This window comes from Streptomyces sp. NPDC006309 (genome assembly GCF_040613095.1).
Taxonomy (GTDB): domain Bacteria; phylum Actinomycetota; class Actinomycetes; order Streptomycetales; family Streptomycetaceae; genus Streptomyces.
Window position 1 is genome coordinate 57,672 of the sequence record NZ_JBEXRO010000013.1, and the last position, 115,343, is coordinate 173,014.

General features: G+C 73.2%; 96 protein-coding genes and 2 pseudogenes (2 of these 98 cut by a window edge). 45 read left to right on the plus strand and 53 right to left on the minus strand.

Going from position 1 to position 115,343, the window contains the following annotated elements; all coding sequences use genetic code 11:
• The 10 genes from ABZ117_RS18650 to ABZ117_RS18695 form a co-directional block, all read right to left on the minus strand.
• On the minus strand, window positions 1-858 hold the 5' end (the start) of the coding sequence (locus ABZ117_RS18650) for a putative baseplate assembly protein (protein ID WP_356822041.1). It extends 1,104 nt beyond the left edge of the window; only the first 858 of its 1,962 coding nucleotides appear in the window; the start codon lies at window positions 856-858; its stop codon lies off the left edge, out of view.
• Entirely contained in the window at window positions 858-1,292 is a 435-nt protein-coding gene (locus ABZ117_RS18655) for a GPW/gp25 family protein (RefSeq protein ID WP_356822043.1), read from the minus strand. The genes ABZ117_RS18650 and ABZ117_RS18655 overlap by 1 nt, the downstream gene beginning before the upstream one ends.
• Window positions 1,293-1,323: 31 nt before the next feature.
• Window positions 1,324-3,231, minus strand: a complete 1,908-nt coding sequence (locus tag ABZ117_RS18660) for a VgrG-related protein (RefSeq protein WP_356822045.1) — start codon at window positions 3,229-3,231, stop codon at window positions 1,324-1,326.
• On the minus strand, window positions 3,231-3,956 hold the full coding sequence (locus tag ABZ117_RS18665; protein WP_356822046.1) for a tail protein X: 726 nt from the start codon (window positions 3,954-3,956) through the stop codon (window positions 3,231-3,233). Before ABZ117_RS18665 ends, ABZ117_RS18660 begins: the two co-directional genes overlap by 1 nt.
• A gap of 14 nt (window positions 3,957-3,970) precedes the next feature.
• A complete protein-coding gene (locus ABZ117_RS18670; protein ID WP_356822048.1) occupies window positions 3,971-4,393 on the minus strand; it encodes a phage tail protein in 423 nt (140 codons plus the stop codon).
• Window positions 4,394-4,443: 50 nt separating this feature from the next.
• Complete coding sequence (locus ABZ117_RS18675; protein WP_356822050.1) at window positions 4,444-5,529, minus strand: hypothetical protein; 1,086 nt, start codon at window positions 5,527-5,529, stop codon at window positions 4,444-4,446.
• Between the two features lie 2,790 nt (window positions 5,530-8,319).
• On the minus strand, window positions 8,320-8,478 hold the full coding sequence (locus ABZ117_RS18680) for a DUF6760 family protein (protein WP_165955685.1): 159 nt from the start codon (window positions 8,476-8,478) through the stop codon (window positions 8,320-8,322).
• Window positions 8,475-8,984, minus strand: a complete 510-nt coding sequence (locus ABZ117_RS18685) for a hypothetical protein (protein WP_356822052.1) — start codon at window positions 8,982-8,984, stop codon at window positions 8,475-8,477. Before ABZ117_RS18685 ends, ABZ117_RS18680 begins: the two co-directional genes overlap by 4 nt.
• Window positions 8,984-9,427, minus strand: a complete 444-nt coding sequence (locus tag ABZ117_RS18690) for a phage tail protein (protein WP_133047373.1) — start codon at window positions 9,425-9,427, stop codon at window positions 8,984-8,986. Before ABZ117_RS18690 ends, ABZ117_RS18685 begins: the two co-directional genes overlap by 1 nt.
• A gap of 68 nt (window positions 9,428-9,495) precedes the next feature.
• Window positions 9,496-11,106 (minus strand): phage tail sheath subtilisin-like domain-containing protein, encoded by a 1,611-nt coding sequence (locus ABZ117_RS18695; RefSeq protein WP_356822054.1) that lies wholly within the window; start codon window positions 11,104-11,106, stop codon window positions 9,496-9,498.
• A gap of 305 nt (window positions 11,107-11,411) precedes the next feature.
• Here ABZ117_RS18695 and ABZ117_RS18700 point away from each other — a divergent pair, with 305 nt between their 5' ends.
• Complete coding sequence (locus tag ABZ117_RS18700; protein ID WP_356822056.1) at window positions 11,412-13,043, plus strand: DUF4157 domain-containing protein; 1,632 nt, start codon at window positions 11,412-11,414, stop codon at window positions 13,041-13,043.
• Window positions 13,044-13,147: 104 nt separating this feature from the next.
• Window positions 13,148-14,581 (plus strand): hydrolase, encoded by a 1,434-nt coding sequence (locus tag ABZ117_RS18705; protein ID WP_356822058.1) that lies wholly within the window; start codon window positions 13,148-13,150, stop codon window positions 14,579-14,581.
• A gap of 176 nt (window positions 14,582-14,757) precedes the next feature.
• Here ABZ117_RS18705 and ABZ117_RS18710 read toward each other — a convergent pair whose 3' ends face one another.
• The 3 genes from ABZ117_RS18710 to ABZ117_RS18720 all read right to left on the minus strand — a co-directional run bounded on the left by ABZ117_RS18710 (window position 14,758) and on the right by ABZ117_RS18720 (window position 18,281).
• On the minus strand, window positions 14,758-16,782 hold the full coding sequence (locus tag ABZ117_RS18710) for an ATP-binding protein (RefSeq protein WP_356822060.1): 2,025 nt from the start codon (window positions 16,780-16,782) through the stop codon (window positions 14,758-14,760).
• A complete protein-coding gene (locus tag ABZ117_RS18715; RefSeq protein ID WP_356822062.1) occupies window positions 16,779-17,462 on the minus strand; it encodes a DUF4255 domain-containing protein in 684 nt (227 codons plus the stop codon). Before ABZ117_RS18715 ends, ABZ117_RS18710 begins: the two co-directional genes overlap by 4 nt.
• Window positions 17,463-17,615: 153 nt before the next feature.
• Window positions 17,616-18,281, minus strand: a complete 666-nt coding sequence (locus tag ABZ117_RS18720) for a response regulator transcription factor (RefSeq protein ID WP_356822064.1) — start codon at window positions 18,279-18,281, stop codon at window positions 17,616-17,618.
• A gap of 173 nt (window positions 18,282-18,454) precedes the next feature.
• Between ABZ117_RS18720 and ABZ117_RS18725 the strand changes: the two genes are divergently transcribed.
• Complete coding sequence (locus ABZ117_RS18725) at window positions 18,455-21,247, plus strand: AAA family ATPase (protein ID WP_356822066.1); 2,793 nt, start codon at window positions 18,455-18,457, stop codon at window positions 21,245-21,247.
• Window positions 21,248-21,257: 10 nt separating this feature from the next.
• On the opposite strand, the gene ABZ117_RS18730 is transcribed toward ABZ117_RS18725, so the two are convergent.
• Entirely contained in the window at window positions 21,258-21,458 is a 201-nt protein-coding gene (locus tag ABZ117_RS18730; protein WP_356822068.1) for a hypothetical protein, read from the minus strand.
• A gap of 326 nt (window positions 21,459-21,784) precedes the next feature.
• Between ABZ117_RS18730 and ABZ117_RS18735 the strand changes: the two genes are divergently transcribed.
• The 4 genes from ABZ117_RS18735 to ABZ117_RS18750 all read left to right on the plus strand — a co-directional run bounded on the left by ABZ117_RS18735 (window position 21,785) and on the right by ABZ117_RS18750 (window position 24,712).
• Window positions 21,785-22,156, plus strand: coding sequence for a hypothetical protein (locus ABZ117_RS18735; protein WP_356822070.1), 372 nt, complete (start codon window positions 21,785-21,787; stop codon window positions 22,154-22,156).
• A gap of 10 nt (window positions 22,157-22,166) precedes the next feature.
• The gene (locus ABZ117_RS18740; protein ID WP_356822071.1) at window positions 22,167-23,750 is read left to right on the plus strand and encodes a peptidoglycan-binding protein; all 1,584 of its coding nucleotides are present in this window, start codon (window positions 22,167-22,169) and stop codon (window positions 23,748-23,750) included.
• 121 nt (window positions 23,751-23,871) lie between these two features.
• The gene (locus ABZ117_RS18745; RefSeq protein ID WP_356822073.1) at window positions 23,872-24,252 is read left to right on the plus strand and encodes a protease inhibitor I42 family protein; all 381 of its coding nucleotides are present in this window, start codon (window positions 23,872-23,874) and stop codon (window positions 24,250-24,252) included.
• A 46-nt stretch (window positions 24,253-24,298) separates the two neighbouring features.
• Entirely contained in the window at window positions 24,299-24,712 is a 414-nt protein-coding gene (locus ABZ117_RS18750; RefSeq protein ID WP_356822075.1) for a hypothetical protein, read from the plus strand.
• 460 nt (window positions 24,713-25,172) lie between these two features.
• Here ABZ117_RS18750 and ABZ117_RS18755 read toward each other — a convergent pair whose 3' ends face one another.
• The 9 genes from ABZ117_RS18755 to ABZ117_RS18795 form a co-directional block, all read right to left on the minus strand.
• Window positions 25,173-26,237: an AAA family ATPase gene (locus ABZ117_RS18755; RefSeq protein WP_356822077.1), complete on the minus strand. Its 1,065-nt coding sequence runs from the start codon at window positions 26,235-26,237 to the stop codon at window positions 25,173-25,175.
• The gene (locus ABZ117_RS18760) at window positions 26,234-27,439 is read right to left on the minus strand and encodes an ATP-binding protein (RefSeq protein ID WP_356822277.1); all 1,206 of its coding nucleotides are present in this window, start codon (window positions 27,437-27,439) and stop codon (window positions 26,234-26,236) included. The genes ABZ117_RS18755 and ABZ117_RS18760 overlap by 4 nt, the downstream gene beginning before the upstream one ends.
• A 601-nt stretch (window positions 27,440-28,040) precedes the next feature.
• Window positions 28,041-28,268: a hypothetical protein gene (locus ABZ117_RS18765; RefSeq protein WP_356822078.1), complete on the minus strand. Its 228-nt coding sequence runs from the start codon at window positions 28,266-28,268 to the stop codon at window positions 28,041-28,043.
• Complete coding sequence (locus ABZ117_RS18770) at window positions 28,265-28,900, minus strand: hypothetical protein (protein ID WP_356822080.1); 636 nt, start codon at window positions 28,898-28,900, stop codon at window positions 28,265-28,267. Before ABZ117_RS18770 ends, ABZ117_RS18765 begins: the two co-directional genes overlap by 4 nt.
• Window positions 28,901-28,950: 50 nt before the next feature.
• Complete coding sequence (locus ABZ117_RS18775) at window positions 28,951-29,814, minus strand: hypothetical protein (RefSeq protein WP_356822082.1); 864 nt, start codon at window positions 29,812-29,814, stop codon at window positions 28,951-28,953.
• Window positions 29,815-29,829: 15 nt separating this feature from the next.
• Window positions 29,830-30,963 carry a hypothetical protein gene (locus tag ABZ117_RS18780; RefSeq protein WP_356822084.1) on the minus strand — a complete coding sequence of 378 codons (1,134 nt, stop codon included), beginning with the start codon at window positions 30,961-30,963 and terminating at the stop codon, window positions 29,830-29,832.
• A gap of 256 nt (window positions 30,964-31,219) precedes the next feature.
• On the minus strand, window positions 31,220-32,101 hold the full coding sequence (locus ABZ117_RS18785) for a hypothetical protein (RefSeq protein ID WP_356822086.1): 882 nt from the start codon (window positions 32,099-32,101) through the stop codon (window positions 31,220-31,222).
• A gap of 27 nt (window positions 32,102-32,128) precedes the next feature.
• A complete protein-coding gene (locus tag ABZ117_RS18790) occupies window positions 32,129-32,773 on the minus strand; it encodes a Crp/Fnr family transcriptional regulator (protein WP_356822088.1) in 645 nt (214 codons plus the stop codon).
• A gap of 57 nt (window positions 32,774-32,830) precedes the next feature.
• On the minus strand, window positions 32,831-33,349 hold the full coding sequence (locus ABZ117_RS18795; RefSeq protein WP_356822090.1) for a hypothetical protein: 519 nt from the start codon (window positions 33,347-33,349) through the stop codon (window positions 32,831-32,833).
• A 452-nt stretch (window positions 33,350-33,801) separates the two neighbouring features.
• Between ABZ117_RS18795 and panD the strand changes: the two genes are divergently transcribed.
• The gene (gene panD, locus ABZ117_RS18800) at window positions 33,802-34,221 is read left to right on the plus strand and encodes an aspartate 1-decarboxylase (RefSeq protein WP_356822092.1); all 420 of its coding nucleotides are present in this window, start codon (window positions 33,802-33,804) and stop codon (window positions 34,219-34,221) included.
• Window positions 34,222-34,254: 33 nt separating this feature from the next.
• Window positions 34,255-34,599, plus strand: coding sequence for a GNAT family N-acetyltransferase (locus ABZ117_RS18805; protein ID WP_356822094.1), 345 nt, complete (start codon window positions 34,255-34,257; stop codon window positions 34,597-34,599).
• 1,048 nt (window positions 34,600-35,647) lie between these two features.
• On the opposite strand, the gene gndA is transcribed toward ABZ117_RS18805, so the two are convergent.
• On the minus strand, window positions 35,648-37,084 hold the full coding sequence (gene gndA / locus ABZ117_RS18810; RefSeq protein WP_356822096.1) for an NADP-dependent phosphogluconate dehydrogenase: 1,437 nt from the start codon (window positions 37,082-37,084) through the stop codon (window positions 35,648-35,650).
• A 306-nt stretch (window positions 37,085-37,390) separates the two neighbouring features.
• Here gndA and ABZ117_RS18815 point away from each other — a divergent pair, with 306 nt between their 5' ends.
• A complete protein-coding gene (locus ABZ117_RS18815) occupies window positions 37,391-38,554 on the plus strand; it encodes a transglycosylase family protein (protein WP_356822098.1) in 1,164 nt (387 codons plus the stop codon).
• A gap of 61 nt (window positions 38,555-38,615) precedes the next feature.
• Here ABZ117_RS18815 and ABZ117_RS18820 read toward each other — a convergent pair whose 3' ends face one another.
• On the minus strand, window positions 38,616-39,923 hold the full coding sequence (locus ABZ117_RS18820) for a DMT family transporter (RefSeq protein WP_356822100.1): 1,308 nt from the start codon (window positions 39,921-39,923) through the stop codon (window positions 38,616-38,618).
• A 227-nt stretch (window positions 39,924-40,150) separates the two neighbouring features.
• Between ABZ117_RS18820 and ABZ117_RS18825 the strand changes: the two genes are divergently transcribed.
• From ABZ117_RS18825 to ABZ117_RS18850, 6 genes are all read left to right on the plus strand, one after another.
• Entirely contained in the window at window positions 40,151-40,918 is a 768-nt protein-coding gene (locus tag ABZ117_RS18825; RefSeq protein WP_356822102.1) for a (2Fe-2S)-binding protein, read from the plus strand.
• Window positions 40,919-40,959: 41 nt separating this feature from the next.
• Window positions 40,960-42,111, plus strand: a complete 1,152-nt coding sequence (glgA, locus tag ABZ117_RS18830; RefSeq protein ID WP_356822104.1) for a glycogen synthase — start codon at window positions 40,960-40,962, stop codon at window positions 42,109-42,111.
• A 52-nt stretch (window positions 42,112-42,163) separates the two neighbouring features.
• A complete protein-coding gene (gene glgC / locus ABZ117_RS18835) occupies window positions 42,164-43,384 on the plus strand; it encodes a glucose-1-phosphate adenylyltransferase (RefSeq protein WP_356822106.1) in 1,221 nt (406 codons plus the stop codon).
• A gap of 126 nt (window positions 43,385-43,510) precedes the next feature.
• Complete coding sequence (locus ABZ117_RS18840) at window positions 43,511-45,832, plus strand: GH92 family glycosyl hydrolase (RefSeq protein ID WP_356822108.1); 2,322 nt, start codon at window positions 43,511-43,513, stop codon at window positions 45,830-45,832.
• A 144-nt stretch (window positions 45,833-45,976) separates the two neighbouring features.
• On the plus strand, window positions 45,977-47,308 hold the full coding sequence (locus tag ABZ117_RS18845) for a wax ester/triacylglycerol synthase family O-acyltransferase (protein WP_356822110.1): 1,332 nt from the start codon (window positions 45,977-45,979) through the stop codon (window positions 47,306-47,308).
• A 159-nt stretch (window positions 47,309-47,467) separates the two neighbouring features.
• A complete protein-coding gene (locus ABZ117_RS18850; RefSeq protein WP_356822279.1) occupies window positions 47,468-48,949 on the plus strand; it encodes an SDR family NAD(P)-dependent oxidoreductase in 1,482 nt (493 codons plus the stop codon).
• A 184-nt stretch (window positions 48,950-49,133) separates the two neighbouring features.
• Here the strand turns inward: ABZ117_RS18850 and ABZ117_RS18855 are convergent, their stop codons facing one another.
• The gene (locus ABZ117_RS18855) at window positions 49,134-49,529 is read right to left on the minus strand and encodes a hypothetical protein (RefSeq protein ID WP_356822112.1); all 396 of its coding nucleotides are present in this window, start codon (window positions 49,527-49,529) and stop codon (window positions 49,134-49,136) included.
• 492 nt (window positions 49,530-50,021) lie between these two features.
• On the opposite strand from ABZ117_RS18855, the gene ABZ117_RS18860 reads away from it, so the two are divergent.
• Both ABZ117_RS18860 and ABZ117_RS18865 read left to right on the plus strand, forming a co-directional pair.
• Window positions 50,022-50,195, plus strand: coding sequence for a hypothetical protein (locus ABZ117_RS18860; protein WP_356822114.1), 174 nt, complete (start codon window positions 50,022-50,024; stop codon window positions 50,193-50,195).
• Window positions 50,196-50,252: 57 nt separating this feature from the next.
• A complete protein-coding gene (locus tag ABZ117_RS18865) occupies window positions 50,253-50,738 on the plus strand; it encodes a GNAT family N-acetyltransferase (protein ID WP_356822116.1) in 486 nt (161 codons plus the stop codon).
• Window positions 50,739-50,742: 4 nt separating this feature from the next.
• On the opposite strand, the gene ABZ117_RS18870 is transcribed toward ABZ117_RS18865, so the two are convergent.
• Complete coding sequence (locus ABZ117_RS18870; RefSeq protein ID WP_356822118.1) at window positions 50,743-52,095, minus strand: amidase; 1,353 nt, start codon at window positions 52,093-52,095, stop codon at window positions 50,743-50,745.
• 231 nt (window positions 52,096-52,326) lie between these two features.
• Between ABZ117_RS18870 and ABZ117_RS18875 the strand changes: the two genes are divergently transcribed.
• Window positions 52,327-55,350 carry a glycoside hydrolase family 38 C-terminal domain-containing protein gene (locus tag ABZ117_RS18875; protein WP_356822120.1) on the plus strand — a complete coding sequence of 1,008 codons (3,024 nt, stop codon included), beginning with the start codon at window positions 52,327-52,329 and terminating at the stop codon, window positions 55,348-55,350.
• A gap of 60 nt (window positions 55,351-55,410) precedes the next feature.
• On the opposite strand, the gene ABZ117_RS18880 is transcribed toward ABZ117_RS18875, so the two are convergent.
• Window positions 55,411-56,112 (minus strand): FadR/GntR family transcriptional regulator, encoded by a 702-nt coding sequence (locus tag ABZ117_RS18880; RefSeq protein ID WP_356822122.1) that lies wholly within the window; start codon window positions 56,110-56,112, stop codon window positions 55,411-55,413.
• A gap of 220 nt (window positions 56,113-56,332) precedes the next feature.
• Here ABZ117_RS18880 and ABZ117_RS18885 point away from each other — a divergent pair, with 220 nt between their 5' ends.
• The 4 genes from ABZ117_RS18885 to ABZ117_RS18900 all read left to right on the plus strand — a co-directional run bounded on the left by ABZ117_RS18885 (window position 56,333) and on the right by ABZ117_RS18900 (window position 60,306).
• The gene (locus ABZ117_RS18885) at window positions 56,333-57,673 is read left to right on the plus strand and encodes an L-fuconate dehydratase (RefSeq protein WP_356822124.1); all 1,341 of its coding nucleotides are present in this window, start codon (window positions 56,333-56,335) and stop codon (window positions 57,671-57,673) included.
• Complete coding sequence (locus tag ABZ117_RS18890; protein WP_356822126.1) at window positions 57,670-58,428, plus strand: SDR family oxidoreductase; 759 nt, start codon at window positions 57,670-57,672, stop codon at window positions 58,426-58,428. Before ABZ117_RS18885 ends, ABZ117_RS18890 begins: the two co-directional genes overlap by 4 nt.
• On the plus strand, window positions 58,425-59,393 hold the full coding sequence (locus tag ABZ117_RS18895) for an aldo/keto reductase (protein ID WP_356822128.1): 969 nt from the start codon (window positions 58,425-58,427) through the stop codon (window positions 59,391-59,393). Before ABZ117_RS18890 ends, ABZ117_RS18895 begins: the two co-directional genes overlap by 4 nt.
• Window positions 59,394-59,466: 73 nt before the next feature.
• Window positions 59,467-60,306, plus strand: a complete 840-nt coding sequence (locus ABZ117_RS18900; protein WP_356822130.1) for an amidohydrolase family protein — start codon at window positions 59,467-59,469, stop codon at window positions 60,304-60,306.
• On the opposite strand, the gene ABZ117_RS18905 is transcribed toward ABZ117_RS18900, so the two are convergent.
• Window positions 60,294-61,715 (minus strand): lipase maturation factor family protein, encoded by a 1,422-nt coding sequence (locus ABZ117_RS18905; RefSeq protein WP_356822132.1) that lies wholly within the window; start codon window positions 61,713-61,715, stop codon window positions 60,294-60,296. The two genes, ABZ117_RS18900 and ABZ117_RS18905, sit on opposite strands and share 13 nt — an antisense overlap.
• A gap of 163 nt (window positions 61,716-61,878) precedes the next feature.
• On the opposite strand from ABZ117_RS18905, the gene ABZ117_RS18910 reads away from it, so the two are divergent.
• From ABZ117_RS18910 to ABZ117_RS18920, 3 genes are all read left to right on the plus strand, one after another.
• Complete coding sequence (locus tag ABZ117_RS18910) at window positions 61,879-62,943, plus strand: DUF6777 domain-containing protein (protein ID WP_356822134.1); 1,065 nt, start codon at window positions 61,879-61,881, stop codon at window positions 62,941-62,943.
• A gap of 151 nt (window positions 62,944-63,094) precedes the next feature.
• Window positions 63,095-65,161, plus strand: a complete 2,067-nt coding sequence (locus tag ABZ117_RS18915) for a SpoIIE family protein phosphatase (protein ID WP_356822136.1) — start codon at window positions 63,095-63,097, stop codon at window positions 65,159-65,161.
• Window positions 65,162-65,216: 55 nt separating this feature from the next.
• A complete protein-coding gene (locus ABZ117_RS18920) occupies window positions 65,217-66,080 on the plus strand; it encodes a DNA-formamidopyrimidine glycosylase family protein (protein ID WP_356822138.1) in 864 nt (287 codons plus the stop codon).
• A gap of 980 nt (window positions 66,081-67,060) precedes the next feature.
• Here ABZ117_RS18920 and ABZ117_RS18925 read toward each other — a convergent pair.
• The 3 genes from ABZ117_RS18925 to ABZ117_RS18935 all read right to left on the minus strand — a co-directional run bounded on the left by ABZ117_RS18925 (window position 67,061) and on the right by ABZ117_RS18935 (window position 69,086).
• Window positions 67,061-67,714 (minus strand): zf-HC2 domain-containing protein, encoded by a 654-nt coding sequence (locus ABZ117_RS18925; RefSeq protein WP_356822140.1) that lies wholly within the window; start codon window positions 67,712-67,714, stop codon window positions 67,061-67,063.
• Between the two features lie 151 nt (window positions 67,715-67,865).
• Window positions 67,866-68,381 (minus strand): hypothetical protein, encoded by a 516-nt coding sequence (locus ABZ117_RS18930; RefSeq protein WP_356822142.1) that lies wholly within the window; start codon window positions 68,379-68,381, stop codon window positions 67,866-67,868.
• Between the two features lie 156 nt (window positions 68,382-68,537).
• The gene (locus tag ABZ117_RS18935) at window positions 68,538-69,086 is read right to left on the minus strand and encodes a sigma-70 family RNA polymerase sigma factor (protein WP_356822143.1); all 549 of its coding nucleotides are present in this window, start codon (window positions 69,084-69,086) and stop codon (window positions 68,538-68,540) included.
• A 213-nt stretch (window positions 69,087-69,299) separates the two neighbouring features.
• Here ABZ117_RS18935 and ABZ117_RS18940 point away from each other — a divergent pair, with 213 nt between their 5' ends.
• Complete coding sequence (locus ABZ117_RS18940) at window positions 69,300-70,454, plus strand: CapA family protein (RefSeq protein ID WP_356822145.1); 1,155 nt, start codon at window positions 69,300-69,302, stop codon at window positions 70,452-70,454.
• Here the strand turns inward: ABZ117_RS18940 and ABZ117_RS18945 are convergent, their stop codons facing one another.
• Together ABZ117_RS18945 and ABZ117_RS18950 are read right to left on the minus strand one after the other, a co-directional pair.
• Window positions 70,455-71,879: an amino acid permease gene (locus tag ABZ117_RS18945; protein WP_356822147.1), complete on the minus strand. Its 1,425-nt coding sequence runs from the start codon at window positions 71,877-71,879 to the stop codon at window positions 70,455-70,457.
• Window positions 71,880-72,123: 244 nt separating this feature from the next.
• Window positions 72,124-72,594 (minus strand): universal stress protein, encoded by a 471-nt coding sequence (locus tag ABZ117_RS18950; protein ID WP_356822148.1) that lies wholly within the window; start codon window positions 72,592-72,594, stop codon window positions 72,124-72,126.
• A gap of 125 nt (window positions 72,595-72,719) precedes the next feature.
• Here ABZ117_RS18950 and lysX point away from each other — a divergent pair, with 125 nt between their 5' ends.
• Both lysX and ABZ117_RS18960 read left to right on the plus strand, forming a co-directional pair.
• Entirely contained in the window at window positions 72,720-75,998 is a 3,279-nt protein-coding gene (gene lysX / locus ABZ117_RS18955; protein WP_356822150.1) for a bifunctional lysylphosphatidylglycerol synthetase/lysine--tRNA ligase LysX, read from the plus strand.
• 92 nt (window positions 75,999-76,090) lie between these two features.
• Window positions 76,091-76,936: a polysaccharide deacetylase family protein gene (locus tag ABZ117_RS18960; protein WP_356822152.1), complete on the plus strand. Its 846-nt coding sequence runs from the start codon at window positions 76,091-76,093 to the stop codon at window positions 76,934-76,936.
• A gap of 53 nt (window positions 76,937-76,989) precedes the next feature.
• On the opposite strand, the gene ABZ117_RS18965 is transcribed toward ABZ117_RS18960, so the two are convergent.
• Window positions 76,990-77,661, minus strand: coding sequence for a class F sortase (locus ABZ117_RS18965; RefSeq protein WP_356822154.1), 672 nt, complete (start codon window positions 77,659-77,661; stop codon window positions 76,990-76,992).
• A gap of 850 nt (window positions 77,662-78,511) precedes the next feature.
• Between ABZ117_RS18965 and ABZ117_RS18970 the strand changes: the two are divergent.
• A pseudogene (locus ABZ117_RS18970) lies at window positions 78,512-78,942 on the plus strand (hypothetical protein).
• 108 nt (window positions 78,943-79,050) lie between these two features.
• On the opposite strand, the gene ABZ117_RS18975 reads toward ABZ117_RS18970, so the two are convergent.
• Window positions 79,051-79,815 (minus strand): hypothetical protein, encoded by a 765-nt coding sequence (locus ABZ117_RS18975; protein WP_356822156.1) that lies wholly within the window; start codon window positions 79,813-79,815, stop codon window positions 79,051-79,053.
• Window positions 79,816-79,849: 34 nt separating this feature from the next.
• The gene (locus ABZ117_RS18980; RefSeq protein ID WP_356822288.1) at window positions 79,850-79,978 is read right to left on the minus strand and encodes a hypothetical protein; all 129 of its coding nucleotides are present in this window, start codon (window positions 79,976-79,978) and stop codon (window positions 79,850-79,852) included.
• A gap of 761 nt (window positions 79,979-80,739) precedes the next feature.
• Here ABZ117_RS18980 and ABZ117_RS18985 point away from each other — a divergent pair.
• The 3 genes from ABZ117_RS18985 (at window position 80,740) to ABZ117_RS18995 (ending at window position 84,969) form a co-directional block, all read left to right on the plus strand.
• On the plus strand, window positions 80,740-81,705 hold the full coding sequence (locus tag ABZ117_RS18985; RefSeq protein ID WP_356822158.1) for an SCO0930 family lipoprotein: 966 nt from the start codon (window positions 80,740-80,742) through the stop codon (window positions 81,703-81,705).
• Window positions 81,706-82,018: 313 nt separating this feature from the next.
• Window positions 82,019-82,831 (plus strand): SAM-dependent methyltransferase, encoded by an 813-nt coding sequence (locus ABZ117_RS18990; RefSeq protein ID WP_356822160.1) that lies wholly within the window; start codon window positions 82,019-82,021, stop codon window positions 82,829-82,831.
• Window positions 82,828-84,969, plus strand: a complete 2,142-nt coding sequence (locus ABZ117_RS18995) for an EAL domain-containing protein (protein WP_356822161.1) — start codon at window positions 82,828-82,830, stop codon at window positions 84,967-84,969. The genes ABZ117_RS18990 and ABZ117_RS18995 overlap by 4 nt, the downstream gene beginning before the upstream one ends.
• A 1,217-nt stretch (window positions 84,970-86,186) precedes the next feature.
• Here ABZ117_RS18995 and ABZ117_RS19000 read toward each other — a convergent pair.
• Window positions 86,187-87,071 (minus strand): LysR substrate-binding domain-containing protein, encoded by an 885-nt coding sequence (locus tag ABZ117_RS19000; protein ID WP_356822163.1) that lies wholly within the window; start codon window positions 87,069-87,071, stop codon window positions 86,187-86,189.
• 120 nt (window positions 87,072-87,191) lie between these two features.
• Here ABZ117_RS19000 and ABZ117_RS19005 point away from each other — a divergent pair, with 120 nt between their 5' ends.
• The 5 genes and pseudogenes from ABZ117_RS19005 to ABZ117_RS19025 all read left to right on the plus strand — a co-directional run bounded on the left by ABZ117_RS19005 (window position 87,192) and on the right by ABZ117_RS19025 (window position 92,593).
• A complete protein-coding gene (locus tag ABZ117_RS19005) occupies window positions 87,192-87,863 on the plus strand; it encodes a succinate dehydrogenase (RefSeq protein WP_356822165.1) in 672 nt (223 codons plus the stop codon).
• Between the two features lies 1 nt (window position 87,864).
• Window positions 87,865-89,823, plus strand: a complete 1,959-nt coding sequence (locus ABZ117_RS19010; RefSeq protein WP_356822166.1) for a fumarate reductase/succinate dehydrogenase flavoprotein subunit — start codon at window positions 87,865-87,867, stop codon at window positions 89,821-89,823.
• The gene (locus ABZ117_RS19015) at window positions 89,820-90,566 is read left to right on the plus strand and encodes a succinate dehydrogenase/fumarate reductase iron-sulfur subunit (protein ID WP_356822168.1); all 747 of its coding nucleotides are present in this window, start codon (window positions 89,820-89,822) and stop codon (window positions 90,564-90,566) included. The genes ABZ117_RS19010 and ABZ117_RS19015 overlap by 4 nt, the downstream gene beginning before the upstream one ends.
• 349 nt (window positions 90,567-90,915) lie before the next feature.
• Window positions 90,916-91,686, plus strand: a complete 771-nt coding sequence (locus ABZ117_RS19020) for a GNAT family N-acyltransferase (protein ID WP_356822170.1) — start codon at window positions 90,916-90,918, stop codon at window positions 91,684-91,686.
• Window positions 91,686-92,593, plus strand: a pseudogene (locus tag ABZ117_RS19025) (lysophospholipid acyltransferase family protein). The gene ABZ117_RS19020 and the pseudogene ABZ117_RS19025 overlap by 1 nt, the downstream one beginning before the upstream one ends.
• Here the strand turns inward: ABZ117_RS19025 and ABZ117_RS19030 are convergent.
• The 3 genes from ABZ117_RS19030 to ABZ117_RS19040 form a co-directional block, all read right to left on the minus strand.
• Entirely contained in the window at window positions 92,583-94,913 is a 2,331-nt protein-coding gene (locus ABZ117_RS19030; RefSeq protein WP_356822172.1) for an excinuclease ABC subunit UvrA, read from the minus strand. The pseudogene ABZ117_RS19025 and the gene ABZ117_RS19030 sit on opposite strands and share 11 nt — an antisense overlap.
• A 29-nt stretch (window positions 94,914-94,942) precedes the next feature.
• Window positions 94,943-95,137 carry an antitoxin gene (locus tag ABZ117_RS19035; protein WP_356822174.1) on the minus strand — a complete coding sequence of 65 codons (195 nt, stop codon included), beginning with the start codon at window positions 95,135-95,137 and terminating at the stop codon, window positions 94,943-94,945.
• A gap of 75 nt (window positions 95,138-95,212) precedes the next feature.
• A complete protein-coding gene (locus ABZ117_RS19040) occupies window positions 95,213-96,220 on the minus strand; it encodes an LLM class flavin-dependent oxidoreductase (protein WP_356822176.1) in 1,008 nt (335 codons plus the stop codon).
• A 229-nt stretch (window positions 96,221-96,449) separates the two neighbouring features.
• Here ABZ117_RS19040 and ABZ117_RS19045 point away from each other — a divergent pair, with 229 nt between their 5' ends.
• The gene (locus tag ABZ117_RS19045) at window positions 96,450-96,941 is read left to right on the plus strand and encodes a hypothetical protein (RefSeq protein ID WP_356822178.1); all 492 of its coding nucleotides are present in this window, start codon (window positions 96,450-96,452) and stop codon (window positions 96,939-96,941) included.
• Between the two features lie 72 nt (window positions 96,942-97,013).
• Here ABZ117_RS19045 and ABZ117_RS19050 read toward each other — a convergent pair whose 3' ends face one another.
• The gene (locus ABZ117_RS19050; RefSeq protein ID WP_121785665.1) at window positions 97,014-97,235 is read right to left on the minus strand and encodes a dodecin; all 222 of its coding nucleotides are present in this window, start codon (window positions 97,233-97,235) and stop codon (window positions 97,014-97,016) included.
• A 211-nt stretch (window positions 97,236-97,446) separates the two neighbouring features.
• Between ABZ117_RS19050 and ABZ117_RS19055 the strand changes: the two genes are divergently transcribed.
• The gene (locus ABZ117_RS19055) at window positions 97,447-98,703 is read left to right on the plus strand and encodes an extracellular solute-binding protein (RefSeq protein WP_356822180.1); all 1,257 of its coding nucleotides are present in this window, start codon (window positions 97,447-97,449) and stop codon (window positions 98,701-98,703) included.
• Between the two features lies 1 nt (window position 98,704).
• Here ABZ117_RS19055 and egtD read toward each other — a convergent pair whose 3' ends face one another.
• The 6 genes from egtD to ABZ117_RS19085 all read right to left on the minus strand — a co-directional run bounded on the left by egtD (window position 98,705) and on the right by ABZ117_RS19085 (window position 104,587).
• Window positions 98,705-99,664 (minus strand): L-histidine N(alpha)-methyltransferase, encoded by a 960-nt coding sequence (egtD, locus tag ABZ117_RS19060; RefSeq protein ID WP_356822182.1) that lies wholly within the window; start codon window positions 99,662-99,664, stop codon window positions 98,705-98,707.
• Window positions 99,661-100,440, minus strand: coding sequence for an ergothioneine biosynthesis protein EgtC (gene egtC / locus ABZ117_RS19065; RefSeq protein ID WP_356822184.1), 780 nt, complete (start codon window positions 100,438-100,440; stop codon window positions 99,661-99,663). The genes egtD and egtC overlap by 4 nt, the downstream gene beginning before the upstream one ends.
• Window positions 100,440-101,777 (minus strand): ergothioneine biosynthesis protein EgtB, encoded by a 1,338-nt coding sequence (gene egtB / locus ABZ117_RS19070; RefSeq protein WP_356822186.1) that lies wholly within the window; start codon window positions 101,775-101,777, stop codon window positions 100,440-100,442. The genes egtC and egtB overlap by 1 nt, the downstream gene beginning before the upstream one ends.
• Window positions 101,774-103,114, minus strand: coding sequence for an ergothioneine biosynthesis glutamate--cysteine ligase EgtA (gene egtA, locus ABZ117_RS19075; RefSeq protein WP_356822188.1), 1,341 nt, complete (start codon window positions 103,112-103,114; stop codon window positions 101,774-101,776). Before egtA ends, egtB begins: the two co-directional genes overlap by 4 nt.
• 535 nt (window positions 103,115-103,649) lie before the next feature.
• The gene (locus ABZ117_RS19080) at window positions 103,650-104,096 is read right to left on the minus strand and encodes a type II toxin-antitoxin system PemK/MazF family toxin (RefSeq protein ID WP_356822190.1); all 447 of its coding nucleotides are present in this window, start codon (window positions 104,094-104,096) and stop codon (window positions 103,650-103,652) included.
• Between the two features lie 56 nt (window positions 104,097-104,152).
• Window positions 104,153-104,587 (minus strand): hypothetical protein, encoded by a 435-nt coding sequence (locus ABZ117_RS19085; protein ID WP_356822192.1) that lies wholly within the window; start codon window positions 104,585-104,587, stop codon window positions 104,153-104,155.
• Window positions 104,588-104,704: 117 nt separating this feature from the next.
• On the opposite strand from ABZ117_RS19085, the gene ABZ117_RS19090 reads away from it, so the two are divergent.
• Both ABZ117_RS19090 and ABZ117_RS19095 read left to right on the plus strand, forming a co-directional pair.
• The gene (locus tag ABZ117_RS19090) at window positions 104,705-105,376 is read left to right on the plus strand and encodes a helix-turn-helix domain-containing protein (RefSeq protein ID WP_356822194.1); all 672 of its coding nucleotides are present in this window, start codon (window positions 104,705-104,707) and stop codon (window positions 105,374-105,376) included.
• A gap of 94 nt (window positions 105,377-105,470) precedes the next feature.
• Window positions 105,471-105,899, plus strand: coding sequence for a hypothetical protein (locus tag ABZ117_RS19095; protein WP_356822196.1), 429 nt, complete (start codon window positions 105,471-105,473; stop codon window positions 105,897-105,899).
• Between the two features lie 89 nt (window positions 105,900-105,988).
• Here the strand turns inward: ABZ117_RS19095 and ABZ117_RS19100 are convergent, their stop codons facing one another.
• From ABZ117_RS19100 to ABZ117_RS19110, 3 genes are all read right to left on the minus strand, one after another.
• Window positions 105,989-107,485, minus strand: coding sequence for an SPFH domain-containing protein (locus ABZ117_RS19100; RefSeq protein ID WP_356822198.1), 1,497 nt, complete (start codon window positions 107,483-107,485; stop codon window positions 105,989-105,991).
• 133 nt (window positions 107,486-107,618) lie between these two features.
• Window positions 107,619-107,837, minus strand: a complete 219-nt coding sequence (locus ABZ117_RS19105) for a hypothetical protein (RefSeq protein ID WP_356822200.1) — start codon at window positions 107,835-107,837, stop codon at window positions 107,619-107,621.
• Between the two features lie 27 nt (window positions 107,838-107,864).
• On the minus strand, window positions 107,865-109,289 hold the full coding sequence (locus tag ABZ117_RS19110; protein ID WP_356822202.1) for an amidase: 1,425 nt from the start codon (window positions 109,287-109,289) through the stop codon (window positions 107,865-107,867).
• 281 nt (window positions 109,290-109,570) lie between these two features.
• On the opposite strand from ABZ117_RS19110, the gene ABZ117_RS19115 reads away from it, so the two are divergent.
• A complete protein-coding gene (locus ABZ117_RS19115; RefSeq protein WP_356822204.1) occupies window positions 109,571-111,601 on the plus strand; it encodes a TerD family protein in 2,031 nt (676 codons plus the stop codon).
• Between the two features lie 73 nt (window positions 111,602-111,674).
• Here ABZ117_RS19115 and ABZ117_RS19120 read toward each other — a convergent pair whose 3' ends face one another.
• Together ABZ117_RS19120 and ABZ117_RS19125 are read right to left on the minus strand one after the other, a co-directional pair.
• Complete coding sequence (locus ABZ117_RS19120) at window positions 111,675-112,640, minus strand: alpha/beta hydrolase (RefSeq protein ID WP_356822206.1); 966 nt, start codon at window positions 112,638-112,640, stop codon at window positions 111,675-111,677.
• A gap of 241 nt (window positions 112,641-112,881) precedes the next feature.
• Window positions 112,882-113,445, minus strand: a complete 564-nt coding sequence (locus ABZ117_RS19125; protein WP_356822208.1) for an NAD(P)H-dependent oxidoreductase — start codon at window positions 113,443-113,445, stop codon at window positions 112,882-112,884.
• Window positions 113,446-113,545: 100 nt separating this feature from the next.
• On the opposite strand from ABZ117_RS19125, the gene ABZ117_RS19130 reads away from it, so the two are divergent.
• The gene (locus ABZ117_RS19130) at window positions 113,546-114,226 is read left to right on the plus strand and encodes a helix-turn-helix domain-containing protein (protein ID WP_356822209.1); all 681 of its coding nucleotides are present in this window, start codon (window positions 113,546-113,548) and stop codon (window positions 114,224-114,226) included.
• Window positions 114,227-114,364: 138 nt separating this feature from the next.
• Window positions 114,365-115,343, plus strand: partial view of a LacI family DNA-binding transcriptional regulator gene (locus ABZ117_RS19135; RefSeq protein ID WP_356822211.1) — the 5' portion only. Its footprint extends 35 nt past the window's final position; the window shows 979 of its 1,014 coding nt (coding positions 1-979); its start codon is at window positions 114,365-114,367; its stop codon lies off the right edge, out of view.

Here is a 115,343-nt window from a genome sequence, read left to right on the forward strand (position 1 = left end):
GGTGCCGCCGATGGTGAACGCCTCGGCGGCCCGGACGGTGGGGGAGGTGGTGTAGAACGGCTGGCCGGCGAGGGGTTCGGTGACCCGGCAGCGGACCCAGCCCGCCTCCCGGCCCGCGTTGCGGGACAGGACGTGCCCACCGGGGACGTGCAGGACCACCTCACCCGGGCGGTTGAGGCCGCCCGTGCCGTCCCGGTCGACCTCGCAGGGCTGCCAGCCGTCCGCGGTCCACGCCTCCCAGACCAGCGGCGGCTGCCGCGGGTCCACGCCGACGCCGTCCACCCGGCTGTCCAGGTCCAGGGCGAGCGCGCAGTGCGGTACGGCCGCGGACAGGCCGAGCAGCATGCAGTCGCCGGGGTCGGGGGACTCCGAGAAGCACAGCAGATCCTTGTCCTCCTCGGCCAGGTCGTGCGTCCGCTCCACCGGAGCCTCGCCCCGGTGCTGCACCAGCAGATGACGCAACTCGCAGGGCACCACGGCAAGTCGACGCTCGGTGGCGAAGACGACCGCCTCCTCGCTCTCGGTGCGCACGGTGGCGACCTCGGTGCCGGCCGGGACGGACACCGGCTCCTCCTGGGGCGCCGACAGCCAGAACGTCACGTCCGTGCGGGCGGCCGACGGCGGGAACAGCGTGATCCCGACGAGATCCAGGAACGCCAGGTGGTTCTTCTCCGGTACCCGGTTGAGCCGGTAGACGATCTGGTCGGCCATATGGGCGACCGTCTCGACGAGGGTGACGCCGGGGTCGGAGACGTTGTGGTCCGTCCACTCCGGGGCGCGCTGCTGGATGTAGCGCTTGGCGTCGTCGACGAACTGCTGGAAGCGGCGGTCGTCGAGGTTGGGGGAGGGCAGAGCCATCAGCGGTCGCTTTCCGGAGCCGGGGAGGTGCCGTCCGGCTCGTCGTGGGACGGAATGACATAGAACGGGAAGACCAGGCTGCGCGGGTTGTTCGTGCCGCGGATCGAGTAGCGGACGTCGATGTAGAGGACGCTCTGGTCACCGCCGGCGGTGACCTCGACGTCCTCGACCTCGATGCGCGGTTCCCAGCGGTCGAGGCTCACGTACACCTCGTGCTGGATGCGGCCCGCGGTCTGCTCGTTGACCGGCGCGAACACCAGGTCGTGGATCGCGCAGCCGAAGTCGGGCCGCATCGGCCGCTCGCCCGGCGCGGTGGACAGCACCAGCCGGATCGCCTCCTCGATCTCCCGCTCCCCGCTGACCAGGGCGATCCCGCCGGTCGGCCCGATGCGCAGCGGGAAGGACCAGCCTGACCCGACGAACTGCTCGGCCATCAGAGCCACACCCCGCCTTCCACGGAAACGGTCACGGGATCACCATCGGCACGGGGATGGTGGTGACGCCGAACACGGGGGACCCGACCAGAGTGGTCGGCGCCTTGATCGTGGTGTTGACGGCCGAGGTGATCTGCACGGTGCCCACGCCGGTGAGGTTCGCGACGCCCAGGGCGTCCAGGTTCAGGGCGCCCGCCGCGTTCACCCCGATCTCGCCCGCGGCCCGCACGTTGACCATGCCGCCGCCCTCGATGCTCAGCGGGCCGCCGCTTTTGATGGTCAGCCGGCGCCGGGCGCTCAGCGTGAGGTCGGTACCGGCCTCCACCGACACCGACCGGCTGCCCTTGATCGTGACCGAGCCCCTGCTGTCCACGACGATCTCGGTGTTCGTCCGGTCCAGGTTGATGGTCAGCTGCTTGTCACCGGACACCAGCCGGACGCCCTGCTTGCGGCCGCCCGTCTTCTGGCTGAGCAGGTCCATACGGTTGCCGTCCCGGTCGGAGACGGTGTGCCGGCTCGCCTTCTTCCGCACGGTGTCGTGCAGCGGCACGTCACTCACGACGGTCGGTCTGTCCCTCCCGTTGTAGAGCCCGCCGATGACGAACGGATGGTCCAGAGCGCCCCGGTCGAACGCCACCAGGACCTCGTCGTTGACGTCCATCGGGAACACCCCGCCGCCGCCGAGGCCGCCCATCTGCACGGTCCGCGTCCAGTCGCTGACGTAGGTGTCGTCCAGCCACGGGAACTGCAACCTGACCCGGCCCTGCTTGAGCGGGTCGTTCACGTCGGTCACCAGCGCGTTGGCCACGCCCGGCAGCCGGGGCGCGGTGTCGGCGCCCCCCGACGCCAGCCCGTACAGCGAACGCCACTGCCGTCCGCTGACCGTGACCCACGCCTCGTAGTGCTTGCCGTCGCCGAAGACGTGCCGTACGGAGGTGACCGTGTACTTGCCCTCGAACGGCGCGCCGACGTCCGCCAGCGCGACCGGAACACCCGGCCGCAGCTTGGGATTACCGCGCGCGATGACCTCCAGCTCGGCGAAGGACGAGGTCACGTCGTCGGCGAGGGCGTCGGCGGCGAACTTCACCTCGTTCTGCTTGTCGTACGGCGTGCCCGTGTCGACCAGCGTGGCCGCCTTGAACTTCCCCGCCGCCGCGCCCGGGGTGGTGCCGATGGTGATGCCCGGGTTGGAGGCGGCGGCCGAGGTGGCGGTGAGCTTCTTCTTCGTCGTCACGTCCCACCCGCGCGACTCCACCTTGCCGACCTGGTCGGCGGCGGTCACCGCGGCCCGCAGCCGCAGGATGTCGTGCCCGGCCTGGAGGACGAACGGGCTCCTGTCGCCGTCGGTGTTCGGCGAGGGCGCTACTGAAGCGGACCTGGGCCTGACGAACTGGAACTTCCCGTCCGCGTCCACCGACATCACCATCTCGTTCTCGTCGGCGAGGCGTGCGAGGAAGTCCCAGTCGGTGACGTTGGACTGGCTGATGAACTCGTACACCGTCTTCGTCGACTCGACCCGCCCGATCGGCACCCCGCCCTCGGCGGCCAGCTTGCGGGCGATGTCGGAGGCGCTCTGGTTGCGGTAGGCGGCCACCCGGCGCCGGCGCAGCAGGCGGTGCCCGAAGTCGTAGCCGCGGATGACGGTGAAGGTGCCGGTGCCGTCGTAGTCGGCCTCCAGCGCGGTCACCTCGCCCGTCAGCAGCGGATCGGACGCCCCCTGCCCGTCGGCCACCGGCGCCAGGACCACCGGGGTGCCGAAGGTGACGCCCAGCTTGCCGAGGATCAGCCGGTACGGGTCCCGGAAGGTCAGCCGGAACGCGGCCGGCACGCCGACGCCCTGGTCGACATGGCTGTCGACGAGGGCCCGGGCGTACTCGGACGGCAGCTTCCCGCCACCGATCTTCACATCGATGACATTGGAGAAGGCGGCCCGCACCATCAGACACGCACCTCCTCGGCGGCGGGGAGCACCAGCTCGACGCCCGTCGGCAGGTGCCCGGGGTCGTCGATGCCGTTGGCCTCGGCGATCGCCCGCCAGGCGGCGGCGTCGCCGTACTCCCGCCAGGCCAGCGACTGGAGCGAGTCGCCCGCCACGACCCGGTGCACGCGCCGCGCGGTGAGCGCGCCCGAGGTCGGGTTCTGCCCCTTGGTCCTGCTGGGAATCTCGTGCAGGTGCAGCCGGCAGGTGGCGCGGATGGGTACGCCGGTGGTGCCGAAGAGGGAGTAGGCGGCCTCCACGGAACTGACGTACGCCGTGAAGCGTGCCGTCGAGAACGATCCCCACTGGAAGACGACCCACGGCGGCGAAGGCTGCTTGGCGGCGATGCTCTTGGTGGTCACCTCGCAGCAGTCGAGCAGCGACTCGACCTTCTTCAGCACGGTGTTGCTGGTCGGTTCGTCGGAGGAGTCGAGGAAGATCTCCACACTCATCTCACGGGGCCTGGCCCCCATGAACTCCGGCAGAGGTCCGTTCCGTTCGATCTGCGCGGGGGTGGACTTCCACTCCGCGTGCCGGGTCAGCGTCAGCTGCGCCGGGTTGAAGTCGAAGTCGAACGTCTTGATGATCCCGCCGGGGGTCGTGCCGCCGCCGACGGGGGGTTCGTGGATCGCGAGCGTGGCGCGTACGAGGCTCTTGCCGGCACCGCTCCTGCTGCCCTTGGCCATGGTCGTCGTCCCCCTCAGTCCGTGAAGCCGTGGTGCGCGATCTCCAGCACCTCGTTCGCCACGGCCGGGTTGCCGGGGTCGAGGGTGGGCCCGGTCCAGCTCACCGGCAGGACGTCGATCAGCCCCCAGCGGGCCACCTCCGACCCGTCCGCCCGCAGCGCCGCGATCTGCGCGGTGGGCCGCTTGATGCCCGTCTGCACGGACGAGATCCACTTCGCGACCTTCGCCGTGTCCGGGGTGATCGGCCGGGTCAGCCGGATGGTGGAGAAGGTGACGCGCGTCGGCAGCACCCAGACGAAGCCGTTGTTGCCGCCCTCCTGGCGGTGCTCGACCTCCACCTGGGACGACAGTCCCTCGCATCCGTTGAAGTAGCCGAGGCTCTCGCCGTCGATGCTGAGGGTGAACCAGATGGTGGAGCCCGGGTCCTGGCGGGACATCTCGGGTGGGCCTTTCTGTCGTTCCTGGTCGGTGCCGGACATGGGTGCGCTCAGCGGCGGGGGTCGCGGAGCCTGCCGATCCGTTCACGGTCCAGGCGGAGTTCGGTGCGGATGAGACGGGTGATGCGGCCGATGATCCGGTGCACGAGTTCGTCCAGCTGGAAGTCGGTCAGTTCCCGGGGGTCGAACGCGCCCGGGGGGACGGCCTCGTAGTCCGGCGGCGGTGGACCGCCGGGACCAGGGGTGTACGGGGGCGGGGCGCCGGCCGCGGGAGTGTGAGGCGGTGGCGGTGGCGGGGCGTCGGCCCGGCGGGCGACGGCCGCCGGCTGGGCCAGGCTGGTGGCGACGGTGGCCGCGGCGGCGGCCGCGAGCGCACCCGCGGCCGGCTTGCCGGCCGGCTTCCTGGCCCTCGGGCCGAGCTGCTGGACGACAGGGAGAGCACCGGCCGACCCGGAAGGCGTGGCGGAGCCCGGCGGCGGGCTGAGCGGGACGACCGGCAGGGGCGGACGGCCACCGTGTGCGCCCGGGACCAGGGGGAGTACGGGGGAAGCGGGTGCCGCCGGGCGCCGGGCGGTGGGTGAGGCGGGCCGAGTGTGGGTGGCTGTGGGTGAGGCGGGGGTGGGGCGGGTGTGGCTCGCCGTGTGGTGGGTGGTGGTGGGCCCGGGGACGGGCTCGGCGGGGGGTGCTGGGTGGTGGGTGGGCCGAGCGTGGGCTGCCGCGCGCTGGACGGTGGGCGGGCCGGAGGTGGGCCGGGTGTCGGTCGCCGCGCGCTGGACGCCGGCTGGGCCGGTGATCGACGGTGGCTGAGGTGCGGCAGTTGAGTGCGCCGTACGGAAACCGGCCGGGGGCGCCGAGGAAAGGGGCGTGGCGTACTGCGGAGCCGGAGCCGGAGCCGGAGCCGGAGCCGGAGCCGGAGCCGGAGCCGGAGCCGGCGCCGACGCCGGATCCGGAGCGGAACGGTCGGCGAGAGGCACGGCGTCGGCGGGCGCGGTGGCCATGGGCGCGCCGAGCGGGGAGCGGCGCGGGCTGGGGGCCGTACCCCTGCCGGACGGGGCGCGCTGCACGCCGGCCTGGGGCGTTCCGCCGGTGCTGGCGGACGGCTTGGGGACCGGGATCGCCGACGAACCCGGGTACACCGAGGGGCCGGTCGGAGTGCCGGGCAGGGTGGGCGCGCTGGGAGGGGGCGGTTGGGCGGGTGTGCTGGGCTGGGCCGCCGGTGTGTTCGCTGGGGGCTGTGGGCTTGGGTGGGGTGTTGGGTTGGCGGGGCGGGGGGTGCTGCTCGGCCGGGCCGGTGGGTTCGACGGGGTCGCCGTGTTGCGCTGGACCGGGACGCTCGGGCGGGTGGGCGCGCTGGGTTCGACTCGTGTGCCGGTGTGGACGGCTGGGGCCGGCGGGACCGGGGTGCTCGGGTGGGGCGGTGGGGTGGGTGTGCTGGGCTGGGCCGCCGGTGTGCTCGTTGGGGGCTGTGGGCTTGGGTGGGGTGCTGGGTTGGCGGGGCGGGGAGTGCTGCTCGGCGGGGTCGGTGGGTTCGACGGGGTCGCCGTGTTGCGCTGGACCGGGACGCTCGGGCGGGCCGCGGGGGTCGGTTCGACGGGCGTGCTCGGCTGCATGCGAGGGCTCGGGCCGACGGGCGGGGCCGCAGGGGCGGAGGACTGCGAGGAGATCGGTGCGCCGAGGCCCGGACGGCGGGGCCGGCGGGAGACGCTGCGCTGGACCGGCGCTGCCGCGCTGGCCGAGCCGGCGGCAGGCGGGGGCGCCGGGTGGACGGGGACGGCCGCTTCCGAGGCGGTCGGGCGGCTGGTGCCGGGTTCGGGCGTCGCCGGTGGCAGCCCGAGGTCGGCGGTACGTGCAGCGGTCGGGCCGGCCGTGGTCGTGCTGTCCGGCGCCGTGATCGGCTGCGCCGGGGCGGCGACGCCAGCGGCATCGGGGCGTGCCGTGTCCGTCCCACGTGTGGCGGGCGGGGTTGCGGAGTCGGCCGCGGGACCGACGGTCGGGCGTGCGGGACCTACGTCCGACACGGTGGCCGGGCGCGTTGGGCCGGCGTCCGACACCGTTGCCGGGCGTGCCGGGCCGGCTTCTGACACGGTGACCGGGCGCGCGGGGACGTCGGCGCGCGCGGCCGTCGGGCGCGTGGAGTCGGCGGCACGTCGCACCGGCTGGTCGGCCCGTTGGGCGGAGGGCTCGACCGGGCGCGGGCGACCACCGAGGGAAGCGGCATCGGTCGTCGTCCGCTGTGCGTGTGTAGGCACCTCGCCGGGGCGCGCGGTCGTCCGCTGTACGGGGAGCGTGCTCGCGGTCGGCTCCCGGGAGTCGGCACCGTGCGTGTCCACGGCCGGTGCCGGGCCGGTCGGCGCGGGCGTCGCCGCCGTGCGCTGCACTACGGCCACCGGCGGCGGCTGCGGAGCGGCCGGGGCGGCAGGGAGTACGGGACGGGCGCCGGCCGAAGGCGGTGGGGCCGCCGACCCCGGCGACGACGCCGACGGGGCAGGGGCGGCAGCCGTGGGACGCCCGGGGCCGCTCGACACGCGGGCGGGGCCGGACGACGCGGGGCGTGGGCGGCCGGAGCCGGTGGCGGCCTGTCGTTGGACGGCGGGCGGCGCCCCGCCGGGACCGGGGGCCGCTAGGGCACCCGGCGTGCCGCCTCGGCTGGGGGCGGCGCCCGGCACGGTGTCGGCGGTCGCGCCCTCTTGAGCGGGACCGGCCCCGGGCCGGGGGTGATCGGCGGACGGAGCGGCGCTTCCGGTCAGTGAGCGTTGAACGGGGAGGCCACCAGCGGTCGTACCACTCGCCGCCCCGACGCCGGACACGGCTTCCGCCCGGCCGGCTCCACTGTCCTGGCCGCCGCCCGGCGCCGAGGCGGGCGCCCCGCCGGACTCCTCCGCCGTCCTCCCCGCGGACGTCGCGACACCCGCGGACGTCGCGACACCCGCGGACGTCGCGACACCCGAGGGCGCGGGGAGCCGCCGCGCCACAGGCAGCGCCCGCCGCTGAACCGCCGCCGCCTCGGTCCGCACGCGCGTGAGGGACCTCGGCCGGGACGAGGAGCCGGCCGGTACGGGCGTCACCCGCAGACCGGGGGAGGGGAGCGGCGTCTGCACCGTCGGAACGGCCGGCGGCTGCGGCGACACCACCGGGACGTCCGACCCGGCAGGCACCGTGGCAGTCGTCGTGACAGCCCGCGTCGGCCCGGTGGTCACCGAATCGCCCCTGCCCACCCGCTGGACCGAGGGCGTGCCCGTACGAGCGGCTGCGCCGGAGCGAGCCGTCACGCCACCGGAGGAAGCAGCTCCCGCGCCGGGGGATGCAGCTCCTCCGGCAGGGGACGCAGCTCCCCCGGCAGGGGAAGCGGATCTCACGCCGGGGGAAGCGGATCCCCCGCCAGTACCCACAGACCTCGCGGAGTTCGCCGAGTTCACTGGACTCACAGTCCGCACGGCCCGCACCGCACCCGGCCCGCTCCGCTCACCCGGCACGCGCGGCGGAATCAGCCGCAGCGGTACCGCGGCAGCCCGCTGCACCGCGGGCTCCCCGGGAGGAGCCGCCAACGGCAGGGCACCCGCGGGGCGTTCGAGCCCCGGCACCGGTCGTGCCGAGGCCGGACCGGAGGACGTGCCACCGAGCAGCGCGCTCGACCGCCCGTCCAGCACCGCGTGGGACGCCGTGCCCATGAACGTCGGGTTCTGCCACGTCGGCAGCCGGCCGCTGAACCGGGCGTCGGCGACCCCGGCCGGGCCCGGGGCCATGGCCCGCTGGATCGGCGGCAGCCCCGGCCAGGAGGCGGCCACCACGGGCCGCCCGCCCGTCCGGGCGGCGTCGCCGCTCGCGGGTTCCTGGGTCACCGGGTCGTCGGGGGACGCACCGGTGTCGGCGGACACCGCGTCGACGGTGGAGTCCCCCTTGCGGAACCGGTCCAGGAAACCCATCGCTCAGCCCTCCGCGCCGGCCCGCGTCACCAGGGACGCGATCTGGTCCGTGTAACGGCGGCGGTCGTGGTGCTCCAGGTCCAGGATCTCCTCCAGGCTCCAGTGGAAGTGGTAGGCGACGTACGCGATCTCCTCGTGCAGCCGGTCGGTCGCGTACGTCACGATTCCCCCAGGCGGCTCCCGCCGAGTTCCACTTCGAACAGCTCCGCGCAGTGCGGGCACCGCACGGCGGCGCGGGTGTGGCCCTCCGCGTTGATCTGGCGGTAGAAGTCCTGGAGGAAGGCCAGGTCGGAGGCGAACATGTTCTCCACGATCCCGTCGTGGACCATCGGCAGCGTGCCGAGCCGGCTGATGACCCGGCCCAGCAGCACCACCGACAGGTAAGCCGGGTTCTCCTGCACCCGCACGTCACGCAGCGGGACGAGTTCGTCCCGTGCGGTCGACAGACGCATCACGCCGTCGCGGTGGACGGTGCCCGACTCGTCGACGTATCCGCGCGGCAGCTGGAAGGGGAACTCGGTGCGCAGTGACTCCTCTTGCTGCGCGGGGGCGGGTACCGGGACCGGCATCGGCTCCGGCCCCGGCATTTCCCCGCTCGCCTCCGTCTCCGGCGCCTCGGCGCCGGAGTAGGTGACGGCGCCGCCGGTCCTGGCAGCCGTACGTCGCATTACTCGATGACCAGTTCTTCGAACGCGATGGTCACCGTCTCGGTGAGGGCGGCTGCCTCGCCCGCCTTCACCGTGCTCGCGTCGATCTTGTTGCACCAGGCGTTGCGCAGGTGGTAGCGCTTCACCGGGTTGTTCTGGAAGTCCATCATGATGATCGAGGCGTTCTTGCGGGCCGTGGTCATCTGCCCGGAGATGGACTCGTTGATCCACTGGGTGAACGAGGCCGACTGGGTCATACCGCGGACGACCGTGCAGGTGCCGTTCTTCTTCACGCCCGGCAGGTTCTTGACCACGTTCTGGCCGTTGGGGGTGTTCTGCTGGTAGGTGATGACGTCCTGTTCGATGCTGAGGCCGCTGACCTCGGCCAGGTACTCGACCATCACGCCGTCGATCTGCAAGCCGAAATTGTGTGAGGTGAGGGCGTCACCCGGCTGGAGACTCATATGTTCGCTGTCCTTCTAGGTCCTTCTAGGGTGGTGAAGACGAGCTGGGGAGCGGGCGGCGGTGCGGCCTACTCCTCCAGCTCACCGCTTCCGCTGGAGAACTGGGCCAGCCGGAAGATCACGAACTCCGCGGGCTTGACCGGCGCGATGCCGATCTCGCAGACGACCCGGCCGACGTCGACCGACTCCGGCGGGTTGGTCTCCTCGTCGCACTTGACGTAGTAGGCCTCCTCGGGCCGCTGGCCGAAGAGGGCGCCGCTGCGCCACTCGTTGACCAGGAACGCCGAGATGTTGCGCCGGATGCGCGCCCACAGGGCGTGGTCGTTCGGTTCGAACACCACCCACTGGGTGCCGATGAGGATCGACTCCTCCAGGTAGTTGAAGTACCGGCGGATGTTGAGGTAGCGCCAGGCCGGGTCGGAGGAGAGGGTGCGCGCGCCCCACACCCGGATGCCGCGGCCCGGGAACGCCCGGATGCAGTTGACGCCGATCGGGTTGAGCAGATCCTGCTCACCGCGGGTGATCTGGATCTCCAGGTCGACCGCGCCGCGCACCACCTCGTTGGCGGGCGCCTTGTGGACCCCGCGCTCGGAGTCGTTGCGGGCCCACACACCGGCGACGTGGCCGCTCGGCGGGATCAGCCGCGACTGACCGCTGGCCGGGTCGAAGGTCTTGATCCACGGGTAGTACAGGGCCGCGTACTTGGAGTCGTAACCGGCCGTCTCCTGCCGCCAGACCCGGATCTGGCGGGCGTTCATGCCGGGCGGCGGGTCGATGACCGCGACCCGGTCGCCCATCAGCTCGCAGTGCGCGATCAGCCCGAGCTGGACCGCCTTGACTGCCTCCAGGTCGATCGCGCCGCGCTGGTAGGCGGCCATCAGGTCGGGCACCGCGACCATGGAGACCTCGTCGATCGCCTCCAGGCCGCCGAAGCCGGTGCGGTCGGCCGAGTCCCCGAGGTACGTCGCCGGACCCGGGTGCGACTCGTCCGACACGCCCGACGACGCATCGGACGACGGCACGGCGGGGGCGGGGGCCGGAGCCGGGAGGGCCACCGTCTGGTTGTCCGGGCGGGTCAGCTGCGCGGCCGGCACGGCCTCTGTCACGGTGATGAGCTGGGAACGCTCCTTCACCTGCGTGACGACGTAGTTGCGGCCGCCCTTCCTGGCCGTCACGTCGAAGCTCTCGACGGGCTTGTCGCCGTCCTTGACGATCAGCTTGAACCGCTCGGCCGGGCCCTCGCCCTCCGGGTCGGCGACCTCGACGCTCAGCGAGCCGCTGCTGCCGGGGGCGACGGCCGTCACCGTGAACGTCCCGAGCTGCCGCGGTTCGGCCGGCGGCAGCGCGGCCGGAGCGGCGGCGGTCACGGCGGCCGGAGCGGTGCCGGCCGAGCCGTCGGCGGACGCGCTCTCGGCGGAACCGCCGACGCGGACCACGTAGGCCGCCGTTCCGCCGTTGTTGAAGAAGCCGTAGACGGAGTGAGCGAGGTGGTACCCCTCGGTGAACGCACCGAAGGCGGCGACGTACTGGCTCCAGTTGGTCACCAGGGTCGGCTCGTGCAGTGGACCGGTCGGCGCGAGTCCTACGAAGGCCGCGACCGAGGTGCCCACTCCCTCGATGGGGCGCGAACCGCTGGCCACCTCCTCGACGTAGACGCCGGGCGACAGGTAGGACGGCATGCGCTGCACTCCTCGGGGTACGCGGCAGGAACACCACCCAGCCTCACGCGCGCGCGGCACCCGGGAAACAGCCTTCGGTTCCCTTCCGGGGGCATCGCCGTTGCCCCCGGACGTGCCCGTTGGGGCATCTCCCGGTGACGGACCGCCGTTCGGCGGGCGGGCCCGGGCAGGAATGCCCCCAGAATTGCCCTCGCGGCCCTTGCCCGGCCGGACGCTGCCCCGTACCCGTAGGTGGAGCCGGTAACTCGCAGCCAGTGAGATGCAGGCCGAGGAGACGTCGTCGCCGCAGGGTCGAAAGGTAGTTCATGCACGTACCGGAGGACCGCAAGCAGACCACCGCGACCGCGCGATCCCGCCGCCCGGCCGGCCCGGTCACCCCGCGTGCTCCCGTGAGCGGCACCGCCGCCGCGTTGCTCGCCCTTCAGCGCACCGCGGGCAACGCGGCGGTGGCACGCGCGGTCGAGCAGGAGCGGCACGAGCACGGCGCGGGCTGCGGGCACGTGCCGTCGGTGCAGCGCCGGGCCCTGGCGCACGAGGTGCTCCGGTCCCCGGGGCAGAGCATGGACCCGACGATCCAGCGGGAGATGGAAGCCCGGTTCGGGGGCACCGACTTCAGCCACGTCCGCGTGCACTCGGACGCTCTGGCGCGCGAGTCGGCGGCGGAGCTGGGGGCGAAGGCGTACACGTCGGGAAGCAACGTCGTGGTCGGCGACACCATGACCAAGGAGGACTGGGCGCACGAACTGACCCACGTCGAGGACCAGATGGCCGGACCCGTGCCCGGCACGGACACGGGCCTCGGGGTGCGCATGTCGGAGGAGGGCGACGCGGGCGAACAGCACGCGGTGGACAAGGCCCGGCGGGTGATGAGCGGTCCGGTGCCCGTTCAGCCGCTCCGCGCCTCCGGGACGGAGGCCGCGACCGCCGGGCCCGTGACCGGCGGTGGGCCCGGCGTGCCGAGGATCCAGCGCACCGTCTGGCAGTTCGTACCGGGCTCCAGTTTCCAGGGCCCCCGCGGCGACGCACAGGTCCGCTGGCAGGACGAGACCAATCCCACCGACGTCCGCACCTCCGCACAACTGGGCATCGGCACCGATGTCACACCGCGTGCGGGCGACAAGTACGACGACGTGACCCGGCAGCACCACAGCAGCGCGAACGTGAGGTTCTCCACGAAAGGAACCATCCCCGACCGCGAGTACCCGGGGCAGGAGTCCCGGACCCGCCGCGCGGTCGTCGAGGCCAAGGAGAAGATCGCGTCGGTGCTGGCCATGCTGCAAGCGGCGGGCGGCAGCCCCGGTGGCCCGCTCCTGGCCGGGCTCCGGTCGGGTTTCCCCGCGTTCCGCGGTGCGACACCCCAGCAGATCGCGGTCTTCCTGCCCCGGATCACCGAGGTCGTGCGCCGCATCCAGGCCGGCCTCGACGCGGCGGGCGCGGAGATCGCCCTGGTCGGGGAGGGGACCGGCACCCCCAAGGACGTCGCCGGCTGGGTCGCCCCCAGCGCGCGCGACCTCGCCAACCGCGTGCTCAGCCCCAACCAGCAGAAGAGCGAGGAGCTCCCCACCATGGACATGGGGCGCTCGGGCCCGATCCACCTGACGGACAAGGGGCAGAACGCCTGGTACATCATCCACGAGGCCACACACCGGTTCGCCGGCACCCTGGACTACCAGTACAGCCCGTACGACCAGGAGTTGGAGGAGGAGGGGTACGAGACGCAACTCGCCGCGATCATGCCGGAAGCTGCGGCGGCGCGGGACGCGGCGATGCTCGGCAAGCGTGCCGTCCGCGATCCGGGCGCCTACACCGGCAAGGACGAGCCCTCCCCGGCGAAGCAGCCGAACTGGTACGCCATGGGGCAACGCGCACTGATGAACGCCGACTCCTACGCACAGTTCATCCTGACGGCCACCGGAACGCGGGCGCCGCGCACCTGAGGTCCCGTCCGGATGCCCGCAAGGGCAACCTCCCCGCCCCCGGTGCCGCGAAGTCTGCCCGACCGTCCACTGTGCCCGCGCCACAGCCCGGCTAGCGTCGCGGCGTGAGCCTATGGACTTCTCTGGAACCGGCCTCCGCGACGGTGGATCCGGGTGGCAGTGCGTGTGTGCGGCTGCGGTTGCGTAACACCGGTGACGTGGTGGATGAGTACCGTTTCGAGCCGGTGGGGCCGGTTGCTGCGTGGACGACGGTGGAGCCGTCGGCGCTTCGGTTGTATCCGGGGACGACGGGGACGGTGGAGTTGATGTTCGCTCCGCCGCGTACTGCGGATGCGGCGGCGGGTCCGAATCCGTATGCGGTGCGGATCACGCCGACGGAGCATCCGGAGGCGACGACGGTCCCGGAGGGCAATCTCACGATCACGCCGTTCGTGGAGGTGCGGGCGGAGTTGGTGCCGCCGACCGTGAAGGGCCGGTTGCGTGGGCGGCCTCGTCTGGCGGTGGACAATCTGGGCAACACCAGGGTGACGGCGTCGGTCAGTGGCAGTGACAACGGTGACCAGTTGTCGTACGACATTCGTCCGGGCAGTGTGCAGATCGAGCCGGGCCGGGCGGTGTTCGTGAAGGCGACGCTGAAGCCGCGGAAGATCATCTGGTTCGGTGCGAGGGAGCAGCGGCCCTACACCCTGGCCGTCCGGCGTTCGGGTGCCGACGCCCTGCCCGTGGAGGGGACGTATGTCCAGCGTGGGTTCCTGCCGCGTTGGCTCGCGACCTTCTTCGGCGTGGTCACGGCACTCGCGATCACCTTCGTCATGCTGTGGATCGCCTACAAGCCCCAGGTGAACACGGGTGCCACCGAGAAGGTCGCCGAAGCCGGCACCACCCTCGCACCCTCCCCGCCGGTGTCCGCCGCCCCACCGCCACCTCCCTCGGCCACCGCCACGGCACCCCCTGCCGCGGCGCAGGAAACCCCGGAGGCGTCCGGTTCGGGCGCCGGGGCCGGGGGCGGAGGCGGCGGCGCCACGGCCACCGTGACCGCGAAGCCGCCGCAGGACACCGCTGCCACCGCCGTCCGGCGCCTCGCCAAGGACGATCCGTCCGGGCGGCACATCTGCTACCGCGCCTACGTCACCGGGCAGGGCTGGCAGAAACCGGTGTGCGACGGCACGATCGCAGGCACGACGGGCCACGACACACCCATCAAGGCCCTCAACATCGCGGTGACCGGCACCGACGGCTCGGCCGCCAACGCCTTCGTGCACAACCCGCGGTCGACCGACGGCAACGGTCAGTGGAATCCGCAGTGGACGCCCATCATGGCCGACGGCAAGGACAACTACATCGGCAGCACGAAGAAGGACGATCCCTACATGCTGGGCTTCGCCATCAACATCGGCAGCGGCCAGGTGTGCGAGACCGCGCACACCCGCAACTACGGCTGGGGCAAGCAGGGATGCGCCGATCCACGCCCCGCCCTCATCTTCGGCGGCACCCTCGACAACTCCCTCTGGCTCGAAGCCGTCAAGCTGACGGTGTGATCGGTGCTGAGTGACATGAGTCTGGCAATGTCGCCAGCGACAACAAGTGCCTGGACGTGGACGGCTACAGCACCGGCGGCAACGACGCCGAGCTCACGATCTTCGACTGCTCCGACACGGACGACCAGGAGTGGCTGATCGTCCGTCCCACGAAGGGCTGAGACGACCGGCCCCGGCTACCAGGACCCTTCGCCCGGCAGCAGCCGTCCCGCCTTGCGGTACTCCCGGCGGGCGCCCTCCAGGAGGTCGGCCGCGGTGACGAGGTCGCCGCGGCCCGCGGCGAGGTACGCGGCCGTCACCACGGCGCTGCGGACGGAACCGCCGGCCAGCTCGAAGTCGGCGGCCACCGAGGCGAGTTCGATGCCGTCCGTGCAGGGCACGTGGGACAGGCTGTGCCGCCACAGGGCGAGGCGCTGCTCGGCGCCGGGGAAGGGGAAGTCGACCACCAGATCCAGTCGCCGGGTGAACGCCTCGTCGATGTTGGCGCGCAGGTTGGTGGTGAGCAGGGCGATGCCGTCGAAGGACTCCAGCCGCTGGAGCAGGTAGGCGCTCTCCATGTTGGCGTACCGGTCGTGGGAGTCCTTCACCTCGGACCGCTTGCCGAAGACGGCGTCGGCCTCGTCGAAGAGGAGCACGGCGTCCGTGCGGTCGGCTTCGCCGAAGACGCGTTCCAGGTTCTTCTCCGTCTCGCCGACGTATTTGTCGACCACGGACGACAGCTGGACCACATAGAGGTCGAGGCCCAGCTCGGCCGCGACGACCTCCGCCGAGAGGGTCTTGCCGGTGCCGGACTCGCCGGCGAAGAGCCCGAGCACGCCCCGGCCCCGCCCGCCGCCCGCGCTGAGCCGCCAGTCACCGAGGACCCGGTCGCGGTGCCGGGCGCGCAGGGCGAGTTCCCGCAGCTGGGTCAGCGGGCGGTCGGGCAGCACGAGGTCGCTCCAGCCGACGGCGGGGCGGATCCGGCGGGCGTGCTGTTCCAGGCCGGACGCTGACTGCTGACGGGCGGCGAGGCGCACGTGGGCGGGGGAGAGCGGGGCCCCCTCGAAGCCGGCGAGGTCCTGGGCGGCGCGGGCGGCGCGGGCGATGCGGTCGTCGGGGAGGTGGTACGGGGCGACGGTGGCCGCCAGATCGAAACCGGGCTCCCCGCCCAGAACGGCCGACCAGGTGCCCACCGCCCCCGCACCGCGCCGGGGCACCTCCAGGACGAGGGGGTCGCGGTCGCACCACTGGGGATCGTACGGGCGCGGCCCGATGATCAGGACGGTGATGTCCGGTGCCGCCCGCAGCTCCCTGACGAGCGTGGCGGGCCGGTCCGGCAGCCCGGAGACGACGACGGCACGCCCGCCCAGCCGCGCGTCCCGCAGCAGTTCGGGCACCCGGTCCTGGGAGCCCGAGAAGCGCAGGGCGGGGACCCCCGCCCTGTCCAGGGCGGCGGCGGCGCAGGCGAGCCCGTCGCCCTCGCGGCCCTCGCGGAGATAGGCGGTGAGCGGCGGGCCGGTGGCGAGCCGGGCGGCCAGCAGGTGTACGAAGCGGGTGAAGTCGCCGTCGTCACCGTGGTCCTCGTCGTACGACTGTGGCGGCGCCGGCAGCGGATGGAGGTGTCCGGCAAGCGCGGCGTCAGGGGTGTCGTCGCCCAGCAGATGCGCGACGACCCGGTCGGGCACGCGCAACGAACGGCCGAGGAAAGGGCGTTCGGGTTCCTCCACCGTGAGCAGCCCTAGCGCGGCCAGCGGGGCCGAGGGGCGCAGCCGGGCCCGGGCGCCCGCCGAGTGTGCGGGGATCCCGCACAGGTCGAGGGCGAGGGCGATGGTGGCCCGCCGCCTGCTGACGTCGTCGTTGAGATAGCCGTACAGCGGCTCGAAGGCGCGGTCCAGGTCGGGGGCGAGGGCGATGAGCAGCAGGGCGGCGTCGAGTTCGGTCAGTCCCAGCCTGGCGGACAGGACCGCCAGGCGGTCGTCCGGCGGCTCGGCGGGGCCGGGGAGCCCGGGCGGCAGGGGCTCCGCCGGGCGCAGCAGATGGCGTACCGCTTCCTCCGACAGGTACAGGCCGCGCAAGGGGTCGGCGGCCGTGGGATCGTCGGCGGAGCGGTGCTCGACCAGCAGGGCGACCCGGTCACGCAGGGCGGCGAGGCGGGCGAGGAGCGGGACGGCCGGATCGGAAGCCGGGTCCGTCACGTCGTACGGCGGGGTCCACGTGGTCACTTCGCCCGGCCCGCCCCGCCGCGGCGCCCGGCCGCCTTCCGGGCGTCCCGGGCCGCCGCCACCTGCCGGGGCCGGTGCGCGCGTTCCTCCGCCTCGGCCGGGACGCCGTCCAGGGTGCGCACGCGAACCGCCGCGCCCTCGGTGACCGGCGGCCCGGCGTCGTACTCGGGATAGGCGGGGAAAGGCGCGGTGACCACCAGGTCGAGGGACGGTTTCAGCTCACCGCCGAGCGCGGACCAGATCTCCGCCAGGGACCGCGACTCGGTCTGGATACCGGCCACCGACAGCGGTACCGCCATACCCAGCACGCCGAGCGCGCCGGGCAGCTCGGACGGGGCGAGCAGTTCGCGCGGGATCAGGGTGGCCAGCACGGCGGACAGCAGCCGGTGTTCGTCCTGTGGCTGCTTGGTCCACGCCGTCACCAGGTACGACAGCCGGAACCAGCGCGGCGGCTGGCGCCGCTTGACGATCACCTCGCGCTCGTCGAGCACGGGGATGTGGCCGCGCTGGCGGCGGTTGACGTCCTCCCGTATGTCGTACAGATAGACATTGATCGTGGGCGCGTTGCGGCGGGCGGCCCAGTCACGGGTGGGGGCGTCGAAGGCGACGTCGATACCGGAACCGGCCAGCGCGCCACCACCGAGCAGGGTCTTGAGGACCTCGTCCACCTCGTGGATCACCGTCGTGCTCCCGCCCCGCCGTCCCCGGCCTCGCCCGTGCGCCTGCCACCGTGACCGATCCTGCCCTCGGGGCGCCCGCCCCCGCAGGCACGCCGGGGACGGCCGCGGGGCAGACCGGTCTGCCCGAGGGGGCGGTACCGGATGCCCGTTCGGTCAGATGTAGCCTTCCCGCAGGGCATACGCCACGGCGTGCGCCCGGTTGCGCAGGTGCAGGCGGGTGGTCAGCCCGTGCACGACGTTCTTGACGGTCCGTTCGGAGTAGGAAAGCTTGCTGGCGATCTCTCCGGTGTCGAAACCCTCGGCGACCAGCCGCAGCACGTCCACCTCACGCGATGTCAGCCCCGAGGCGAGGGTGCCGCCCGTGCGGGCGGCCGCGCTGCGGTGCAGCGTGCCCACCTGGCTGATGAGCCGGCCGAGCAGGTCGGCGGGCAGGTCGCCGTCACCGCGGGCCGCCGCCAGGACCGCCTGCACCAGGCGCGTCGCGGTGGCCTCGTGGCGCCACACGATGGCGCCCACCCCGCACTCGATCACGTCGAGCAGTTCGGCCTCCCGCAGGGACTTCACGACGAGCACCGCCCGCGCTCCCTCGCTGCGCACCAGCCGGCGCAGCCGGGTCAGCGCGGACTCGTCGAGCAGGTCGTCGACGAGCAGCGCCACCGTGCCCGGGCCCCCGTCCTCCCTGACGTCGATCTCCGGATACCGGCGCAACTGGCCCAGCACCCCCTCGCGCAGGATCGGGTCCGGAGCGTGCACCGCCACCGGTACCCGCTCGGCGGAGCCGGCCGTACCGGGGTGTGTGGTCCGCGATGAGCTGAGCAAGCGTTTCCCCTATGTCCACGTGCGCGCCACCTGTACGGGATCGGTGGCAGGCGTGCGTTCCTCACACTCCGGCGCCGGGAGGGACCCGCGCAATCGTGGAGCACCACGAGGGACACCACGAGATCGGCCGTACGACATCCACGACGGCGACCCGTCCGACCCAGGAGGCAGGGATGCCCGGACCGCACGGTGACCGGCCGCGCGAACACCGCGAGGCCGCCGCGTCGCTGGCAGCCGCGGCCGCGCGGGCCCGGGCCGGCGCGGGCGGCCTGGTGCTGCTGCGCGGAGCCACCGGCACCGGCCGGACCACCGTCCTGGAGGCCGCCGCCGAGGACGCCGCCGACCACGGCATGCGGGTGCTGCGCGCCCGCTGCTCGCCCGGCGACACCACCGTCCCCTTCGCCACCGTGCTCCAACTCCTCGGCCCGCTCCCGCACTTCGCCCAGCCGGGGGAATCCGGCGGCGAGCGTGAGCAGGCCGCCCTGCTGTGGGAGCTGCTGCGCGCACACGCCGACGCGTCCCCGCTGCTGCTCGCCGTGGACGACGTCCACCTCGCCGACGCCCCCTCGTACCGCTGGCTCGTGGAGTCCGCCCGGCACGTGGACCGATTACGGCTGCCGATCCTGCTGGCGGTCACCGAGCGCAGCCAGTACGACGTCGACCCGCCCGCGCCGGGCTTCACCCACACCCTCTCGCCCGCCCTCGTCCACACCCACACCCTCGCCCCGCTCACCCCGGACTCGGCGGCCGAACTGGTGCGCACCCGGTTCCCGGCGGCCACCGGGACATGGGTCGACGACTGTGTACGGGCCGGTGCCGGCAGCCCGATGCTGCTGACCGCCCTCCTCGACGACCTCGGCGACCCGGGCCGGCACCCGGCTGTACCGGAGATGTCCGCCGCGCTGTACCCCGGCGCGTACCCGGCGGCCGTCTCCTGGTTGCTGGACAACGCGGGGCCCGGCACGGCGGAGGTGGCACGGGCACTCGCCGCCCTGCACGAGGGCTGGGACGGTCACCCGGGCGGCGGCCCCGGCTGTACCGCCGAGGGTCTGGGCCGGCTGCTCGCCGAGCTGGCGGACGCCGACCCGGCCCGGGTGACGGGCTGGCTCACCGCGATGACCGGCCTGGGCGTCCTCCGTTCCGGCCCGGACGGCCACACCCGGTACGCCCACCCCCTGCTGCGGGACGCGGTGCTCACCGGCGTGCCCGCTGCCCGGCGGCGCGCGGCACACCGGCAGGCCGCAGAGGCGATGCTACGCCGCGGCGCTCCCACCGAGACGGTCGCCCGCCAACTGCTGCTGTCCGGCCCGGTGGACGAGCCCTGGGCGTCGGGTGTGCTCCAGGACGCGGCCTCCCTCACCCTGCGCGACGGCCGGGCCGGCGACGCCGTCACCTTCCTGCGCCGGGCCCTCGACGAGCCGCTGCCCGACGAGCGCCGGCAGCGGCTGCTGACCGAGCTGGGCTCCCTCGAATGCGCCGGTCCGGGTACCGCGTCCGGGATCTCCCGGCTCACCGAGGCCCTGCGGCTGTCCGGCGCCCCGCGGGACCGGGCCCGCGCCGCCGTCGCCCTCGGCACCGCGCTGGCCGGACGCGGCGAGGCCCGTGCCGCCGTGGAGGTGCTGCGCACGGTGGACGACCAGCTCACCGACCGCCCCGAGCTGGCCGGCCTCCTGCACAGCGCCTCCGCCCTGCTCTCCGACCACGACCAGACCGTCCGCCGCGATGTGTACCGGCGGCTGTGGGACACCGCCGGACACTCGCCCGAGCTGGTCGGGCCGGCCACCCGGGCCCTGCTCGTACGGCACGCGGCCACCGCCGGGCTCACCTCGGCGCACGACGCGATGAAGCAGGTCCGCGCCCTGCTCGCCGAGCCCGCCGACCCGCTGACGGAGCCCTTCCTGCTGGGCACGGCCGCCGCGGTCGCCCAGTGGGCCGACGAACTCGACGAGGCGGACCGGCTCGTGGACCGCGGTCTGGCCGGCCAGCGCCCCGACCTGCTGCACCCGATGCACGAGGCGCTGCTCAACGTACGGGCCGACACCGCGGCGGCACGCGGCGCGTACGGGCAACTGCCCGCCGAGCCGCCCCTGACCGCGGACGCCGGACCCGCCAACGCGCACGCCCACACCTTGATCGCGCTCGTGGACCTGGGCCGCGCGGACGAGGCACGGCGGTTCGCGGACGGCTTCGACCTCCACGCGGCGCCCGACTCCTGGGAGCTGAACCGGTTCCTCTACGCGCGGGGCGTGCAGCGGGCCGCCGCGGGCGACGCGGCGGGGGCGCTGCACGACTTCCTGGAGTGCGGCCGCCGCCAGTCGGCCCGCGAGGTGGTCAGCCCGGTCGTCACCCCGTGGCGCTCGTCCGCCGCCGAGTGCCGGCTCCTCCTGGGCAGCCCCCGCGAGGCACTCGCGCTCGCCCAGGAGGAGGTGCGGCTGGCCCGGGTGTGGGGCACCCCCCGCACGGTAGGCCGCGCCGTGCGGGTGCTCGGCACGGTGACGGGGGGCCGGCGCGGTCTGGAGCTGGCCGAGGAGGCCGTACGACTGCTGCGGGACGCCGGCACCGGCACGGAGCGGGAACTGATCGCCGCGCTCGTCGCGCAGGGCCGGCAGCTGACCGCCACCGGGGACCGCGCCCGGGCCCGGGAAGGCCTGCGGGAGGCGGCCGAACGCGCCGAACGCCTCGGCGCACCGCGGCTGCGCACGCTCGCCGAGGAGGCCCTGCGCGAGGGCGGCGCACGTCGTGCGAGTGCCACCCGCACCGGCTCCGGCGCCCTCACCGGCAGCGAACGCCGCATCGCCCAGCTGGCCGCCGACGGCCGCACCAACACGGAGATCGCCGCCCTGCTGCACCTCGCCCGGCGCACCGTGGAGACCCATCTCACCCACGTCTACAAGAAGCTGGGCATCCGCCGCCGCGGCGAACTGCGCGAGGCGCTGAGCGGGGACCAGGGCCTCTCGTCCGGATGATGCCGGGACGCTAGCTCGCGGGCGGGGCCGGTGCGGCCGCCTTGGTGAGACCCAGCCGGTCGTCGGGGTCCCGGAGGCCGGCGGCCTGAGTCGTCAGCATGCGGCGGACCACCGGCTCCGGCATGCGGATCACCACCGGCGCCGGGAGGGTGATCTCCCGTACGGCGGTCGACGTGCGGCCGGACCGTACCCGGTTGGTCACCTCGGCCACCACCCTGAAGTAAGCGGGCGGTCGAGCGACACCGGACCCATTTGCCGCTCCCGCCACACCGGTACGTCAACTGCGGTTGACCACACGGTCCCGGTGCGGTCGCGGACGCCGGCCATCGGGGCCGACCGGGACGCGGCGTCGCCTCGTACACGCCGTACTCCTGCGTGAGTTGCAGCCGATCACCTGGGCCGGGACGAGCGCCCGGGCATGCCGTGGGGGCGGGTGATGTGGAGGAGATGTGTGGCGGACGACCTGTGATCCTTTCGTATATACAGTGCGTGTTAGCCTGCCCGCGGTCACGATCGATCACGTACGGGGGAGGCACGGTGGGCTCGGACGGCTACCAGGTCAAGGCAGGTATGACCGGCCAGGCCCAGCAACTCGACGACGCCGGAACGGACATGGACGGCATCAGCGCGGCCGTCAAGTCCCGCGCGAGTTACTCCTACGGCGATGCCGGCGGCGAGGACGCCGCGTCGGCGCTGAACGCGTTCGTCGACGCCTGGGAGGCGGAGGCCAGGACACTGGCGTCGGCGCTGCACGAGCTCGGCGGCAAGGTGCAGTTGGCCAAGAAGACCTACCACGGCACCGACGGCCGGGTGAAGGCGCACGCGGACAGCGTCCCCGCCGGCGGTACGAGCGGCCTCACCGGCACGTCGACGCAGGGCGGGCGCGCCTCGGCCCTGTCGAGCTACTGAGGAACGGCCGGTGTCCTTCTTCTCCTCCCCCCTCGACTCCCCTTCCTTCCGCCTCGCGTGGCTCGCCGGACTGTCCGAGAAGATGCTCGGTGCCGGGAGCAAGAACGACCTCCTCGACCTGATCGACGACGCCCTCTCGGTGCCCGCACCGGGCGGCGACCAGGGCGTGCTGGAGGGCCTGGCAAGGCTCTACCGCGGCCAGGTCGACCAGGTCGGCAGCGTCTTCGACCAGGTCGACCGGGTGGGCCGCAAGGGTCTGCCGGAGGTGTGGGTCGGCGACACGAGCGTCCTCGCCTCCGACGCGGTGAACGCCGCCGGGCGGTCCGTGACCCGGATGAGCGAGGCGTTCCAGGGGTGCGCGACGGTGCTGCTGACGCTGGCCGACGCGATCGGCGCCGCGCAGCGCAAGGACGAGCAGGGCCGCGGACAGTTGCTGGAGCAGAAGAAGACGCTCGGCGGCAAGGACGGTTTCTTCGACGACCTGCACGAGAACGACGAGGAGGAGTGGGACCGCAAGAACGCCGCCCACTTCGGCTCCTACGCGGTCGGCCTGATGCACGCCGCCGTCTCCGACGCCCAGGAGGCCACCCGCGTCGCGGCCCGGGACCTGAACAAGTGGGCCGCCGAGGCACGGGCCGGGAAGATGGGGACCAGCGAACTCACCGCCGTCGACAAGCTGATGCTCGCCGACACCGGCGTCGCGGGCGCCGACACCGAGCTGAACGAGATCCTCACGGCCGGCGACCTGGCGCGCGCGTCGGCACGTATGGACCTGCTGAGCCTCGACGACGAGACGGCCATGGAGCGGATGCTGGCCACGTCGGACACCCCGCAGGAGCGGGCCTACCTGATGAAGGCCCTAGCCGCCGGCCACAGCGTCGCCGAGATCGGGACCTTCCAGAGAAAGATCCACGGCAAGGACCCCGACTGGCTGCGCCGGCACCTCACTCCGGTGGTCACCGAGGCGGACAGCATGAACGACGAGGGCCTGGCGCCGGACGGTTCGAACATCAACACGGACTACGTGACGTTCGACGGCCAGCGATGGATCCAGGGCGGCGACGGCCACGAGGGCACCTGCGTGGCCTCGTCCACCGTCACCTCCCGCGCCATGGTCGACCCTCTGTACGCGCTCGGCCTCACCGGCGGCCCCGACGGGCAGCAGGACGACCCCGACGCCTTCAAACAGCGCCTGGTGGCCGAACAGCACCGGCTGCACACCGAAGGCGACGGCGGCGAGAAGTGGGGCGGCATGGGGCCCGAGGGGCAGGAACGGATCAACGACACCACCGTCGGCAGCGCCACCGGCACTGACTACGAGCGCCAGGACCTCAACAGCGCCGCCGACCGCAGGGCCGTCCTCACCGACGTCGAGAAGTCGGTGGCGCAGGGGCGGCCGGTGCCGGTCGACGTCTCGGGCAAGGAGGGCGCCCACGCGATGACCATCATCGCCCAGGAGGGTGACAAGCTTCAGGTGTACAACCCCTGGGGCTCGACCACCTGGGTCAGCGAGGACGACTTCATCAACGGCCACATGGGCAAGGCTTCCACCAGTGATCTCCCCAACGCGTACAGCGTCTATCTTCCGCGGTAGCAGGGGCGGTGCCGCGGTCGCGGCGACCGCGCTCCTCGCTCTCACCACGGGCTGCGGCTCGGGCACCGACGAACCGGCGGGCGGCTCCACGAGCACCGCGAGCCACCCGACGAGCCACCCGGTGAAGGACACCAGCATCACCGCCGAGCCGGGCGAACGCTTCACGCTCACCGTCGACCAGAACGCCTCCACCCGCGAGTACTGGTACCTGGTCGCCCCCGAGCCCGACAGCTCGGTGCTGGTCAGCCGCGGCCGGCACTACGCGTCGGAATCCGGCGACAAACCGGTGGACGGTGCCGGCGGCCGGCTCACCTTCACCTTCGAGGCCAAGGGCAGGGGAACCACCCGGTTCACGCTGCTGCACTGCACGTTCACCACCTGCCAGGGCAACACCTCCACCCGGCCCCCCGGGACGACCGGACCCTCCGCCACCCCGGCCACGGGGCCGGCCACCCCCTCCCGGGCCCCCGAGCGCATCACCTACACCGTCACCGTCGACTGAGCCGCGGCGGACCAGCCAGATGAGCCGAGACACCCGAGGCCCCGCCATGAACGACGACACCCCGTACCCCCCGGACCGCACGGACGACGAGCTGGCCCGGCTCGACATCACCGTCCTGCTGCGGTACGGCCTCACCGCCGAACCCGGCGCCCGGCGCACCGCCCTGTTCGGCGACGGCGCCGCGGCCGCGGCCGTCATCCTCGACCGCCTCGGCACCGAGCCCCGCTCGGTCGCCTTCCTCGCCGACACCGTGCGCGCCGGCGGACTCGCCCGCGCCGCGGAGCTGCCCGAGCCCCTGCCCCGCCGGGAGGCGGCCGCCGTCGTACGGGAGTGGCTGCGGGCCGGCACCGAACTCGCGGGCGGCATCCCCGCCGACGACACCGCGGCCACCTGGCTGCACGCCGTCGCGACCATCATCGAACTGAAGCGGCTGACCCGGGCGCGGGGCGGCAGCAGGTGACCCGACGCCGACGGGTCAACCGCCGGCTGTAAAGTGACCGCACGCCTTTGACCTGCACCGAGCAGGCAGGGAGCCGACCTCTTGGAGCACTGCATGCTGCGCACGATGTTCAGGTCCAAGATCTAGCGGTTGGGTGTTTTTGCAGGTCGGAGCCCTGATGGCGACCTCCAGGTCAGCAAGTGGTCAGCATCAGGTCGGACAGTGTCCGGCTTGCTGACCCGCACCCGGGCAGGGCCTGCTGCGCTGCCCGGCGCGTGAAGCCAGTCGTCGCCAGGAGGCGTTTCCTCGGCCTCGGTGGCCCGCTGCGCTTCATCCGTGAACGATTGCAGGAGCCTGGAGGCGGCTCGGGCTGCCATCACGGCCCGCCTAGGCGGTCAGGTCCTCGAAGATGTGCCGCCCTGCCAGGACGGACCCTGTGCCCTTGCTTCCCACGCGAGTCTGTCGAGCGAGGTGAAAACCGTCAACCAGCCTTGGACGCGTCGCCCGTGTCTCGGGGGAGATCTTCTAGCCTGGCAAGAACTCCTTCAGACAGCGCCTTGAACTCCTTGAAGCAGGTTTTCACGTATTGTTGGGTGCTGCCGAGTGCACCGTCAGCCGGCCTCAGATCGAACATGGGCTTGCGTGCGTCGTGCGCGAGGGGCATCAAACTGCGGTAATTCCTCATGGTGGCAATGCGGTGGCTATCGTCCCCTCGCGAGGGCGGGGACTCACCGAGGACTGCTGAGGAATAGACCCAGGGAATGCGCTGGAGCCATCGCTCGTACGCCTTGACTGGTCTGTCAAGTCGCATTTCTGGCTGCATGATGACGTAGCCCAGCGGCTGCATGCTCGCGCCAGGGGCGGAGATGGTATCGGGCACCCTGGGCAGGACAAGGGACTGCCAGTCGGTGCGCCACTGGCGCAGCGTCGGACCCAGGTTGCTCAGACCCTTCAGGGAGAACAGGTCCGCGGCCAACGGCATTAGCACTGTGTCAGCTGAGATTAGGGCGGCCCGGTTGATGGCACCCAGGTTGGGGCCGACGTCGATCAGGACGATGTCGGCGTCCACGGACCGCGCCGCCTGCTCGATGATGCGGTGGAACGACGTGGACGTGCGAATGGCCGCGACGTCGCCTGCATAGGCGCGTGACCATTCATTGGACAGTTTGTCCTCGAAGCGGCTCAGGTCGAGACTGCCCGGCAGCAGCCATAGGTCCGGCTGGAGCCGCACCGGCTCGACGACCGCGATGTCACCGGTGCCCTCCAGAATGGGACGGACGGCGTCGGCAATGGTCTGACCGCTACGCACCCGACCCGTGCCCGGCAGACCCGCCATGGCCGCGCCTTGGTCGATGAGCTCGGAAGGGTTTTCCCACAGTTCCTCGATCTCTGTTTCCTCCAGGCACATGGACGTGAGGTTGGCCTGAGGATCGAGGTCGACTGCCAGCACACTTAGGCCGAGTCGCCTGATCATGTGGGCGAGGTGGTAGGTGAGGGTCGTTTTGCCCACCCCACCTTTGTTGTTGAACAACGCGATCGAGGTCATGCGGCTCTCCGGATGACGACAGCCCAGGACGTGTCGTCGACCTGGAACTCGGCGGGTGGGTTTCCATTGGTCTCTAGCGCCTTTTTCACCCGGCCAATACCCCGGCCGAACCGGTTCACGTAGCCGAGGCCCTTCATCGCGGCGGCCAGGGAAGGATTGCGGTAGTCGGTGACCCGGTCGAAGTTGTCGTTCCGGACCTGCCCGAAAGGCCCGCCGGGGTTGGTGACCTCGATGCGGTCGTCGAACCACACGATGCGGGTCGGCGCGTACGAGGTCTCGTAATTTCGGTGCATGAGGGCATTCATGCAGAGTTCGCGCAGTGCTTCCAACGGATAGTCTGGGCGGGGCGTCTCGCGGAAGCCGTCCTCCACGAGGCGAGTGCGCAGATTACTCCGCAGAAGGGGTTCGAGCCGGGCCGACAGTCCCACCAGGTTCTGACGCAGTTCCTGCTCGTCCGCGACGGGGGCGTCGAGGTCCATGCCCTGATAGCGGACGAACTGGAGGTACGCCCCGGGAATGTGGCTTCCGGGGTCGAGACCGACGGTGAGTAGGCCGAGCACGGTCGGCGCACCGTCCGGCGTCATGAGGTGGAGTGACGACAACTGGAGGTTCACGGGACGGCCGTTCTCCTCGATCACCTCGGGCGCGACCATGGAAGGCAGGTACGACTGCCGGAACAGGTCAAGGTCTAGGTCTTCGAGGCGGGTGAGAGGCAGCGGGCGTGTGTCGAACGGGATGTCCTTGGCGCGACGACGCTCCGCCAGCACGCGCTCGTCCTCTCGGCTCGCCCTGCGTGTGGTGGGGCCGGGGCGGACCCAGATAACGCCCTCGAACCGGACTGGCGGGGTGGCGCATGCCTCGACATGAAGGCGGATGACCGGCTTCCCCCGAAAGACGGCCCTATCGACGGTAAGGGACGGGCGGTCGAGGATGCGCCCGTCGTCCCGCAGCTCGGTGAGCTGAAGCAGTGCTCGGTCGCTCAGGTCGACGCCGTCGACAGGATGTCCCTTGTCATCGACACCGATGAGGACGTCGCCACCACCGTGGCCGCCCAGATCGTTGGCCATGGCGCACACCGCGTTTCCGATGGCGTCTCCGCGTTTCCCCTCGCGTTTAGCGGTGCGTTTGAACTCAAGGGACGCGGACTCCTGCGTGCCCAGGAGGTCGGCAAGATCCGTTCTGTTGTCGCTCACGGTGTCCATTGTGCCGTGCGGGGTGCGCTGCTCGGCCCTAATCCAAGCCATGCGGCGGATCACGGCCGGTGCCTGTGCGCCTCCTGATCTCCGCCCACGGTTCTGCGGGAGGGCGGGCGAGGCTCCGCGCTCCAGCGGTCGGCCAGTACGTCAGCCAGGAGTAGGCCGCGGCCGATCATGGTCATCGCGTCCGGGGCAGCGGTAGCCAGCATCAGATCGAGGGGCGTCCGGGCTTTCTGGCCTGCTTCGGCGTCCGTTCCCCCGGTAGCCGTAGGCGGCGAAGAGCACGACCGGTTTGAGCTGGGCGAGGTGGTTCGAGGCGCCATAGCCAAGGCTGCAGGCCGATCACGGCGCACTGACCTACAGCGGATCCGGGGCGAGCGCGACGACGCCGCTGAGGATGCGTAAGCTGGGAGGGATGCGTCCGATTTGCCGGCCGAGATGATGACTTCTTGGCAGGCAGAGTCCGGCCTTTCCATGAATCCCGTAGCCGTGGACTCGGTACATCTGCGGTGGTCCGCGCCCGCGCTTTCTCGGTCCGATTGAGTCCGCCGCAGTCCGGCATCTGAACATGTGCGTGAGAGCGGGGCCTGGAACGCGATAGAGGTACTTACAGACGGCGGTACGTCTTTCCCTCGGGTTGCGCAGGATCTCCCTCGTCCTCGATGGGGAACTGATGACCGCGCAGCCGGTAGACCATCTCGTCCGGCGCAGCCTGCATCCGTGCCTGCCGCCAGGCCGCATCGAATGACAGGTGGCCGCCCGCTTCGCGTCGCAGGCGAAGCGCACGCCAGGAAGAGAGAGGGTCCAGGAAGATCCGCCACAGGGCCAGGCTCATTTGCGCCGCCCTTCCGCGGCACCAGGAGAAGGGACGGAGGAGTCGTCCGACGCGTCATCGCCCTTGAGTTTCTGGAGCGCATCGCAGAGCGCAAGCATGGCCCGGTTCTGCAGCTCAATGTCGTTGAAGCCCTGGCCGACCTTTTCCCACTGGTCGAGCATGGGCTGCCACCATTCGTCAGCCGCGACCATCCACCGCGACAGGCGCTGCCATTCGGCAACCTGCTCAGCGCCCGGCCAATCGCCCTGCCGCTCGATCCGGTCGAGCACGAAGAGGTCGGGCTGCTCGTACAGGTTCGTGCGTAGGAACCGCAGCCGCCGTACCCGTGCCTCGTCCGCCTGCTGCTGAGCAAGATCCTCCCGTGCGCTCTTCGAGAGCGCCAGTTCCACACGGGCAGCCAGACACCGGTACTCGGTGGCGCGGGTGTGTTCCGAGGCGCCGAGCTCGGCGTTGATGGTGTCCTGCGCGGTGCGCACCTCTACGGCTGGGAAGAGCTGCGCGACCTCGCCGGCCCGCGCTAGGCTCCGGCTGAGTACGAGGTCTTCGAGATTGGGCCGGGTCCGTAGCGCGGGGCGCCACTCGATCGTGAACGTGGCCTCGAAATGGATACCGGGGGTGTCACTGCGGAGCATCCGTGGCTGGGTGCAGTGGATCGTGCGGGCCCGGCGCTGCCAGAACCACCTCACGCCGGATCCCTGTTGAGTTGAATCACCGTGCGGACGCGCGGGTCCACGAGACGGTCCCAGAAGTCGTTGGCCGCGTTCGTCTCCCCGTCGACTGAGACGTGCTCCAGTGCCTGCATCAGGCTCACGGAAGCCTTGAAGATCTTCTGGCCGCGCAGGACGGGCAGCAACCCGTCGCGGACGCGGGCGTAGGTGTCGGGGTCGGCCGCCGACTGCCTGATCCATGCGGTGAGGCGGTTGATGGCGTCCGGCGCCCTGGCGATGTCCCCCAACAGGTCCTGCAGTGCCCGCTTCACGTCCACTTCGGACGGGACTTCATCGGACAGCAGCCACGGGGTGGTAGTGCCCGGCACGGACATCAGGGCCAGGAAGGCCGCAGTGCCTGCACCTTGAGATCGACCCGACTGCTGCCATGCGCGCACCTCGGCGATGAGCCGGGCCACCCCGGCGGGGTGCTGCGCCTGCTCGACGAAGGCTTTGACAGCCTCAGACCAGGCTGATTCGTGCCCGCTGTTGGCGGCTCGCCGCAGCCGGACCATAGCCATCCTGGCCTGAGAAGACGTGACATCCGGGGAGTTCAGGACCTGTCGGCAGGCGGTCACCACCGTAGTCGCACGTTCCTTGCCTGATGCCCAGCCGTACAGAATGCCCCACGCTTGGCGGCCGATATGCTCGTCCTGCACTGCCTGGACCAAGAGGGCGCTGAGGAGTTCCTCCTGCACCGGATAGGTCTGGGTGCCGAGTTGTACGAGGTGGTTGAGGTTCCCGTGCCGCAAGGTCAGAGCGGCGATGGCATCCACGACATGCTCGCTCGCCTCGCTGCCGTCCCCGGACATAAGCCACTTCAGTAAGGGATCGCGCATGACCTCATAGTTGTCCTAGACGTAGGTCAGGACGGCCCTGCCGTAGCCTGGTTGATCGAAGACGACCTCGTCGTGGCTGCCAACTCCGGCGCCGGCATCGACGACACGGCGGCGCAACCCGCGGCTGGCGAACGCTGCACTTGTCGTCGAGGCGAAGCCGCTCCCGCCGGCGGCGTCGGCGCTGATGATTTGCTGCAGGTCCCTTGCGGCTCTGGCCACTACGGGCATTGGAGCGGATTGGTGCACAGCGAGGGCCAGGAGGAGGCAGCGGTCCTCCAGCGGCAGCGACGTGTCCTTGCCTCCGTGCACGGAGACCGTCTCTCCGAACAGGATGTCGAGTTTGTCCCGCCAGTCAGACAGGGCGGATGTGACTCGTTCGGCAAGCCCGGCATCAAGCGCGGACCACGACGATGGGACGTCCATGGGGAGCGAGGAATCGGTCAGCCGCTCGTGTTCCCGCCACGCGAGCACGACGGAGTCCGCCATGCGGACCGCTTCCACGGCATCGAGACGGCTTAGCGAAGCCTTGGTCTTGTCGACGGAGTGAAGGTAGGCAATCAGGCCGGGGACCTTGCGAGCCCGCAGCCGGGCCTCCACGACACTCTGGGCCGGCGGCGGCTCGTTGAGATGGACGACGTGAATGCCTGACTGGACCGCGATGTAGTGATCAGTCCAGAGGTCCTTGGCCACGTTCAGGACGAGGTAGGAGCCCAGTCTTTCCAGAAGCCCGGCATGCTCTTCGAGCATGGTGAGAAAATCGGCCGAGACCCGGTCGTTGTCGGGGTCCTTGAGGTCGACCTGGTAGGCGTGGCGTTCCTCGGCGGGAAGCCAGCCCACTTTGGGCGTCTTCCAGTCCGCGTCCAGTTTCACGATGTCGGTGTCCTCGTCCGTGTGCCGGGCGAGGAGGTGCAGGGCTAGGGTGGTCGATCCGTACGACCGAGGGGCGACGATGATCAATACGTGCTTTCGCGGGTGTAACCCCGCCGGATCCAGAGCCTGCTGCCACGTCTCGGCCCATTGGCCTTCGCGGACGATCGGCTCCTGCTTGATCCGGTGACGAGGAAGAGTGGGGCCTTCGAGGATTCCCTGCTTGCGGGTCTCGTTGATGATCCTGTCGGCGTGGTTGACGAAAAACTCCGGACGGTTCACCGTGATCGGCGTCGGCCTGGTGTCCGGTACGGGGGGCACGACGAAGGCTGCCGGGTCGACCCGGCCTCCACCAGCGGCCTCCGTGCCTTCAGTAGCGTTACTGCTTGGGTTTGGCGGCCACGGAGCCATGCCGTCAGCTCCCTTCAACGGAGACTCGGGCTCGCCGGGAGGGCGGGGCGGAAAAAGGGGACGATCATCGGACATGCGCTTTCTGGTTTCTTTCGAGGCGGCAGGGGTGCTACGGGCACAGGCAGGGTCAGATCCGGCGCCGGTCGATGCGCATCGTCCCGACCTTGTTGATCACGGTGGTGTCGGTCATTTCGCCGTTGAACTGGAAGACGGCGCCGGGCGGGTTATTTGGGCCGGCCGACGGCGTCGGCGCAGCTGTTCCACCCCCACCTCCGAGCGGTTCCGGGTTGATGAGCGGGGCGACGGATTGCGGTGTCATCTGAGGTACGAACAGCCAGCACGGCTCCTCGAACGCCTTGCCGTGCACCCGCGCCGTGGCGCGGAGGAAGCGTTCCTCGTCGAGGTCCGGCGTGCGTCCCGCACGGACGGTCCGCCGGAACGCCGACTCTGAGACGACGGCGGCCAGAAAGCCGCCCCGGTGCTCCCGGGCCACGGTGAGGCCGGCGCGCACGACCTGGCTGTCGAGCAGTCGGCAGACCTCGTTGATGGCGTCGCCACGGTGGTCGGGCAGGGAGAGCGGTCCGACGTGCACAGCGGCACGCAATCGGATCGCCGGTGCGCTGGCGAGTCGTTCACGGTCGTACCGGACGAGCGCTGTGTGCAGGTGTTCCAGTAGCGGGTCGACCAGCCGTGCGATGTCCTTGGCTGGCATGACGAAGATGGCCCCGTCACCGGTGTCCTTGAACGTACCGGGCCGGTCTCGTGGGTCCTGCAGCCCAACGTGGGCCAGCACATTGGTGAGGACGTCGTCCAGGTCGGAACGGACCGGTGCCATCTTCGCTTCCCGGATCTGGCTGTAGCCCTGCATGTCCACGGCCAGGAGTGCCTGCTCCGGAGGCACTTCGACGGACGAAGGTGAGGCAAGGGGCATGCTGTCACCGACCTTTCGGTCACGACGGAGGAATCGAGTGCCCCATGCTGATCGGCCCGGGCGCGCTCTGGTGCCCACTACTGGGCACCACCCGGGTGCGGCCGGTCACATCGTGCTGCGGGCGTGGGCCGCGATCGATGTAATGTCGTGGATCAGGAGTCCGCCACCCGGATCCGTCTCCAGCCAGCCCTCTTCCCGCCACGGCTTGATCGCCGCACCGACGGCGTTGCGGGACGCACCGATCATCTGGGAGAGCTCTTCCTGAGTCAGTCGGACACTGACCGCTGGCTGATTCGTCGAAGCCGCATCCACAAGCCGGCGCAGGGCGCCGGCCAGGCGTACGGGAACACATGCGGTGGCGAGTTCGAGCCTGACGGCCTCGGACTCCCTGACCCGCGCGATCGCATGGCGCAGCAACGGGTTGAGCAGGCTGTTGCTCTCGACAAAGGAAAGAAAATCGGGGGCCGGAATGAGGTGCACGTGGCAGGATTCCGCGGCGATCACAGAAGCCGAGCGGGGCTGCGCATCAAGGACGGCCAGTTCGCCGAGCAGCTCACCAGGGCCGCGTACCGCGAGCAGGGCCCGTTCCCCATTCGACCCCGTCAGTGCCACGAGGGTCGACCCCGAAGCTAGAAGGACCACATGGGTGCCGGGATCCCCCTGCCGCAGGAGGACACTGCGGGCCGGGCGCACCCGCATGGGGGCGAGGCCACGCAGCTGCGACCACAGACTCTCGCCGATCACTGCCATGTGCGAGTGATACATATCCCCCCAAACGTAGGGACCAACTCATATAGGGTGAGATTCTCAGGACGCGAGGAAGGTGAGCAACAGGACCAATCCGGCCACACTGATTGCGGCCACGGTTAGATCGACGGCCACCTTGATCGCCCGGAACTTACGGCGCGCGAGGGTGGTCAGAGCGGCCTCACGTTCCGGTAACTCGTTGCAGTTCGCCGGGCGTCGCGGGACGGGTGCCGACGAGTGCCTGCTTGCGCTACGTCCGCCGACGAACTCCTCCCGCCAAACGAGCCCGTCGTCCTTCGGGAAGATGGGGCGCAGGGCCATCAGTGCCGATACCAGGGCTGCCCCGAGCAGTGTGCCCACCAGCGCCATGGCCACGCTGAGCATGCGCGACGAGTTGACGGGTGTGGACAGTGCCGTCCCCGCCGTGATCGCAAGTAGTGCACCGGTGACTCCGCTCAGTGCAGTTGCTTTCGTATCCGCACGCTGCACCTCGACGAACATCCTGTCTTCGCCACTCGGGCGCACACCGGTTGTCGTTGAGACGTGCAGTGGGACGTTCTGCGGCTCGGATGCTTCCACTGCCTTCTCCTTTTCGTTGCCTTGCGGCTTGGAGTAGCAGTCTGGGCAGGCGGCCGGAACGCAACTGCCCACCAGGTGGCAGTGGTCGCGATCGATCGGTCACAGTCGGGAGCCGGGAGCGGATGCAGCCCGGGCTGCCGGGTGCGTTGAACGACTTCTAGGTCGATGCGGAGAGTGGCTCCATGCTCGACGAAGCGCATACCTGGCGCATCGTCAGGTAAGTCAGCATCTGGTCAGCATCAGTTCCCGAACATCCTGAGAGGCTGTCCGAACGGGCGTCTGGTCGGTGGCGCCACAACAGCCTGGTTGGCGCCGAAGCCCAGGCAGGAGCCCTGTCACCAATGACAAGCGATGTTCCTCATAATCGTCGACTTCGACGCGTGCCCGTGTAGAGTGAAGACCGCCCTTGACCTGCACAAAGCAGGCAGGGAGCCGTCTTCCAGGAGTCCAAAGTGCTGCGCACGATGTTCAAGTCCAAGATCCACCGCGCCACCGTCACCCAGGCCGACCTGCACTACGTGGGATCGGTGACCATCGACGCCGAGCTGCTCGACGCCGCCGACCTGCTGCCCGGGGAGCTGGTGCACATCGTCGACGTCACCAACGGCGCCCGGCTGGAGACGTACGTCATCGAGGGCGAGCGTGGTTCCGGGGTCATCGGGATCAACGGGGCGGCGGCCCACCTCGTCCGTCCCGGCGACCTGGTGATCATCATCAGCTACGCTCAGGTCACCGACGCCGAGGCACGCGAGCTGCGGCCCCGGGTCGTGCACGTCGACGCCGGCAACCGGATCGTGTCCCTCGGCGCCGATCCGTCGGAGCCGGTACCCGGCTCCGACCAGCAGCGCAGCCCCCAGGCCGTCCAGGCCTGACCGGCCGCGCGGACCACGACCAGGAGCGTGCCCATGGGTGACACCGAGATTCGTGACGACCGGGCGGCCGGCCGCCTGGAGGCCCTCGGCGGCGGTGAAGTCGTCGGCCGCATCGAGTACTTCGTCCTGGAGTCGCCCGCACGCGCCCTGGTCCCCGTCCACACCATCGTCGAGCCCGCCCACGAGGGCAAGGGCATCGCCGGATCGCTCGCCCGCGAGCTGTACGCCCTCGCCGAGCGCGAGGACGTCCCCGTGGCCCCGCTGTGCCCGTACGTCGTCAAGTGGGCCGAACGCCACCCCGACGTCGCCCCGCCGGCCGACCCGGAACTTCTGTCGGCCGCGAAGGACTGGCTGCGCGCGCACCCGGGACGGTTCTGAGCGGGCCGGCGGTTCCCGTGGTCCCGGCCACCCACCTGGACCCGTTCGGTGCTGCCGTCGGGTGAGTGCCGGGCCGGTCGTCGGGTAGGCGGGGGACAAGTCCAGAGGCGACGCTTCGTGACTGCCGGAGGACAACACCGATGACGAACCCGTATCCCGACCCGGTTCCGCCCGGTCCGACACCCGGCCCGGGCCCGACCCCGCCGGATCCGTACCCCAGCCCGGTCCCGAACCCCGAACCGAGCCCCCAGCCCGCCCCGCCGGGCCCCGGTCCGGAACCGGCACCGCCCGCGCCGGGCCCCGACCCGACCCCGCCGCCGGTTCCGCCCCACCCCGGCCCGCCCGGGCCACCGGACCCCTCCCCGTCCCCGATCCCGCCGGGCCCGGAACCGGTGCCGAACCCCGAACCAGGTCCACCCCTCACCTGACGACACCTCGGCACGCGTCGGCGCCTTCGCGGGCGTGGGGAACCGGGCGGCCCGAGTGGCCCGAGTGGCCATCGTCAGGCGGCCGCTCGGTTTCCCGCAGGCGAGCTTTCGGCCTGCGGGAGGGCCAGCGCCGGCCTGCCGTCGTCATGGAGTCGCCGGCCCGGCCGCCGGCCCGCCTGCCGCCGGCCCGCCTGCCGCGGCGCGTGCCGCGGTCGCGTCACGGCCGTCGCGCCCCGCCATCAGGCGAGCGGTCCCGCATCGAGCGGCGGCCGTATCGCCGTCCCGCCCCGTTCCGCCCGTAGGAATCCGGCGCAGCGGCGCAGCGCTCCGGCGCCGCCTCCGTCTGCGCTCAGCCCCGCGGTCACCCCTACCGTCGACGACCACCCGACCCCGCCGGTGCGCACTCTCCCCACCCGGGCCGCTCGCCCAGCGAGTACTTGGCACCCCCGTAGGTAGGCGGCACCCCCCGTAGGTACGCGGCCCCCGGCCGGTTCGCGGCCCCCACTGACAAACCCACCCCACGACCGCGCCCCCGTTGACGCGCCCCCGTTGACGCGCTCCCGGTCGACAACCGAGCCTCCCGTTGACGCGCCCCCTGAACCACCCCCCGACCCCGCCCCCTAAGCCGAAACCTCAGACCGATCCCCGCCCCACAGCGTGTGGAACGCGCCCTCCCGGTCCACCCGGCGGTACGTGTGCGCGCCGAAGAAGTCGCGCTGGCCCTGGGTCAGGGCGGCCGGCAGGCGTTCGGCGCGCAGGGCGTCGTAGTAGGCCAGCGCCGCCGCGAAGCCCGGGGTCGGTACTCCCTGTCGTGTCGCCGCGACGAGCACCTCGCGCCAGTCGTCCTGCGCGGCGGCGATCTCCCGTGCGAACGTCTCGTCCGACAGCAGGCTCGGCAGGTCGGACCGGGCGTCGTACGCGGCCCGGATGCGGTCCAGGAAGGCCGCCCGGATGATACAGCCGCCGCGCCAGATGGAGGCGACCTCACCGAGGTCGATGTCCCAGCCGTACTCCTCGCTGCCCGCGGCGATCTCGTGGAACCCCTGCGTGTACGACACGATCTTGGACGCGTACAGCGCCTGTTCGACCCGGTCGGCGAAGGCCGCCGCATCCGACTCGCCGAGGGGCGTCGGCTTCGGACCGGCCAGCCCCCGCGAGGCCTCCCGGAGCGCCGCGTGGCCCGACAGCGAGCGGGCGAACACCGCTTCCGCGATGCCCGACACCGGCACGCCCAGGTCCAGGGCGATCTGCACGGTCCAGCGGCCGGTGCCCTTCTGCTCGGCCTGGTCGACGACGACGTCCACGAACGGCTCACCGCCGGCGTCCACGTGGGACAGCACCTCGGCGGTGATCTCGATCAGGTAGGAGTCGAGCCGGCCGGTGTTCCAGGTGCGGAAGATGTCGGCGATCTGCGCGGGGGAGTATCCGGCGACGTCGCGCAGCAGCTGGTACGCCTCACCGATCAGCTGCATGTCGGCGTACTCGATGCCGTTGTGCACCATCTTCACGAAGTGCCCCGCACCGTCCGGGCCCACGTGGGTCACGCACGGCGCCCCGTCGGCGGCCTTGGCGGAGATCTTCTCCAGCATCGGGCCCAGCGACCCGTACGACTCGACCGACCCGCCCGGCATGATGCTCGGCCCGTGCAGCGCGCCCTCCTCACCGCCGGAGATGCCCGTGCCGACGAAGTGGATGCCGTGCTCGCGCAGTTCCCGCTCCCGGCGGCGCGTGTCCGCGAAGTGCGCGTTGCCGCCGTCGATGATCATGTCACCGGGCTCCAGGAGCGGAGCGAACTCCTGGATGACGGCGTCCGTCGGCTCGCCCGCCTTGACCATGACGACCAGGCGGCGCGGGCGCTCCAGGGCCGCCACGAAGTCCTTGGCGGTCTCGGCCGCGACGAAGTCGCCCTCGTGCCCGAACTCCTCCACCAGCGCCCGGGTGCGCGACACCGTACGGTTGTGCACGGCGACCGTGTAACCGTTGCGCGCGAAGTTCCGGGCGAGATTGCGGCCCATGACCGCCAGGCCCGTGACACCGATCTGCGCTGAAGTGCTCATACCGCCTGCTCCCTGGTTGCCTCGTGACTACGGCTCCGTCAGTACGGGCCCTCGCTCATCCTGACGTGCCGCTACGGCGAGCGCACTTGCGACCCGCCACGCATGTGTACGTGGCGACGGCGCCTTCCGCCTCACTCACCGGCCCGTCTGCCCGGGCAGGGGACGTTACCGGCCACTCTCCGGAACCGGGCGGCCGAAATCGCGTCTTGTCATGGCCAGTTCGCCGCACTTACTTTTGCCCCTCCTGACGCACCTTCTGACGCACCTCTGACGCACCTCCTGACGCATGCCGAGGGGACTTCGGACATGGCCGCACGCGGCCGGCACCGCCGGTACCAGCCGAACAGGATCAACCGCGCATCACTCACCGTCACGGCGGGCGGTGCCGGCCTCGCGATCCCGCTGGTCGCCGCCGGCACCGCGAGCGCCGCCGACGTGGCCACCTGGAACAAGGTCGCCGCGTGCGAGTCCAGCGGGAACTGGAGCATCAACACCGGCAACGGCTTCTACGGCGGCCTCCAGTTCACCCGGTCCACCTGGGAGGCGTACGGCGGCACCCACTACGCGGCGCGCGCCGACCTGGCCACCCGGGACCAGCAGATCGCCGTCGCCGAGAAGGTCCTCGACGGACAGGGGCCGGGCGCCTGGCCCGTGTGCTCGGGGTCCGCCGGGCTCACCCGCGGCGGCGGCAGCCCCGACGTGCGCACGGAGACCGTCTCGACCCACCCCGCCCAGTCCCGCCCCTCGTCCGGCTCCGTAAGGGACGTACGGGACGTACGCCCGCAGACCACTCCGCAGTCCCGCGCGGGCCGCGCCGAGATGTACACGGTGGTGCACGGCGACACGCTCTCCGGCATCGCCGGCGACCACCAGGTGCGGGGCGGCTGGCGCACGCTGTACGCGGGCAACCGCACGACGATCGGCACCGATCCCGACCTGATCGTGCCCGGCCAGCGGCTCAGCCTGAGCGGCACCCGCACCCGGACCGCGCCGCCCGAGGCCCCGAGGAAGAAGACGCCTCCGCCGCATCGCACCACGCACCACCCCGGCACGCCCCCGACCCGGCACGCGCTCGTCGCCCCGGTGACCGCGTCCGTCGGCACCGGCTACCACGTGGCCGGTTCCCACTGGTCGAAGGGCTACCACACCGGCGTCGACTTCCTCGTGCCCACCGGCACCTCCGTGAAGGCGGCGGCGGCCGGGCACGTGGTGTCCGCCGGCTGGGGCGGCTCGTACGGCTACCAGGTGGTGCTCCGGCACGCCGACGGCCGCTACACGCAGTACGCCCACCTGTCGGCGATCTCCGTGCGGGCCGGCCAGAGCGTCGGCGCGGGCCAGCGCCTCGGCCGCTCCGGCGCCACCGGCAACGTCACGGGCCCGCACCTGCACTTCGAGGTGCGGACGGGTCCGGGCTTCGGCTCGGACATCGACCCGCTCGCCTACCTCCGGGCGGGCGGCGTCAGAATCTGACACGCGGCACGGCAGTGGGCGCGGCACCACTCACCGGTTCGCCGCACTCGCCGCACGCGCGTCAGGAACCGACGCGCGTGCGCTGCCGGTCCAGTACCGGCAGCGGCACCCGCACGCCCCCGCGCAGCGGCGTGTACGGCGCGGGCAGCGCACCGCCGGGGTCCGTCCCGCTGCCGCCCGAACCCGGCCCGGGAAGCTCACGCGGAGCCGGCCCGGCCGTCCCGGCACCGGGCTCCACCGTGCGCTGCCGCGGTACGACGACGAGCCCCTCCGCCGCGTCCCGCACCGACGCGCCCCCGGCGGACGACGACGTCCCGGCGAACGCCCCCACTACCGGAGCCGCCTCGGCGAGCGCCCGCACCCCCGCAGCCGTTTCGGCGAGCGCCCTCACGCCGGGAGCGGTCTCGGCGGACGCCCGCCCGCCGGGAGCCGTCTCGGCCGATGCGCCTTCAGTCGCATCCTCTTCGGTGAACGCCCCCATACCCCCAGCCACCTCGCCGAGCACCGCCCCGCCGGGCACCGCCCCGCCCGGCACCGATGTGCCCCCCATCCGTTCCGTCGTCAGCATGACCAGGCCGCCCGCCGTCACCACCGCGCAGGCCAGCGCGAGCACCGTGCCCGTGCCGCCGTGGCGGAACGTCTCGCCGAACATCAGGACGCCCACCACGGCGGCCAGCACCGGGTTGACGACCGTCAGCGTGGCCAGGGGAGCGGTGAGTCCGCCGCCCCGGTAGGCGGCCTGGGACAGCAGCACGCCGGCGGCCGCGAACAGGCAGACCGCCGCGAGCGAGGCCAGGTCGGCCGGGCCGAAGCCCTGGGTCCGGTCCACGGCGACGGTCTTGGTGAACACCGACGACATGCCGAACGCGATGCCGGACGCGGTGGCGAGCAGGACGCTGCGCATGGCCGGATGCCGGTGCGCGGCCAGGCCGGCGCACATCAGGGCCACCACCGCCCCGCCGGTGACCAGGGCGGCCGCCACCCGCTGGGCCGGGGTGAGGGAGTGGGCGCCGGAGGTGCCGACCAGGGACAGCAGCCCGGCGAGTCCCACCGTGGCCATGAGAGCGCCACGCCAGGCCGTGGCGCCCGCCCGGCGGCCGACGCACAGCGCGGCCAGGGGCAGCGCGAAGACGATGGTCAGCGCGCCCAGCGGCTGGACGAGGCTGAGCGGACCGCAGGCCAGCGCCACGACGTGCAGCACGCCGCCGAGACCGTTGAGCGCCAGCGCGCCCCACCAGCCCGGGCGGCGCAGCGGCAGATACGTTTCGTGCGGGGCGGACACCGCGACCTGTTCCTGCACGATGGCCCCGCCCGCGTAGGCGACGGCGGAGACGAGCGACAGGAGCACGGACAGCGCCAGGGCGCTCATCGGCGTCTGCCGCGCGTACGGCGGGGGTTGCGGACCCGGCGTGACGGGCGGTCGGCTTCCATGACGAACACTCTGCCGGGTGGCGCCGGCCCCGTCGTCGTACCTGAGGCCTCAATACGTCCTACTACCGATGGAGTAGGCACCCGGCCGGTCATCCTCTGGCAGGGTGAGGAACGATCCGGCCCCGCGCGGCCGGCCCGGGAACGCACCTGGTAGGAGTGGCTGTCGTGGACCTCGCCCCCGATCTCGCCGCGCTCCGCTCCCTCGGCGGCTTCTTCGTCCTGCACACCCTCCCGCCCCCGCCTGCGGCCGCGGCCGGGGGCGGCGGCGGCCCGCACCGGCTCCCGACCCTCGCCGAGGCCTACGACGGGGTGGCCCCGGACGGCCGCCATGACGCGCTGACGCTGCGTGTCGCCACCGTCGGGGCCCGGTTGCGGACCGCCGAACCCCGGGTCGCCGCCTCCCTCGCCCAGCAGGGGCTGGCCGCCCGGCTGTGGTCGGCCGCGCTGGGCTGCGCCGTGCTGTACGGCCGGCTCCCCTCCCTGGACCCGGGTCTGCTGCGCTGGGACCCTCTGGCCTCGGCGCCCGACGACCTGTGGCTCACCGGGGTGCGCGCGCTGCCCGGCGACGCGGGCACCGTCGCCGCCGCCGTCCTCGACGCCCACCTGGAACCCCTGGGCGCCGCCCTGCGGGCCCGCTACGGCGTCGCCGCCGGCCTCCTGCGGGGCAACGCCGGTTCCGCGCTCGCCGCGACGGCCCGCGAACTGGCCCGCTGGGCCCGCTCCCACGGCCGTACCGACGCCGCGGAACGGGCCCGCGCGCTGACCGGCGAACTGTTCACCCACCCCCTGCTGCGCGCCACCGGTGCCCGCGCCGGCACGGCCTTCCGCCGCCGCAGCTGCTGCCTGTACTACCGCGTCCCCGGTGGCGGACTGTGCGGTGACTGCTGCCTCACCCGCCTCCCGCGCTCTTCCCCGCGCGCCGCATCTGGGTGACCATGGGGGAGAACGTGCCACCGAGACCAGGGGGTTGTCGGGTGCGAGTGGGACTGCTGAGCCGGGAGTACCCCCCGGACGTGTACGGCGGCGCCGGTGTCCATGTCGAGTTCCTCGCCCGCGAGCTGGCCTCGCTGGTGGACCTGGAGGTGCACTGCTGGGGCGAGGGACGCGGCGACGGTGTGGTACGCCACCGTCCCTGGTCCGCCCTCGACGGAGCCAACGACGCGCTGCGCACCTTCTCCGTGGACCTGGCCATCGCCGCCGCCCTCGATGGCCGCGAACTCGTCCACTCGCACACCTGGTACGCCAATCTGGCCGGCCATGTCGCCAAGCTGCTGTACGGCGTCCCGCACGTCGTCACCGCCCACTCGCTGGAGCCGCTGCGCCCCTGGAAGGCGGAGCAACTCGGGGGTGGGTACGCCCTGTCGGGCTGGGCCGAACGCACCGCTATCGAGGCCGCCGACGCGGTGATCGCCGTCTCGGGCGCCATGCGGGAGGACGTCCTGTCCTGTTACCCGGCGCTGGACCCGGCCCGGGTCCACGTCGTGCGCAACGGCATCGACACCCGGCTCTACCGCCCCGACAACGGCACCGACGCCCTCACCCGGCACGGCATCGACCCCGCGCGTCCCTACGTCCTGTTCGTCGGCCGGATCACCCGGCAGAAGGGCGTCCCCCATCTGCTGCGCGCCGTACGGGACATCGACCCCGGCGTCCAGGTGGTGCTGTGCGCCGGCGCGCCCGACACCCCGGAGATCGACCGGGAGTTCCGCGAGTTGTTCGAGGAGCTGAGCCGGGCCCGGTCGGGCGTGTTCTGGATCCCGCAGATGCTGCCGCGCCCGGAGGTGATCCAACTCCTGACGCGGGCGGCCGTGTTCGCCTGCCCCTCGGTGTACGAGCCGCTCGGCATCGTCAATCTGGAGGCGATGGCCTGCGGCACGCCGGTCGTCGCGTCCCGGGTGGGCGGCATCCCCGAGGTCGTGGACGACGGCCGCACCGGCCTGCTGGTCGACGTGGACGACGGTTTCGAGTCCGGGCTCGCCGGCGCGCTGGACGCCGTGCTCGGTGACCCGGCGGCGGCCCGGCGGATGGGGGAGGCCGGACGGGCGCGCGCGGTGGGCGAGTTCGGCTGGGACGCGGTGGCCCGCCGCACGGCGGGACTGTACGAGGAGATCCTCAAGGAGGCTTAGTCCGGCCGGCTCGGGGCAACCATGGTTTCAACCAGGGCTGAGGGGAGCGGGCATGCGTCGTGGAGGGCCTTCCGTGCTCGGGATCGTGCTGGCGGGCGGCGAGGGCAAGCGCCTGATGCCGCTCACCGCGGACCGCGCCAAACCGGCGGTCACCTTCGGCGGCACGTACCGCCTGGTCGACTTCGTCCTGTCCAACCTGGTCAACGCCGACGTGCTGCGCATCTGTGTGCTGACCCAGTACAAGTCGCACTCGCTGGACCGGCACATCACCACCACCTGGCGTATGTCGAGCCTGCTCGGCAACTACGTCACCCCGGTCCCGGCCCAGCAGCGGCTCGGTCCGCGCTGGTACCTGGGCAGCGCCGACGCGCTCCTCCAGTCCCTGAACCTGGTCCACGACGAACAGCCCGATTACGTGGCCGTGTTCGGCGCCGACCATGTCTACCGCATGGATCCGCGGCAGATGCTCGCGCAGCACATCGACGGCGGCGCGGGAGTGACGGTGGCCGGCATCCGGGTGCCGCGCGCGCAGTCCTCGTCGTTCGGGGTGATCACGCCGGGGTCGGACGGGGTCACGGTGGAACGCTTCCTGGAGAAGCCCGCCGATCCGCCGGGCCTGCCGGACGACCCCGGGTGCGTGTTCGCCTCGATGGGCAACTACATCTTCACCACCAAGGCGCTGATCGAGGCGCTGCACCGGGACGCCGAGGACACGCAGTCCGTGCACGACATGGGCGGCTCGATCCTGCCCCAGCTCACCGCGCGCGGCGAGGCCCTGCTGTACGACTTCAGCGACAACCACGTGCCCGGCGAGACCACCCGCGACCAGGGCTACTGGCGGGACGTGGGCACCCTGGACGCCTACTACGAGGCGCACATGGACCTGATCGCCGAGCGCCCGGCCTTCAACCTGTACAACCGCCAGTGGCCCATCTACACCCACTCGTACCAGCTCTCCCCGGCCCGGTTCAACGCGGGCGGCATCGCGAGCGAGTCCATCATCAGCGCGGGCTGCCTGATCCGCGGCCAGGTCAGCCGTTCGGTGCTCTCACCCGGTGTACGCGTCGATCCGGGCGCGGTCGTCCAGGGCTCGGTGCTGCACGACAACGTGCACGTCGGCCGGGGCGCGGTGGTCCGTGGCGCGGTCCTCGACAAGAACGTGGAGGTCCCGCCGGGCGCGACCATCGGCGTCAACCCGGAGCGGGACGCCGAGTTGTACACCGTCTCCAAGGAGGGCGTCATCGCGCTGGGCAAGGGGCAGCGGGTCCCCTGACCGACGCCCCGTCAGACCGCGGTTCCCGCGACGCGTTCCGCGCCGTCCCGACGGCAATGCCCGGGTTCACGCCGTTCGCCCTTCACGATGCAGGCAACGATGTCGAACCTTCGGAGGTCATCCGACATGAGAGGGACCCGGCGCACGCGGCTGTGTCTGGCCGGGGTGATGGCGGCGTCCGCGCTGGTCGCCACCCCCGCCGCACGGGCCGCCCAGCGGACCGACGGCCACCTCACCGATCTGGTGAACCCCTTCATCGGGACCCAGAACGAGGGCAACACCTTCCCCGGCGCGGCCGTGCCCTTCGGCATGGTGCAGCTCTCGCCGGACACCGGGCACAGCACCGGCTACGACTACGCGCACGATCGTGTCCGCGGCTTCTCCCTGGTCCACCTGTCGGGCGTCGGCTGCCGCATCGGCGGCGACCTGCCCGTGCTGCCCACCACCGGTGACGTCACCGAGACGGACTACGCCCGGTACGCGGCGGCCTTCTCCCACGACGACGAGGAGGCGAGCCCCGGCTACTACCGGGTGGGTCTCGCCTCCGGCATCCGCGCCGAACTGACCGCGACCGCCCGCACCGGTGTGCAGCGCTACACCTTCCCGGCCACCCGCAAGGCCAATGTCCTGCTGAACGCCGCCCAGTCGCTGCACAGGCCCGTCGGCAGCGCGGTGGAGATCCTCGACGACCACACCGTGCGCACGGAGATCACCGGGCACGGCTTCTGCCGGGACACCGGCCCGTACACCGTCTACACGGTCACCCGGTTCAGCCGGCCCTTCACCGCCTACGGCACCTGGGACGGCCAGGACGTCACCCCGGGCGCCCGCACCGGACACGGTGGCGCCTACGTCCGCTTCGACACCACCGGGGACCGCACCGTCGAGGCGACCACCGCTCTGTCGTACGTCGACGCGCGGGGCGCCGCCGGGAACCTGCGGGCCGAGGGCGGCCGGCCCTTCGACGCCGTACGCCACCGTGCCCGCGAGGAGTGGGAGGACCGGCTCGCGGCCGTCCGCGTGCGGGGCGGCACGACCACGCTCCGCCGGACGTTCTACTCCTCGCTGTACCGGTCGTACCTCGCGCCGAACGTCGGCAGCGACGCCGACGGCCGCTACTTCGGCTGGGACCGCCGCCCGCACCGCGCCCGGGGCTTCACGTACTACCAGAACTGGTCGCTGTGGGACACCTACCGCACCCAGGCCCAGCTCCTCGCCCTGCTCGCCCCGCGCGAGGCCCGCGACATGGCCCGGTCGGTGGTCGCGATCGACGAGGACGGCGGCTGGCTGCCCAAGTGGGGCTACGGCCCGGTCGAGACGAACATCATGACCGGCGACCCGGTCACCCCGTTCCTGACCACCGCCTACCACATGGGGCTGCTGAAGGGCTTCGAGGAGCGCGCCTACCGCGCCCTGAGGAAGAACGCCGACGGAGTGCCGCCCGCCGCGTACCCGGGCGTCGGCCGGGAGGCCGAGGCCGAGTACCTCGCCCATGGTTTCGCGCCCTACGTCAAGGGCCGCCCGTACGCCAAGATGGGCGACTCCGACTACCACCACGGCGCCTCCGTCACCCTGGAGTACGCCCTCGCCGACGCCATGCTCGCCCAGATGGCCCGCGGTCTCGGCCACGACGCCGACGCCGCCCGCTACGCGGCCCGCTCGCGGAACTACCGCACCATCTTCGACCCGGCCACCGGCTTCTTCCGCGCCCGCGACTCCTCCGGCGCCTTCACCGGCCCGGCCGACCCCGCCCGGGGCACCGGCTTCCACGAGGGCACCGCCTGGCAGTACCAGTGGCTCGTCCCGCAGGACCTGCCCGGCGTGACCGGACTGATCGGCGGCACCCGCGCGGCCAACGACCGCCTGGACGCCTTCTTCGCCTACGACCGGCTGCTCGCCGACCCGGAGCGGACCGCCCGCGAGGTCTGGGTGCACGGCGACCCGTACGCCTACTACAACGCGGCCACATACAACCCGCAGAACGAACCGGACCTGATCGCTCCGTACACGTACCTGTCCACCGGGCAGCCCTGGAAGACCACGGACGTGGTGCACGCGGCGCTGACCCTGTTCACCGACAGCCCCACCGGCATCACCGGCAACGACGACCTCGGCACGATGTCCGCCTGGAACGTCCTGTCGTCCATCGGGCTCTTCCCGGTCCAGCCCGGCTACGACACCTGGGGCCTGACCACGCCGGTCTTCGACCGCGTCGACCTGACCCTGGACCGCTCCTACTGGCCGCGCGGCCGGCTGACCGTGCGCGCGCCCGGTACGTCGGTCACCGACCGCTACGTCCAGGCCGTCCGCACCGACGGCGCACCCCACCGCCGGACCTATCTGACGACCGGGGCCCTGCGCTCCCTGCGCTCCCTGGCGTTCACGGTCGGCCCGCGCCCGTCAGGGTGGGGTACGTCACCCGGTGCGGCGCCGCCCGCCCTGCGGTGACCCCGGCGTGTCCTGCGGCCCGTCCCTTCCGGAGGGGCGGGCCGCCACCCGACGGTTACTTGAAGTAATGTGATCGCGCTTGACCGTAATCGTCCGCCGGGGTTTGACTTCTGGTCACCCGTCGTCGACGCGTGAGGAAAGCCCGTGACGTCCGACCTGCTCGCCCCGCTCGACCTGGCTTTCTGGAACATGGAGTCCGACCGGCACCCCATGCACCTCGGCGCGCTCGGCCTCTTCGCCGCACACTCGCCCACCGCCGGCGCCCACGCCGCCGACCTGCTGGCTGTCCGCGCCGCCGCCGTGCCCGGCCTGCGCATGCGCATCCGCGACGTCTGGCAGCCGCTCGCCTTCGGCGGTGCCACCCGGGAGAGCGCCCCCGACTTCGACCCGCTCGACCACGTACGGCTGCACGCCCCGACCGCCGACTTCCACGCCGCCGCCGGCCGGCTGATGGAGCGCCCCCTGGAACGCGGGCGGCCGCCCTGGGAGGCGCACGTGCTGCCCGGCGAGGACGGGACGTCCTTCGCGGTGCTGTTCAAGTTCCACCACGCCCTCGCCGACGGACTGCGCGCGCTGAAGCTCGCCGCGGGCATCCTCGACCCCGTGGAGCTGCCCGAGCGCGCGCCCCGCCCCGCCGAGCCGCCGCGCGGCCTGCTGTCCGACGTGCGCCGGCTGCCCGGACTCGTCCCCGAGCTGGTCAGGGGCGCCCTGTCCGACGCGGGCCGGGCCCTGGACATCGGCGCCTCGCTGGTCCGCTCCACCCTCGGCATGCGGCCGACCTCCGCGCTGGCCTCCGCGCCCAGCGGCACCCGCCGCACCGCCGGGGTCGTCCTCGACATCGACGACGTGCACCGGGTGCGCAAGAGCGCCGGCGGCACCGTGAACGACGTCCTCATCGCCGTCGTCGCCGGCGCCCTGCGCCGCTGGCTGGAGGAGCGCGGCGACGGCAGCGAGGGCGTGGCGCCCCGCGCGCTGATCCCCGTCTCCCGGCGCCGCCCGCGCGCCGCGCATCCGCAGGGCAACCGGCTGTCCGGGTACCTGATACCGCTTCCGGTCCACGACCCCGATCCGCTCGGCCGTCTCGGCACCGTGCGCACCGCGATGGTCCGCAACAAGGACGCGGGGCCCAACCGGGGCGCCGGCGCGGTCGCCCTGCTCGCCGACCACGTTCCCGCGCTCGGGCACCGGCTCGGCGGGCCCCTCGTCGGCCAGGCGGCCCGGCTGTGGTTCGACATCCTCGTCACCAGCGTGCCGCTGCCGGGGCTCGGGCTGCGCCTCGGCGGCCACGAGCTGACCGAGGTGTACCCGCTGGCTCCGCTCCCGCCCGGACAGGCGCTGGCGGTGGCGATCTCGACGTACCGCGGGCACGTCCACTACGGGCTGGTCGCCGACGCCCAGGCCGTGCCGGATCTCGACCGGTTCGCCCACGCGGTGTCGGCCGAGCTGGAGACGCTGCTGAGGGTCTGCGGGCACTGAGGCCGGGCCCGCGGGCGGCGGCCGGGAACGGGCCATTTGGTGCTGGGGCCGTGCGCTCCGTAAAATTCCCCGTTCGAAAGCGGGCGCGAGTCGGAGCGCTGCGCGGGTGATCAGGGAAACGGCAGCGCGATGACGGTGACAGAGGACGGGTCTGCGTCCATGGAGGTCCCCCTGGACGTCCCCACGGACGCCTCCATGGACGAGGTGGTCTACGGGCCCGGTATCGACCCCGAGCGGCTGGCCGTCTGCCTGAGCGTGCTCGAGGAGCTGGACCGGCTCGACGTCGACCACCCCGACGCGATCAGGGTGCGCCGGGCCACCTCGCACATCTACCGCACGGTCAAGCAGCGCCGCCGCCAGGAGCGCCGGGCCGCCAAGACGGCGCACGACCGCGCCGTCACCGAGGCCACCGCCACCGGCTCCGCCGAACGCATCGACGACGAGACCGAGGGCGTCCTGCCCTCCTCCAAGGTCGACGAGGGCCGGATCGCGGGCATACTCCAGCGCCCGCGCTCCTGCTACATCTGCAAGCAGCGCTACGTCGAGGTCGACTACTTCTACCACCAGCTCTGCCAGCGGTGCGCCGACGAGAACCGCGCCCGGCGCGACGCCCGCGCCGACCTCACCGGCAAGCGCGCCCTGCTCACCGGCGGCCGGGCCAAGATCGGCATGTACATCGCGCTGCGCCTGCTGCGCGACGGCGCCCACACCACGATCACGACGCGCTTCCCGAACGACGCGATCCGCCGGTTCAAGGCCCAGCCCGACAGCGACGAGTGGATCCACCGGCTGAAGATCGTCGGCATCGATCTGCGCGACCCCGCCCAGGTCGTCGCCCTCGCCGACTCCGTCACCGCCGAGGGCCCGCTCGACATCCTGATCAACAACGCGGCCCAGACGGTACGGCGCTCCCCGCAGGCGTACAGCGAGCTGCTCGGCGCCGAGTCCGCCCCGCTGCCCGCCGGTGAACTCCCGGCCGCCGAGGTGATCGGCACCTTCGGCTCCGGCGCGGTCGCCCAGCTGCCGGTCGCCGGCGGCGGCGCGCTGACCGCCCAGGACGTCACCGGCCTCGCGCTGGTCTCCGGCTCGGCGTCGCTGGAGCGCATCGCGGCCGGTACGGCGATCGACGCCGGCGGTCTGGTGCCCGACCTGCACGACACCAACAGCTGGGTGCAGACGGTGGAGGAGGTGACCCCGGTCGAGCTGCTCGAGGTCCAGCTCTGCAACTCCACGGCCCCGTTCATCCTCATCAGCCGCCTGCGCCCGGCGATGGCCGCCGCCAAGTCCCCCCGTACCTACATCGTGAACGTCTCCGCGATGGAGGGCGTCTTCGACCGCGGCTACAAGGGCGCCGGCCACCCGCACACCAACATGGCCAAGGCCGCCCTGAACATGCTCACGCGCACCAGCGCCCAGGAGATGTTCGAGAAGGACGGCATCCTGATGACGGCCGTGGACACCGGCTGGATCACCGACGAGCGCCCGCACCCGGACAAGGTGCGCCTCGCGGAGGCCGGCTTCCACGCCCCCCTCGACCTGGTCGACGGCGCCGCCCGCGTCTACGACCCGATCGTGCGCGGGGAGGCGGGCGAGGACCTGTACGGCGTCTTCATGAAGGACTACGCACCCGGCAAGTGGTGACCGGCGCCGGTGCCGTGCCCGGCACCGGGACCCGCCATCCGGACGGCCGCCCCCTGGACGGCTGTCGCCCGGACGGCTGTCGTCCCGTCGGCCATCACCCCGATGACCGTCACCCCGAGGGCCGACGCCCGTACGGCCGTCACCCGTACGGCCGTCACCCGTACGGCCGTCGCGCGGACGGCCGTCAGTCCAGCGCGCCGAGCCGCGCGTGCCGGGCCGCCACCAGCTCCAGAACCGTGCGCCAGTCCTCCAGTACGCCCGCGTCGAAGCCCGCCGTCCGGGCCTCCTCGGCCGCCTGACGCAGCCGCGGCACGTCCTCGTCGGCGGGGAACGCCTCCCCGCGTACCAGCCGGTACACCCGTTCCCCGAGCAGGGAGCGCACCGCCCCGGCCGCCCTGCGGGCGCGCGCCGTCTCGTCGCCCGGGCCCAGCGACGGCCCGATGCCGTGCACCAGGGCGGCCACCTGGAGCTCCTTGTCGGCGGGACGGCCGCGGCGCAGCAGCGCCGCGGTCCGCAGCGCGTGCCGGTGCGGGCCGGCGTACAGCAGATCCATCAGCTCCTCGACGCTGCGCAGCTCCATGCGTCAGTCCTCTCGCGAGTCAGCCGTTGCCGCGCCAGCAGAGCATGACGAGCTTGCCCCCCGGCCAACGGCACCTGAACTGCGCCGGGTCCGCACGGGCGGACGCGGGCCGAACCGGCGGCGCGTGCGCCGATGTAGGCCGAGTGGGTGATTGACCGCGTCGCACGAGTGATGCGCTTTGTGTCAAGAAGCCTCATATTGAGGGGTATTGGCAACCGGGCGAAGCGTATTGGTTACACCATGTTTTCACTCCCTATCGAGCGGATGACTGCTCATTTGGTTAATCTGAGGTGGACGGACAGCAGTACGGGGTCCCACCCACACCCATCGTCCGTCCTGGGGTGAGCCGGTCGACAACGGCCTGCTCTGTCTTGAGATGCCGGCGCCACCGCGTCCGAACTGGCCTTCCAACCAGACCCGAACGGGCGTCGAACGCCGGAGCGCAGACCGCCCGGTACGCCCCGAGGGTGACCGACACATAAGGAGTGCGCGGTGACACCGGAGAAGACGAATCGCGAACAGCGCCCCAAGGAACGCTCGGAGCGCGCGGGCCGACGGCCCGGAGAACTCGGCAGCCTGGACGTGTGGGCCCGGTCCGCCCCGATCCGCCTCGCGGGTTACGAGGACGACCTCGCCGAGCCCCACATCCTGCCGAGCGTGGACTGACCCCCGGGCCGGACCCGTCGCGATCGCCGCACGCATGGGCGTGGCAGACTCGCGCCCATGCCGATCAGAGAAGCCGTGGCCGCGGACTGGCCGCGCATCTGGCCTTTCTGGCACCGGATCGTCGCCGGCGCCGAGACCTACACCTGGGACCCGGACACCACCGAGGAAGCCGCCCGCGCCCTCTGGATGAACCCGGCCAAGCGGGTCTACGTCGCCGAGGACCCGGCCGGAGCCGTGGTCGGCTCCGCCTACCTCACCCCCAACTACGGCGGCCCCGCCGCCCGCGTGGCCAACGCCGGCTTCATGGTCGACCCGGACCACACCGGCCGGGGCGTCGGCCGCGCCCTCGCCGAGCACGTCCTGGCCGAGGCCCGGACCCACGGCTACCGTGCGATGGTCTTCAACGCCGTGGTCGAGACGAACCCGGCCGTCGGGCTCTGGACCTCCCTCGGCTTCAGCATCCTCGGCACCGTCCCGGAGGCGTACGAACACCCCCGGCACGGCCCGGTCGGCCTGCACATCATGTACCGGGCCCTGGACTGAGACGCTACGGCCGGTCCGGCACGGGTGCCGTCCGCTGCCACGGGCTCAGCTCCTCCAGTTCCTGCGCCAGCTCCAGCAGGACGGCCTCCGTGCCCGGGCGGCCCACGAGCTGGACGGCGCACGGCGCGCCGGAGGGCAGGGTGCCGAACGGGACGGACATCGCGGGCCAGCCCGTCAGGTTCCACGGCGGCGTGAACGGCGAATACGCCGTGTTGGCGAGGACGTTGCGCAGCCAGCCGCGCTCGTGCCACGGTCCGGCCTGCGGGGAACGGCGGGCCAGCGCCGGGGTGAGCAGGACGTCGTACGCGGTGAGGAAGGGGGTCAGCCGGGCGCGCAGCCGCTCGCGGGCGTCGCCGGTGCGGACCGGGCCGACGAAGCGGCGGCCCACGGCCGCGTGCACCCGGGTCCGGCGGGCCAGCCGACCCCGGTCCAGGCCCTCGGCGTCCACCGCCGTCCCGGCCGTCCAGTGCTGGAGCGCCGTCACCCCCAGCGACAGCGGGTACGGCGGCTCGGCCCGCCGCACCTGGTGCCCGGCCCGCGCCAGCACGCCGGCGGCCTCCCGGACCGCGGTACGGTACGGCCGGCTGACGCTCACCCCGGCGAGCGGGCTGCGCACGGCGGCGGCGACCCTCCGGGGCGTCCGCTCCACCCGGCGCTCGAACCCCGCGTCCGCGAGGACCGCCAGCATCAGCCGCAGATCCCCGACCGTGGTGGCCAGCGGGCCGTTCTCCGACATGCCGAACCAGTCGCCGTTGCCGATCCCCGCCGGGACCACGCCGTGCCCCGGCTTCAGCGTGACCAGCCCGCAGTTCGCGGCCGGGATGCGCAGCGAGCCCATCCCGTCGTTGCCGAGCGCCAGCGGCACCAGGCCCGCGGCGACCGCCGCCGCGCTGCCTCCGGAGGACCCGCCCGCCGTGCGCGAGAGGTCCCACGGATTGCGGGCGGTGCCGAACGGGCCCTCCGTGGTGCCGAACACGCACAGCTCCGGCACGTTCGTCAGGCCCACCACCACCGCGCCGGCCGTCCGCAGCCGGGCCACCGTGACGTGGTCCTCGGCGGCCGGGGTGTCCGGGGTGGCGGCGGAGCCGTCGCGGTGCGACTCGCCCCGCACCGACAGGTTGTCCTTGACCGCCAAGGGCACACCCGCCAGCGGCAGTTCGCCGAGGTCGCCGCGGGAGGCCACCTCGTCGGCCTCGGCGAGCGCCGCCTTCGCCCGGACCTTGCGGAAGGCGCCGACCCGCCGGTCGAGCCGGTCGATCCGGGCGAGGTGGTCGGCCACCACCTCGCGGGGCGTGACCCGCTTCTCGCGGACGGCGGCGGCGATCTCGACAGCGGTCCGGCCGGCCCAGCTGCTCACGGGCGCTCCTCGTTACTGATCGGTACGGAAGACGGGCAGGGAGAACTCTGCCCGTTCGGGGTGCCGCACGTCGAGAGCCCGGACGACCGTCCGGCGCGCGGCGCGAGCGGGCGGCACGGTTCGAACCGCGCGCCGTAGGGGAGCTGTACCTCTCGTCGGCCCCCGCGGCCGTCACGCACCCCCGGTCACCCGCGCAGCCCCGGCCCCCGACGCAGCAACGGAGGATCCCGCATGCATGACGACCGCACTCTGGTGGAGGCCCGCCTCGGGCGCGTCCTCGCCGAACGCATCCGCCCCGCCGTGTACCCCGAGTCCGTGCCGCTCCAGGTCGCGGTGTGGCACGCGCCCGGCGAACCCGTGCCGGTCGCGGAAGGCCTCGCCGCCGAGCCCGAACCGATCGCGGTGGGCGCCCGGTGGGGCGCGCCGTGGGGCACCAGCTGGTTCCGGGTGACCGGAACCGTGCCCGTGGCGTGGGCCGGGAGGACCGTCGAGGCGCTGCTGGACCTGGGCTTCGACGAGAACATGCCCGGATTCCAGTGCGAGGGTCTCGTTCACCGGCCCGACGGCACCCCGGTGAAGGGTCTCAGCCCGCGCAACCAGTGGGTGCGCGTCGGCGCCCCCGTCGCGGGCGGCGAGCAGGTGCGCCTGCACATCGAGGCCGCCTCCAACCCGGTCATCCTGGGCCACCACGACTTCCGGCCCACCCCGCTCGGCGACAAGGACACCGCCGGGCGGGAACCGCAGTACACGCTCACCCGCATGGATCTCGCCGTCTTCGACGACAACGTGTGGCAGCTGGTGCAGGACCTGGAGGTGCTCGGCGAGCTGATGGCCGAGCTGCCCGTGGACTGCGCGCGCCGCTGGGAGGTCCTGCGCGCGGTCGAACGCGCCCTGGACGCCGTCGACCTCCAGGACGTGAACGGCACCGCCGGCCGGGCGCGGGCGCGGCTGACCGGGGTGCTGTCCACGCCCGCCGTGCCGTCCGCGCACCGGATCAGCGCCGTCGGGCACGCGCACATCGACTCGGCGTGGCTGTGGCCGCTGCGGGAGACCGTCCGCAAGGTGGCCCGCACGACGGCGAACATGACCGCGCTCGTCGAGGACGAACCGGAGTTCGTGTTCGCCATGTCGCAGGCGCAGCAGTGGGCCTGGGTGAAGGAGCACCGGCCCGAGGTGTGGGCGCTGGTGAAGAAGGCGGTGGCCCAGGGGCGGTTCGTGCCGGCCGGCGGGATGTGGGTGGAGTCGGACACCAACATGCCCGGCTCGGAGGCGATGGCCCGGCAGTTCGTGCACGGCAAGCGGTTCTTCCTCGACGAGTTCGGCATCGAGAACCAGGAGGCCTGGCTGCCGGACACCTTCGGCTTCGCCGCGGGACTGCCGCAGATCATCAGGGCGGCCGGCTCCCGGTGGCTGCTGACGCAGAAGATCTCCTGGTCGCAGACGAACAGCTTCCCCCATCACACGTTCTGGTGGGAGGGCATCGACGGCACCCGGATCTTCACCCACTTCCCGCCCGTCGACACCTACACCTGCTCCATGACGGGCGCCGAGATCGCCCACGCGGCCCGCAACTTCAAGGAGAAGGGCAGGGCCCGGCACTCCCTCGCGCCCACCGGCTGGGGTGACGGAGGAGGCGGCACGACCCGCGAGATGGTCGCCAGGGCGGCCCGGCTGCGCGACCTCGAAGGTTCCGCGACCGTCACGTGGGAGACCCCGCGCGCGTTCTTCGAGCGGGCCGAGGCCGACTACCCCGAACCGCCCGTCTGGGTGGGCGAGCTGTACCTCGAACTGCACCGCGCCACCCTCACCAGCCAGGCCCGCACCAAGCAGGGCAACCGGCGCGGCGAACACCTGCTGCGCGAGGCCGAGCTCTGGGCGGCGACCGCGGCGGTACGCGCCGGGTTCCCGTACCCCTACGAGGAGCTGGACCGGATCTGGAAGACCGTCCTGCTGCACCAGTTCCACGACATCCTGCCCGGCTCGTCCATCGCCTGGGTGCACCGCGAGGCCCGCGCGACGTACGAGCGAGTGGCCGCCGAACTGACCGCGGTCATCGAGTCCGCCCAGCGTGCGCTGGCCGGTGACGGCACCCTCCCGCTGCTCTTCAACGCGGCCCCGCACGCCCGCCGCGGCGTCCCGGCGGGCGGCGCCGCCACCCCGGCCGTCAGTGGCGGCACGACGACGGTGGCGGCCCGCGCGGGGGGCGGGTTCACCCTGGACAACGGCCTGCTGCGGACCGGCGTCGACGCCCGGGGGCTGGTCGTCTCCGTCCACGACCCCGCGGCCGACCGCGAGTCGATCGCCCCCGGAGCCGCCGCGAACCTCCTCCAGCTCCACCCGGACTTCCCGAACATGTGGGACGCCTGGGACGTCGACGCCTTCTACCGCAACACCGTCACCGACCTCACCGACGCCGTGTCGGTCACGGCCGGCGAGGACGGTACGTCGGTGCGGATCGTGCGTGCTTTCGGCGCGTCCCGCGTCACCCAGGTGCTGTCCCTGCCGCCGGGGGAGCGGCGGCTGCTCATCGACACCGAGGTCGACTGGCACGAGACGGAGAAGTTCCTCAAGCTGGCCTTCCCCCTCGACGTGCACGCCGAACGGTACGCCTCCGAGACCCAGTTCGGGCACGTCCACCGCCCCACGCACACCAACACCTCCTGGGAGGCGGCCAGGTTCGAGGCCTGCAACCACCGCTTCGTCCACCTGGAGGAGCCCGGCTGGGGCGTGGCGGTCGTCAACGACTCCACGTACGGCCATGACGTGACCCGCACGGTCCGCGCCGACGGTGACCGCGGTACGACGACGACGGTCCGGGTGTCGCTGCTGCGCGCCCCGCGCTTCCCCGACCCGGAGACCGACCAGGGCGTCCACCGCTTCCGGCACGCCCTGGTCCCCGGCGCCTCGATCGCCGACGCGGTCCGCGAGGGCTGGCGGATCAACCTGCCGGAACGGCACACGACCGGTGCCCGTGCGGTCGCCCCGCTGGTCACGGTGGACGACGACGCGGTGGTCCTCACGGCCGTCAAACTCGCCGACGACGGCAGCGGCGACGTCGTCGTCCGCTTCCACGAGGCCCACGGCGGCCGGGCCCGCGCCACCCTCACCGCGGGCTTCGCGGTCGCGGACGTCACGGTGACGGACCTGCTGGAACGGCCGGGCGGCGACGGACGGCCGCCGGTGCGCGAGGGCGGGCGGATCACCGTACTGCTGCGGCCGTTCGAGCTGATGACGCTGCGGCTGCGCAGGGGCTGACCGGAGACGGACGCGCGTGAGCCGGGCGCGGGCCGGTGCGCGGCGCGGCCCCGAGCGGGGTCAGCCGTCGAGCTGCGAGCGCAGCCACTGCTCCACCCCGCCGACGTGGACCGTGGCCGCCGCCCGTGCCGCCTCCGGGTCGCGGGCGGCGAGGGCGCGGTGGATGGCGGCGTGCTCGCGGCGGGTGCGGGCGAGGGCGCCGTTCTCCTGGTGACCCCGCCGGACGCGGGCGCGGAAGGTCCGTGAGGACAGGCCGTCCAGGATGGCTGCCATGGTCGCGTTGCCCGCGGCCAGGGCGATCTCGCGGTGGAAGGCGAGATCGTGGGTGAGGACCTCCTCGGGGTCCTCGGTGGCGTCCATCGCCGCCAAGTGCTGCTCCACCGCGGCGAGCTGCTCGGCGGTGATGCGCGCGGCGGCCAGCGCGGCCGCCGTCGACTCCAGGCTCCGGCGCACCTCCAGCAGCTCCACCAGCCGCGGCCCCCGGGACAGGCCGGCGACCACCCCGAAGGTCTCCAGCAGATCGCCTGCTTCGAGCGCGGTGACGTAGATACCGGAGCCGTGCCGGGCCTCCAGCACGCCGAGGACCGTCAGCGCGCGGATCGCCTCCCGTGTCGAGCTGCGGGACATCCCCAGCAGGACGGCGAGTTCACGCTCGGTCGGCAGCCGCTGGCCCGGCTCCAGCCGGCCCTCGGCGATCATCGCCTTGATCTCCTCGATGGCGCGCTGGGGCACCGTGCCCTTCCGCGGGGCCGCCTCGTCCACGCCAGTCCTCCAGTCGCCGGGTGCGTCGCAGTCTAGCCAGCCCACTGGTCCGACCACTACGCGTCGAAACCCCGGTTTTTACGCACCGAAGGCTGTCCGGTCGCCACAGTGGTCTGATAAGTATGCGGACGTCCACCGTCCTCACCCCTCCGGAGAACCGCCGGCCACCGCACGCACCGCACCGCCGCCGCCACCGTCACCGTCACCGGAAAGGGCCTCCGTGTCCCACGCCCCTGCCCGCATCACCGCGGTAGACACCCACGACGTCCGCTTCCCCACCTCGCGCGAGCTGGACGGCTCCGACGCGATGAACCCGGACCCCGACTACTCGATGGCCTACGTCGTCCTGCGCACCGACGCCGCCGACGGGCCGGAGGGACACGGGTTCGCGTTCACCATCGGGCGGGGCAACGACGTCCAGGTCGCCGCGATCGACGCACTGCGGGACCATGTCCTCGGCCGCGCCGTCGAGGACCTCTGCGCCGACCCCGGCTCGCTGCTGCGGGACCTGACCGGCGACAGCCAGCTGCGCTGGCTCGGGCCCGAGAAGGGGGTGACGCACATGGCGGCCGGGGCCGTCGTCAACGCCGTCTGGGACCTCGCCGCCCGGCGGGCCGGCAAGCCGCTGTGGCAACTGCTCGCCGACGCCGAACCCGAGTGGCTGGCCGGGCAGATCGACTACCGGTACCTCACCGACGCGCTCACCCCCGAGGAGGCCCTCGCCCTGCTGAGACGTGGCCGGCAGGGTGCCGGGGAACGCCGGGCGCGGCTGCTGGAACGCGGCTTCCCCGCCTACACCACCTCCCCGGGCTGGCTCGGCTACGACGACGACAAGCTCCGCCGGCTCGCCGCGCGGGCCGTCGCCGACGGCTTCCGGCAGATCAAGCTGAAGGTCGGCGCCGACCTCGCCGACGACATCCGGCGCTGCCGGGTGGCCCGCGCCGCCGTCGGACCGGAGATCCGCCTGGCCGTCGACGCCAACCAGCGCTGGGACGTCGGCGAGGCGATCCGCTGGACCAGGGCCCTGGCGGGGGCCGGCCTGTACTGGATCGAGGAACCCACCAGCCCCGACGACATCCTCGGCCACGCGGCGATCCGCCGCGCGGTCCACCCGGTGAAGGTCGCCACCGGCGAACACGCCCACAACCGGGTCATGTTCAAGCAGCTGCTCCAGGCCGGCGCCCTCGACATCGTGCAGATCGACGCGGCCCGCGTCGCCGGGGTAAACGAGAACCTCGCCATCCTGCTGCTCGCGGCGAAGTTCGGCGTCCCGGTGTGCCCGCACGCGGGCGGGGCCGGCCTGTGCGAACTCGTCCAGCACCTGTCGATGTTCGACTACCTGGCCCTCTCCGGCAGCACCGAGGACCGCGTCATCGAGTACGTCGACCACCTCCACGAGCACTTCGTCACCCCGGTCGTCATCCGCGACGGCCACTACACGGCCCCCACCGCGCCCGGCTTCTCCGCGGCCCTGCGTCCGGAGTCCCTCGCGCGGTACGCCTTCCCCGGCGGCGCCCACTGGGCCGCCGGCCCCGACACCCCGGAAGGACGGGCGCAATGAGCGACTTCGCGGGCCTGCGGGCCCTGGTCACCGGCGGCGCGTCCGGCATCGGGCGGGCCACCGCCGACCTCCTCGCCGCCCGTGGCGCCCGGGTCGCCGTGCTCGACCTGGACCCGTCCGGGGTGGAGCCGCCGATCCTCGCGCTGCGCGCCGACGTCACCGACGACAGCTCGGTGCGTACGGCCGTACAGGAGGCCGCCGCAGCGCTGGGCGGGCTGGACGTCCTGGTGAACAACGCGGGCATCGGCGCCCAGGGCACCGTCGAGGACAACGACGACGCCGAGTGGCGGCACGTCTTCGACGTCAACGTCCTCGGCATGGTCCGCACCGCCCGCGCCGCCCTGCCGTATCTGCGCCGCTCCCGTCACCCGGCGATCGTCAACACCTGCTCGATCGCCGCCACCGCGGGCCTTCCGCGGCGCGCCCTGTACAGCGCGACCAAGGGCGCCGTGTACTCCCTGACCCTCGCGATGGCCGCCGACCACGTCGGCGAGGGCATCCGCGTCAACTGCGTCAACCCCGGTACGGCGGACACCCCGTGGGTCGGCCGCCTGCTGGACGCGGCCCCCGACCCGGCCGCCGAACGCGCCGCGCTGGAGGCCCGCCAGCCCACCGGGCGGCTCGTCACCGCCGCCGAGGTCGCGGGCGCCGTCGCCTATCTGGCCAGCCCCCTGTCCGGCGCCACCACCGGCACGGCCCTCGCCGTGGACGGCGGCATGCAGGGCCTGCGACCGCGGCCGGCGGTGGACCGGTGACCGCCCTGGGCCGCAGCGGCGTCGAGGTCGGTCCCCTGGGACTGGGCGCCGCCGCCCTCGGCAACCTCTACACCGCGGTGGACGACGAGCAGGCGTACGCGACGGTGCGGGCCGCCTGGCAGCGCGGCATCCGCTACTTCGACACCGCGCCCCACTACGGGCTCGGCCTGTCCGAACGCCGCCTGGGCGCCGCCCTGCGCGAGTACGACCGCGCCCGCTTCACGGTGTCCACGAAGGTCGGCCGCCGCCTGGACCCGGCCGACGGGACCGGCGACGACCTCGCCCACGGCTTCGCCGTCCCCGCCACCCACCGCCGCGTCTGGGACTTCACCGCCGACGGCGTGCGCCGCACCCTGGAGGCGAGCCTGGACCGCCTCGGCCTCGACCGCGTCGACGTCGTCTACCTCCACGATCCCGACGACCATGCCGAGCAGGCCTTCCGCGAGGGCTATCCCGCCCTGGAACGGCTCCGCTCCGAGGGCGTGGTGAGGGCCATCGGCGCCGGCATGAACCAGGCGGAGATGCTCACCCGGTTCGTCCGCGACACCGACGTGGACGTGGTGCTCTGCGCGGGCCGGTACACCCTGCTCGACCAGAGCGCGGCGGCCGAGCTGCTGCCCGAGGCCGCCCGGCGCGGGGTGTCCGTCGTCATCGGCGGCCCCTTCAACTCCGGTCTGCTGGCCGACCCCACCCCGGAGTCGACGTACAACTACACGCGGGCGCCCGGGGACCTGCTGGACCGTGCCCTGCGGCTGAAGGCGGTGGCGGACCGGCACGGCACCACCCTGCGCGCCGCCGCCCTGGCCTTCTGCGCCGCGCACCCGGCCGTGGCGAGCGTTCTGGCCGGTGCCCGGTCGGCGGCCGAGGTCCACGACTGCGCCGACCGGTTCGCCGCCCCGGTACCGGACGCCTTCTGGCGGGAGCTGCGCGAGAGCGGCCTGCTGCCCCCCGGGGAGCCGGCATGACGGCCGCCCCGTGGACCGCACGGCGCGGGGCACCGAGCACCGGTCCGGAACCGGCCGACCTCCGGGAGCCGCCGTGACCGTCGACGCGCACCACCACGTCTGGGACCTGTCTGTCCGCGACCAGGACTGGCTCCACGGCCCCGGACTGCGGCCGCTGCGGCGGAACTTCGGCGTCGCCGACCTCGAACCCGAGGCCCGGGCCGCCGGCGTCGACCGTACCGTCCTGGTCCAGACGGTCACCGTGCCCGAGGAGACCCCCGAACTCCTCCTCCTAGCCGACCGGCACGAGCTGATCGCCGGGGTCGTCGGCTGGACCGACCTCACCCGCCCCGACATCGCCGACGAACTGGCCAGGCTGCGGGCGCTGCCGGGCGGCTCCTACCTCAAGGGCGTCCGGCACCAGGTCCAGAACGAACCCGACCCCGGGTGGCTGCTGCGCCCCGACGTCCGGCGCGGCCTGGCCGCCGTGGCCGACGCCGGCCTGGTCCACGACCTCGTGGTGCTGCCCCACCAGCTCCCGGCCTGCGCCCGGGCGGCAGCGGCCGTGCCCCGGCTCACCTTCGTCCTGGACCATCTGGGCAAGCCGCCCATCGCCTCCGGGGGCCACGAGAGGTGGGCGGCGGACCTGCGCGCCCTCGCCGCCCTGCCCAACACGGTGGCCAAACTCTCCGGCCTGGTCACCGAGGCCGGCCCGGCCACCCGGACCCCGGCCGCGCTGCGCCCGTACACCGACACGGCCCTGGACTCCTTCGGCCCCGGCCGGCTCATGTACGGCTCGGACTGGCCGGTGTGCACCCTGGTGATGTCGTACGGCGAAGTGCACGGCCTCACCCGCGAGTTGACCGCTGATCTGGGGGAGGCGGAGCGCACGGCGCTCTTCGAGGGCACCGCGCGGCGCGTCTACGGCCTGTGAACCGCCCCGGCCAGCCGCGTGGGCGGCAGATACTCCCGCACGTACGTCCGCTCCCAGCACGCCCCGGTCTCCCGCCACTCCCGCGGGCTCGTGTAGCGGTACCGGAACAACCGGGCCCGGACGTAGCGGGGCGGGGTGTCCGGCGGGAACGGGGAGCGGCGGAGCAGTCTGAGCGTGTCACGGTCGTTCTCCAGCAGGCGTTCCACCAGGCCGCCGAACCACTCCCCGGCGTAACCGGGTGACAGCGCCGCGAACCACATCAGCCAGTCCAGGCGCAGATGGTACGGGGCGAACTGGCGCGGCCAGCGCCGGGGATCGCCGGGCTTGCCCCGGAACGCGTACTCCCGCCAGTCCGAGTCCTCGCGCGGGCTGCCGTCCAGCGTGCCCTCCACCACCACCTCGTAGCGGACCCGGCTGACACTGCCGAACGCGCCGTACGTGTTCACCAGGTGCAGCGGGTCGAACGAGCGGTTCATGACCTGGCGGCGGGAGACCATGTTCACCACCGGGCGGTAGCTCAGGAACAGCAGCAGCGCGGCGACCGCGAGCACCAGCACCTCGTACCACAGCGGTGCCGGCCGCACGGACGGCACGGACCCCGGCAGCCACAGCGCGGACAGGGCCAGCACGATGGTGATCCAGTTCAGCCAGGAGAAGTTGCCCGAGAGCACCAGCCACAGCTGGGTGACGATCATCAGGGCCGCCGCGGCCGAGGCGACCGGCTGCGGGGTGAAGAGCAGGACCGGTACGACCAACTGGGTGACGTGGTTGGCGGCCGCCTCCGCCCGGTGCAGGGGCCCCGGCAGATGGTGGAAGAACCAGCTCAGCGGGCCCGGCATCGGCTGCGTCTCGTGGTGGTAGTACAGGCAGGTCAGATCCCGCCAGCACGCGTCGCCGCGCAGTTTGATCAGCCCGGCGCCGAACTCCACCCGGAACAGGATCCAGCGCAGCAGGAACAGCACGACGACGGGCGGCGCCACCTCGCCGTTGCCGAGGAACGCGGCCAGGAAACCCGTCTCCAGCAGCAGCGACTCCCAGCCGAACGCGTACCACGTCTGGCCCACGTTGACGATCGACAGATACAGGGCCCACGGCACCAGCCACAGCAGGATCCCCGCCCACAGCGGCAGCGCGGAGTCCGCCCCGGCGAGCAGGGCCGCCGACACCGCGCAGCCCGCCCACGCGCAGGCCGCGAAGAACCGGTCGGAGTAGTGCAGCTGGAACAGGCTCGGGGCGCGCCGGAACCGGACCCGGGCCGTGAAGCGGGGGATCGGCAGCATGCCGCGCTCGCCCAGCAGGGCCCGGAACTGGAGGGCCGCCGACAAGAACGCGACCAGGTACACGGCGGCCAGAGCCCGCTGGAAGACCAGCCGGCTCAGCCAGTAGCCGGGTGCGGAGAACCAGTCCACGGTCGTGCGCGCCCTCCCGTGCGGCGACACCGGCGCCGCTCTCACGATGACCTTCCCCGAGTTGCCAGCCGAACACGGGCGATGCCAACAATAGGGAGGAATTACCCGGAGTGATGCGGAGTGCACGGTGCGGATACCTCCCCGATCCATGGTCACGGCCTGCGTGCTCCCACTCGCGCTCCTCGCCGCGGGCTGCGCGGGCACCGGCGTCAAGCAGGACCGGGTGGGCGAGGCGGTCTTCCTCCAGGCCGCCACCGACCGCGGCCCCGAGCCCTTCACCGACACGGGGTCCGGGTCCGGGCCCACGGCCCCCGCCACCGCTTCCAGCCCCGCCGCCCGCACCGACCCCCTGGCCGCCACCACGGGCCCGGCACCGGACCGGGCCGGGACCACGATGCCGCCCCCGTCCCCGCCCTCCCCGCACCCCTCCGTACCGCCCCCGTCCGCCGTGCCGGGCGGCGGGCGGTCATGGGCCCCGCTGCCCGCGGCGCACAGCCTGTCAGGGGCGACCCCCGGCCTGTACCGGGGCACCCCGCACGTCGCCGGCTGTGACGTGGAGCGGCACATCGGCTCGCTCGCGGCGGACCGGGTCAAGGCGGGCGCCTTCGCCCGCGCGGTGGGTGTCCCGGTGCCGGCCCTCCCCGGCTATCTGCGCGGCCTGACCCCGGTCACGCTGCGCCGGGACACCCGGGTCACCAGTCACGCCTACCGCGACCGGCAGGCGGCCGGTTACCAGGCCGTGCTCCAGGCCGGCACCGCCGTCCTGGTCGACGACCGCGGTGTGCCCCGGGTGCGCTGCGCCTGCGGCAACCCGCTGAAGGCGCCCACCGAGGCCCACAACGGTGTGGACGCCCGTGGTGCCGCCTGGCCCGGCTACCGGCCCAGCCAGGTGATCGCGGTGACCCCGGCGCCCAGGGCCGTCACCACCCTCACGATCGTCGACGTCGACGCCCGTGTCTGGATCGAACGGCGGACCGGCCGGGACGTCGGCCGGGACCGGGTCGTGTCCCCGTCCCCGCAGGCGACCGCCAGGCCCGGGCCCGCCCCCGACCGCACCGGCCCCGCGCACACCGGCGGTCCGCTTCGGACGGGCCCCGCGCCTACCGCCCCCACTCCGACAGGTCTCCCGGACAGCGGCCCCGCCCCCACCGCACCGCCCTCCACGGGGCGCCCCGGCCCGCCCGGGAGCGCACCCGCCGCCCCCGCCCCGCCGGACGGCGGCGCCTGAAGCGGTCGGCGCGGCTCCCGCGTTCCCGGCCGACACCGCTCCGGTGACGGTCGCGGCGGCGGTGGCAGCGGGTCCGGCCGAGGTGCCCGGTGGCCGGACCCGGACCCGGACCGCAGTCGAAGAATCGGACAAATGCTGGCAAGGTGGCTCCATGGCTGATCGGGGAGCGAGCGCCCTGTCACTCCCGCAGGACTGGCCCGCCCACCCGGACCCGATCCTGGCGCTCAACCGCATGGGCAGCTTCGACTGGGACCTGGACGCAGGTCTGTTCCACATGGACGCCCAGGCCTTCGAGGTGTTCGACCTGCGGCCCGAGGAGTACGACGGCCGTCCGGAGACCCTGGCCGTCCGGGTGCCGCCGCCGGAGGCCGCCCGGCTCGACGCGGTGGTCTCCCGGGCCATCAAGGACGGCAGCGAGAACTACGGCGCCTACTTCCGCATCCGCTGCCGCGACGGCTCCGCGCGCTGGACGCACACCCAGGGCTACATCCGGCGTGACGACTCGGGCCGCCCCCGCCGGGTCGTCGGCATCGTCCGGGACGCCACCGAGGAACTCGCCGACAGTGCGGCCCGCAGCCACCGGGCCGCCCAGGACGAGGCCTTCCGGCAGCAGACCGGAGTCGTCCAGGTCATCTCCGCCGCCCTCGCCCACGCCCGCAGCATCCAGGACGTCATCGACGTCCTCAAGGACACCCACGGCGTCCGCCACCTCGGCGCGGCCAGCCTGGTGATGGGCCTGGTCGAGGCCGGCCGTATCCGGCTGGTCGCCGAGGGCCCCGCGGGCAGCTTCGTCCCCGGCACCCGGGTCACCCGGATCGACGAGCCGTACCCGCTGAGCGAGGTCGTCCGCACGCTCAGCCCCCGGTTCATCGAGTCCCCGGAGGAGTTCGCCGAGGGCTACCCGATCCTCTGGCCGCACCTCACCGACCTGCACATCACCTCGGCCGCCTACCTGCCCCTGATCGCCCAGGCCCGGCCGATCGGCGCGATGGGCCTGCTCTACGACGACCGGCGGGGCTTCTCCGCCGAGGAACGCGCCGTCCTCGTCGCGCTCGGCAGCAGCATCGCGCAGAGCCTCATGCGGGCCAGGCTCTACGAACAGGAGAAGGACCTCGCCCAGGGCCTCCAGCAGGCCATGCTGCCCCGCACCATCCCCCGCGTCCCCGGCGCCGACATCGCCGTCCGCTACCGCTCGGCCGCCCTCGGCCGGGACATCGGCGGCGACTGGTACGACGTCATCCCGCTGCCCGGAGGCCGGGTCGGCGCGGTCATCGGTGACGTCCAGGGCCACGACACGCACGCCGCGGCCGTCATGGGCCAGCTGCGGATCGTGCTGCGCGCCTACGCCGCCGAGGGCCACACCCCGGCCACCGTGATGGCCCGCGCCTCCGTCTTCCTCCACGAACTCGACACCGACCGCTTCGCCACGTGCCTGTACGCCCAGGCAGACCTGTCCACCGGCGTCGTCCAGATGGTCCGCGCCGGGCACATCGACCCGCTGGTCCGGCGCAACGACGGCACCTGCGGCCGGGTCCCCGTCGAGGGCGGGCTGCCGCTCGGCCTGTCCGCCGAGTTCGGGCGGCTGGAGTACCCCGTCTCCACCCTCGAACTGGACCCCGGGCACACCCTGCTGCTGTGCACCGACGGACTCGTCGAACAGCCCGGCACCGATCTCGACGACAGCATGCGCGGCCTCGCCACGCTCATCGGGAACGGCCCGGACGAGGTGCGCGACCTCGCCGACCGGCTGATCCGGCTGGCCGAGGAGCAGGGCGGCGACGACGACGTGGCCCTGCTCCTGCTGCGCCGCCGCGCCCCCGAGGCCGCGCGTGCCCGCGGCCGGCTCCGCCAGCATGTGGCGCCCGGCGACCCGGAGGCCCTCATCCACGCCCGGCACATGATCCGGGCCGCGGTCCGCGCGTGGGGCGCCCGTGACCGAGCCGACGAGATCGAGCTGGTCGCCGACGAGCTGATCACCAACGCGCTGATGCACACCGAGGGCTCCGCGATCGTCACCCTGCGGGCCCTGGCCGGCAGTGACCGCCGGGTGCGCATCGAGGTCGAGGACTCCTCCAGCGCCCTGCCCCGCCGCCGGGAAGCGGGGGAGCAGGGCGTCTCCGGCCGCGGTCTGCTCCTGGTGGACCGGCTCGCCGACGTGTGGGGCGTGGAGGCGCGCGGCGGCGGCAAGGCGGTGTGGTGCGAGTTCCGGATGCCGTAGCGGCCGGCCCGGCGCAGCGCGGGGCGTTGTCGGTACCGGATGGCACTCTGGACGTATGCCGGAACTGCCCGAGGTAGAAGCGCTGACGGACTTCCTCACCGAGCACCTGGTCGGCCTGCGGGTGGTGCGGGTGCTGCCGGTCGCCGTCAGCGTCCTGAAGACGTACGACCCTCCGGTCACCGCCGTCGAGGGCGCCGAGGTGACGGCCGTGCGCCGGCACGGCAAGTTCCTGGACATCGTGACGGACACCGGGCTGCACCTGGTCACCCATCTGGCCCGCGCCGGCTGGCTGCACTGGCGGGACCGGCTGCCGGACGGCCCGCCGAAGCCCGGGAAGGGCCCGCTCGCGCTGCGCGTGGCGCTGGAGACGGGCGAGGGCTTCGACCTCACCGAGGCCGGCACCCAGAAACGCCTCGCCGTCTACGTCGTCCGCGACCCCCGGGAGGTGGAGGGCATCGCCCGCCTCGGCCCGGACCCGCTCGCCGACGACTTCGACGAGGACCGGTTCGCGGCGCTGCTGAGGGACGAACGGCGTCAGCTGAAGGGTGCCCTGCGCGACCAGTCGCTGATCGCCGGCGTCGGCAACGCCTACAGCGACGAGGTCCTGCACGCCGCGAGGATGTCCCCGTTCAAGCTCGCCGCGTCCCTCACCCCGCAGGAGACCCACCGGCTGTACGAGGCCCTGCGCGGCACGCTCACCGAGGCGGTCGAGCGCTCCCGCGGTGTGGCCGCCGGGCGCCTGAAGTCGGAGAAGAGGAGCGGCCTGCGTGTGCACGGCCGCACGGGCGAACCCTGCCCGGTGTGCGGCGACACCATCCGCGAGGTGTCCTTCAGCGACTCCTCGCTCCAGTACTGCCCCACCTGCCAGACGGGCGGCAGACCCCTCGCCGACCGCCGCCTGTCCAAACTCCTGAAGTAACCCCCGCCCCACTGCGGACCCGAGCCCCGACCCGCCGCCGAAGCGGGCCCGAACCGTGCCGGCCCCGTCCTGCCGATGCCGGCGCGCCCTCGCGGCCCCTTGTCCGGCCTTGGCGGCCCCCCACTCCTGAAGTGAGCCCAGTCCGATTGCGGAACGCAGCTCGGGCCAGCCGCCGATGCGAGCCCCGACCGGCCGCCGAAGCGGGCCCGGACCGTGCCGGCCCCGCCGGTGCCGATTGGCGCGCCCTCGCCGCCCCGCCGCCTCTGTCCGGCCCTGGCGGCCCCCGCTCCTGAAGTGGGCCCCGCCCGACCGGAGCTCGGGCCAGCCGCCGATGCGAGCCCGGACCGGTCGCAAAGCGGGTCCCGACCGGCCGCCGAAGCGGGCCCGGACCGTGGTGCCCCTCCTGCCGATCCAGCGCCCTCGGCCTTGGCGGCCTCTCGCCGGTCCCGCGCGCCTCTGCCCGCCCCTGCGCGGCCCTGGCGGCCCGGCCTTGGCGGCGCCCCGCACTCCTGAAGTGAGCCCAGTCCGGTTGCGGAACGCAGCTCGGGTCAGCCGCTGACGCGAGCCCGGACCGGCCGCCGAAGCGGGCCCGGACCGTGCCGGCCCCGCCCATGCCGATCCCGCGCCCTCGTCGCCCTGACGCCGCCCCTGTCCGGCCTTGGCGGCCTCTCGCCGGTCCCGCGCGCCTGTGTCCGGCCTGCGCGGCCCTGGCGGCGCCCCGCACTCCTGAAGTGAGCCCAGTCCGGTTGCGGAACGCAGCTCGGGCCAGCCGCCGACGCGAGCCCCGATCGGCCGCCGAAGCGGGCCCCGCCCGTGCCGGCCCCGCCGCGCCCCTGCCGGCCCCTGCGCCCTTCCGGCCCCGCGCCGCCCTGCCCGGCCTTGCCAGCTCCCTGCGGCCCGCCGGCCCGCCCCGCCCGCCCCCGCTGCCCCTACCCGGCCCCGCCGGCCCCGCTCGGGCCGTCGGCCGGGGGTGGGCGTCGTTACCGGGCGTCGACGGTGACCAGCCGTTTGCCGTCGTCCGTGCGGACCTCGTACCGGGCGACCTCGCCGGGGTGCAGCGCGGCGGCGCCCATCGCGTGGGTGGGGCGGCTGCCGTCGCCGGGGCTCGTCCAGCCGGCGACGACCTGTTCGGTGCCGTCGCGGCCGACCGCGACCAGCCGGCAGGTGTGCCGCCCCGAGCCGTCCCTGATCTCGAGCCGCAGATCGCTGCCCCAGTCCGCGTCCGACGAGGTGACCCGCGCCCACACCCCGGTGTCCGGATCGGTCGCCGCCATGACGTGCGTGGCCTGCTCCGCGTGGCCGGCGAAGGCCACGATCCCCGGGCCGGCCACGGCCAGCGCCACCGAGGCGGCCAGGCCGAACAGCAGCCGGCGGCGCCGCGCCCGCTGCCGCTGCGCCAGCTCGCCCAGCAGCCGCTCCAGCAGCCGCGGCCCGGGCCGCGTCATGGGGTGCACGAAGCGCGGTGTGGCCCGCCGGTACAGCATCAGCTGCCGGGTCGTGGGCCCGAACCCGGTCACGTGTGCCGCGCACCGGGGGCACTCCATGAGGTGGTCCTCGAAGCGGAAGGCCTCCGCCTCGTCCAGCACGCCGAGCGCGTACGCGCCGACGTCGCGATGCCTTTCCAGGGACCTCATGCCGATTCCTCGTGCCTATGGGTGCGGGTGGGGTTACTCCTTGCTCCCACCGGTACGCAGCCCACCGCCGAATCACTCAAGCCGCGCGCAGAATCGCGGACAGGGGATTCGGAGCCGTACGGCCCGCGGATTGGTGTGAATTCCGGCCGGTTCAGAAGAGGTGGATCGCGAGGTGCCCGAGGGGCAGTCCGAGCCGCCAGGCCGGCGTCCACACTTTCGGCCCGTCGTCCTCGCCGGACACCGCGCCACCGCCCGGCACGGCGTCCAGGTCCGGCGCGAGCAGCTCGGTCTCCTCCAGCCAGCGCCAGGCGTCCGCCGCCAGTGCCAGGTCGGGGGAGGGGGCGCCGGAGCCGGCCGCCCGTTCGGCCAGCTCGGTCATGCGGGCCCGCACCCAGTCCTGCCACGGCTGGTCGTAGGCGGTCAGCGACAGCCAGTTCTCCAGCTGGGAGATCACCCGGATGCCGGAGAGTTCGCCGTCGGTGTCGGACAGGAACACGGTCAGCGCCAGCGCGTCCCGGCCGGCCCGAAACTCGAAGGACGTCGGCGGCATCAGATCGCCGGTGCGCAGCAGCTCGTCGGCGATGTACTCGGCGTACAACCAGGCCATCGGGACGGTCAGTTCACCGTCGTCGGTACCGTCCCTGCTCTCGTGACCTCTGTGCTGCATCCCTTCCTGCCCTTCCTCCGGTGCGTGCGCGCCGCCCGACCTCCGGGCCCGGCCTCCCCGGCCCGGCCCCCGCTCGGAACGCGGATGAGGACAGCCCATGCCCGCAGGGTGTCCGGCGGCAAGGCGCTTTGCCGAGTCTTGGCCCGGATCCCGGTTTCACCGCAGGTCGGCCGTGTAACCGGGGAGGACCCGGCGCAGGGCGCGCAGCGCGTAGAACGCGCGCGACTTCACGGTACCGGGTGGGATCCCCAGGGTCTGCGCCGCTTCCGCCACACTGGCCCCGAGGAAGTACACGAGGACCAGGACGTCACGGTGTTCCGGCGTGAGTGTCTTCACAGCCTCCCGGACGTCGAGCATCGCGGCGGCCCGTTCGGCGTGGTCGGCGGTCACCCGCGCGTCCTCGGGAACCGCGTCGCCGACCTCGCGGGGCCGGGCCCGCCGGGCCCGCCGCGCGTCGATGGCGAGCCGCCGCGCGACGGTCAGCAGCCAGGGCCGTACGGAGTCGAAGCCGTCGGCGTGCAGTGCCTCGGGATGCTGCCAGGCCCGTACCAGGGTCTCCTGGACGAGGTCCTCGGCGCGCTGCCGGTCCCCGTCGCAGAGCCTGAGCAGCAGGGCGAACAGGGGACCGCCGTGCTCGCGCTGGAGCGCGGCGAGCTCGTGCCCGGCGGTCGTCGACCCGTGGGTGAGTGAGGTTCCGGCCGTCATGGCCGTATGGCAGCGCAGGGCACGGCCGGCGGACAGGGGGCGGGCCCGGCTGTGCGGCGGACGGTCGATCGGGGCGGCGAACGGTCGGACGAGCGGTCCTTCCGGCACCGGACGGGCTAATCAGAGCCCCCGGTCCGTTTATCCGGCACGTCAGATTCATACCCATATGCCGTCACGGCCTTGTCTGTATATACGACAACCTGGGGTGAGTTGATGATCGGACGCAGACAGCAGGTGGCCCTGGCCCTGACCGCCGTTCTCACGGCGGCGGCCGCCTGCCAGAACCACAACCGGCAGGACTCCGGCTCGCAGCAGGGGCGCCCGGCGCCCGCCGCGGCCCGCGGGTTCACCCTCGTCGCCTCCGGGGACGTGCTGCCGCACACCTCCGTGATCGAGCGGGCCTCCTACGACGCCGGCGGCAACGGCCACGACTTCCGCCCCATGCTCTCCGGCGTCGAACCACTCGTCTCCCACGCCGACCTGGCGCTGTGTCACATGGAGACCGTCTACGGCGTCGAGGGCGCCTACAGCGGCTACCCGGCCTTCAGGTCCCCGCCGCAGATCGCCAAGGGGCTGGCCGCCACCGGCTACGACGGCTGCTCCACCGCCTCCAACCACGCCCTTGACGACGGCACCGCCGGCATCCGGCGCACCCTGGACGCCCTGGACGCGGCCGGCCTGCGGCACGCCGGAACCGCCCGCAGCGAGGCCGAGGCCCGCTCGGTGACGCTCCTGCGGGCGGGTCCGGCCAAGGTCGCCCACCTGTCGTACACCTTCGGCACCAACGGCAACCCGCTGCCGCACGGCGCGCCCTGGGCGGTCAACATGATCGACGCGGACCGGATCATCGCCGACGCCCGCGTCGCCCGGCGGGCCGGCGCCGACGTGGTCGTCCTGTCCGTGAACTGGGGCACCGAATGGCAGGACGAACCCGACCGGCTCCAGCTCACCCTCGCCCAGCGGCTCACCGCCTCCGCCACCGCCGGACGTCCCGACATCGACCTGATCCTGGGCACCCACGCCCACGTCCCGCAGGCGTACGAGAAGGTCAACGGCACCTGGGTGATCTACGGCATGGGCGACCAGATCGCGGGCGAGATGTACAACCGCGAGGGCGCCCAGGACCCGCGCGGCAACGAGTCCACGCTCGGCCGCTTCACCTTCGCCCCGCCCGACCGGCCGGGCGGGGCCTGGCGGGTCACCAAGGCCGAGTTCGTCCCCCAGCTGTACGACCTCGACGCCGGCCGGGTCGTCGACCTCGACCGGGCCGTCGCCCAGGGCGCCGACCTCGAAGGGGTGCGCGACCGGATCCGGGACGTGGTGCTCAGCCGCGGGGCCGCCCAGGACGGCCTGGTCATGGCCGAGTGATCACTCGGCGGGCCGCCGCGCGGCGAGCACCGAATGCCGGTAGGAGTAGCCGAAGTAGATCACGCAGCCGATCACGAACCACACCACGAACCGGACCCAGGTCTGCCACTGGAGGCGCGTGACCAGCCAGATGGAGAAGAGGATGCCCAGGGCGGGCAGGAACGGCATCCACGGGGTGCGGAAGGCGCGCGGCAGGTCGGGCCGCCGGTAGCGCAGCACGATCACCGCCGCGCACACCACCACGAACGCCAGCAGGATGCCGATGTTGGTCAGTTCGGCCACGTCGGCGATCGGGAGGAACCCGGCGATGGCCGCCGAGGCCGCCCCGACGATCCAGGTGACCCGGGTCGGCACGTGCCGGGTGGGGTGCGTCTTGGCGAACCAGCGCGGCAGCAGTCCGTCCCGGGACATGGAGAACCAGACACGGGTCACGCCCAGCATGAACGTGAACATCACGGTGAGGATGCCGATAATCGCGCCCACCGCGATCACGTCCGCGAGCGCGCCGAGCCCGACCGACTTGAACGCCGTGGAGAAACCGCTCTCCTTGTCGATGTCCCGGTAGTTCTGCATGCCCGTCAGCACCAGACAGGCCGCCACGTACAGCACCATCGAGATCGCCAGCGAGTAGATGATCGCCCGCGGCATGTGCCGCTGCGCGTCCTTCGACTCCTCGGCCGCCGTGGACATCGCGTCGTAACCGAACACCGCGAAGAACACCAGCGCCGCGCCGTCGAATGCGCCGCCGACGCCGTACGGGAAGAACGGGTGGTAGTTCCCGCTGTCGATGTGGAACACGCCCACCCCGATCACCATCAGCACCACCAGCACCTTCAGCGCCACCACGAAGGTCTCGAAGCGGGCCGCGCTGCGCATGCCCAGGTTCAGCAGCCAGGCGATGAGCAGGCACAGCACCACCGCGAACAGGTCGACGCGGTGCCCGTGCCCGGTGCCGGGGGCGCCCAGCATCCAGTCCGGCAGCCGCGCGCCCATGTCCGTCACCAGGAAGCCGAAGTAGCCGGAGATGCCGATCGCCACCACCGCCACGATCGCGGTGTACTCCAGCAGCAGGTCCCAGCCGATGAACCAGCCCGCGAACTCGCCCAGCACCGCGTAGCCGTACGTGTACGCCGAACCGGCCTTCGGGATCATCCCGGCGAACTCGGCGTACGACAGGGCCGCGCAGGCGCTCGCGAGACCGGCGATCAGGAAGGAGATCAGCACCGCGGGGCCGGCCGTGCCGTTGGCCACCGTACCGGCGAGGGTGAAGATGCCCGCGCCGATGATGCCGCCGACCCCGATCGCGGTGAGCTGCCACAGCCCGAGCGACCTCTCCAGCCGGGGCCCCTCGGTGATCTCGGTGTCCTCGATGTGTTCGATGGGTTTGCGGCGGAGAATGCCCTCACCCGCGCGGAGCCTGTCCATGCGCCTCACCTCTTCGCCGACGGCAAACGGCTGACGGCGGATCATGATGGCTCAGGGCCGCCCCGCAGGGAAGACGCCACGCACGTCCCAGGACCGAGTCCACACGCGGCTGCGGACGGAGCCCGCGCACGGCCCGGGACGGAACCCGTGCACGGGGGCCGGCCGGCGGCAGCCCGCCGGCGTGCGGCGGGGTGCCTGCCCGCCGACGGTCGCCGGCCGCTCCCGCCGCCCCGATCCCGCGCGGTTACGGTACGACCGTCACCGGCCAGCGTCCCGCCTTCACCAGCCGGACCGCCACCGAACCGATGATCCGGTGTCCGGCCTGCTCCGAGGCACCCACCACCACCGCGTCCGCCTTCAGCTCGTCGGCCGCCGTCACCAGCCCGGTGTACGGGTCGCCGCGGAAGGTGTGGAACTCCCAGCGCACCTCGAATATCCCCTTGAGCCGCTCGGCGGCCTCCCGGATCTGCGCCACCAGCTCGTCGGCGATCTCGTCGGTGGTCTCCGCCACGGGCGCCCCGAGCGCCGCGCCGGCCGCGAGCACAGGCTGCACGTACACCACCGCGAGCAGCGCGTGCTGGCGGCGGGCCAGTCCCCCCGCGTACGCGGCGGCGCGCATCGAGGACTCCGAGCCGTCCACCCCGACCAGGACGACCTTCGGCCCGTCCGTGCCCCGCTCGAACTGATGCGAGCGCTGTTCGTGCTGTTCCGTCACGGCCGTGAGGCTATCGGAACCATTCCCTCCCACCGGGCGCGGGGCCCCGCGCCCGGTCCGCACCGCCGGGGCGGCGCCGGCCGCTCGACGCGCGGGCCGTGCCGCCCCTTCCTACAGTCGGAACCATGACTGCCAGCGCGGAGCCCGCCGCACCGAGGGGCGCCCCCGCCCCGGCCCACCCGCCCGCCGGCGGGCGCCTCGGCCGGGTCCCGGAGGCCTTCGGCGCCCTCTTCGCCGCCCTCGGCCTGCTGTGCACCCTGCTCGCGTTCATCCCGCCCCTGCGCCGCGTGCTCCTCCCGGCCGACCGCGCCCTCGACCTGCTCCTCTTCCCCATCAGCGCCAACCTGGCGTACGCCGTCTTCCTGTTCCTGCTGGCCGGCGCCACCGCCGCCCGCAAGAAGGTGGCCTGGTGGCTGGTCGTCGGCTACCTCGGGCTGCTCGTCCTCACCGACGCGCTCGGCGCGGCCGCCGGCCTGTACGCCGAGTCACTGCCCTCCCTCGTGCTGTGCGCGCTGCTGCTCCTCCTGCTCCTGGCGGCCCGCCGCGAGTTCTACGCCGCCTCCCGCCGCGGTGCCGTGCGCCGGGCCCTCGCCGTGCTGCTGGCCGGGCTGGTCGTGGCGATCCTGCTCGGCTGGGGGCTGGTGCTGCTGTTCCCGGGCACCCTCCCGGCGGGCCAGCACCTCGCCTGGGCGGCCGACCGGGTGTGCGGCGGGCTGGTCGCCAACAGCTCCTTCGACGGCCGGCCGCCGCACCGGGTCACCTTCGCGCTCGGCCTGCTCGGCGCCCTCGCCCTGCTCAACGCGGCGGCCACCCTGTTCCGCTCCCAGCGCCTGGAAGCCGCCCTGCACGGCGACGAGGAGGCCCGCATCCGCGCCCTGCTGATCGCGTACGGCGACCGGGACTCCCTCGGCTACTTCGCCACCCGGCGCGACAAGGCCGTCGTCTTCTCGCCCAGCGGCAAGGCCGCCGTCACCTACCGCGTCGAGGCCGGCGTCTGCCTGGCCAGCGGCGACCCCGTCGGCGACCCGGAGGCCTGGCCGCCTGCCATCGCCGCCTGGCTGGACCTGGCCCGCCGGTACGCCTGGGCGCCCGCCGTGATGGGCGCCTCCGAGGACGGCGCCCGCGCCTACGCCCGCGCCGGGCTCGGCGCCCTCCAGCTGGGCGACGAGGCGATCCTGCACATCCCCGGCTTCGACCTCGACGGCCGCGACATGCGGGTCACCCGGCAGGCCGTGAACCGGGTCCGCCGCACCGGCGCCACCTGCCGGGTCCGCCGTCACGCCGTCCTCACCCCGGCGGAGATGGAGGAGATCGTCCGCAAGGCCGACGCCTGGCGCGACACCGAGACCGAACGCGGCTTCTCCATGGCCCTGGACCGGCTCGGCGACCCGGCCGACGGCGACTGCCTGCTCGTGGAGGCCCTCGGCGACGACGGCCGGCTCCTCGCCCTGCTCTCCTTCGTCCCCTGGGGCCGCGACGGCGTCTCCCTGGACCTGATGCGCCGTGACCGGACCGCCCCTAACGGCGTGATGGAGTTCATGGTCGCCGAACTCTGCGCCGCCGCCCCGAAGCTGGGCGTGCGCCGCATCTCCCTGAACTTCGCCGTCTTCCGGTCCGTCTTCGAGGAAGGCGCCCGAATCGGCGCCGGCCCCGTCCTCAGGCTCTGGCGCCGCCTGCTGCTGTTCTTCTCCCGCTGGTGGCAACTGGAGGCGCTGTACCGCTCCAACGCCAAGTACCGCCCCGAGTGGTACCCGCGCTTCATCTGTTACGCCGACACCGCCTCCCTCGCCCGCATCGGCCTCGCCTCCGGCATCGCCGAGGGATTCGTGTCCGTACCGTCCCTGCGCAAACTCTGGGGAAAGGGGCACCCGAACACCGGACAGCGGCCCGCCACCACCGAGGGGCTGCCGTCCCTGACGGCGCTCGGCCCGGACGGAGGGGACCGGGCCGGGCCCGCGACCCCGGACGCGGGCCTGCCCGACCAGGTCCGCGTCCGGCACCACACACTCGACCGGCTGCGCGCCACCGGCACCGACCCGTACCCGGTCGCCACCGCCGCCCCCACCCACGCCCTCGCCGACGTACCGCCCGGCACGGACGTCACCGTCGCCGGACGCGTCATGCTGGTCCGGGACCTCGGAGGCATCGTCTTCGCCGTGCTGCGCGACTGGTCCGGCGACCACCAGATCGCCCTCACCCGCGACGGCTCCGGCCCGGAACTCGACCGCTTCACCGCCGACACCGACCTCGGCGACCACATCACCGCCACCGGCCACGCCCGGCCCAGCGACCGCGGCGAACCCACGGTCTTCGTCACCACCTGGCGGCTCACCGGCAAATGCCTGCGCCCGCTGCCCGACAAACGGCGCGGCCTCACCGACCCCGAGGCCAAGGTCCGCCGCCGCTACCTCGACCTCCTCACCAGCCCCGACGCCCGCGCCGTCGTCCGCGTCCGCTCCGCCGCCGTCCAGGCGCTGCGGCAGGGCCTGCTGGAGCGCGGCTACCTGGAGGTCGAGACCCCGATGCTCCAGCAGATCCACGGCGGCGCCAACGCCCGCCCCTTCACCACCCACATCAACGCCTACGACCTCGACCTGTACCTGCGCATCGCCCCCGAGCTGTACCTGAAACGGCTGTGCGTCGGCGGCCTGGAGAGGGTCTTCGAGCTGGGCCGCACCTTCCGCAACGAGGGCGTCTCCCACAAGCACAACCCCGAGTTCACGATGCTGGAGGCCTATCAGGCCCACGCCGACTACGACGTCATGCTCGACCTCACCCGCGAGCTGATCCAGGGCGCCGCGACGGCCGCCTTCGGCTCCCCGGTGGCCCGCAGGGACGGCAGGGAGCACGACATCTCCGGGGCGTGGCCCGTGAAGACGGTGTTCGGGGCGCTCTCCGAGGCACTCGGGGAGAACATCGGCCCCGGCACCGAACTGCTGCGGCTGCACCGGCTGTGCGACCGCGCCGGGGTGCCGTACACCCCCGACGACGGACCCGGCGACATCGTCCTGGAGATGTACGAGCGGCTGGTCGAACACCGCACCGAACAGCCCACCTTCTACAAGGACTTCCCGACCGACGTCTCCCCGCTGACCCGGCAGCACCGCACCGACCCGCGGCTCGCCGAGCGCTGGGACCTCGTCGCCTTCGGCACCGAACTCGGCACCGCCTACTCGGAGCTGACCGACCCCGTCGAACAGCGCCGCCGGCTCACCGCGCAGTCCCTGCGGGCCGCCGGCGGCGATCCGGAGGCCATGGAACTGGACGAGGACTTCCTCCAGGCCCTGGAGTACGCGATGCCACCGACCGGCGGCCTCGGCCTCGGCGTCGACCGGCTCGTCATGTTCCTCACCGGCCTGACCATCCGCGAGACGCTGCCCTTCCCACTCGTCCGGCACCGCTGACCGCACCGCCGGCTCGGCCGTTCGGGTGCAATCCGGCCGCCACACCGGTGGCGTTGGGGTGCGCCGGAGCCCGGCGGGGCGACTGATGAGTCATGCAGAAGGATCAGTTGCCCACACGGCGCCGGATGCTGTTCGCAGGCGCCGCCGCTCTGGGAGCCGCGGGAGCCGCGGGCGCCGTCGGCGCCGTGCTGGCGGGAGGCGGCGGGGAGCCGGCCGGAACGACCGCGGCCCCCGTCGCCGGCCCGCAGGCCCGCCAGGTGCTCAAGCCCTCCGCCTTCCGGCTCCAGCCGCTCACCGGATACGGTCCGCCGCGCGCCGCGCCCCGCAAGCTCAAGGTGCGCAGGGAACCCTTCCTGCGGATCTCCGGGCACGGCCGGCGCATGATGCTGACCTTCGACGACGGCCCCAACCCCGACTACACCCCGCACATCCTGGACACCCTCGCCAAGTACGACGTCCGGGCCATGTTCTTCGTGTGCGGCGAATGCGTCGTCGAGAACAGGGAACTGCTGGCCCGCATGGCCGACGAGGGCCACGTCGTCGGCAACCACACCTGGACGCACCCGCTGCTGACCACCCTGGGCCGCAGGGAGATCCGCTCCGAGATGGAACGCACCAGCGACGTCATCGAGGACACCTACGGCGAGCGCCCCCAGTGGTTCCGCGCGCCCTACGGCGCATGGAACCGGGCCGCCTTCCAGCTGGGCGCCGAGATGGGCATGGAACCGATGGCCTGGACCGTGGACACCACCGACTGGACGGTGCCCGGCACGGACACCATCGTCGACCAGGTGGTGCAGGGTGCCGCCCCCGGTGTCGTGGTGCTCTCCCACGACGCCGGCGGTGACCGTTCGCAGAGTGTCCGCGCGATCCGCGAGTACCTGCCCTATCTGCTGGACTCCGGCTACCACCTCACGGTGCCCCCCCGGCGCATGTGACATACGCCCGGGGACGCGGGACGCCCGCCTGCAGCCCGCCGGGCCTCCGCGGTTCAGCCGACCGAGGCCAGGCGGGCGAAGACGACCACGTTGCCGTCGTAGCCGTTCTGCTTGGAGAAACCGCCGCCGCAGGTGATGACGCGCAGTTCCGGTCTCCCCTTGGAGCCGTACACGCGGTCGCCGGGGAAGTTGTTCTTCTCGAAGACCTCGACCCCGTACACCTCGAAGACCGCGGTCCGTCCGTCCTGCCGTACGACCTCGACCCGGTTCCCCTTCTTCAGGGCCCCGAGACCGTAGAACACGGCGGGGCCCTGCTTGTTGTCGACATGGCCGACGACGACGGCGGTGCCCTTCTCGCCGGGGGAGACCGCGCCGGTGAACCAGCCGGCCATGCCGGGGTTCTCCGGCGGCGGCGCGGCGACCCAGCCGTCCGCGTCGAGACCGACCGGCATGACCGGCGCGTCGACCTGGATGGCGGGGATCCGGACCCGGTCGACGGCGGAGAACGGCAGCGTGACGGGCGCGGCGGCGAAGGTGTCCGGGGCGGCGCTGGTGTCCGGGGCCGCCGCGGACGCCGGCTGCGGAGGGCCCACGTCGAACTCACCGGAACCGTTGCGCATGAGCGCCAGGCCGGTCAGCAGAACAAGCGCTATCACCCCCCAGGGCGCGCGCTTCCTGCGCCGTTCCTCCTCCTCGGCCAGCTCGGACAGCCTGGACGCAGACATTCGCCAACCCCTCTCCACGCTGCCGGCACCACGTCCCTCGCGCATGGGAAAACGCTAAGTCCCGCGCGCGCGGCGGGCGACGGGGCGAGAGGCGAACGGGTGGCCCGCGGGCTTTCCGGTGCGCCATCCGAGTTGCCGTTCCGAGGATTTTTCTGACGGTCCGTGACCTGCGGCAATATCAGATTGTGTGGATATCTGTCGGCGTGTCGGCTCACCAGTACGGACCATTCTCGACATGCGGGCGTGTTCCGCACGTCGGAGGGTCGGTCCGGGAGGTGCTTTCTCGCCGATCCACCGGGAACGGGACCCGGGGCGCCTTCCGCGGAGGATCACATGCGAAACCAACGTGCCCTCGCGGCGGCGTGCGCCGCGGTCGCCGCGCTCGGGCTCGCCGCCCCCGTGGCCGTCGCGGACGGCATGGGCAATGGGGGCGGGCCGAGCAGCACCGACACCACCGTCATCGTCCCGGGAACCGGCACCGGCACCGGCGCCGGCAACTGGAACGGGAACGGCAACGGGAACGGCAACGGGAATGGCAACGGCAACGGGAACGGCCGCGGGGACGGCGGCTTCGGTAACGGCAACGGATTCGGCAACGGGAACGGGAACGGTCGCGGGGACGGCGGCTTCGGGAACGGGAACGGGAATGGTCGTGGAGGCGACGGGTTCGGGAACGGCAACGGGTTCGGTAACGGGAACGGGTTCGGCAACGGCAATGGCCGTGGTGACGGCGGCTTCGGGAACGGGAACGGCGGCTTCGGGAACGGGAACGGGAACGGGAACGGTGGTTTCGGGAACGGGAACGGCAACGGGAACGGTGGCTTCGGGAACGGGAACGGCAACGGGAACGGTGGCTTCGGGAACGGTAACGGTCATGGGGGCGACTTCGGTCCGCGCAACATCGTCGCCACACCCGGTGTCATCGCCGCCGGGGGCCGTCTCACCGTCACCGTGAACGGCTGCCGGGGCGGCACCATGAATTCCCGGGCCTTCGGCACCGCCCCGCTGACGTCGTTCCGCGACGACACCGCGCGCGGTGTGGCCACCATCGACCGCGACGCCCGTCCCGGCCGGTACGACATCACCGTCCGCTGCGACGGCCGCACCCTGACCCGCCCGGCCGCCTTCACCGTGATCGGCGGTGTGCAGGGCGGTATCGGCGGCAGCCGGTCCAGCGGCGCGACACCCACCGACATGGCCATCGGCGGCGGCCTGGTGGCCACGGCACTGATCGGCGGCGGTGCCTTCTGGCTGCGCCGCCGGCACGAGAAGCGCGCCTGAGGCCCCCGGCCCGCCGAGCCACGGGTCCGTCCCGGCGGCCGGCCACGGCGCACATCGACAGGTCATCGCCCCGGTCCCTCGCGGGAGCGGGGGCGAAGGCCTGTCGCGCTATCCGGAGATGCTCGGGAAGAGGTTGAGGAACGGTTCCGCGGTGACCGCGATGCCCCGGCTGTACGGGGCGTCGAGGTCCCAGATGAGGAACAGCATGAAGGCGATGGTGGCCGAGAACAGTCCGGCCAGGACCAGCTCGCGCCCGGTCCGGCGGATCTGGAGCGCGAACACCATGCCGATCGTGATCAGGCCCCCGGTGATCAGCCCCCACCACACGACCGAAGGCATGGTCGCCCCGGTGGAGTCGGCACGCGCGTTGCGCGCCTGGTCGGCCGCGGCCATCTGGTCCAGCAGCGGCTGGTAGGTCTGGGCCTCGAAGTCGTTCCCCGGCCGGTAGTCGGTGACGTCCGCGCGGATCTTGTGCAGCAGGGCGGTGCCGCGGTCCGTCACCTGTTCGTCGTCGGCCATCGCCGTCCACTCGGTGTGCACGACGTAGCCGACGTAGGCGTCGATGTCACGGCGGATGCCGTCACGGACGTCCGGCGGGTAGACCCGGACCCGCTCCGAGATCTCGTGCAGTGCCTGGGCCTCGGACTGCACGTAGTCCTGGGCGGCGCTGCGGGCCTCCCACACGCCCGCGATGGCCAGGCCCAGGACGATGGCGTAGATGACGCCGATCCACATCGTCATGTACTCGATGACGTCCGGGGTCTCGCTGGGGTCCTCGTCCTCGGCCGCGGTCCGGTGCCGTACCAGCGTGATGACGACCACCACGGCGCAGGCCCCCAGCATCGCGAGGACGAGAACAAGCCAATCCGACAACTGGTGCCTCCACAGGGTGAGCGGGGCCGGCGCGTCAGCGCGGGCGCAGTGCCGCGACGGCGACGATCGCGGGGACGGTGATGAGCAGGACGTAGGTGACCGGCGTGGTGTGGCCGTGCGCGTGGTGGCTGACGTGGTGCGGGTGGTACGCCGGGTAGCGCACCGGCGTCATCGGAGGCCGTGGGGCGGGCTTGGGCGCCGGCCTTGGTGCGGGTTTCGGCCGGGGCGGCGGTGGCGGGGCGGGTGCCGGTGCCGGCGGGGGAGCCGGAGCGGGGCGGGCGGGCGGGCGTGGCCTGGGCGGGGCCGGCGTGGGGGTGGGTGTCGGGCGCGGACGGGGCGTCGGCTCGGGCGGGGGCGGAGGCGGGGGTGTCGGCTCGGGTGGTGGGGGTGGGGGCGGAGGCGGTGTGGGGGTGGGCGTCGGCGTGGGAGTGGGCGGGCACGGTGGCGGGGGCTCGGGGCAGGGCGGGTCCGGCCAGTGGTGGCCGCCGGCGTGGGCGACCGCGACCGTGCCGTCCGGTCCGGTCGAGGCGGAGGCGCAGGCGTCGGCCGACGCGCTGCCGACCGGGCAGCCCACCAGGGTCCAGGTCAGCGTCAACAGAGCCAACACCCTTGTGGTGGGCGCGCATCGGGTCGCTCTGAGTCCATGCACGACGAAGATCATGCGGTGCGGGAAGCCGTCGTGCGCCGTTGTGCGCCCACAATGCTCCGAAGGGAGGACATAGTGCGATCACTGGTTTGACGGCGGGAAGAGCCCCGCCGGTGTGATGCGCACATCCGTACGACCTTTCGCGGGCCGGTCGGGTCGCGGGGCCCGGAAAGAATTTCCGGGCGCCGTTGAACGCTGCGGCCCCCGTGCCGCGTACCCATAGCCGTGCGGCGGCGCGGCAGGCGCTGCGATATCCAGGCGATATTGGGGAGTTACGGATGAAGACCTCCTGGCGGACCGCCTCACTGGTGGCCACGGCAGCCTCGGTGCTGGCGCTGACGACGGCGTGCGGTCAGGACAACAGCGCCGCTCCGGCGGCGGCGGCCCAGAACGTCGGGGCCACGGCCGCGGCCGGTGACTACGGCAGCCCGGGCGCCGGGACCGCGACCGCCGCGGGCAACGGGTACGGCGCCGACGGCAGCCAGAGTTCCAGCTCCCCGACCGCGGCGGCGCCCGCGGGCAAACTGACCGTGGCCAGCAACCCCGATCTGGGCAGCGTGCTGACCGACGGCTCCGGTCTCACCCTCTACCGGTTCGACAAGGACACCGCCAAGCCGCCCACCTCGAACTGCGCCGGGGACTGCGCCACCACCTGGCCGCCGGTCCCCGCCGACGACGCCAGTGCCGGCGCCGGCATCGACAAGGCGCTGCTCGGCGAGGTCACCCGCGCCGACGGCACCAAGCAGCTCACCGTCGGCGGCTGGCCCGCCTACCGCTATGCCAAGGACGTCAACTCCGGTGACGTCAACGGCCAGGGCGTGGGCGGCAAGTGGTTCGCGCTGGCCCCCACGGGCAAGAAGGCCAAGGTGTCGAACCTGCCGGGCCTGTCCGTTCGCAAGGACCCCAAGCTCGGTGACGTCGTCGTGGACAAGAACGGCATGACGGTCTACCGCTTCCTGAAGGACCAGGCCTGGCCGAAGTCCGTCTCCAACTGCACGGGCGCCTGCCTGGAGAAGTGGCCGGCCGTCGGTCCGGTGAACGCGACCGACACGGAGGGCGTGAAGAAGAAGGGCCTGATGCCCTTCACCCGCCCCGACGGCGTCCGCCAGATGTCGGTCAACTGCTGGCCGATCTACACCTTTTCCGGGGACAAGGCCCCCGGTGACACGAACGGTCAGGGCGTAGGCGGCACCTGGTACGCCGTCTCGCCCGACGGCAAGCCGGTCGGCGCGCCGGGCAAGTAGATCACCTCCCCAGGGTCGATCGTCCCGCCCGGCCCGGCGCTACGACCGAAGGTCCGCCCCCTCCGCACCGCACGGAGGGGGCGGACCGTTGTGCGTCGCGGAACCGGTGACGGCCCCGGCAACGGTCGTCGCAACGGCCGGGCCGGCGGCTGCCGTACGGCCGTCACGCAGCGGAGCCGTTCGGGCACTTGCCGCAGGCCGTGACCGGGAACGGATGGTCAATTTCCGTTTCAGGTCGCTCCTTTGGCGGGCGATCAGTAGCCTCAGCTCGAACACCGGATCGCCTACACCTGTCCACGCCTTGGAGACATACATGGAGCGTCCTGCCTGGGCCCCACGGAGCATCGACATCTCGGTGCCGAGCGTCTCACGGATCTACGACTACTACCTGGGCGGTTCGCACAACTTCGAGGTCGACCGGGAAGCGGCCCGCGCGGCCATGGAGTTCCTGCCGGGTCTGCCGAAGATCATGCAGGCCAACCGGGCGTTCATGCGCCGGGCCGTGCGGTTCGCGGCCGGGGAGGGCATCACCCAGTTCCTCGACATCGGCTCCGGTATCCCGACGTTCGGCAGCGTCCACGAGGTGGCCGGGGCCGCCGCGCCGGGCGCCCGCGTGGTCTACGTCGACCACGACCCGGTCGCCGTCGCCCACAGCGAGGCGGTCCTGGCGGGCCACGACGACGCCGGCGTGGTCGCCGCCGACCTGCGCAAGCCGCACGAGATCCTCTCGGCTCCCCGGCTGGAGCGGCTGATCGACCTGAATCGGCCAGTGGCCCTCCTCCTCGTTGCCATACTGCACTTCGTGGAAGACGCGGACGACCCGTACGGCGCGGTGGCCGAGTTGCGCGACGCACTCGCGCCCGGCAGCCTGCTGATCCTCACGCACGCCTCGTACGAGGGAATCCCGGTGGCCGCCGACCGGGCCGAGGGCGCCGTGGACGTGTACAAGGACATCCGCAACCCGCTGATCATGCGCTCGCGCGAGGAGATCGCGCGGTTCTTCGAGGGGTACGACATGGTGGAACCCGGACTGGTGCCGATGCCGCACTGGCGCCCGGAATCGGCTCCCGAGGACGAGGATCCGTACGCCTTCTCCGGATTCGCCGGCGTGGGGCGTACGGCGTGACCGCGGAACCGGACGGGCCGGAGGACAGACTGCGCCGGCTGACGACGATCTGGAGCCGGGCGGTCTTCCCCGTCACCTCCACCTCGCTGACCCGCCCCGAGTTCGAGAAGCTGCTCCTGCCCCTGGCCCGCCGGTTGAGCGGACTGCTGCGGGCCCGAAGCTTCGACGCGGACGCGGCGAAGGCCGTCGGCGCGGCCCTGGTCGGGGCGCACTGCACCGACCCCGAAGCGCTCACCCGCACCCTGGACTGCGTCGACGCCTACCTGGTCCTGTACTGCGGCGAGGACGGCCCCCAGGACGAACTGCGCGTCCGCTCCTCGCGGTTGCAGCACGCGATGGCCGCCGGCTACGCCCAGGCGCTGCGAGAACGCACACTCGCCGAGCAAGAGGCCATCGCCCAGGCGGCGTTGTTGGCCCAGGGCGTCGTGGCGCAGGCGCTGCACGCCAGTGAGGCCCGCTTCCGCGCGGTCTTCGAGGGCGCCGCCATAGGGATCGGCATCGCCGCTCTCGACGGCACCGTCCTCCAGGTCAACGAGGCGCTGCTGCGCATGTTCGGGGCCTCCCCGCAGTCCCTGCGCGGCCGGCGCGTCCAGGACTGGGTGCACCCCGAGGACGCCCCGCAGACCTGGCGGCTCTACGACGAACTCGTACGCGGTGAGCGCGAGCACTACCACATGGAGAAGGCGTTCAACCGCCCCGACGGCACCGTGCTGTGGACCAACCTGACGGTCTCCCTGCTGCGCGACGCCGACGGCAACCCGCAGTACCAGCTCGCCCTGATGGAGGACACCACCGAGCGCCGGCTGCTCAACCTCCGGCTGCGCTACGAGGCCACCCACGACGCCCTCACCGGGCTGCCCAACCGCACCCTGTTCTTCGAGCGCCTGGAGAAGGCCCTGAACGCGGGCGAGGGCCAGCGCTTCGGGCTGTGCTACCTCGACCTCGACGGCTTCAAGACCATCAACGACAGCCTCGGCCACGCGGCCGGCGACCGGCTGCTGGTGGAGGTCGCCGACCGGTTGCAGTCCTGCGCCACCGCGCCCGGCGAGATGGTCGCCCGGCTGGGCGGCGACGAGTTCGTGGCCCTGACCACGGGGCCCGGCACCGAACACGAGGTCGACGAACTCGCCGAGCGCATCATGAACGCGCTGGTCACCCCGGTCAGCATCGACGGCCGCGATCTGCTGGTCCGCGGCAGCCTCGGCATCGTCGAGGGCCCGGCGGGCGAACGCACCGCGGCGGAGGTCCTGCGCAGCGCCGACATCACCATGTACCGGGCCAAGTCGGCGGGCGGCAACCGCTCGGAACTCGCCGACCCCGAGGCCGACGCCCGCGCGATCACCCGGCACGGCCTGACCACGGCCCTGCCGACCGCCCTGGAACGGGGCGAGTTCTTCATCGAGTACCAGCCCCTGGTGCACCTCGGCGACGGCAGTGTGCGCGGCGCCGAGGCGCTGGTGCGCTGGCTTCATCCGCAGCACGGCGTCCTCGGCCCCGACCGGTTCATCCCGCTCGCCGAGCACACGGGCCTGATCGTGCCGCTCGGCCGCTGGGTGCTGGAGGAGTCGATCCGCCAGGCCCGCGCCTGGCGCGAGCGCCACGCCGGGCAGGCCGCCGGCCCGCTGCGCATCAACGTCAACCTCTCGCCCTGCCAACTCACCCATCCCGGGCTGGTCCAGGACACGGTCGACATCCTGGAGCGCGCGGGGGTCACCCCGGACGCGCTGTGCCTGGAGGTCACCGAGTCCGCCCTGATCGGCGCCGACGACGACCTGCTCAAACCGCTGCGCCGGCTCGCCGAGATGGGCGTCGACATCGCCCTGGACGACTTCGGCACCGGCTACTCCAACCTCGCCAACCTGCGCCGCCTGCCGGTGAGCGTCCTCAAACTGGACCGCTCCTTCACCCAGGGCATGCAGCAGTTCCCCGCCGACCCCGTCGACCTGAAGATCATCGAGGGCATCGTCTCCCTCGCCCACAGCCTCGACCTGGCGGTCACGGTCGAAGGCGTGGAGACCGGCGCGCAGGCCGAGCAGCTGCGGATCCTGGGCTGCGACACGGCCCAGGGCTGGTACTACGCCCGCCCGGGGCCGCCCGAGCGCCTGCACCAGCTGGCCCTGGTGGACGCGACGGGCTGACCGCCCCGGGGCAAGGGGCACGCGGGGCGTCGGCCGGCGCGCCACGCCGACCGACAGACCCGGCACGCCGCTGACGGCTGGCGCCCGGCCGGCCTGACGCGCCGGTGACCGGGCCGACCGCTCCGGGGGTGCGCGGGGCCGCCGGGCGGCGCGTCACGGCGGCCGGACAGCCGTGCGCACCGGTGACCGGGCCAGGTACGCCGCTCACGACTGGTGTGAGCCGGCCCTTGGTCCTGCGCCCGCCCCGCCCACTGGGCGGACGCGTTCCTCACCGGGCCGGCGGGCCTTCCACCGTGCCGGCGCGCCGGTGACCGGACTGACGGGGGGTGCCGGGCGGCGCGTCCCGACGGCCGGACGGCCCGACACGCCGCTCACGGGGCCCGGTACGCCGCTTACGGCTGGCGTGGGCGAGCGCCCCCGATCCTCGCCGCCCCGGCCGCTGGGCGGATGTGTCTCTCCGGGCCGGCGGGCCTTCCACCGGGCCGGCGCGCCGGTGACCGGGCTGACGGGGGGTGCCGGGCGGCGCGTCACGACGGCCGGACGGCCCGACACGCCGCTCACGGGGCCCGGTACGCCGTTTACGGCTGGCGTGGGCGAGCGCCCCCGATCCTCGCCGCCCCGGCCGCTGGGCGGATGTGTCTCTCCGGGCCGGTGGGCCTTCCACCGGGCCGGCGCGCCGTGACCGGGCTGGCCACCCCGGGGTGTGCGGGGGCGCCGGGCGGCCTGGTCCGCCGCTCACGCGGCCCGGCACGCCGCTCACGGCTGGGGTGTGCGAGTCCCGATCCTCGCCGCCCCGGCCCGGCCGGGCGGACGGTCACCAGGCTGACCGCCCCGGGGTGTGCGAGGGTGCCGGGCGGCGCGTCACGGCCACCGGACGACCGGCACCCCGCTGACCGGGCTGACGCGCCGCTCGAACCTGGCGCGCCCGGTCGGGCGGACACGCCGCTCAGCGGGTGGACGCATCTCTCACCGGGCCGGAGCGTCTCCCCGCCGGGCCGGACCGTCTCTCACCGGGCCGGACCGTCTCTCACCGGGCGGGACCGTCTCCCCGCCGGGCCGGACCGTCTCTCACCGGGCCGGGCCGTCTCCCCGCCGGGCCGGACACGCCTCCCCGCTGGGTCGGGCCGGGCCGTCTCCCCGCCGGGGCGGTGCGTCTACCACCCGGCTGACGGGCCCGGCCGGGCCGATGCGCCCGGCTCCCGGCTGTCCCGCCCGGGTCAGCGTTCGAGGAGCATTCGCTGGAGTTCACGCGCGGCCCGGGGCGGGGCCACGTCGCTGCGGTGCGCCAGGGCGATGGTCCGGTGCAGCCCCGGCCGGGCCAGCGGGGTGACCCGCAGGTCCCGCCCCGCCCGGGTGGCCACCATCCGCGGCACCACGGCGATCCCCAGCCCCGCGCGCACGAAGCCCAGTACCGCGTCCATCTCGCCCCCCTCCACGGCGAAGTCCGGCTCGAACCCGGCGGAGCGGCACGCGGCGACGGTCAGCTCCCGCAGGTCGTACCCGTGCCGGAACATGACCAGCCGCTCTCCCGCAAGCTCGGCGACCTCCAGGATCCGCCCGCCCCGGCCGGGCGCCGGTGCCTCCGGTGAGGACACCACCACCAGGTCCTCCCGCAGCAGTTCCACGGTGGTCAGCGCGGGCGCCGGCGCCGGCAGCGGCAGGACCACGAGCGCCAGGTCGAGCGCGCCCCGCGCCAGCTCCCGCACCAGGTCGTGCGAGCCGCCCTCCTCGATCAGCAGGCGGATGCCCGGATACCGGTCGTGGAACGCGCGCAGCACGTCCGGCAGCAGGCCCGTGCACAGACTCGGTGTCGCCCCGAGCCGCACCCGGCCGCGCCGCAGCTGCGCCAGCTCCTGCACCTCCTGCCGGGCGGTGTCCGCGTCGGCCAGGATGCGCCGGGCCAGCGGCAGCAGCGCCGCCCCGGCGTCGGTGAGCGTGATGTTGCCCCGGGCGCGCAGGAACAGATCCGCGCCCAGCTCCCGCTCCAGCGCCTTGATCTGCTGGGACAGGGAGGGCTGGGCCACGTGGACCAGCTCGGCGGCCCGGGTGAAGTGCCGCGTCTCGGCGACGGCCACGAAGTACTGGAGCTGCTGGAACTGCATTCCGCCAGCATAGTCATTGCCTATCGAAACGAGCCGGACCATGTCTTGGACCGATCAGGTGCCCCGGGCCTAGCGTGCTGTTCCATGGCTCTCGCAACGCGGACGGACCGACGACCGTCCATGGCACGCACGCTGTGGGACTCCACCGTCGGCAAGAAGACGGTGATGGCCGTCAGCGGCGTGATCATGCTGCTGTACCTGGTCGCCCACGTCATCGGCAACCTGAAGATCTTCTTCGGTGCGGCGGAGTTCAACCACTACGCCCACTGGCTGCGCACCGCCGGCGAACCCTTCATGCACTACGAGTGGACGCTCTGGCTCGTCCGGATCGTCCTCCTCGCCGCCGTGGCCGCCCACGCCACGTCCGCCTACCAGCTCAGCCGCCGCGACCTGCGGGCCCGGCCCAGCGGGTACGTGCACAAGAAGCCGAGGGCGAGCTACGCCACCCGGACCATGCGCTGGGGCGGTGTCATCCTCGGCCTGTTCATCGTCTGGCACCTGCTGGACCTGACCACCGGCACCGTGCACTCCGGCGGCTTCCAGCCGGGCCACCCGTACCAGAACGTCGTGGACACCTTCTCCACCTGGTACGGCAACGTCGTCTACATCGTCGCGATGCTCGCACTCGGCCTGCACGTCCGGCACGGCTTCTGGAGCGCCGCCCAGACCCTCGGCGTGGGCAGCCGCACCCGCGACCGCGCCCTGAGGGTCGTCGCCGACGTCCTCGCAGCTGCGCTCACGGCCGGCTTCATCGCCGTACCCGTGGGCGTCATGACCGGAGTGGTGAGCTGACATGACCGTTTCCCCCGAGTACACCGACTACCGGACCGGCGCGCCGGTCACCGACACCAAGGCCCCCTCCGGTCCCGTCCACGAACGCTGGGACAAGCGCCGCTTCGAGGCGAAGCTGGTCAACCCCGCCAACCGGCGCAAGCACACGGTCATCGTCGTCGGCACCGGTCTCGCGGGCGGCTCCGCGGGCGCCACCCTCGCCGAACAGGGCTACCACGTCGTCCAGTTCTGCTACCAGGACTCCCCGCGCCGCGCCCACTCCATCGCCGCGCAGGGCGGCATCAACGCGGCGAAGAACTACCGCAACGACGGCGACTCGATCCACCGGCTGTTCTACGACACCGTCAAGGGCGGTGACTTCCGCGCCCGGGAGTCCAACGTCCACCGGCTCGCGCAGATCTCCGTGGAGATCATCGACCAGTGCGTGGCCCAGGGCGTGCCCTTCGCCCGCGAGTACGGCGGCCTGCTCGACACCCGCTCCTTCGGCGGCGTCCAGGTCTCCCGCACGTTCTACGCCCGCGGCCAGACGGGCCAGCAGCTGCTGCTGGGCGCCTACCAGGCGCTGTCCAGGCAGATCGCCGCCGGGAACGTGGAGATGCATCCGCGCACCGAGATGCTGGACCTGATCGTCGTCGACGGCCGGGCCCGCGGGATCGTGGCGCGCGACCTCGTCACCGGCAGGATCGACACGTACTTCGCCGACGCCGTCGTCCTCGCCAGCGGCGGCTACGGCAACGTCTTCTACCTGTCCACCAACGCCATGAACTCCAATGCGACCGCCGTCTGGCGGGCGCACCGGCGCGGCGCGTACTTCGCCAACCCCTGCTTCACACAGATCCACCCCACCTGCATCCCGCGCACCGGCGACCACCAGTCCAAGCTGACCCTGATGAGCGAGTCGCTGCGCAACGACGGCCGGATCTGGGTGCCCCGGGCCAAGGGCGACGACCGCCCGCCGCACCGGATCCCCGAGGAGGAGCGCGACTACTACCTGGAGCGGATCTATCCCTCCTTCGGCAACCTCGTGCCCCGGGACATCGCCTCCCGCGCCGCGAAGAACGTCTGCGACGAGGGCAGGGGAGTGGGCCCCGGCGGCCAGGGCGTCTACCTGGACTTCGCCGACGCGGTCCGGCGGATGGGCCGGCAGGCCGTGGAGGCCAGGTACGGCAACCTCTTCGAGATGTACCGGCGGATCACCGACGAGGACCCCTACGAGGTGCCGATGCGGATCTACCCGGCCGTGCACTACACGATGGGCGGACTGTGGGTCGACTACGACCTCCAGACCACCGTCCCCGGCCTGTTCGCCGTCGGCGAGGCCAACTTCTCCGACCACGGCGCCAACCGGCTCGGCGCCTCCGCGCTGATGCAGGGCCTGGCCGACGGCTACTTCGTGCTCCCGGCCACCATCAACGACTACCTCGCCCGCACCCCGCACCAGGAACCGGTCACCGCCGCACACCCCGTCGTCCAGGAGGTGCTGGCCGAGACCGAGGACCGGCTGAACCTGCTGCTGGCCGTGGACGGCGACCGCACCCCGGACTCCTTCCACCGCGAACTCGGCGAGTTGATGTGGGAGTTCTGCGGCATGGCCCGTACGGACAGCGGGCTGCGCAAGGCCCTGGAACGCATCCCGCAGATCCGCGAGGAGTTCTGGCGGCGCATCAGGGTGCCCGGCTCCGGCGCGGACTTCAACCAGTCGCTGGAGAAGGCCAACCGCGTCGTCGACTACCTGGAACTCGCCGAGCTCATGTGCCTCGACGCGCTGCACCGCACCGAGTCCTGCGGCGGCCACTTCCGCGAGGAGTCCCAGACCCCGGACGGCGAGGCGGCCCGCAACGACGACCTGTTCTCGTACGCCGCCGCCTGGGAGTTCACCGGCACCGGCCAGGCACCCGTCCTGCACCGCGAAGACCTGGTCTTCGAGTACGTCCACCCCACCCAGCGGAGCTACGCATGAAGCTCACCCTGCGCGTCTGGCGGCAGAAGAACGCCGATGCCGAAGGCGCCATGTCCACCTACGAGGTGGACGGCATCTCGCCCGACATGTCCTTCCTGGAGATGCTGGACGTCCTCAACGAACGGCTCATCCTCTCCGGCGAGGAGCCGGTCGCCTTCGACCACGACTGCCGCGAGGGCATCTGCGGCGCGTGCTCGCTCGTGATCAACGGCGACGCGCACGGGCCCGAGCGCACCACCACCTGCCAGCTGCACATGCGGTCCTTCCGGGACGGCGACACGATCGACGTCGAGCCCTGGCGGGCGTCCGCCTTCCCGGTGATCAAGGACCTGGTCGTGGACCGGTCGGCGTTCGACCGGATCATCCAGGCCGGCGGATACGTCACCGCACCCACCGGCTCCGCGCCGGAAGCGCACGCCACCCCCGTGCCGAAGGCCGACGCCGACCTCGCGTTCGAACACGCGGAGTGCATCGGCTGCGGCGCGTGCGTGGCCGCGTGTCCCAACGGGGCGGCGATGCTGTTCACCTCGGCGAAGGTCAACCACCTCAACGTCCTGCCGCAGGGCGCGCCCGAGCGGGAGACGAGGGTGCTGGACATGGTGGCGCAGATGGACGCGGAGGGCTTCGGCGGGTGCACGCTGGCCGGGGAGTGCGCGACCGCGTGCCCCAAGGGCATCCCGCTCGTCTCCATCACGCGCATGAACAAGGAGTGGCTGCGGGCCACCCGGAAGGTCAGGCGGTAGCGCCGTCCAGGGCGAGGGACAGGGCGGGGGACGGACCGCGGCCCGGCGGACACGGGCCGTCCACGGCTTCCCCCCGGGACGCTTCGATGAACGTTCGCCCACATTCGGGCGGGCGGGCGGGGCCGGGTAGGTGCTCACCCGGCCCCGTCTGGTTCACCCGGCGGCGCACCGGGCCCGCCGGACGCGTCCGCGAGGACGGCTGACCCCGCCGTTCAGCATCCCCACATCCACTCTCCCGGCATCCGTCACACGCACGCCAACCGGCATCGGGAGAACAGGGAAAGGCGGGCCGTACGCACCCGGGTCCGCCGCCGCTGTCGCCGACCCGGCCCGTGACCAGGAGAGTGCCATGACCGGCGTGTCCACCCTCGACCGTCCCCCGCAGCCCGCGGCACCCGCCCGCTACACCGTCACCCTCGCCCGCGACGAGGCCGGCGTGCGCGCCGCGCAGCGCCTGCGGCACGACGTCTTCGCCGGCGAGATGGGGGCCCTGCTGGCCGGCCCGGAGCCCGGCCACGACATCGACGCCTTCGACGCGTACTGCGACCACCTGCTCGTCCACGACACCGTGACCGGGCAGGTGGTCGGCACCTACCGGCTGCTGCCGCCGGAGCGGGCCGCGGTCGCCGGCCGCCTCTACTCCGAGGGCGAGTTCGACCTCGGCGCGCTCGACGCGATCCGGCCCGGCCTGGTCGAGGTCGGCCGCTCCTGCGTCCACCCCGACCACCGCGACGGCGCGGTCATCGGCCTGATCTGGGCCGGGATAGCCCGCTACATGACCGACCGGGGACACGAGTGGCTCGCGGGCTGCTGCTCCGTGCCGCTCGCCGACGGTGGTGCCCTCGCCTCCGCCACCTGGAACCGGGTCCGCGCCCGGCACCTCGCCCCCGACGAGTTGCGGGTCCGGCCCCTGCTGCCGTGGGTCCCCGACACCGGCCTCCCGGCCGCCCGCGCCGAACTGCCCGCCCTGCTGCGCGGCTACCTCCGTCTTGGCGCCTGGGTCTGCGGCGAACCCGCGCACGACCCCGACTTCGGCGTCGCCGACCTGTACGTCCTGCTGTCGATGCGCCGTATCGACCCGCGCTACCTGCGGCACTTCCTCTCCCTCGTGCCGGCCTGATGGGCGGCTGGCAGCCCGGCGCGCCCTGCACCCCGGGCGCCTGCGTGGAAAAGGCCGGGACCCCCGTGGCCGTACCCCGGGCGCTGCTGCGGCTCGCCGCGCTCACCGCCCTGGTGCTGGCCGGGATCGTCCTGTTGCCGCTCGCCCGGGGCTGCCCCGGCCTGCGGGGCGGGCTCCCCGCCGACTGGACCGGACGGTGGTGCCGGGCGATCGTGCGGGCCGCCGGGGTACGCGTCGGCATCACCGGCGCCGCCCCGCCGGCCGGCGGGCTGCTGCTGGTCGCCAACCACGTCTCCTGGCTCGACATCCCGCTGCTCACCGCCGTACGCCCCGCCCGGATGCTCGCCAAGAGCGAGATCCGGCGGTGGCCCGTGGCCGGCGCGCTGGCCGGGCGCGGCGGGGCCCTGTTCATCGAACGGGACCGGCTGCGCGCCCTGCCGGAGACCGTGGACCGGATCTCCGGCGCCCTGCGGACGGGCGCGGCCGTCACCGCCTTCCCCGAGGGCAGCACCTGGTGCGGGCGTGCCCACGGCCGCTTCCACCGCGCCGTCTTCCAGGCCGCGCTGGACGCGGGCGTGCCCGTCCAGCCGGTCCGCCTGCGCTACCGGCAGCGGGACGGCGGATCCGGCACCGCGGCGGCCTTCGTCGGCGAGGACACCTTCCTCGCCTCGCTGTGGCGGGTGGCCCGCACCCGGGGCCTGGGGTGGAGGTCCGGCCGGTGATCCCGCCGGGCGCCCACCTGGACCGGCGGGCCCTCGCCCACGCCGCCCAGCCGGCCGCCCCCCAGCCGGCCTGGACCCACGCGACCCTGGTCACCGGTGTCCTGCACGGGCCGAACGCCGGTCCCGGCCGGGTCACCGCCCCGGTGCCCCGGGTCCCGGCGGACCGTCCGCGGCTCAGGGCATGACCCGCGCCAGGTACGGCGCCGTCGCACTGCCCCGGGCCCGGGCCACCTGCTCCGGCGGGCCGGCCGCCACGATCCGGCCGCCCCGGTCTCCGCCGCCCGGACCGAGATCGATCACCCAGTCGGCGCCCGCGACGACCGTCATGTCGTGCTCGACGACCACCACCGTGTGCCCGGCGTCGACCAGGCCGTGCAGCCGGTCCGTGAGCACCTCCACATCGGCCGGGTGCAGTCCGGTCGTCGGCTCGTCCAGCAGATACAGGGTGTGGCCCCGGCGTCCCCGCTGGAGTTCACTCGCCAGCTTGATCCGCTGCGCCTCCCCGCCGGACAGCTCGGTCGCGGGCTGGCCCAGCCGCAGATAGCCGAGCCCCACGTCGAGCAGCGTGCCCAGACTGCGGGCGGCGGCCGGGATGTCCGCGAAGAAGTCCGCCGCCGACTCCACCGTCAGGTCGAGCACCTCGGCGATGCTCCGCCCCCGGTACTTCACCCGCAGGGTCTCGGGGTTGTAGCGGGCCCCGCCGCAGTCGGGGCAGGGCGCGTACGTGCTCGGCAGGAACAGCAGCTCGACGCTGACGAACCCCTCGCCCTGGCACGTCTCGCAGCGTCCGCCCGACACGTTGAAGGAGAACCGCCCGACCCCGTAACCGCGCGCCCGGGCCTCCTCCGTGCCGGCGAACACCTTGCGTACGACGTCGAACAGGCCCGTGTAGGTGGCCAGGTTGGAGCGCGGGGTGCGCCCGATGGGCTTCTGGTCGACCCGTACCAGCCGCTCCACCCCCGCCGGCCGCTGCGCCAGCTCGCCGACGAGCGTGGACTTCCCCGAGCCGGAGACACCCGTGACCGCGGTGAACGCGCCGAGCGGGAACTCGGCCGTCACACCGCGCAGGTTGTGCCGGGTCACCGGGCCCACGGTCAGCCAGCCGCGCGGCCGGCGCACCTCGCGCACGGGTCCGGGGGACTCGTCGAAGAGGTACGCCGCGGTGGCCGACTCCTCGACGGAGGCCAGCTCGGCCACCGGCCCGCTGTACAGCACCCGCCCGCCGTGCTCACCCGCGCCCGGGCCCACGTCCACCAGCCAGTCGGCGCCGCGCACCACCTCCAGGTGATGCTCCACCACGAACACCGAGTTGCCCGCGGCCTTCAGCCGCTCCAGCACGGTGATCAGCGCCTCGGTGTCCGCCGGGTGCAGTCCGGCGGACGGCTCGTCCAGCACGTACACCACGCCGAACAGTCCGGAGCGCAACTGGGTGGCCAGACGCAGCCGTTGCAGCTCGCCGGCCGAGAGCGTCGGGGTGGCCCGGTCCAGGCTGAGGTAGCCGAGGCCCAGTTCGGTCACCGGCTCGATCCGCGACGTCAGGTCCGCGGTGAGGACCCGGGCGGTCTCCGTGTCCCCATGGAGGAGTTGGGCGAGGTCGGTCAGCGGCAGCGCGGCCAGTTCGGCGATGCTCCGGCCGGCGAACGTCACCGCGAGCGCCTCGGGCCGCAGCCGGCTGCCTCCGCAGTCGGGGCAGGGCGCACTGGTGAGGAACCGCTCCGCCTTGGCCCGCAGGGTGGGTGAGCGGGTGTCGGAGAACGTCTTCAGCACATACCGGCGGGCACTCATGTACGTGCCCTGGTAGGGCCGTTGGATGCGGTCGGCGTCCCGGACGGGGTGGACGGTGACGACCGGCTGTTCGTCCGTGAACAGGATCCACTCGCGCTGTGCGGCGGGCAGCTCGCGCCAGGGCCGGTCCACGTCGTACCCGAGCGTGTCGAGGATGTCCCGCAGGTTCTTGCCCTGCCAGGCGCCCGGCCAGGCCGCGACGGCGCCCTCGCGGACGGACAGCGACGGATCGGGGACCAGCAGCTCCTCCGTCGTCTCGTGCACCAGGCCGAGGCCGTGGCACCCGGGGCAGGCGCCGGCCGCGGTGTTCGGCGAGAACGCGTCCGAGTCGAGGCGTTCGGCACCGGGCGGATACGTCCCGGCCCGGGAGAACAGCATGCGCAGCGAGTTGGACAGGTTGGTGACCGTGCCCACCGAGGAGCGCGAGGTGGGGGCCGAGCGGCGCTGTTGCAGCGAGACCGCGGGCGGCAGCCCGCTGATCTCACCGACCGCCGGGGCCCCTACCTGGTGGATCAGCCTGCGCGCGTAGGGTGCGACCGACTCGAAGTACCGCCGTTGGGCCTCGGCGTAGATGGTGCCGAACGCCAGGGACGATTTCCCCGAGCCGGAGACGCCGGTGAACACGGCCAGCACGTCCCGGGGGATGTCCACGTCGACGCCCTTGAGGTTGTGCTCGCGGGCGCCGCGGACGCGGACGTACGGGTCATGGGGGCTCTGCATCGGGAGGAGACTCTAGCCGCCCCCGCGGGTCACGCCTGCGGCGGGTTGCCCTGGTCGCGTGGGGCGCCGAACTCGTCCTTCAGCTTGTCCTGCCCGGTGTCGACCTGCGACCGGTACTTGTTCCCGGTCCGCTGGTCGACGTGGTCGCCGCCCTTGTCGATGCCCTTGCCGGCCATGTCCTCATGGCCCTTGAGCATGCCCTTGATCTTGTCCATGAAGGACATTGACAAGCCTCCTCGTCGTTCGGGATGTGCCCTCCCAGGGTCACCGGCCCCGGCCGGGTTCGCATCTCGGGCGCCTCACCGCCGCGGCGCGAGGAGCGCGGCGAGCCGCCGGTGGGAGTCCAGCAGGGCCGTACGGTCGTAGGTGCTGGTGGTGACCAGCACCTCCTGCGCGTCCGTCTCCTTCAGGACCCCCTCCAGCTCGTGGGCGACCTGCTCCGCGGTACCGGCGATGTGCCCGGCGAGAGCGGACTCGTAGACGTCGCGTTCCCTCGCGGACATCGGGCGGGCCTCGACGGACCCGGCGGGGGCGAGCGGCGGGAAGGTGCCGTGCGTGCGGGAGTACGCCATCGACCAGGCCTCGGGGACCAGCAGCCGGCGCGCCTCCGCCTCGGTGCCGGCGACCGCGACCGTGCCGGAGATCACCACGTACGGTTCGGCCGCCCAGGGGGAGGGGCGGAACTGGGAGCGGTACCGGTCGATGCCGCGGAGCATCCTGTCGCGGTCGCGCAGGTCTCCGATCACCATCGGCAGGCCCCCGCGCGCCGCGATCCGGGCGCCCTCGCCCATCGCCAGCACGAACGGCGGCACCGACAGCCCTTCCGCCGGGCGGGCGTGCACCCCGGCGGGTGAACCGACCGTGAACCAGTCCAGCAGTTCGCCGAGTTGCGCCCCGAAGTCCTCGGCGTCCCCCTTCTCCCGGCCCAGGGCACGGCGCACCCCGTCCGTGAAGCCCACGGAACGGCCCAGCCCCATGTCGATCCGCCCGGGGAACAGCGACTCCAGCACCCCGAACTGCTCGGCGACGACCAGCGGCCGGTGGTTGGGCAGCATGACGCCGCCGGTGCCGACCCGGATCGTGCGGGTCGCCGCGGCGACCGCGGCGGCGAGCACGGTCGGCGCGGAACCGGCGACGCCCGGCACGCCGTGGTGCTCGGACACCCAGAACCGGTGGAACCCGAGCGCCTCCGCCTCCCGGGCCAGCGCGACGGTGTCCCGCAGCGCCTCGGCGGGCGGGTGCCCCTCGCGGGTGCGGGAGCGGTCGAGGACGGAGAACCGGGTCCGGGCGATCAGTGAGCTGCTCACGCAGGGTTCAACGCCCGGGCGCCCCCAGGATTCCCGGGGGCGGTGGGGCGGTGGGGCGGCGCGGCAGTGGGCGGCGGGGTCAGGCAGTCGGCCGGTGGGGTCGGCGCGATGGGCACGGGCAGCGGTCTCGGCGCGGACCACGGCCGGCGGCGGTGCGCGGGTCGCCGGGTCGCCGGGTCGCCGGGGCGGCGGGGTGGCCGGGGCCGGGCGGCTGGCTAGGGTGGCCGGTGTGACCGACAGCAGCCGTCGCCCGCTCGCCGTGTTCGACCTCGACAACACGCTCGCCGACACCGCTCACCGCCAGCACTTCCTGGCCGCCCGTCCGCGCGACTGGGACGCGTTCTTCGCCGCCGCGCCCCAGGACCCGCCGCTCGCCGAGGGCGTGGCGCTGGCCGTGGAGAGCGCCCGCGCGTGCGAGGTCGTCTACCTCACGGGCCGTCCCGAGAGGTGCCGCCGGGACACCCTGGAGTGGCTCGCGGCCCAGGGGCTGCCCGAGGGGCACGTGCACATGCGGAGCGACGCCGACCGCCGACCCGCCCGGTTCACGAAGCTGCGGATCCTGCGCCGGCTCGCCCGGGACCGCGAGGTCCGCTTCCTCGTGGACGACGACGAGCTGGTCTGCGACGACGCCGAGCGCGCCGGGTTCACCGTCGTACGGGCCCGCTGGGCAGCGAAGTCGGCCGCGCTGGAGGAGGCGCAGGAGCGGGACGGCCGTACCTGACACCGGGACGGTGAAACCCGACGCCGGCCGGGCCGTGACCGCCGGCCGGGCCGTGGCGCGCGTCGGCGCGGCTCAGGAGCCGCCCTCGTCCTCGATCCGGAAGCCGACCTTCATGCCCACCTGGTAGTGCTCGATGCGGCCGTTCTCGATCTGGCCGCGGACCTGGGTCACCTCGAACCAGTCCAGGTTGCGCAGCGTCTGGTCGGCGCGGGCGATGCCGTTGCGGATGGCCTGGTCGACGCCCTCGTGCGAGGTGCCGACGATCTCGGTGACCCGGTAGGTGTGATTCGACATGCGGGTGCTCCTCTCGTCTCACGCGTACTCCACCGTGCCGTATCCGCGCCCCGACCGCACGCGCGTCGCGGGTGTACCGCCCGGTAGCCCTTGACCTCCGCATTGGTCCATACCAAAATCCAGCACACCCGTACGAGCATGCGCGCTCGTCCCCCCACGTCGGGCCCCCGCCCCTGTCCGCAGTACCGTGCAAGACAGAACAGGACCCCTCGTGAGACGTCGTCTGATCGCCCTTCTCTGTGTCACCGGCTCCCTCGTCAGCGGCTGCGGGATGCTCCCCGGCGGACACGACCGGAAGACCGTCACGGTGTGGCTGATGAAGGACAGCGCGTCCAAGGAGTTCCTGCACCGGTTCACGGAGGACTTCGAACGCGCCCACGCGGAGCTGCGGTTGGACATCCGCATCCAGGAGTGGACCGGCATCGTGGAGAAGGTCCGCGCCGCGCTGAAACCGGGCGCGGCCGACGGACCGGACGTCATCGAGGTGGGCAACACCCAGGTGCCGCTGTACGCGGACGACGGCCGGCTCGTGGACCTCACGCTGGAGTCGATGCGGGACTGGGGCAAGGAAAAGTGGCTGCCCGGCCTCGCCCAGCCCGGCAGGGACGGCAACAAGCAGTACGGCATCCCCTGGTACGCGGCCAACCGGGTGGTCATCTACCGCAAGGACATGTTCGAGCGGGCCGGCATCACCCGCCCGCCGAGGACCCGCGACGAGTGGCTCGCCGACACCGGGACGCTCGACTCGGGCGGTACGCAGGGCATCTACCTCGCCGGGCAGGACTGGTACACCCTCTCCGGCTTCATCTGGGACGAGGGCGGTGAACTCGCCCGGGAGAAGGACTACGAGTGGCAGGGCACCCTGGACACGCCCGCCGCGCTGCGCGGCATGGACTTCTACCGGCGCCTCCAGGCACTGGGCGAGGGCCCCGTGGACGCCGACGAGGAACACCCGCCCCAGGCCGGGGTGTTCGCCGGCGGCAAGGTCGCGCAGATCATCGCCGTACCCGGCCTCGTCCAGTCCATCGTGCGGCAGAACCCGGACCTGAAGGACAAGCTCGGCTTCTTCCCGGTGCCCGGGAGGACCGCCGGCCGGCCCGGCACCGTCTTCACCGGCGGCTCCGACCTCGTCGTGGCGCAGAACACCGACGACCAGTTCGCCGCCACCACCGTCGTCGGGGCGCTCACCGGCGCCAAGTGGGACACCGAACTCGCCCGCACCATGAACTACGTGCCCAACAAGACCTCGCTGGCCGGTGCGGTCGCCGACGAGGACGGGGTCGCCGCCATGGCCGCGGGCGCGGCGCACGGCCGGGCGACCCCGAACACCCCTCAGTGGGCCGACGTCGAGGCCGACAACCCGATCAAGGAGTACATGACGCGGGTGCTGAAAGGGGCCGACCCGGCGGCACAGGCCCGCAAGGCCTCCCGCGCGATCACCGGGAAACTCGCCCCGGACCTCGGCTGACTCACCGCGCCACGCTCAGCGACAGCGCGAACCGGCCCGGCTCGTCCGTCCACCAGTGGGTCAGCTCCAGTCCCGCGGCGGCCAGTTCGGCCGTCACCCCGTCCTTCTCGAACTTCGCCGACACCTCCGTGCGCAGCTCCTCACCCGCCGCGAAGTCCACGGCGAGGCCCAGCGCGGGGATCTTCACCGTCTGCGCGGTACGGGAGCGCAGCCGCATCTCGATCCACTGCCGCTCGGCGTCCCACAGGGCCACATGGTCGAAGGCGTCCGGATCGAAGTCGGCGCCCAGCTCCCGGTCGATGACGGCCAGCACGTTCTTGTTGAACGCGGCCGTCACCCCGGCCGCGTCGTCGTACGCCCGGACCAGCGCCCGCTCGTCCTTGACCAGGTCGGTGCCGAGCAGCAGCCCGTCGCCCGGGGCGAGCAGGGCCCGCACGGAGGCCAGGAAGGCGGCGCGTTCGGCCGGCAGCAGGTTGCCGACCGTGCCGCCCAGGAAGGCCACGAGGCGGGGCCCGGGGGTGGCCGGCAGGGCGAGCGGGGCGGTGAAGTCGGCGATCAGCGCGTGCACGTCGAGGTCAGGGCGCTCCTCGACGAGGGCCTGCCCCGCCTGGCTGAGGGCGCTCTCGCTGACGTCCACCGGGACGTACGCCGACAGGGGCAGCGCCTCGATCAGATAGCGGGTCTTCTCCGAGGAGCCCGAGCCCAGCTCGACCAGCGTACGGGCACCGCTCGCGGCGGCGATCTCAGCCGACCGGGCCGCGAGGATCTCCCGCTCGGCGCGGGTGGGGTAGTACTCGGGCAGTTCGGTGATCTGCTCGAACAGCTCGCTGCCACGGGCGTCGTAGAACCACTTGGGCGGCAGCCGCTTGGGGGTGGAGGTGAGACCGTGCAGCACGTCGGCGCGCAGCGCGGCGCCCGTCGTGTCCTCGGGGAGGGTGCGGGTGATGTGCAGGGGACTCAACGGCAGGGCTCCTTCGGTGATGCGGACGCCGGATCCTCCAGCGGGGCGAGCAGCACGCCGGCGCGGCTCGCGGTGAGCACGGTCCGGTCGGGAACCTCCTGCCAGAGCGGGTCGTCGTCGTACGGCTCGGACGCGACGACCGTGCTCAGGCCGGGCTCCGTGCGGTACCAGAGCGAGTCGCCCCAGGTGGTGGCGGCGATCGTGGCGCCGTCCGTGAGCAGCAGGTTCAGCCGGGAGGCGGGCGCCGCCTCGGCGAGGGCGCGGACGGTCTCACCGAGGGCCCGGGCGGGTTCGTCCCCGGTCCGCAGCCGGTGCAGCACCAGCGCCCAGACGAACGCCGAGTCGGTACGGGCCTGGAGGGACAGCAGGTCGACCGGGGGCAGCGCGGACACCAGCGGCGCCGCCGCGTCCGGCCAGCCGGCGATGGCGCCGTTGTGGCTGAACAGCCACCGCCCGGCCGCGAACGGCGCCGCCGCGGCCTCGGCGTCCGCGCCCGCGAGGGTCGCGTCCCGGACGGCCGCGAGCACGGCACCGGAGCGCACCACCCGCGCCAGATCGGCGAAGGACAGGTCCGCCCAGATGGGCCCGGCCCGCCGGTAGCGCGCCGGCACGGGGTCCCCGGGGGCGTACCAGCCCACTCCGAACCCGTCGGCGTTGACCGTGCCGTACCGCTGCCGTCGCGGCGCCCAGGACTGGCGCAGCAGGCTGTGCGCGGGCTCGGCCAGCACCCGGCCCAGCGGCTCCTCGGCTCCCAGGTAGGCGAGATGACGGCACATCAGACGGTCTCCGAACGCGCGGTGCGGAACCCGGAGAAGATCTGCCGCCGCACGGGGTGGTCCCAGTTGCGGAAGGTGCCCCGGCAGGCCACCGGGTCCACGGCGAACGAACCGCCGCGCAGCACCTTGTGGCCGGAGCCGAAGAACACCTTCGAGTACTCCTCGTAGGGGAAGGCCCGGAAGCCCGGGTACGGCAGGAAGTCGCTCGCCGTCCACTCCCACACGTCACCGATCAACTGCCGTACCCCGAGCGGTGACTCACCGGCCGGGTAGCTGCCGGCGGGGGCGGGGCCGAGATGGCGCTGACCGAGGTTGGCGTGTTCGGGCGCGGGGTCGGCGTCGCCCCACGGGTAGCGCATCGAGCGGCCCGTGGCCGGGTCGAAGCGGGCCGCCTTCTCCCACTCCGTCTCGGTGGGCAGCCGCCGCCCGGCCCAGCGGGCGTAGGCGTCGGCCTCGTACCAGCACACGTGCAGCACCGGCTCGTCCGGCGGGACCACCTCCGTGGCCCCGAACCGGCGCCGCAGCCACTGGCCGCCGTCCCGCCGCCAGAACAGCGGGGCGGTGATGCCGTGCGCCCTGATGTGCGCCCAGCCCTCCGGCGACCACCAGCGTTCGGTGTCGTAGCCGCCGTCCTCGACGAACGCCCGGTACGCCGCGTTGGTCACCGGTGTCGTGTCGATCCAGAACGGCGCCACCTGACGCGGATGCGCCGGGCGTTCGTTGTCGAGCGCCCAGGGCTCGGCGGAGGTGCCCATGGTGAACGGGCCGCCGGGCACCAGGACTTCGGCCGGCCCGGTGAACGGCGGGGCCGGCTCCGGGTCCGGGGCGGTCAGGGCCCGTGGTCCGCGCCGGAGCTGATGGGTGATCAGCATGGTCTCGTCGTGCTGCTGTTCGTGCTGCGCGACCATCCCGAAGGCGAAACCGGCCTCGGTCAGCCGGGAGCCGTGGAAGTCCGCCCCCGCCAGCAGGTCCAGCGCCCGGCCGCGTACGTCGGCCGCGTACCGGCGGGCCTCGGCGGGTGGCAGCAGCGGCAGCGAGGGGCGTTCCGCGCGCGGATGCTCGAAGGCGTCGTACAGGGAGTCGATGTCGGGCCGCATCGCCTCCCGGCCGCCGACCGCCCGCAGCAGCCACAGCTCCTCCTGGTTGCCGATGTGCGCCAGATCCCACACCAGGGGCGACATCAGCGGGGAGTGCTGGGCGGTGAGGTCCGGCTCGTCGACGCACGTCGTCAGCAGGGTCGTGCGGTCGCGGGCGGCGGTGAGGCAGGCCAGCGCCCGCTGCCGCAGGGCCTCGCTGTCCGTCTCGGTGGTCGTGATGTCGGTCTCCGGGGCGGTCATGCGCGGATGTCCTTCCTCCCGTGCGCGGTGGGCGTGCCTCCGGCCGGGCCGGGCCCGGGCCGGGGCGGTCCGGCGGGCAGCCCGTCCAGCAGGTCGTCGGCCGGGCAGCGGCCGCGGGCGACATGGCGGTCCCGGTACGCGGCCACGGCCTCGATGACCCGGGTGGTCGCCCCGCGCCGGGGCAGCGCCTCCAGGGCCGCCTCGAAACAGACGGCGGCGGCGTCGCGCAGCTCCGGGTCGGCGAGTCCCCGCCGGGCCGCGTCCACCCACAGCGGGTTGTGCGGGGCCGGCCGGTTCAGGGTCCGCTCGGTGAGCGGCTTCACGGTCCGGTAGGCGGTCTCGGCGGCCTGCGGGTCGTCGAACAGCGCCGCCGTCACCGCGAGGGGCACGATCCAGCCGTGCTCGCCGGGCTGCGCGTCGATCATCCGCAGTTCGAGGTGGCCACGGGGCCGGACCGGCGGGAACAGCGTCGTCAGGTGGTAGTCGAGGTCCGCCCGGGTGGGCGGCCGGGGCGAGCGGGTCCACTCCCGGAAGGTGAGCCCCTCGGGCACCTCCCACGGCCCGCCGTCCCGACGGACGCACATCACCGGGGAGTCCAGCACATGCCGGGCCCAGGCGGCCCGGGGCTCGGCGTCCAGCGGGGGAGCGCCGGCCCGGCCGGGACCGATCTGCGTCCACAGCAGCTGCCGGGTGGACATCCAGCCCGTGGGCCGTTGCCCGGCCAGCGGGGAGTTGGCGAACGCGGCGACCAGCACCGGGCCCAGCTGGTGCGCCAGCCACCAGCGCCGGATGTACCCCAGCGGGCCGGGCTCCTCGTGGCCGGCGTCCACGCAGACCTGGACGGAGGCCGAGGTGCACATCATGTGCCGGCCGGCCGGACCTGTGCGGTCCAGGCACGCCTCCATGGCGTCGTAGCGCGGCTCCCGCAGGAACCTGCGGGGTGGGTGCCAGGGGTCGTGGCCGATGCCGGCGAGAGCGAGACCGTCCTCGGCCAGCACGGCCCGGACGGCGTCCAGGTCGGCGGCGACGGTGTCGATGCACTCCATCAGGGAGGCGGCGGGCGGCGAACTCAGTTCGAGCTGGCCGCCGGGTTCGACGGTGAGCGCCGAGCCCAGGGGTACGGCCCGCAGGGCGGCGTAGGCCGCTTCGAGCCGTTCGGATGTGACGGGGAGCTGTGGTCGCTCCCGCTCATGGACGAGCCACTCCAGCTCGACCCCGAGCGCGCGGGGCGGTCCGGTCTTGAAGCAGATGCCCTTGACCAGGGCCTCCACCTCGGCTTCGGTGACGGCGGTACGGTGCGCCGTACAGTCACCACCGTCGTTCTTCGATTCGGACATGTAGGGATCCTCCTGAGATTCCACCATGTCACCGGCCTCGGTCTGCCCTGGGGCGGGGCCGGTACTCGTTCCACCCAAGACCCTTGAGCCGATTCGCACAAGGGCGCCCGGCAGGACGTTCCGGATCGGTCACTTCCGTTTCCTGCCGCGGTCCCGGACCGTTCCCCGGACGGGAAACTCCGTTGCACCGCTCACCAGCATCACCCAGGATGCGTCCGTGAGCACGACGGGGGACACCCCGCAGGCGGCGGTCGCGGCATCCACGGGGGTGACGCCGGGAGCGCGGCCTGCGCGGTCGCGCCGCGCGAAGGCGCACGTGCACGCAGGTCCGGGCCGAGCGCCGCGCCGGCCGCCGGCCTGCGCTACGTCCCGGCCCGGCGTCCGGCCGGGCGTGCCCCGATGGCCTACAGGCCCCGGGGGAGGCGCTCGGTCGGGTTTCCGCGCCGCCACCTGCCTGCCTGCGGTCCGCGCTTCCGCGCCCGCCGCCGCGCGGGCTCGCTGACGGCCGTCACCCTGTCGCCGGGGAGCGGGACGGTCAGGTCCAGCCGTAGCGTTCGTGCAGCCGTCGCCGGACCAGGTCGAACCGCATCCGGTCCAGCGCGCACGCCTCCCGGCGCATGCCCTCCTCGTGCAGCCGCAGCACACGGTCCACGGCCACCCACGAGTCCCGGCCCGACCGGTCCCACGGACCGTCGCCGATCGGCACCCACTCCCGGTCACCGTCGTGCCGCTTGCCGGACAGCCGTACGGCGAGGAGGGTGCCCGCCGTCTCCCGGGCCACGACCAGCACCGGGCGGTCCTTGCCCCGGCCGTCGTTCTCCTCGAACGGCACCCAGGTCCACACGATCTCCCCGGGGTCCGGGGCACCGTCGTGGGCCGGGGAGTACTCGGTGCGCACGCGGCCGATCTCGCGCGGGTCGGCCTCGGTGGTGGCATGGGGGCCGTGCCGGCCGGGGACGTTCTCTTCGGTGGAGGTACTCACGCGGGCACCCTAGGCGCTCTTTCCCGGGAGGTGGCGGGCGCCCCTCGCCTGCCGCGTCACTCCGGAGCGGCGTCCGTGCCCCGAGCCGGTGCGCCGCCGATCCACATGCCGGGGCGCCGGCGGTGCACGGTGAGATACGTCAGGCCGTCCGCCCCCGCGGCGATGCCGCGCGAGGAACCGTGCGGCAGCCAGACCAGGGCGCCCTCGGTGAGCGGCTCCTCCTCGGCGGACGGGCCCTTGCCCAGGACGCCGTCGCCGGCGACGACCAGGAGCAGCACGTCCAGCTGCGCCTCGGTGTGGACGGTGATCCGCCCGTCCGGGGCGAGCCGGACCACGTTGGCGTCGAGCTGGCGTCCGCTCTCGGCCAGCTTCCACAGCGCCCCGGCCGGCACCGGCGGCGCCTCGGCCAGCGCACGCGTGTCGCACAGGACATGTGGGTCCGCCGCCGTGCGGCCGGCCGGTGCGGTGTCCATCGCGGACGGCGACGTCATGGAAGTTCCCCTCGGCTCTCGCGTTCTGCTCTGCCCGCTGGGGGCCCCACCCAGCCTACAATTAATACATGTAGGGTTCGTGAAAAAGGGGCGGCAGACAGGAAGAGGTGTCCGGGCGTGACCAGGCGGGAGAGCCCACGGCGCCGGGAGGTACTGGACGTGCTGCGCGCCGCTCCCGCGCCGCTGGGCGTCGCGGAGACGGCCGAACGGATGGGCCTGCACCCCAACACCGTCCGCTTCCACCTGGACGGTCTGGTGGCCGACGGCCTGGTCGAACGCCGTACGGAGCCGTCCGTGGGGCCCGGCCGGCCCCGCACCGTGCACACCGCACGCCCCGGCATGGACCGCGGCGGCCCCCGCGACTACCGGCTCCTCGCCCGCATGCTGCTCAGCCGGTGGGCCGCCGCCGACCCGGCGCAGGCGCGGGCGGAGGCGGTGGAGACGGGTCGCGTCTGGGGTCGATCCCTGGTGGACCCGCCGCCCCCGCACGAGCCGCCGGCGCCCGAGCGTTCGGTGGCCCGGCTGCTCGGCCTGCTGGACGGCCTGGGCTTCGCGCCGCAGCCGGAAGGGGGCGGCGGGCCGGACGGGCCGCCCCGGCGGATCCGCCTGCGGCACTGCCCCTTCCTCGAACTAGCCGAGGAACGGAGCGACTTGGTGTGCCCGCTGCATCTGGGTCTGATGCAGGGGGCGTTGGCGAGGCTGGGCGCGCCGCTGACGGCCACCGCGCTGGAGCCGTTCGCCGAACCGGAGTCCTGCCTGGCCCACCTGGCCCCGGCGTCCCCGCTCTGAACCGACCGCCCCCACCCAGCCGGCGGCCCCCCGCGCGATCCGTCCGCGTACCCGTCCTGACCCGTCGGCCCCGGCGGAGAAAGGCCCCACACCGATGAACGCCACGTCCGCCGCCACCGCGAGCGCGGTCACCTTCGTATGGCTCGGGATGGTGCTGGCGATCTCCTTCCTGGAGGCGCCGCTGAAGTTCCGTGCCCCCGGGGTGACGATCCCCGTCGGCCTGGGCATCGGCCGGCTGGTGTTCCGCGCGCTGAACGCCGTCGAGGCGGTCCTCGCGGTCGCCGTCCTCGCCCCGGTCGTCGTGGGGGACGCTCCCACCGAGGTCCTCGTGCCGGCCGTGGCGGCGGCGGCGGTGCTCCTCGCCCAGGTGGCCGCCGTCCGGCCCCGCCTGAACCGCAGGTCGGACCGGGTCCTCGCCGGGGAGGAACTGCCCCGCTCGCGCAGCCACTTGTGGTACGTGGCCCTGGAGGTCCTGAAGGCCGTGACCCTGGTCGCCCTGGGCGTCGCCCTGCTCACGGTGTGACCCCGCGGCCGGGGACCCCTGGTGGCGCCCCGCGGGGCCGCGCGGCCGGGTGCCCGGTGAGGGATCCGGCCGCACGGACCACCGCCGTCTCAGCCCTCCTGCTCCAGGGGCACCTTCTGCATCTTCTGCGAGGCCGGCGTCGCCACGCCGTTGTGCGCGGACGGGATCCCGTTCACCGGCTGCCCGTTGTCGCCCGTCGAGGCGAGCAGCTTACGGGCGAGACCCAGGCCCGTGCCGCCCATGGTGAGGGCCTTGGCGAACAACTCGCCCATGCCTTCGGCGCCGTTGAGCAGCACCATGTTGTCCACGTTGCCGAACGCCGACGCGCCCGCCTGGACGATCTCCGGCCACCTCTCGGCGAGTTGCTGGGCGACGACCGCCTCCTGGTTCTCCGCGAGGGCAGCCGCCCGGGCCTTGATGGACTCCGCCTCCGCCAGCCCCCGGGCCCGGATCGTCTCGGCGTCCGCCAGGCCCTTCGCCTGCGCGGCGGCGGCCTCCGCCTCACCGGTGGCCCGGGTGCTGGCGGCGCTCGCCGCACCCCGGGTCTTGACCGACTCGGCCTCCGCCGCCGCGGCGGCCTTCACCCGGGTCGCCTCGGCCGCCGCCGCCAGCTCGGTCTCCTTCGCCTTGGCCTGCGCCGCCGAGATACGCGCGTCGCGGTCGGCCTCGGCCAGGGTCCGCTTCTCGTACGCCGTGGCGTCCGCCGGCTTGCGGACGTCCGCCTGAAGCTGTTGCTCCCGCCGGTGCGCCTCCAGTTCGGCGACCCGCGTCTCCTGGACGACGACCTCCTGCCGGGACGCCGCCGCTGCGAGCGGGCCCGCCTGCTGGGCCTTCGCCGCCGCCTTGTCCCGCTCGGCCTGGTAGCCGGCCTGGAGGATCTCGCTGTCGCGCGTGGCCTCCGCCATCCGCGCCATCGACTGCTGCTCGGCCTCGGTGGCGAGCCGGTTCGCCTCGGCCTGCGCGATGCGCGCGTCCCGCTGCACGGCCGCCGCGTGCGGCATCGCCAGGTTCTGGATGTACCCGGTCGGGTCCTCGATCTCGTGGATCTGCAACGAGTCCACGATCAGACCCAGCTTCTCCATCTCCGTACCGCAGGCCGCCCGGGTCTGCCCGGTCAGCTTCTCCCGGTCACGGATCATGTCCTCGACCGTCAGCCCGCCCACGATGGACCGCAGATGACCGGCGAAGACGTTGTGCACCCGCTCCGCCATCAGCTTCTGCTGGTCCAGGAAGCGGCGGGCCGCGTTCGCGATCGACACGAAGTCGTCGCCCACCTTGAAGATGACCACGCCCCGCACCTTCAGCGGGATGCCCTGATGGGTCACGCAGTCCACGTGCAGCTCGGTCTCGTTCAGGTCCAGCGAGAGCTTGCGCACCGCCTGCACCCCGGGCACCACCATCGTGCCGCGCCCGGTGACGATGCGGAATCCCATGCCCGCCTCGAGACCCTCGGTGCGGTGCGTCGAACCGGAGATGACGAGTGCCTCGTTGGGCTCGGCGACCCGCCACATCATCTTGAACAGACCGATCAAAACGAGGACGGCACCCACGACCGCCCCCGCAACGACGCCGACCATCATCGGCATACGCCCCCTTTGCATGGTGCCCGTCCGGCACCGGTCGAAGGGAGTGTGCGCCCGCCCGGGGCCCCGGAGAAGGCACCGGCAGAACCTTGTCGCAATCTTGACGCCCAAGGTCCCGGCCGGGGGCTGAGCAGGCTCAACCGCCGTACGCGGCCGTGACGTAGACGGTCCTCGGCGGCAGGTGCTCCACCACCATCACCACCGTGCCCGGCGTGAGCCGGCCCGTGCCGTCGGCCGGATGGGCGAGGAAGTGCTCCGCGCCGCCGCGCACCCGCACGATCACCTCGCCGACCAGACCGGGCCCCACCGTCCCCGTCACCCGACCCATCAGCCCGACCATCGACGCGTCGCCCATGGCCCCAGCGTACGGGCGGAAACGCCGTCACAGGGCCGGCCGGTCCGTGTACGCCCGTGCCGGCGGCCACCGCTCGTGCCAGCGCAGCTCCGCCTCCAACCGGGCGGCCAGCGACACCAGAAGGGGCTCGCTGTGCGCCGGGCCGAGCAGCTGCGCACCCACCGGCAGCCCGGGTCCGGCGAAGCCGGCCGGCACGTTCACGCCCGGCCAGCCCAGCACGTTCCACGGCCACGCGTAGGGACAGGCGGCGATCATCGCGCGGTCGGTGGCCAGCCCGCCGAGCCCGGCCAGGGCGCCGATCTGCGGCGGGGGAGTGGCCGTCGTCGGCGCGAGAATCACGTCGTACGACCGGAAGAACGCGCCGATCCGCCGGTGCAGCACCGCCTCGGCGCGCCGGGCCACCCGCAGCGGCGCCCCGGCGAGCAGCCGCCCGAGCCGGGCCGTGCCCCGGGTGCGCGGGTCGAGCAGTGCGGGGTCGGGTGCCTCGCGGACCCGCTCGGCGATCCCGGCGGTGGCCCGCGGCAGGAAGGTCAGTCCGATCTGCCCGTACGGAGGATCGGCCTCCTCGACCTCGTGTCCCAAGTCGGCGAGCTTCGCGGCCAGTTCCACGACCCGGGCGCGGATCTGCGGGTGCAGCCGGGCCGGTACGGGGGTGAACGGCGGCTTCAGGGAGAGGGCGATGCGCAGCCGGCCGGGGTCCCGGCCGACCGCGTCCGCCACGGTCAGTGGGGGCGGCCGGTGCGGGTCCCGTTCGTGGTTGCCGCTCGCCGCGTCCAGCAGCAGGGCCGCGTCGGCGACCGTGCGGGCGAGGGTGCCGTGGACCGTGATGCCGTGGAAGGACTCGCCGCGCGGCCAGGTCGAGATACGGCCGCGCTGCGGCTTGATGCCGATGAGGTGGGTCCAGGAGGCCGGGATCCGGACCGAGCCCGCGCCGTCGGAGCCGAGCGCGGCCGGGACGAGCCCCGCGGCCACCGCGGCGGCGGAACCGCCGGAGGACCCGCCGGGGGTGTGCCCGGTGTGCCACGGGTTGCGGGTGTCGCCGAACGCCGGGCCCTCGGTGAACGGCCACTGCCCCAGCTCACATGTGTTGGTCTTGCCGACGATCACCGCGCCGGCCGCGCGCAGCCGCCGTACCGCCTCTCCGTCCGCCGCCGCCGGCGGGAAGTCGCCCCGGCAGCCGAACGCGGTCGGCTCGCCGGCCACGTCCATGTCGTCCTTCACCGCCACCGGCACGCCGAGCAGGGGGCGCCGCGTTCCGGCCGCCAGCTCCCGGTCGGCGGCGTCCGCCTCGGCGAGGGCGGCCTCGGCGCGCACGATGCGGAAGGCGTTCAGCGACGGCTGCGTGGCCTCGATCCGGGCCAGGGTCCGCTCCACCAGCGCGCGGGAGGTCACCTCCCCGTCGGCGAGGGCGCGTCGGGTGTCCGCGAGACCCGCGGCACGGTCGGGCGTCATGGGGGAGCACCTCCGGGAGGCTCCGGGCACGATGTCTACCGCACGGTAACGTCGAAACGGCGGCCGGCGTACGGATTGCGCCCGGAAGTCGCGCCACGCAAGCCCCGCGGCCCACGGCCGCCACCCGGGCGGCCCGGGATTTACGGTTCCGGGACCGCCCCGGCGATGCTTGAACGCTACAGTTCCCGCTGTGGGCCACGTCACAGCAGCGGCAGACGGGCTGGTGGTGACCCATGTCCACGCGCAACCGAAGCAGTCTGGGGGGATTGATGGTGCGTGAGATGGTGAAGGGTTCGAACGCGACATTGCCGGCTCTGAGTGAGCATGTCGCGTCGGTGATCGTCAGCCTCCGCTGGGCCAGCCCGAGCGGCGAGGGCGACGCGGACGTGTCGGTCCTGCTGCTGGGCCCGGACGGCCAAGTCCGCAGCGATGCCGATTTCTACTTCTACAACAACCCGGTCGCCGCCGACGGAAGCGTGCAACTGCTGGGCAAAGTCTCCGCGGAGCAGGGCGACGAGGACCGGATCGGGTTCGACCTGACGGCGGTGCCGGACGACGTCCACCGGATGGTGGTGGCCGCCAGCCGGTACGAAGGCGCGTCCTTCGGTGAACTGGAGGACGTGACGCTCACGTTGTCCGACGGGACCGGTGAGGGCCTGCTCCGGTTCGCGGTCGACGACGTGGCATCGGTGAGCGCGCTGATCTTCGGCGAACTGTACCGCCGTGAGGGCGTGTGGAAGTTCCGTGCCGTCGGACAGGGGTACGCCGACGGACTGGCCGCCCTGGCGACGGACTTCGGGGTCGACATAGACGACGACGCGGCGCTGGAGCACATCCTGGACGAGGTCCCGGCCGACGGGGAGGGCCCGGCGGCGGACACGGGCGCCGGCACCCCGGGCGGCCCGGCGACGCTGTCCGCCGTGCCCTCGCCGCGCCGGTCCGAGGAGGTGACCCGGGCGCCCAGGGCGACGGCACGGCCCCGCACGGCCAAGAAGAAGATCACGCTGCCCCGGGCGGCCGGACCGTCGCTCGCCGGCAACGAGTCCTGGCGCCGGGCCAGGCTGTTCCCCGTCTCCATGCTCAAGAGCGACCGGGACCGGGAGACCCGGGCCACCTCCGTCCTGCTGTCGGTGATGGCCCAGGTGCCGGAGTTCGGCAGAAGACTCACGGCGGCGTTCGGTGCGCCGGCCGGCCGCATGGAGACGTTCGCGGAGGTCTCCCTGCCGCACGGGGACACACCGCGGCGCCCGGACGGCGTCGTCCGCGTCGAGCGGGCGGGCAAGCTGTGGACCGCGCTGGTCGAGACGAAGACCAACGGCAACGCGCTCAGGAGCGAGCAGGTGCAGGCGTACATGGACATCGCCGCACGCCGGGGCTACGAGGCCGTGATCACCCTGTCGAACGACGTCGCGCTGGAGGGGAGTCCGCTGGTCGACGTCAAGGTCGACGGCCGGCGCAAGCACAAGGTCGGGCTGTGGCACCTGTCCTGGGCGGAGGTCGCCTACCAGGCGCAGGTGCTGATCCGCCACGAGGGCGTCGGCAACGCCGCGCACGCCTGGCTGCTCCAGGAACTGCTGCACTACCTCCAGCACGAGAACTCCGGCTGCCACGGATTCCAGAATATGGGCCCCGCCTGGGTCCCGGTCCGCAACGGCATCGACGACGACACCCTGTGCCACGGCGACCCCAGGGCACTGGAGGTCGTGGAGAGCTGGGAGCGGCTCATCCGCCAGGTGTCCCTGGGGCTCGGCGGCGAGCTCGGCCGCAAGGTGCTCCCGGTGCAGCGGGGCAGGCGCGGCGGCGAGCCCCGCGAACGACGGCAGGCGCAGGCCGACCGGCTCTGCCTGGAGGGGCGGCTCCGGGCCGAACTCCGCATCGACGGGGCGCCGGGTGTGCTCTCGGTGGGCGCGGACCTGCGCACCGGGAAGCTCCGCGTCTCCACGGACCTCCCCGCGCCCGAGCAGGGCTACCCCCTCACCTGGGTGAAACGGCTCGTCCGGCGGCTGGCGGAGGCGCCCGCCGATCTGCACGTGGAGACCCTGGTCGACGGTGACGCCGGAGGCCCGCGGGGCACGCTGGAGCGGCTGCGCCCCGAGCCGGCGGACCTGCTGCCCCGGGGCGACGGTGCCCGGATCACCGGCTTCCGCCTCTCCCTGTCCAAGGGCATGGGCAGTGGCCGGGGCAGTGCCGAGACCGGTTTCATCCGCAGCGTCGACCAGGCCGTGCAGCACTTCCTGAGCACCGTGGTGGTGCACCTCGACCACACGCCGACGCGCCGGGTGGCCGGGAGGGAGGCGGCGGTGTCCGGCTGACCGCCGGTCCCGCGCGCAGCCCCGGGGTCTCGGACAGGCGGTCCGCGGGCCGTCCGCGGTCGCGGTCGCCGGTTCAGCCCGCCAGCAGGCGCCGCAGCCAGCCGATCCGGGCCGCGCGGGCCGCCCGGGACAGGGCCGCCTCGGGGGCCAGGGCGTCGAAGCCGTGGCAGCCGCCCGGCCAGACGTGGAGTTCCGCCTCGCCGCCGGCCTGCCAGATCCGGGACGCGTAGGAGACCACCTCGTCCCGGAAGGTCTCCGCCGAGCCCACGTCGAGAAAGGCCGGGGGGAGGCCGGAGAGATCGGTGGCGCGGGCCGGGGCGGCGTACGGGGAGACGTCCGGGCCGCCGCACCGGTCGCCCAGCAGTGCCGTCCAGGCGGTGTCGTTGGCGGTACGGTCCCAGACGCCCAGCCCGGCCATCTGGCGGCTGGACCCGCTGTCGTTGCGGTCGTCCAGCATCGGGCCCATCAGCAGCTGGCCGAGCGGGCGCGGACCCCGCCGGTCCCGGGTGAGCAGGGCGAGCGCGGCGGTCAGGCCACCGCCCGCGCTGGCGCCCGCGACGACGATCCGGTCCGGGGCGCCGCCGATCTCCTTCGCGTGCCGCGCGGTCCACAGCAGCCCGGCGTACACGTCCTCGACCGGCGCGGGATGCGGGTGTTCGGGCGCGAGCCGGTACTCCACCGACACGACCACCGCGCCCAGTTCGTCGGCCCAGGCCAGGGCCTCGGTCACACCGGCCCGGTTGGAGCCGGCCACCAGGCCGCCGCCGTGAACGTGGTAGATCACCGGCAGGGCCGCCGTGACGGGGGCGGACGCGGGACGGCAGACGAGGAGGGAGACGTCGGGGGCGCCGGCGGGGCCGGGCGCCGTACGGTCCTCCGTATCGAAGGCGCCGTCCAGGGTGGGGTCGACCAGCTCGACGGCCGCGCTGCGCCGGGCGCCGTCGAGGTCGTCCAGGGTGAAACCGGGCGACAGCACGTCCCGGAACCGCTCCAGTACGGCGGCGAGTTCCGGGTCGAACGGCGGCGGAACCAGGGGCATGCCTTTTCCTCCCGTGAGACGTCCGGCGGCCGGCGGTCCGGTGCGGCCGCGTGACCGGCCGTACGACGGCCCCCGGCACCTCCTGGAGCGGCGGTGCCGGAACCCGGCCGGCGTACGCGGTCACGACCCGCCTACCCCGCCGTCGCCGGGTCACCTGCGTCACCGGCACCTCACCGCGCCGCCCGGGCACGGCGAAGGGCCGAAGCCGTGGCGGGCTCCGGCCCTATCGCGGGTCCTGCGGTCAGGCCGCGGCGGCCTGACCCACGGTGCCGTGCAGATGGGCGACGACCTCGGTCAGCTGGGCGGCGACCTCGGCGTCGTCGGCCGGGTGGGTCGCGGCGAAGCGGGTCACGGAGCCCGGGATGGAGAGCTTGATGTCCTCGATCACCCTGCCGCCGGCGATGCCCACGGCCTTGCGGGTGTCGTCCTGCGCCCACACGCCGCCGTACTGGCCGAAGGCGGTGCCGATCACGGCGACGGGCTTGCCGCCGAAGGCGCCGGCGCCGTAGGGGCGGGACAGCCAGTCGATGGCGTTCTTCAGAACGGCCGGGATGGTGCCGTTGTACTCGGGGGAGAAGAACAGGAAGGCGTCGGCGGCCTGGGCGGCCTCGCGGAGCTTCGCGGCGGCGGCCGGCACGTCGCCCTCGACGTCGATGTCCTCGTTGTAGAAGGGGACGTCGGCCAGGCCCTCGAACAGCTCGACCTCCGCGCCCTCGGGCGCGAGCTTGGCGGCCGCCTCGGCGAGCTGGCGGTTGTGCGAACCGGCGCGCAGGCTGCCGACGAGCGCGAGGATGCGAACGGACATGAGAACTCCAAAGGGCTGAAACGTCGCTGTCACGAATCCGGACCGAGGTCCGTTTAAGTTTCTATCACCCTAAGCGGACCGCGGTCCAGTTCTCTTCCCGATGCTTTACGCTGTCTTCATGTCCCGCGCGCTGCCGCCCTTCCCGAACCCTCAGGAGCCCCTCGGCGAACCCAGGCTGCTGGAGGTCGGCGCCGCTCCCGAAGAGCCGTGCCTGCGGGCCGACGCCGCCCGCAACCGGGCCCGGCTGCTGGAGGCCGCCGCCCGGCTGATCGCGGAGCACGGCGTCGCCGGGGTCACCATGGAGGCGGTCGCCGCCGCGGCCCAGGTCGGCAAGGGCACCGTCTTCCGGCGCTTCGGCGACCGCACCGGACTGCTCATGGCCCTGCTCGACCACTCCGCCCGGCAGCTACAGGCCGACTTCGTGGGCGGCCCCCCGCCGCTCGGGCCCGGCGCGCCGCCCCTGGAGCGGCTGCGGGCGTTCGGCGTGGCGGTGCTGTACCGCTCCGCCGAGCAACTGGACCTGCAACTCGCCGCCCAGGCCGAGCCGGCCCGCCGGTTCACCCACCCCGCGGTCGAGGCACTGCGTGTCCACGTCGCGATGCTGCTCCGGCAGATCGTGCCGGACGGCGACTGCGACCTGCTCGCCCAGACCCTGATGGCCTCACTGGACCCGGCCCTGATCCACCACCTGACCCGGCAGTGCGGCATGCCGATGGAACGCCTGGAGGCCGGCTGGACCGACCTGGTCGCCCGGGTGACCCGCACCGGCCCGTACCGCTAGACCGTCACGGCGGATATGAGTCCGCGCCCGGTGCGCGCCGCGCCGCGGCGGCTCCGCCCGCCGGCGTACCGGTGCCGGTTCTGTGCAACGGTGAACCACCTTGCCCCGGCTGCTCCCGGTGCCCGGGGCTCTGCCAGGATGCGGTCTGTCATGGTGCAGATACCGAACACGCCCACGAGTGCCGATGTGGCCCGCCTGGCAGGCGTCTCCCGCGCGACCGTCTCCTACGTCCTGAACAACACCGGCGCGGTACGCATCAGCGAGCCGACACGCCGGCGCGTGCGCGAGGCCGCCCGCGAACTGGGGTACGTCCCGCACGCCGCCGCCCGCAGCCTGCGCGCCGGGCACAGCCGCATGGTCCTCATGCCCGCCCCTGCCGTCCCGGCCGGGCCCCTCTACAGCGCCTTCCTCAACGAACTCCAGTGGGCGCTCGGCCGTCTGGACTACACCGTCGTGCAGTACGGCAGCGTCGGCCTGGAGGGTGACGAAGCCGCCCGTGCCTGGGCGGAACTGCGGCCGGTCGCCGTCCTGGTACCGGGCACCGGCCTCGGCCCGCAGGGCGTCGCCGTTCTCAAGCGGTCCGGAGCCCGTGCCGTCGTCACCCTCGGCCCCGTGCGCGTCGACGGCGCCCACGCCCTGCTGATGGACCACGACGCCGTCGGCCGCTGCGCCGCGACGCACCTGTACACCCGTGGCCGGCGCCGGATCGGTGTGGTCGTACCCGCGGAGTCCGGGCTGGAGGCGTACTCGCGTCCCCGGCTCGCGGGCGTCCGCGAGGCACTGCGCGGCACGGACGCGACCGTGACTGAGCTGCCGCTCGCCCACACCGAGGAGGCCGCCGCCGAACTCGCCGCCCGCTGGCCCGAGTCGGGCCTGGACGCGGTGTTCGCCTACAACGACGAGTACGCGATGCTGCTCATGCGCGCGTTGCAGGACGAGGGCGTACGCATCCCCGAGGACGTCGCCGTGATCGGCGCCGACGACCTGATGCTGGGCCGGCTGCTGCGACCGCGGCTCAGCACGGTCCACATCGAGCTGCCCTCGGGCCGCGACCTCGCCGGGCTGGTCGACCGCGCCGTACGCGATCCCGGCGGCGAGCCCGAGGTGCACACCGTGC

Coding starts and splice junctions, on each gene's coding strand:
- ABZ117_RS18655 (WP_356822043.1), bottom strand. CDS start 1,292: ATGGCCGAGCAGTTCGTCGGGTCAGGCTGGTCCTTCCCGCTGCGCATC.
- ABZ117_RS18660 (WP_356822045.1), bottom strand. CDS start 3,231: ATGGTGCGGGCCGCCTTCTCCAATGTCATCGATGTGAAGATCGGTGGC.
- ABZ117_RS18665 (WP_356822046.1), bottom strand. CDS start 3,956: ATGGCCAAGGGCAGCAGGAGCGGTGCCGGCAAGAGCCTCGTACGCGCC.
- ABZ117_RS18670 (WP_356822048.1), bottom strand. CDS start 4,393: ATGTCCCGCCAGGACCCGGGCTCCACCATCTGGTTCACCCTCAGCATC.
- ABZ117_RS18685 (WP_356822052.1), bottom strand. CDS start 8,984: ATGCGACGTACGGCTGCCAGGACCGGCGGCGCCGTCACCTACTCCGGC.
- ABZ117_RS18690 (WP_133047373.1), bottom strand. CDS start 9,427: ATGAGTCTCCAGCCGGGTGACGCCCTCACCTCACACAATTTCGGCTTG.
- ABZ117_RS18695 (WP_356822054.1), bottom strand. CDS start 11,106: ATGCCGTCCTACCTGTCGCCCGGCGTCTACGTCGAGGAGGTGGCCAGC.
- ABZ117_RS18700 (WP_356822056.1), top strand. CDS start 11,412: ATGCACGTACCGGAGGACCGCAAGCAGACCACCGCGACCGCGCGATCC.
- ABZ117_RS18725 (WP_356822066.1), top strand. CDS start 18,455: ATGCCCGGACCGCACGGTGACCGGCCGCGCGAACACCGCGAGGCCGCC.
- ABZ117_RS18750 (WP_356822075.1), top strand. CDS start 24,299: ATGAACGACGACACCCCGTACCCCCCGGACCGCACGGACGACGAGCTG.
- ABZ117_RS18755 (WP_356822077.1), bottom strand. CDS start 26,237: ATGACCTCGATCGCGTTGTTCAACAACAAAGGTGGGGTGGGCAAAACG.
- ABZ117_RS18760 (WP_356822277.1), bottom strand. CDS start 27,439: ATGGACACCGTGAGCGACAACAGAACGGATCTTGCCGACCTCCTGGGC.
- ABZ117_RS18765 (WP_356822078.1), bottom strand. CDS start 28,268: ATGAGCCTGGCCCTGTGGCGGATCTTCCTGGACCCTCTCTCTTCCTGG.
- ABZ117_RS18770 (WP_356822080.1), bottom strand. CDS start 28,900: ATGCTCCGCAGTGACACCCCCGGTATCCATTTCGAGGCCACGTTCACG.
- ABZ117_RS18775 (WP_356822082.1), bottom strand. CDS start 29,814: ATGCGCGATCCCTTACTGAAGTGGCTTATGTCCGGGGACGGCAGCGAG.
- ABZ117_RS18790 (WP_356822088.1), bottom strand. CDS start 32,773: ATGGCAGTGATCGGCGAGAGTCTGTGGTCGCAGCTGCGTGGCCTCGCC.
- ABZ117_RS18805 (WP_356822094.1), top strand. CDS start 34,255: ATGGGTGACACCGAGATTCGTGACGACCGGGCGGCCGGCCGCCTGGAG.
- gndA (WP_356822096.1), bottom strand. CDS start 37,084: ATGAGCACTTCAGCGCAGATCGGTGTCACGGGCCTGGCGGTCATGGGC.
- ABZ117_RS18815 (WP_356822098.1), top strand. CDS start 37,391: ATGGCCGCACGCGGCCGGCACCGCCGGTACCAGCCGAACAGGATCAAC.
- ABZ117_RS18820 (WP_356822100.1), bottom strand. CDS start 39,923: ATGAGCGCCCTGGCGCTGTCCGTGCTCCTGTCGCTCGTCTCCGCCGTC.
- glgC (WP_356822106.1), top strand. CDS start 42,164: ATGCGTCGTGGAGGGCCTTCCGTGCTCGGGATCGTGCTGGCGGGCGGC.
- ABZ117_RS18840 (WP_356822108.1), top strand. CDS start 43,511: ATGAGAGGGACCCGGCGCACGCGGCTGTGTCTGGCCGGGGTGATGGCG.
- ABZ117_RS18850 (WP_356822279.1), top strand. CDS start 47,468: ATGGAGGTCCCCCTGGACGTCCCCACGGACGCCTCCATGGACGAGGTG.
- ABZ117_RS18855 (WP_356822112.1), bottom strand. CDS start 49,529: ATGGAGCTGCGCAGCGTCGAGGAGCTGATGGATCTGCTGTACGCCGGC.
- ABZ117_RS18865 (WP_356822116.1), top strand. CDS start 50,253: ATGCCGATCAGAGAAGCCGTGGCCGCGGACTGGCCGCGCATCTGGCCT.
- ABZ117_RS18875 (WP_356822120.1), top strand. CDS start 52,327: ATGCATGACGACCGCACTCTGGTGGAGGCCCGCCTCGGGCGCGTCCTC.
- ABZ117_RS18890 (WP_356822126.1), top strand. CDS start 57,670: ATGAGCGACTTCGCGGGCCTGCGGGCCCTGGTCACCGGCGGCGCGTCC.
- ABZ117_RS18915 (WP_356822136.1), top strand. CDS start 63,095: ATGGCTGATCGGGGAGCGAGCGCCCTGTCACTCCCGCAGGACTGGCCC.
- ABZ117_RS18920 (WP_356822138.1), top strand. CDS start 65,217: ATGCCGGAACTGCCCGAGGTAGAAGCGCTGACGGACTTCCTCACCGAG.
- ABZ117_RS18925 (WP_356822140.1), bottom strand. CDS start 67,714: ATGAGGTCCCTGGAAAGGCATCGCGACGTCGGCGCGTACGCGCTCGGC.
- ABZ117_RS18930 (WP_356822142.1), bottom strand. CDS start 68,381: ATGCAGCACAGAGGTCACGAGAGCAGGGACGGTACCGACGACGGTGAA.
- ABZ117_RS18935 (WP_356822143.1), bottom strand. CDS start 69,086: ATGACGGCCGGAACCTCACTCACCCACGGGTCGACGACCGCCGGGCAC.
- ABZ117_RS18940 (WP_356822145.1), top strand. CDS start 69,300: ATGATCGGACGCAGACAGCAGGTGGCCCTGGCCCTGACCGCCGTTCTC.
- ABZ117_RS18945 (WP_356822147.1), bottom strand. CDS start 71,879: ATGGACAGGCTCCGCGCGGGTGAGGGCATTCTCCGCCGCAAACCCATC.
- lysX (WP_356822150.1), top strand. CDS start 72,720: ATGACTGCCAGCGCGGAGCCCGCCGCACCGAGGGGCGCCCCCGCCCCG.
- ABZ117_RS18960 (WP_356822152.1), top strand. CDS start 76,091: ATGCAGAAGGATCAGTTGCCCACACGGCGCCGGATGCTGTTCGCAGGC.
- ABZ117_RS18965 (WP_356822154.1), bottom strand. CDS start 77,661: ATGTCTGCGTCCAGGCTGTCCGAGCTGGCCGAGGAGGAGGAACGGCGC.
- ABZ117_RS18985 (WP_356822158.1), top strand. CDS start 80,740: ATGAAGACCTCCTGGCGGACCGCCTCACTGGTGGCCACGGCAGCCTCG.
- ABZ117_RS18990 (WP_356822160.1), top strand. CDS start 82,019: ATGGAGCGTCCTGCCTGGGCCCCACGGAGCATCGACATCTCGGTGCCG.
- ABZ117_RS19000 (WP_356822163.1), bottom strand. CDS start 87,071: ATGCAGTTCCAGCAGCTCCAGTACTTCGTGGCCGTCGCCGAGACGCGG.
- ABZ117_RS19005 (WP_356822165.1), top strand. CDS start 87,192: ATGGCACGCACGCTGTGGGACTCCACCGTCGGCAAGAAGACGGTGATG.
- ABZ117_RS19010 (WP_356822166.1), top strand. CDS start 87,865: ATGACCGTTTCCCCCGAGTACACCGACTACCGGACCGGCGCGCCGGTC.
- ABZ117_RS19015 (WP_356822168.1), top strand. CDS start 89,820: ATGAAGCTCACCCTGCGCGTCTGGCGGCAGAAGAACGCCGATGCCGAA.
- ABZ117_RS19020 (WP_356822170.1), top strand. CDS start 90,916: ATGACCGGCGTGTCCACCCTCGACCGTCCCCCGCAGCCCGCGGCACCC.
- ABZ117_RS19030 (WP_356822172.1), bottom strand. CDS start 94,913: ATGCAGAGCCCCCATGACCCGTACGTCCGCGTCCGCGGCGCCCGCGAG.
- ABZ117_RS19035 (WP_356822174.1), bottom strand. CDS start 95,137: ATGTCCTTCATGGACAAGATCAAGGGCATGCTCAAGGGCCATGAGGAC.
- ABZ117_RS19050 (WP_121785665.1), bottom strand. CDS start 97,235: ATGTCGAATCACACCTACCGGGTCACCGAGATCGTCGGCACCTCGCAC.
- egtC (WP_356822184.1), bottom strand. CDS start 100,440: ATGTGCCGTCATCTCGCCTACCTGGGAGCCGAGGAGCCGCTGGGCCGG.
- egtB (WP_356822186.1), bottom strand. CDS start 101,777: ATGACCGCCCCGGAGACCGACATCACGACCACCGAGACGGACAGCGAG.
- egtA (WP_356822188.1), bottom strand. CDS start 103,114: ATGTCCGAATCGAAGAACGACGGTGGTGACTGTACGGCGCACCGTACC.
- ABZ117_RS19085 (WP_356822192.1), bottom strand. CDS start 104,587: ATGACGTCGCCGTCCGCGATGGACACCGCACCGGCCGGCCGCACGGCG.
- ABZ117_RS19095 (WP_356822196.1), top strand. CDS start 105,471: ATGAACGCCACGTCCGCCGCCACCGCGAGCGCGGTCACCTTCGTATGG.
- ABZ117_RS19100 (WP_356822198.1), bottom strand. CDS start 107,485: ATGCCGATGATGGTCGGCGTCGTTGCGGGGGCGGTCGTGGGTGCCGTC.
- ABZ117_RS19105 (WP_356822200.1), bottom strand. CDS start 107,837: ATGGGCGACGCGTCGATGGTCGGGCTGATGGGTCGGGTGACGGGGACG.
- ABZ117_RS19110 (WP_356822202.1), bottom strand. CDS start 109,289: ATGACGCCCGACCGTGCCGCGGGTCTCGCGGACACCCGACGCGCCCTC.
- ABZ117_RS19115 (WP_356822204.1), top strand. CDS start 109,571: ATGGTGAAGGGTTCGAACGCGACATTGCCGGCTCTGAGTGAGCATGTC.
- ABZ117_RS19120 (WP_356822206.1), bottom strand. CDS start 112,640: ATGCCCCTGGTTCCGCCGCCGTTCGACCCGGAACTCGCCGCCGTACTG.
- ABZ117_RS19125 (WP_356822208.1), bottom strand. CDS start 113,445: ATGTCCGTTCGCATCCTCGCGCTCGTCGGCAGCCTGCGCGCCGGTTCG.
- ABZ117_RS19130 (WP_356822209.1), top strand. CDS start 113,546: ATGCTTTACGCTGTCTTCATGTCCCGCGCGCTGCCGCCCTTCCCGAAC.